This window comes from Phyllobacterium trifolii (genome assembly GCF_014192095.1).
GTDB classification, from domain to species: Bacteria; Pseudomonadota; Alphaproteobacteria; order Rhizobiales; family Rhizobiaceae; genus Phyllobacterium; species Phyllobacterium trifolii.
Genome location: NZ_JACHXN010000008.1, coordinates 112,730 through 228,072, shown reverse-complemented (window position 1 = coordinate 228,072; position 115,343 = coordinate 112,730). Strand labels below are relative to the sequence as shown.

General features: G+C 55.5%; 109 protein-coding genes, 1 pseudogene and 1 riboswitch (2 of these 111 running past the window's edge). Of the genes and pseudogenes, 61 read left to right on the top strand and 49 right to left on the bottom strand.

Annotated features, from left to right (window positions below; translation table 11 throughout):
• The 3 genes in view from thiO to FHS21_RS14550 are tightly spaced (at most 2 nt apart) and all read left to right on the top strand, a layout consistent with a single transcriptional unit that may run on beyond the window.
• On the top strand, positions 1-382 hold the final stretch of the coding sequence (thiO, locus tag FHS21_RS14560) for a glycine oxidase ThiO (protein ID WP_183662383.1). The gene continues 584 nt to the left of window position 1, outside the view; 382 of the gene's 966 nt are visible here — the last part of the coding sequence; its start codon lies beyond the left edge, outside the window; it ends in the stop codon at positions 380-382.
• Positions 379-576 carry a sulfur carrier protein ThiS gene (gene thiS / locus FHS21_RS14555; RefSeq protein WP_112528759.1) on the top strand — a complete coding sequence of 66 codons (198 nt, stop codon included), beginning with the start codon at positions 379-381 and terminating at the stop codon, positions 574-576. The genes thiO and thiS overlap by 4 nt, the downstream gene beginning before the upstream one ends.
• Before the next feature lie 2 nt (positions 577-578).
• Positions 579-1,352 carry a thiazole synthase gene (locus FHS21_RS14550; protein WP_183662381.1) on the top strand — a complete coding sequence of 258 codons (774 nt, stop codon included), beginning with the start codon at positions 579-581 and terminating at the stop codon, positions 1,350-1,352.
• Positions 1,353-1,365: 13 nt separating this feature from the next.
• Here the strand turns inward: FHS21_RS14550 and FHS21_RS14545 are convergent, their stop codons facing one another.
• Both FHS21_RS14545 and FHS21_RS14540 read right to left on the bottom strand, forming a co-directional pair.
• Positions 1,366-1,815 (bottom strand): RrF2 family transcriptional regulator, encoded by a 450-nt coding sequence (locus FHS21_RS14545; protein ID WP_183662380.1) that lies wholly within the window; start codon positions 1,813-1,815, stop codon positions 1,366-1,368.
• A gap of 295 nt (positions 1,816-2,110) precedes the next feature.
• A complete protein-coding gene (locus FHS21_RS14540; protein WP_183662379.1) occupies positions 2,111-2,296 on the bottom strand; it encodes a hypothetical protein in 186 nt (61 codons plus the stop codon).
• A 185-nt stretch (positions 2,297-2,481) separates the two neighbouring features.
• Here FHS21_RS14540 and FHS21_RS14535 point away from each other — a divergent pair, with 185 nt between their 5' ends.
• The 3 genes from FHS21_RS14535 to cysW all read left to right on the top strand — a co-directional run bounded on the left by FHS21_RS14535 (position 2,482) and on the right by cysW (position 5,274).
• Entirely contained in the window at positions 2,482-3,489 is a 1,008-nt protein-coding gene (locus FHS21_RS14535; protein ID WP_183662377.1) for a sulfate ABC transporter substrate-binding protein, read from the top strand.
• Between the two features lie 98 nt (positions 3,490-3,587).
• Complete coding sequence (gene cysT / locus FHS21_RS14530; protein WP_112528751.1) at positions 3,588-4,424, top strand: sulfate ABC transporter permease subunit CysT; 837 nt, start codon at positions 3,588-3,590, stop codon at positions 4,422-4,424.
• Complete coding sequence (cysW, locus tag FHS21_RS14525; protein ID WP_112528749.1) at positions 4,408-5,274, top strand: sulfate ABC transporter permease subunit CysW; 867 nt, start codon at positions 4,408-4,410, stop codon at positions 5,272-5,274. Before cysT ends, cysW begins: the two co-directional genes overlap by 17 nt.
• Positions 5,275-5,278: 4 nt before the next feature.
• On the opposite strand, the gene FHS21_RS14520 is transcribed toward cysW, so the two are convergent.
• The 5 genes from FHS21_RS14520 to FHS21_RS14500 form a co-directional block, all read right to left on the bottom strand.
• Positions 5,279-5,839: an RBBP9/YdeN family alpha/beta hydrolase gene (locus FHS21_RS14520; protein ID WP_183662375.1), complete on the bottom strand. Its 561-nt coding sequence runs from the start codon at positions 5,837-5,839 to the stop codon at positions 5,279-5,281.
• A gap of 157 nt (positions 5,840-5,996) precedes the next feature.
• Positions 5,997-6,947 carry a lysylphosphatidylglycerol synthase domain-containing protein gene (locus tag FHS21_RS14515; protein WP_112528745.1) on the bottom strand — a complete coding sequence of 317 codons (951 nt, stop codon included), beginning with the start codon at positions 6,945-6,947 and terminating at the stop codon, positions 5,997-5,999.
• Positions 6,948-6,974: 27 nt separating this feature from the next.
• A complete protein-coding gene (ybaL, locus tag FHS21_RS14510) occupies positions 6,975-8,744 on the bottom strand; it encodes a YbaL family putative K(+) efflux transporter (RefSeq protein WP_112528743.1) in 1,770 nt (589 codons plus the stop codon).
• A 188-nt stretch (positions 8,745-8,932) separates the two neighbouring features.
• Positions 8,933-11,467, bottom strand: coding sequence for a protein translocase subunit SecD (gene secD, locus FHS21_RS14505; protein ID WP_112528741.1), 2,535 nt, complete (start codon positions 11,465-11,467; stop codon positions 8,933-8,935).
• A gap of 108 nt (positions 11,468-11,575) precedes the next feature.
• A complete protein-coding gene (locus FHS21_RS14500) occupies positions 11,576-12,004 on the bottom strand; it encodes a hypothetical protein (RefSeq protein ID WP_112528739.1) in 429 nt (142 codons plus the stop codon).
• Positions 12,005-12,203: 199 nt separating this feature from the next.
• On the opposite strand from FHS21_RS14500, the gene FHS21_RS14495 reads away from it, so the two are divergent.
• From FHS21_RS14495 to FHS21_RS14480, 4 genes are all read left to right on the top strand, one after another.
• Positions 12,204-12,914, top strand: coding sequence for a 2OG-Fe(II) oxygenase (locus FHS21_RS14495; RefSeq protein ID WP_246411031.1), 711 nt, complete (start codon positions 12,204-12,206; stop codon positions 12,912-12,914).
• Between the two features lie 215 nt (positions 12,915-13,129).
• The gene (locus tag FHS21_RS14490) at positions 13,130-14,359 is read left to right on the top strand and encodes a urate hydroxylase PuuD (RefSeq protein ID WP_112528735.1); all 1,230 of its coding nucleotides are present in this window, start codon (positions 13,130-13,132) and stop codon (positions 14,357-14,359) included.
• Entirely contained in the window at positions 14,356-15,666 is a 1,311-nt protein-coding gene (guaD, locus tag FHS21_RS14485; protein WP_112528733.1) for a guanine deaminase, read from the top strand. Before FHS21_RS14490 ends, guaD begins: the two co-directional genes overlap by 4 nt.
• 68 nt (positions 15,667-15,734) lie before the next feature.
• Positions 15,735-16,946: an NAD(P)/FAD-dependent oxidoreductase gene (locus tag FHS21_RS14480; protein WP_112528731.1), complete on the top strand. Its 1,212-nt coding sequence runs from the start codon at positions 15,735-15,737 to the stop codon at positions 16,944-16,946.
• Position 16,947: 1 nt separating this feature from the next.
• Here FHS21_RS14480 and FHS21_RS14475 read toward each other — a convergent pair whose 3' ends face one another.
• Genes FHS21_RS14475 through FHS21_RS14465 form a run of 3 tightly spaced genes read right to left on the bottom strand, consistent with a single transcriptional unit; the run spans position 16,948 to position 20,787 of the window.
• Positions 16,948-17,535 (bottom strand): sarcosine oxidase subunit gamma family protein, encoded by a 588-nt coding sequence (locus tag FHS21_RS14475; protein ID WP_112528729.1) that lies wholly within the window; start codon positions 17,533-17,535, stop codon positions 16,948-16,950.
• Entirely contained in the window at positions 17,528-20,515 is a 2,988-nt protein-coding gene (locus tag FHS21_RS14470) for a sarcosine oxidase subunit alpha family protein (protein WP_112528727.1), read from the bottom strand. The genes FHS21_RS14475 and FHS21_RS14470 overlap by 8 nt, the downstream gene beginning before the upstream one ends.
• The gene (locus FHS21_RS14465) at positions 20,512-20,787 is read right to left on the bottom strand and encodes a sarcosine oxidase subunit delta (protein WP_112528725.1); all 276 of its coding nucleotides are present in this window, start codon (positions 20,785-20,787) and stop codon (positions 20,512-20,514) included. Before FHS21_RS14465 ends, FHS21_RS14470 begins: the two co-directional genes overlap by 4 nt.
• 436 nt (positions 20,788-21,223) lie before the next feature.
• Between FHS21_RS14465 and FHS21_RS14460 the strand changes: the two genes are divergently transcribed.
• From FHS21_RS14460 to FHS21_RS14435, 6 genes are all read left to right on the top strand, one after another.
• Entirely contained in the window at positions 21,224-21,487 is a 264-nt protein-coding gene (locus FHS21_RS14460) for a hypothetical protein (RefSeq protein ID WP_183662371.1), read from the top strand.
• 223 nt (positions 21,488-21,710) lie between these two features.
• A complete protein-coding gene (locus FHS21_RS14455) occupies positions 21,711-23,150 on the top strand; it encodes a UbiA family prenyltransferase (protein WP_183662369.1) in 1,440 nt (479 codons plus the stop codon).
• Positions 23,147-24,472 carry an FAD-binding oxidoreductase gene (locus FHS21_RS14450; protein WP_112528720.1) on the top strand — a complete coding sequence of 442 codons (1,326 nt, stop codon included), beginning with the start codon at positions 23,147-23,149 and terminating at the stop codon, positions 24,470-24,472. Before FHS21_RS14455 ends, FHS21_RS14450 begins: the two co-directional genes overlap by 4 nt.
• Positions 24,473-24,555: 83 nt before the next feature.
• Complete coding sequence (locus FHS21_RS14445) at positions 24,556-24,978, top strand: EamA family transporter (protein WP_112528718.1); 423 nt, start codon at positions 24,556-24,558, stop codon at positions 24,976-24,978.
• A gap of 13 nt (positions 24,979-24,991) precedes the next feature.
• Positions 24,992-26,002 carry an NAD-dependent epimerase/dehydratase family protein gene (locus FHS21_RS14440; protein WP_112528716.1) on the top strand — a complete coding sequence of 337 codons (1,011 nt, stop codon included), beginning with the start codon at positions 24,992-24,994 and terminating at the stop codon, positions 26,000-26,002.
• A 12-nt stretch (positions 26,003-26,014) separates the two neighbouring features.
• A complete protein-coding gene (locus tag FHS21_RS14435) occupies positions 26,015-27,454 on the top strand; it encodes an aspartate aminotransferase family protein (RefSeq protein WP_112528844.1) in 1,440 nt (479 codons plus the stop codon).
• 45 nt (positions 27,455-27,499) lie between these two features.
• Here the strand turns inward: FHS21_RS14435 and FHS21_RS14430 are convergent, their stop codons facing one another.
• On the bottom strand, positions 27,500-29,185 hold the full coding sequence (locus tag FHS21_RS14430) for a hypothetical protein (RefSeq protein ID WP_112528714.1): 1,686 nt from the start codon (positions 29,183-29,185) through the stop codon (positions 27,500-27,502).
• A gap of 287 nt (positions 29,186-29,472) precedes the next feature.
• On the opposite strand from FHS21_RS14430, the gene FHS21_RS14425 reads away from it, so the two are divergent.
• A complete protein-coding gene (locus tag FHS21_RS14425; RefSeq protein ID WP_112551511.1) occupies positions 29,473-31,989 on the top strand; it encodes a GcvT family protein in 2,517 nt (838 codons plus the stop codon).
• Positions 31,990-32,117: 128 nt separating this feature from the next.
• Positions 32,118-32,969: a DUF1194 domain-containing protein gene (locus FHS21_RS14420; RefSeq protein ID WP_112528841.1), complete on the top strand. Its 852-nt coding sequence runs from the start codon at positions 32,118-32,120 to the stop codon at positions 32,967-32,969.
• A 1-nt stretch (position 32,970) separates the two neighbouring features.
• Here FHS21_RS14420 and FHS21_RS14415 read toward each other — a convergent pair whose 3' ends face one another.
• Both FHS21_RS14415 and FHS21_RS14410 read right to left on the bottom strand, forming a co-directional pair.
• Positions 32,971-33,969: a GlxA family transcriptional regulator gene (locus FHS21_RS14415; protein ID WP_112528712.1), complete on the bottom strand. Its 999-nt coding sequence runs from the start codon at positions 33,967-33,969 to the stop codon at positions 32,971-32,973.
• A 221-nt stretch (positions 33,970-34,190) separates the two neighbouring features.
• Entirely contained in the window at positions 34,191-34,451 is a 261-nt protein-coding gene (locus FHS21_RS14410; RefSeq protein WP_183662367.1) for a hypothetical protein, read from the bottom strand.
• Positions 34,452-34,591: 140 nt separating this feature from the next.
• Between FHS21_RS14410 and FHS21_RS14405 the strand changes: the two genes are divergently transcribed.
• Positions 34,592-35,500: a LysR family transcriptional regulator gene (locus tag FHS21_RS14405; RefSeq protein WP_112528708.1), complete on the top strand. Its 909-nt coding sequence runs from the start codon at positions 34,592-34,594 to the stop codon at positions 35,498-35,500.
• Positions 35,501-35,503: 3 nt separating this feature from the next.
• On the opposite strand, the gene FHS21_RS14400 is transcribed toward FHS21_RS14405, so the two are convergent.
• The 9 genes from FHS21_RS14400 to FHS21_RS14360 all read right to left on the bottom strand — a co-directional run bounded on the left by FHS21_RS14400 (position 35,504) and on the right by FHS21_RS14360 (position 43,692).
• Complete coding sequence (locus tag FHS21_RS14400; RefSeq protein WP_112551505.1) at positions 35,504-36,229, bottom strand: copper homeostasis protein CutC; 726 nt, start codon at positions 36,227-36,229, stop codon at positions 35,504-35,506.
• Positions 36,226-37,140 carry an ROK family protein gene (locus FHS21_RS14395; protein WP_112528704.1) on the bottom strand — a complete coding sequence of 305 codons (915 nt, stop codon included), beginning with the start codon at positions 37,138-37,140 and terminating at the stop codon, positions 36,226-36,228. Before FHS21_RS14395 ends, FHS21_RS14400 begins: the two co-directional genes overlap by 4 nt.
• Positions 37,141-37,205: 65 nt before the next feature.
• Positions 37,206-39,233: an ASKHA domain-containing protein gene (locus tag FHS21_RS14390; RefSeq protein ID WP_183662404.1), complete on the bottom strand. Its 2,028-nt coding sequence runs from the start codon at positions 39,231-39,233 to the stop codon at positions 37,206-37,208.
• A 142-nt stretch (positions 39,234-39,375) separates the two neighbouring features.
• A complete protein-coding gene (locus FHS21_RS14385; RefSeq protein WP_112528700.1) occupies positions 39,376-40,338 on the bottom strand; it encodes a methyltetrahydrofolate cobalamin methyltransferase in 963 nt (320 codons plus the stop codon).
• Positions 40,339-40,348: 10 nt separating this feature from the next.
• Positions 40,349-41,254 (bottom strand): methylenetetrahydrofolate reductase, encoded by a 906-nt coding sequence (locus tag FHS21_RS14380; protein WP_376772109.1) that lies wholly within the window; start codon positions 41,252-41,254, stop codon positions 40,349-40,351.
• Positions 41,241-41,543, bottom strand: coding sequence for a virulence factor (locus tag FHS21_RS14375; protein ID WP_183662365.1), 303 nt, complete (start codon positions 41,541-41,543; stop codon positions 41,241-41,243). The genes FHS21_RS14380 and FHS21_RS14375 overlap by 14 nt, the downstream gene beginning before the upstream one ends.
• A 122-nt stretch (positions 41,544-41,665) precedes the next feature.
• Positions 41,666-42,337, bottom strand: a complete 672-nt coding sequence (locus FHS21_RS14370; protein WP_246411029.1) for an exopolysaccharide biosynthesis protein — start codon at positions 42,335-42,337, stop codon at positions 41,666-41,668.
• A 69-nt stretch (positions 42,338-42,406) separates the two neighbouring features.
• Positions 42,407-42,985, bottom strand: coding sequence for a DUF4893 domain-containing protein (locus tag FHS21_RS14365; RefSeq protein ID WP_112528696.1), 579 nt, complete (start codon positions 42,983-42,985; stop codon positions 42,407-42,409).
• A gap of 80 nt (positions 42,986-43,065) precedes the next feature.
• The gene (locus tag FHS21_RS14360) at positions 43,066-43,692 is read right to left on the bottom strand and encodes a DUF1638 domain-containing protein (protein ID WP_112528694.1); all 627 of its coding nucleotides are present in this window, start codon (positions 43,690-43,692) and stop codon (positions 43,066-43,068) included.
• Between the two features lie 70 nt (positions 43,693-43,762).
• On the opposite strand from FHS21_RS14360, the gene FHS21_RS14355 reads away from it, so the two are divergent.
• A complete protein-coding gene (locus tag FHS21_RS14355) occupies positions 43,763-43,918 on the top strand; it encodes an entericidin domain-containing protein (RefSeq protein WP_112528692.1) in 156 nt (51 codons plus the stop codon).
• Between the two features lie 89 nt (positions 43,919-44,007).
• Here the strand turns inward: FHS21_RS14355 and FHS21_RS14350 are convergent, their stop codons facing one another.
• Positions 44,008-44,706, bottom strand: coding sequence for a cobalamin B12-binding domain-containing protein (locus FHS21_RS14350; RefSeq protein WP_112528690.1), 699 nt, complete (start codon positions 44,704-44,706; stop codon positions 44,008-44,010).
• Between the two features lie 243 nt (positions 44,707-44,949).
• On the opposite strand from FHS21_RS14350, the gene FHS21_RS14345 reads away from it, so the two are divergent.
• Entirely contained in the window at positions 44,950-46,536 is a 1,587-nt protein-coding gene (locus FHS21_RS14345) for a trimethylamine methyltransferase family protein (RefSeq protein WP_112528688.1), read from the top strand.
• A gap of 496 nt (positions 46,537-47,032) precedes the next feature.
• On the opposite strand, the gene FHS21_RS14340 is transcribed toward FHS21_RS14345, so the two are convergent.
• On the bottom strand, positions 47,033-47,284 hold the full coding sequence (locus FHS21_RS14340) for a hypothetical protein (RefSeq protein ID WP_162701887.1): 252 nt from the start codon (positions 47,282-47,284) through the stop codon (positions 47,033-47,035).
• Positions 47,285-47,445: 161 nt separating this feature from the next.
• On the opposite strand from FHS21_RS14340, the gene FHS21_RS14335 reads away from it, so the two are divergent.
• Positions 47,446-48,051, top strand: coding sequence for a PadR family transcriptional regulator (locus FHS21_RS14335; protein ID WP_246411028.1), 606 nt, complete (start codon positions 47,446-47,448; stop codon positions 48,049-48,051).
• Positions 48,052-48,113: 62 nt separating this feature from the next.
• On the opposite strand, the gene bmt is transcribed toward FHS21_RS14335, so the two are convergent.
• On the bottom strand, positions 48,114-49,127 hold the full coding sequence (gene bmt / locus FHS21_RS14330; protein ID WP_112528684.1) for a betaine--homocysteine S-methyltransferase: 1,014 nt from the start codon (positions 49,125-49,127) through the stop codon (positions 48,114-48,116).
• Between the two features lie 91 nt (positions 49,128-49,218).
• Complete coding sequence (locus FHS21_RS14325) at positions 49,219-50,055, bottom strand: helix-turn-helix domain-containing protein (RefSeq protein ID WP_112528682.1); 837 nt, start codon at positions 50,053-50,055, stop codon at positions 49,219-49,221.
• Between the two features lie 205 nt (positions 50,056-50,260).
• Between FHS21_RS14325 and FHS21_RS14320 the strand changes: the two genes are divergently transcribed.
• Complete coding sequence (locus FHS21_RS14320) at positions 50,261-51,208, top strand: fatty acid desaturase (RefSeq protein WP_246411027.1); 948 nt, start codon at positions 50,261-50,263, stop codon at positions 51,206-51,208.
• A 9-nt stretch (positions 51,209-51,217) separates the two neighbouring features.
• The gene (locus FHS21_RS14315) at positions 51,218-51,985 is read left to right on the top strand and encodes a PhnD/SsuA/transferrin family substrate-binding protein (RefSeq protein ID WP_112528678.1); all 768 of its coding nucleotides are present in this window, start codon (positions 51,218-51,220) and stop codon (positions 51,983-51,985) included.
• On the opposite strand, the gene FHS21_RS14310 is transcribed toward FHS21_RS14315, so the two are convergent.
• The 5 genes from FHS21_RS14310 to FHS21_RS14290 all read right to left on the bottom strand — a co-directional run bounded on the left by FHS21_RS14310 (position 51,962) and on the right by FHS21_RS14290 (position 59,379).
• Complete coding sequence (locus FHS21_RS14310; RefSeq protein ID WP_183662361.1) at positions 51,962-54,538, bottom strand: GcvT family protein; 2,577 nt, start codon at positions 54,536-54,538, stop codon at positions 51,962-51,964. The two genes, FHS21_RS14315 and FHS21_RS14310, sit on opposite strands and share 24 nt — an antisense overlap.
• A gap of 59 nt (positions 54,539-54,597) precedes the next feature.
• On the bottom strand, positions 54,598-56,178 hold the full coding sequence (locus FHS21_RS14305) for a trimethylamine methyltransferase family protein (protein WP_112528674.1): 1,581 nt from the start codon (positions 56,176-56,178) through the stop codon (positions 54,598-54,600).
• Positions 56,179-56,295: 117 nt separating this feature from the next.
• Entirely contained in the window at positions 56,296-57,369 is a 1,074-nt protein-coding gene (locus FHS21_RS14300) for a quaternary amine ABC transporter ATP-binding protein (RefSeq protein ID WP_112528672.1), read from the bottom strand.
• On the bottom strand, positions 57,362-58,249 hold the full coding sequence (locus tag FHS21_RS14295; RefSeq protein ID WP_106710122.1) for an ABC transporter permease: 888 nt from the start codon (positions 58,247-58,249) through the stop codon (positions 57,362-57,364). Before FHS21_RS14295 ends, FHS21_RS14300 begins: the two co-directional genes overlap by 8 nt.
• A 128-nt stretch (positions 58,250-58,377) precedes the next feature.
• Complete coding sequence (locus tag FHS21_RS14290; protein WP_112528670.1) at positions 58,378-59,379, bottom strand: ABC transporter substrate-binding protein; 1,002 nt, start codon at positions 59,377-59,379, stop codon at positions 58,378-58,380.
• 398 nt (positions 59,380-59,777) lie between these two features.
• Between FHS21_RS14290 and FHS21_RS14285 the strand changes: the two genes are divergently transcribed.
• Positions 59,778-60,044: a hypothetical protein gene (locus FHS21_RS14285; RefSeq protein WP_183662360.1), complete on the top strand. Its 267-nt coding sequence runs from the start codon at positions 59,778-59,780 to the stop codon at positions 60,042-60,044.
• Positions 60,045-60,340: 296 nt separating this feature from the next.
• On the opposite strand, the pseudogene mmsB reads toward FHS21_RS14285, so the two are convergent.
• Positions 60,341-61,246 (bottom strand): annotated as a pseudogene (gene mmsB, locus FHS21_RS14280) (3-hydroxyisobutyrate dehydrogenase); the annotation flags it as partial.
• Between the two features lie 10 nt (positions 61,247-61,256).
• Positions 61,257-62,423, bottom strand: a complete 1,167-nt coding sequence (locus FHS21_RS14275) for an isobutyryl-CoA dehydrogenase (protein WP_112528666.1) — start codon at positions 62,421-62,423, stop codon at positions 61,257-61,259.
• Positions 62,424-62,530: 107 nt separating this feature from the next.
• Between FHS21_RS14275 and FHS21_RS14270 the strand changes: the two genes are divergently transcribed.
• The 10 genes from FHS21_RS14270 (at position 62,531) to cobM (ending at position 73,021) form a co-directional block, all read left to right on the top strand.
• Complete coding sequence (locus tag FHS21_RS14270) at positions 62,531-63,991, top strand: cobyric acid synthase (protein ID WP_112528664.1); 1,461 nt, start codon at positions 62,531-62,533, stop codon at positions 63,989-63,991.
• A 56-nt stretch (positions 63,992-64,047) separates the two neighbouring features.
• A riboswitch (cobalamin riboswitch) is annotated at positions 64,048-64,283 on the top strand.
• 49 nt (positions 64,284-64,332) lie between these two features.
• On the top strand, positions 64,333-64,512 hold the full coding sequence (locus tag FHS21_RS14265; RefSeq protein ID WP_112528662.1) for a CbtB domain-containing protein: 180 nt from the start codon (positions 64,333-64,335) through the stop codon (positions 64,510-64,512).
• A gap of 126 nt (positions 64,513-64,638) precedes the next feature.
• Positions 64,639-65,364 carry a CbtA family protein gene (locus tag FHS21_RS14260; protein WP_112528660.1) on the top strand — a complete coding sequence of 242 codons (726 nt, stop codon included), beginning with the start codon at positions 64,639-64,641 and terminating at the stop codon, positions 65,362-65,364.
• Positions 65,364-65,885, top strand: coding sequence for a bifunctional adenosylcobinamide kinase/adenosylcobinamide-phosphate guanylyltransferase (cobU, locus tag FHS21_RS14255; protein WP_112528658.1), 522 nt, complete (start codon positions 65,364-65,366; stop codon positions 65,883-65,885). Before FHS21_RS14260 ends, cobU begins: the two co-directional genes overlap by 1 nt.
• A gap of 4 nt (positions 65,886-65,889) precedes the next feature.
• The gene (gene cobW, locus FHS21_RS14250) at positions 65,890-66,942 is read left to right on the top strand and encodes a cobalamin biosynthesis protein CobW (protein ID WP_112528656.1); all 1,053 of its coding nucleotides are present in this window, start codon (positions 65,890-65,892) and stop codon (positions 66,940-66,942) included.
• 11 nt (positions 66,943-66,953) lie between these two features.
• Positions 66,954-70,682 carry a cobaltochelatase subunit CobN gene (gene cobN / locus FHS21_RS14245; protein ID WP_183662359.1) on the top strand — a complete coding sequence of 1,243 codons (3,729 nt, stop codon included), beginning with the start codon at positions 66,954-66,956 and terminating at the stop codon, positions 70,680-70,682.
• A 26-nt stretch (positions 70,683-70,708) separates the two neighbouring features.
• Positions 70,709-71,347: a cob(I)yrinic acid a,c-diamide adenosyltransferase gene (cobO, locus tag FHS21_RS14240; RefSeq protein ID WP_112528652.1), complete on the top strand. Its 639-nt coding sequence runs from the start codon at positions 70,709-70,711 to the stop codon at positions 71,345-71,347.
• Between the two features lie 88 nt (positions 71,348-71,435).
• On the top strand, positions 71,436-71,867 hold the full coding sequence (locus FHS21_RS14235; protein WP_112528650.1) for a tellurite resistance TerB family protein: 432 nt from the start codon (positions 71,436-71,438) through the stop codon (positions 71,865-71,867).
• Positions 71,864-72,256 (top strand): cobalamin biosynthesis protein, encoded by a 393-nt coding sequence (locus tag FHS21_RS14230; RefSeq protein WP_112528648.1) that lies wholly within the window; start codon positions 71,864-71,866, stop codon positions 72,254-72,256. The genes FHS21_RS14235 and FHS21_RS14230 overlap by 4 nt, the downstream gene beginning before the upstream one ends.
• Positions 72,257-72,259: 3 nt before the next feature.
• Positions 72,260-73,021 carry a precorrin-4 C(11)-methyltransferase gene (gene cobM, locus FHS21_RS14225; RefSeq protein ID WP_183662358.1) on the top strand — a complete coding sequence of 254 codons (762 nt, stop codon included), beginning with the start codon at positions 72,260-72,262 and terminating at the stop codon, positions 73,019-73,021.
• Here cobM and FHS21_RS14220 read toward each other — a convergent pair.
• Entirely contained in the window at positions 73,013-73,759 is a 747-nt protein-coding gene (locus tag FHS21_RS14220; RefSeq protein ID WP_112528644.1) for a cobalt-precorrin-6A reductase, read from the bottom strand. The genes cobM and FHS21_RS14220 overlap by 9 nt on opposite strands.
• Positions 73,752-74,867: a cobalt-precorrin-5B (C(1))-methyltransferase gene (locus FHS21_RS14215; RefSeq protein WP_183662402.1), complete on the bottom strand. Its 1,116-nt coding sequence runs from the start codon at positions 74,865-74,867 to the stop codon at positions 73,752-73,754. The genes FHS21_RS14220 and FHS21_RS14215 overlap by 8 nt, the downstream gene beginning before the upstream one ends.
• A 104-nt stretch (positions 74,868-74,971) precedes the next feature.
• Between FHS21_RS14215 and cobA the strand changes: the two genes are divergently transcribed.
• From cobA to cbiB, 4 genes are read left to right on the top strand one after another with little or no spacing between them, the layout of a single operon-like run.
• The gene (gene cobA, locus FHS21_RS14210) at positions 74,972-75,811 is read left to right on the top strand and encodes a uroporphyrinogen-III C-methyltransferase (RefSeq protein WP_112528642.1); all 840 of its coding nucleotides are present in this window, start codon (positions 74,972-74,974) and stop codon (positions 75,809-75,811) included.
• Positions 75,808-77,106 (top strand): cobyrinic acid a,c-diamide synthase CobB, encoded by a 1,299-nt coding sequence (locus FHS21_RS14205; protein ID WP_112528639.1) that lies wholly within the window; start codon positions 75,808-75,810, stop codon positions 77,104-77,106. The genes cobA and FHS21_RS14205 overlap by 4 nt, the downstream gene beginning before the upstream one ends.
• Positions 77,106-78,119: a threonine-phosphate decarboxylase CobD gene (gene cobD / locus FHS21_RS14200; protein WP_112528637.1), complete on the top strand. Its 1,014-nt coding sequence runs from the start codon at positions 77,106-77,108 to the stop codon at positions 78,117-78,119. Before FHS21_RS14205 ends, cobD begins: the two co-directional genes overlap by 1 nt.
• 28 nt (positions 78,120-78,147) lie before the next feature.
• Positions 78,148-79,128 (top strand): adenosylcobinamide-phosphate synthase CbiB, encoded by a 981-nt coding sequence (gene cbiB, locus FHS21_RS14195; protein ID WP_112528635.1) that lies wholly within the window; start codon positions 78,148-78,150, stop codon positions 79,126-79,128.
• A 6-nt stretch (positions 79,129-79,134) separates the two neighbouring features.
• Here cbiB and FHS21_RS14190 read toward each other — a convergent pair whose 3' ends face one another.
• From FHS21_RS14190 to FHS21_RS14175, 4 genes are read right to left on the bottom strand one after another with little or no spacing between them, the layout of a single operon-like run.
• On the bottom strand, positions 79,135-79,956 hold the full coding sequence (locus FHS21_RS14190; protein WP_112528633.1) for an ABC transporter permease: 822 nt from the start codon (positions 79,954-79,956) through the stop codon (positions 79,135-79,137).
• Positions 79,953-80,900, bottom strand: coding sequence for an ABC transporter permease (locus tag FHS21_RS14185; protein WP_112528631.1), 948 nt, complete (start codon positions 80,898-80,900; stop codon positions 79,953-79,955). Before FHS21_RS14185 ends, FHS21_RS14190 begins: the two co-directional genes overlap by 4 nt.
• Before the next feature lie 22 nt (positions 80,901-80,922).
• Entirely contained in the window at positions 80,923-82,404 is a 1,482-nt protein-coding gene (locus tag FHS21_RS14180) for an ABC transporter substrate-binding protein (protein WP_112528629.1), read from the bottom strand.
• Between the two features lie 26 nt (positions 82,405-82,430).
• Complete coding sequence (locus FHS21_RS14175) at positions 82,431-83,702, bottom strand: acetylornithine deacetylase/succinyl-diaminopimelate desuccinylase family protein (RefSeq protein WP_112528627.1); 1,272 nt, start codon at positions 83,700-83,702, stop codon at positions 82,431-82,433.
• A 765-nt stretch (positions 83,703-84,467) separates the two neighbouring features.
• On the opposite strand from FHS21_RS14175, the gene FHS21_RS14170 reads away from it, so the two are divergent.
• The 3 genes from FHS21_RS14170 to FHS21_RS14160 are packed head-to-tail and all read left to right on the top strand — an operon-like array spanning position 84,468 to position 88,996.
• Positions 84,468-87,323 (top strand): molybdopterin oxidoreductase family protein, encoded by a 2,856-nt coding sequence (locus FHS21_RS14170; protein ID WP_112528623.1) that lies wholly within the window; start codon positions 84,468-84,470, stop codon positions 87,321-87,323.
• On the top strand, positions 87,320-88,087 hold the full coding sequence (locus FHS21_RS14165; RefSeq protein WP_112528621.1) for a 4Fe-4S dicluster domain-containing protein: 768 nt from the start codon (positions 87,320-87,322) through the stop codon (positions 88,085-88,087). The genes FHS21_RS14170 and FHS21_RS14165 overlap by 4 nt, the downstream gene beginning before the upstream one ends.
• A gap of 3 nt (positions 88,088-88,090) precedes the next feature.
• The gene (locus tag FHS21_RS14160; protein WP_183662357.1) at positions 88,091-88,996 is read left to right on the top strand and encodes a dimethyl sulfoxide reductase anchor subunit family protein; all 906 of its coding nucleotides are present in this window, start codon (positions 88,091-88,093) and stop codon (positions 88,994-88,996) included.
• Here FHS21_RS14160 and FHS21_RS14155 read toward each other — a convergent pair.
• From FHS21_RS14155 to FHS21_RS14130, 6 genes are all read right to left on the bottom strand, one after another.
• Positions 88,993-89,928, bottom strand: a complete 936-nt coding sequence (locus FHS21_RS14155) for a lipid A biosynthesis lauroyl acyltransferase (protein WP_112528617.1) — start codon at positions 89,926-89,928, stop codon at positions 88,993-88,995. The two genes, FHS21_RS14160 and FHS21_RS14155, sit on opposite strands and share 4 nt — an antisense overlap.
• Positions 89,929-89,934: 6 nt before the next feature.
• Complete coding sequence (locus FHS21_RS14150; RefSeq protein ID WP_112528615.1) at positions 89,935-90,963, bottom strand: zinc-binding dehydrogenase; 1,029 nt, start codon at positions 90,961-90,963, stop codon at positions 89,935-89,937.
• A gap of 26 nt (positions 90,964-90,989) precedes the next feature.
• A complete protein-coding gene (locus FHS21_RS14145) occupies positions 90,990-92,267 on the bottom strand; it encodes a beta-ketoacyl-ACP synthase (protein WP_112528613.1) in 1,278 nt (425 codons plus the stop codon).
• 11 nt (positions 92,268-92,278) lie between these two features.
• Positions 92,279-93,463 (bottom strand): beta-ketoacyl-ACP synthase, encoded by a 1,185-nt coding sequence (locus FHS21_RS14140; protein WP_112528611.1) that lies wholly within the window; start codon positions 93,461-93,463, stop codon positions 92,279-92,281.
• 45 nt (positions 93,464-93,508) lie between these two features.
• Entirely contained in the window at positions 93,509-93,790 is a 282-nt protein-coding gene (locus FHS21_RS14135) for an acyl carrier protein (RefSeq protein ID WP_008123430.1), read from the bottom strand.
• Between the two features lie 106 nt (positions 93,791-93,896).
• Positions 93,897-94,484 carry a histidine phosphatase family protein gene (locus tag FHS21_RS14130; protein WP_158482236.1) on the bottom strand — a complete coding sequence of 196 codons (588 nt, stop codon included), beginning with the start codon at positions 94,482-94,484 and terminating at the stop codon, positions 93,897-93,899.
• A 99-nt stretch (positions 94,485-94,583) separates the two neighbouring features.
• On the opposite strand from FHS21_RS14130, the gene FHS21_RS14125 reads away from it, so the two are divergent.
• From FHS21_RS14125 to FHS21_RS14115, 3 genes are all read left to right on the top strand, one after another.
• A complete protein-coding gene (locus FHS21_RS14125; protein WP_112528607.1) occupies positions 94,584-95,540 on the top strand; it encodes an AEC family transporter in 957 nt (318 codons plus the stop codon).
• A gap of 144 nt (positions 95,541-95,684) precedes the next feature.
• Positions 95,685-97,142, top strand: coding sequence for an NAD-dependent succinate-semialdehyde dehydrogenase (locus FHS21_RS14120; RefSeq protein ID WP_112528605.1), 1,458 nt, complete (start codon positions 95,685-95,687; stop codon positions 97,140-97,142).
• 5 nt (positions 97,143-97,147) lie between these two features.
• Entirely contained in the window at positions 97,148-98,173 is a 1,026-nt protein-coding gene (locus FHS21_RS14115; protein ID WP_112528603.1) for an aldose epimerase family protein, read from the top strand.
• A 13-nt stretch (positions 98,174-98,186) separates the two neighbouring features.
• On the opposite strand, the gene FHS21_RS14110 is transcribed toward FHS21_RS14115, so the two are convergent.
• The gene (locus tag FHS21_RS14110) at positions 98,187-99,104 is read right to left on the bottom strand and encodes a sugar kinase (RefSeq protein ID WP_112528601.1); all 918 of its coding nucleotides are present in this window, start codon (positions 99,102-99,104) and stop codon (positions 98,187-98,189) included.
• A 134-nt stretch (positions 99,105-99,238) separates the two neighbouring features.
• Between FHS21_RS14110 and FHS21_RS14105 the strand changes: the two genes are divergently transcribed.
• Entirely contained in the window at positions 99,239-99,853 is a 615-nt protein-coding gene (locus tag FHS21_RS14105; RefSeq protein WP_112528599.1) for a pyridoxamine 5'-phosphate oxidase family protein, read from the top strand.
• A 1-nt stretch (position 99,854) separates the two neighbouring features.
• Here FHS21_RS14105 and phnF read toward each other — a convergent pair whose 3' ends face one another.
• On the bottom strand, positions 99,855-100,601 hold the full coding sequence (gene phnF, locus FHS21_RS14100) for a phosphonate metabolism transcriptional regulator PhnF (protein WP_112528597.1): 747 nt from the start codon (positions 100,599-100,601) through the stop codon (positions 99,855-99,857).
• 90 nt (positions 100,602-100,691) lie between these two features.
• On the opposite strand from phnF, the gene phnG reads away from it, so the two are divergent.
• The 14 genes from phnG (at position 100,692) to phnN (ending at position 112,528) form a co-directional block, all read left to right on the top strand.
• Positions 100,692-101,174: a phosphonate C-P lyase system protein PhnG gene (phnG, locus tag FHS21_RS14095; protein WP_246411026.1), complete on the top strand. Its 483-nt coding sequence runs from the start codon at positions 100,692-100,694 to the stop codon at positions 101,172-101,174.
• Entirely contained in the window at positions 101,174-101,785 is a 612-nt protein-coding gene (phnH, locus tag FHS21_RS14090) for a phosphonate C-P lyase system protein PhnH (protein ID WP_112528595.1), read from the top strand. Before phnG ends, phnH begins: the two co-directional genes overlap by 1 nt.
• Positions 101,786-101,788: 3 nt before the next feature.
• Complete coding sequence (locus FHS21_RS14085) at positions 101,789-102,895, top strand: carbon-phosphorus lyase complex subunit (RefSeq protein ID WP_112528593.1); 1,107 nt, start codon at positions 101,789-101,791, stop codon at positions 102,893-102,895.
• Entirely contained in the window at positions 102,892-103,773 is an 882-nt protein-coding gene (locus FHS21_RS14080; protein WP_112528591.1) for an alpha-D-ribose 1-methylphosphonate 5-phosphate C-P-lyase PhnJ, read from the top strand. Before FHS21_RS14085 ends, FHS21_RS14080 begins: the two co-directional genes overlap by 4 nt.
• Positions 103,770-104,546: a phosphonate C-P lyase system protein PhnK gene (phnK, locus tag FHS21_RS14075; protein ID WP_112528589.1), complete on the top strand. Its 777-nt coding sequence runs from the start codon at positions 103,770-103,772 to the stop codon at positions 104,544-104,546. The genes FHS21_RS14080 and phnK overlap by 4 nt, the downstream gene beginning before the upstream one ends.
• Positions 104,547-104,555: 9 nt before the next feature.
• A complete protein-coding gene (gene phnL, locus FHS21_RS14070) occupies positions 104,556-105,266 on the top strand; it encodes a phosphonate C-P lyase system protein PhnL (protein WP_112528587.1) in 711 nt (236 codons plus the stop codon).
• A 227-nt stretch (positions 105,267-105,493) separates the two neighbouring features.
• The gene (gene phnC / locus FHS21_RS14065; protein ID WP_112528585.1) at positions 105,494-106,327 is read left to right on the top strand and encodes a phosphonate ABC transporter ATP-binding protein; all 834 of its coding nucleotides are present in this window, start codon (positions 105,494-105,496) and stop codon (positions 106,325-106,327) included.
• 85 nt (positions 106,328-106,412) lie between these two features.
• Positions 106,413-107,324 (top strand): phosphonate ABC transporter substrate-binding protein, encoded by a 912-nt coding sequence (phnD, locus tag FHS21_RS14060; RefSeq protein ID WP_376772113.1) that lies wholly within the window; start codon positions 106,413-106,415, stop codon positions 107,322-107,324.
• A gap of 71 nt (positions 107,325-107,395) precedes the next feature.
• Positions 107,396-108,355, top strand: coding sequence for a phosphonate ABC transporter, permease protein PhnE (gene phnE, locus FHS21_RS14055; RefSeq protein WP_112528581.1), 960 nt, complete (start codon positions 107,396-107,398; stop codon positions 108,353-108,355).
• Positions 108,356-108,365: 10 nt separating this feature from the next.
• Positions 108,366-109,706 carry a phosphonate ABC transporter, permease protein PhnE gene (phnE, locus tag FHS21_RS14050; protein WP_183662349.1) on the top strand — a complete coding sequence of 447 codons (1,341 nt, stop codon included), beginning with the start codon at positions 108,366-108,368 and terminating at the stop codon, positions 109,704-109,706.
• 81 nt (positions 109,707-109,787) lie between these two features.
• Positions 109,788-110,495 (top strand): DUF1045 domain-containing protein, encoded by a 708-nt coding sequence (locus FHS21_RS14045; protein WP_112528577.1) that lies wholly within the window; start codon positions 109,788-109,790, stop codon positions 110,493-110,495.
• A 43-nt stretch (positions 110,496-110,538) separates the two neighbouring features.
• Positions 110,539-110,766: a hypothetical protein gene (locus FHS21_RS14040; RefSeq protein ID WP_112528575.1), complete on the top strand. Its 228-nt coding sequence runs from the start codon at positions 110,539-110,541 to the stop codon at positions 110,764-110,766.
• A complete protein-coding gene (locus FHS21_RS14035; RefSeq protein ID WP_112528573.1) occupies positions 110,766-111,905 on the top strand; it encodes an alpha-D-ribose 1-methylphosphonate 5-triphosphate diphosphatase in 1,140 nt (379 codons plus the stop codon). Before FHS21_RS14040 ends, FHS21_RS14035 begins: the two co-directional genes overlap by 1 nt.
• A gap of 8 nt (positions 111,906-111,913) precedes the next feature.
• A complete protein-coding gene (gene phnN, locus FHS21_RS14030) occupies positions 111,914-112,528 on the top strand; it encodes a phosphonate metabolism protein/1,5-bisphosphokinase (PRPP-forming) PhnN (protein WP_246411025.1) in 615 nt (204 codons plus the stop codon).
• Positions 112,529-112,584: 56 nt separating this feature from the next.
• Here phnN and FHS21_RS14025 read toward each other — a convergent pair whose 3' ends face one another.
• Positions 112,585-113,679: a porin gene (locus FHS21_RS14025; protein WP_183662347.1), complete on the bottom strand. Its 1,095-nt coding sequence runs from the start codon at positions 113,677-113,679 to the stop codon at positions 112,585-112,587.
• Between the two features lie 283 nt (positions 113,680-113,962).
• Between FHS21_RS14025 and dusA the strand changes: the two genes are divergently transcribed.
• Positions 113,963-114,979: a tRNA dihydrouridine(20/20a) synthase DusA gene (dusA, locus tag FHS21_RS14020; protein ID WP_312879878.1), complete on the top strand. Its 1,017-nt coding sequence runs from the start codon at positions 113,963-113,965 to the stop codon at positions 114,977-114,979.
• A gap of 4 nt (positions 114,980-114,983) precedes the next feature.
• On the opposite strand, the gene FHS21_RS14015 is transcribed toward dusA, so the two are convergent.
• Positions 114,984-115,343, bottom strand: partial view of a TIGR02281 family clan AA aspartic protease gene (locus tag FHS21_RS14015; RefSeq protein WP_112528567.1) — the 3' portion only. Its footprint extends 345 nt past the window's final position; the window shows 360 of its 705 coding nt (coding positions 346-705); its start codon lies beyond the right edge, outside the window; it ends in the stop codon at positions 114,984-114,986.

Sequence of the window (115,343 nt, the reverse complement as noted above, 5' to 3'; positions counted from 1 at the left end):
GCGCACGTCCGATATCGCCCTGTCACGTCCTGTCAGGCTCGTTCATCCGCGCTTTCCTATCTATGTCGTGCCCAGGGCGGATCACACGTTCATGGTGGGCGCTACTATGATCGAAAGCGACTCGGCCGGTCCGATCACGGTGCGCTCGATGATGGAATTGCTGAACGCGGCCTATAGTTTGCACCCCGCTTTCGGTGAGGCGGAGATTGTCGAAACAGGGGTGGGCATTCGCCCCGCCTATCCGGACAATCTGCCCCGTGTCGTCCGCGAGGGTAAAACCATCAGCATCAACGGGCTTTACAGACACGGTTTCTTGCTTGCCCCGGCGATGGCCATGCTGGTGGCGGACATGATTTTGAATGAAAGGAGAGCAACCCGATGAAACTGCTCGTCAATGGAGAGCCGCACGATGTGTCGGCGCAATCGCTCGATGCTTTGCTTGCCGAACTGGAGTTCCAAGGCGAATGGCTGGCGACGGCATTAAACGGTGAGCTCGTGCGGTCACCGGAACGTCAAGCCTGCCGTCTGAACGAGGGCGACAAGGTCGAGATCCTTACGCCGCGGCAAGGAGGATGATCATGCTGAAACTTTATAATACCGAACTTTCGTCGCGGGTTTTGCTGGGAACAGCGCAGTATCCTTCGCCCGCCATCCTTATGGATGCAATCAAGGCATCCGGCACGGAAATTGTCACCGTCTCGCTGCGGCGGGAAATGGCAGGCGGCAAATCCGGTGACAAGTTCTGGTCGCTCATCCGGTCGCTAGGAACGCATGTACTGCCGAACACGGCGGGATGTCATACGGTGAGAGAAGCTGTGCTGACGGCGCAGATGGCAAGGGATGTTTTTACGACCGACTGGATCAAGCTCGAAGTCATTGGCAATCACGATACGTTGCAGCCGGATGTCTTCGCACTGGTCGAGGCTGCCCGGATATTGTCCGATGACGGCTTCAAGGTGTTTCCCTATACGACAGATGATCTGATCGTCGCCGAGCGGCTGCTGGAAGCGGGTTGCGAGGTTTTGATGCCATGGTGCGCGCCGATCGGCTCGGCTCTCGGACCGCTCAATATGCACGCACTGCGTTCATTGCGGGGCAATTTCCCCGATGTTCCGATGATCATCGATGCGGGTCTCGGGCGACCATCCCATGCCGCGACGGTCATGGAACTCGGATTTGACGCCATCCTGCTGAACACGGCCGTGGCGAAGGCCGGCGATCCGGTGGCCATGGCAAGCGCTTTCGCCAAGGCAGTTGATGCGGGGCATGTTGCCTTTCACGCAGGTATGCTCGAGCCTCGCGACGTCGCCGTTCCGTCAACGCCGGTAATCGGTAGGGCGGTGTTCACGTGATAGACTGAAGCTCTTAGCTGTCGAGTAGTTCAGCCACTTTGGCGTTGGCGCCGTAAATGAGGCAATCGGCGATTGTCGTCTTGTCCAGGACCGCACGGGTGACATTGGCGACTTCATTGAAGACGTGGCGTATCTCGCATGTCGCTTCGTCCTGGCAATCCTCGCAGCGGCGATAGGCGATCTTGCTCAGGCAGGGCAGAGGGGCAATCGGACCATCAATGAGGCGCAGCACCTCGCCGAATGTAATTTCTTCGGCCGGCTTCAGCAGCAGATACCCGCCCATCTTGCCGCGACGGCTCATCACGATACCCTGGTGCTTCAGATCGAGCAGTATCTGTTCGAGAAACTTCTTCGGAATATTCTGTTCTTCTGCGATATCCGAGATGAAGAGAGCTTTCTCGGCGTCTGCCCTGGCCAGAACGACAAGCGCCCGTAGAGCATATTTGGCCTTTTGCGATATCATTTCTTCTTTGCCTGACTACCAGTGTGGTGCAGTCATAGTCCCTCGCACTACATTTTCTAGTGTAAAAATGTTAAAAAATGAGTTTTTTTACGGCGGCGAAATGTCTTAAAAATGGTGTGTAAGGCGCTGAAAAATAATAATTCATTAAGAATTCGCTGCAGACGGCGGTGCGGGAACGGTGAATCCAATACACGATTAAATCGGTAGAGATTGTTGACAAATGATTTCAAGGCGTCATCATTAGCTAACTCTGCAACCGGATTGTTTGATGGAGGTCGCAATGTACAGTGAAGTATCAGGCATATTTAACCGGGCAGAACGCCTGTGGCGGGACGTTTTTGTAGCTGAAACTCTCGACCGGAATGCCAGCGATCCCAAGCAGCGTGATCGCGAAGAAGCGGCGGCCAAGAAAAACCGCAACTGGACCGAGGAAGACTTCCTCTGGTGCTGGCAGCACCGTGGATTTTGGTGACAATTCCACCAGCTTGCCTTCTGGGCACGCGGCCGCAGTTAACCGGCCAGCTGCGTTCAGGTCTGTTTGGAGTATTTGATTTCAACTAGCTTGACCATATTGGAAAGTAAATTCTTCCGCATCGATGGTTTTCCGGTCACTCTCGCAAAAAAATGTCCGGTGCCTTCGTGCCGGTGAGGCTGTGGGAGAATTCGATGAAAAGATTGTTTGTATATGCTGCTCTGGCCCTCAGTATGAGTTTGACGCCGGTCAGGGCCGCAGACGAACCCACCGAAATACTTAATGTTTCCTATGATATCTCCCGCGAACTTTATGACCAGATCGACAAGGCCTTCACTGCCCAATACAAACAGCAATCTGGCAAAGATATCACGGTCAACCAATCACATGCTGGTTCTTCCAAGCAGGCTCGCTCGATCCTCGAGGGTCTTGAAGCCGATGTAGTCACTTTTAACCAGGTGACAGATGTTCAGGTTCTGCATGACAAGGGTAACTTGATTCCCGCTGACTGGCAGTCGCGTCTGCCGAACAACTCTTCGCCGTACTATTCCTTGCCGGCGTTTCTCGTGCGGGCCGGAAACCCGAAGAATATCAAGAACTGGGATGATCTGGTTCGCGATGATGTGAAGGTGGTATTTCCGAACCCCAAGACGTCGGGCAATGCGCGCTACACCTATCTGGCGGCCTATGCCTTTGCACTTGAAAAATTCAATAAGGACGACGCCAAGGCGCAAGAATTCGTGAAGAAGCTGCTGTCAAACGTGCCGGTGTTCGACACAGGTGGCCGTGGATCAACGACGACCTTTGCCGAGCGCGGTATTGGCGATGTGCTGATCACCTTCGAGGCAGAAGTTCTCGGGACGCGCAAGCAACTCGGCGAGGACAAGTACGAAGCGGTTGTCCCGCCGATGAGCTTGCTTGCCGAGTTTCCGGTCACCGTGGTCGACAAGGTCGTGGATAAACGCGGCTCGCGCGCGATCGCGGAGAATTATCTGAAATTCCTCTATTCGCCGGAGGGGCAGGATATTCTCGCGCAGAACTACAACCGTGTGAACGACGAGACGGTGAAGGCGAAATATGCATCGCAATTTCCGGAAACTCGCCTGCTGACTGTCGAAGATGTCTTTGGTGGTTGGGCAAAAGTGACCAAAGATCAATTCTCCGAGGGCGGAACGCTCGACAAGGTGTTCACCAAGCGCTGACCTTACCGGATGTTTGGCAAAGCAGTGCGGTTCAGAGCCGCACTGCTTTCTATTCAACCAACGCTTGCGTTCATCCGAACATAGGCTAGAAACTGCTCATGTTTTCAAGGTCCAGTCAGCGAGGAATATTGCCGGGTTTCGGTCTCACGCTTGGTGTGACCCTGCTTTATTTCGTCATTATCGTTGCGCTGCCGCTTTTGGCCATGTTGTATAAATCCTTCAACCTTGGCTGGGCCGATTTCTGGAGTGTCGTATCCTCGGAGCGCGCGCTTGCGACGTATCGCATTACGATCGGTGCAGCGGCGCTTGCGACAGTGCTCAACGCGATTTTCGGTGTCCTGCTGGCATGGGTTCTGGTTCGTTATGAGTTTCCGGGGCGACGCCTTCTCGATGCGGTGGTCGATCTCCCTTTCGCGTTGCCGACTGCAGTTGCCGGACTTGCGTTGGTGACGGTGTTTTCCTCGAATGGCTGGTTTGGCCAATATCTGGAGCCGTTGGGAATAAAAGTCGCGTATGCGCCGCTCGGCATTGCCCTTGCGATGATGTTTACCAGCATTCCTTTTGTTGTCCGGACGGTGCAGCCAGTGTTGGAAGACGTTGCTGCCGATGTCGAAGAGGCGGCACGATCATTGGGCGCTACCAACTGGCAAATATTTGCCAGGATCATATGGCCGGCGATTTTTCCGGCATTCATTGCAGGATGCAGCCTTTCTTTTGCACGCAGCCTTGGGGAGTTTGGCGCCATAGTCTTCATCTCCGGCAATTTGCCGTTCGAGACGGAGGTCATGTCTCTCCTCGTATTCATTCGCCTTGATGAATACGACTACCCGGCAGCCGCTGCGCTGGCGACGGTGATGCTGGTCACTGCGTTCGTCATGCTGTTCGTCACCAACTCAATTCAGGCCTGGCAGTTGCGTTATGCAGACCGCAACTAGTCTCGTTTCACCAGCGGCTATAGGACAACCGTCGCGACGGCATGGCATCAAGCCATCGCGACTGTCGCAGTGTTTGCTGATCGCGTCGGCGGTCTTCCTGTCGATCCTGTTCATCGGCGTGCCTATGGCGGTGATTTTCACCTATGCTTTCCGAGAGGGTATCGCTGTCTATTTCACCCAGATCCTGCAACCCGCGACACTGCACGCTGTCTGGTTGACGGTTCTCACGGCGATCGTCGTTGTGCCCATCAATATGATCTTCGGGATATGTGTGGCGTGGCTGGTGACGCGGTTTCGTTTTCCTGGGCGGCGGTTGCTGATTACCCTGATCGAGATACCGTTTTCGGTATCGCCGATCGTCGCCGGTGTGACCTACCTGTTTCTCTACGGGAGCCAAGGCCTTCTTGGGCCGTTGCTTGAGAGCTACGACATCAAGATCATGTTCACAGTTCCTGCGATATTTCTTGTGAGCCTGTTCGTAACGAGCCCGTTCGTGGCACGTGAGCTTATTCCGTTGATGCAGGCGCAGGGTAGCGAGGACGAAGAAGCCGCGATCACCCTTGGCGCGACTGGGCTACAGACCTTCTTCTATGTCACGTTGCCAAATGTCCGCTGGGCGCTGCTCTACGGCGCGGTGCTCTGTAATGCTCGCGTCATGGGCGAATTCGGCGCTGTTTCCGTTGTTTCAGGCGCCATTCGTGGTCAGACCAACACGTTGCCGCTGCAGATCGAACTTCTATTCAATGACTATAACGTTACAGGGGCATTTGCTGCCTCATCGACACTGGCTTTGATCGCCGTCGTGACGCTGGTCCTCAAGTATTTGCTTGAACGCAAGCAGGTGAGTTAGGGCATCAAGCAGCTTGCTGGGCGCGAAAATCCTGCCGTGGTCTGCGCATTGAATCGGCCAGAATATGGGCTTCCGGCCATGAGCCGAAGCCGCTTTCAATATTGATGTGTCCGGCATTTTTCATATCGACAAAGCCTGAACCCCACACATTGGCCAGAGCTTCTGCCTTGTTGAATGACATATAGGGATCGTTGCGGCTGGCAACGACAATTGACGGAAAGCCGAGCTTGTGGCGTGGCAGGGGTGCAAAGCTGCGAAATTTGGAATCCTGAACGGCCATACGTTCAGCGTCGGCTGGCGCAACCAGAACCGCACCCGCGATATGCGCTGCCGATGGACGGCTGGCGAGATGCGTAACGAGAACGCAGCCGAGGCTATGCGCGACCAGGACAACGCCGGGTGTTTCGGCAAGGGTTGCTTCAAGAACATGAAGCCATTGGCAAAGGACCGGATTGTCCCAATCATCCTGTTCGACAAGGCGCGCCGTTTCATCCTCCAGCAGCCATTGCTGTTGCCAGTGGCCTTTTTCGGACCCGCGATATCCCGGAATGATCAATGTCGTCATGCGCCACCACTCCTTTTGTGCCATTGTCTGGAGAAGAATTCGTAATGTGGCCTCAAAATAGGGTGGCTACGCTGATCCATGAAGGAACAGCGCACTAAACTCGGTCAGAAATGGAAAATATTCCCTGCGCGAATTGCGGTTATCGTAAAATGACCCGTCAGGTATCGCTGTCTTTCTTGTACCAGCGCAACAGCAACTGCGAGCGTTCAAAATAAAGTACGACAAGCAGCGAAAGGGCAAATGGAATCAACAGGTAGAACAAGCGGAAAATGATAAGTGCGGCCAATACGTCGGCCTGATTCATATCGGGCAAACCGGTGAGGAAGACCAGTTCCAAGACGCCGAGGCCACCGGGTGCGTGGGAGATCAGCGCCGCGGAAAATGATACGAGAAAGATCCCGAGAATAATGAGAAAGCCGGGATTGCCTGCTGTCGGAAGCGTAAAATAAATGATGGCGGCGGCACCGATGAGCTCCAATGGTCCGACGATCAGTTGCTGGGCGACCACTGGCAACCGCGGATATTCAAGCGTGAAGCGCCGGATGCGCAGCGGCCGGAAATGCAGCCAACTGCCGAACACATAGAGGATGACGATTGCCAAGGCACCGAAACCCAGCACGTAGCTCAAGGAAGGCGGCAGTTCTGCGTTGAAACGCTGAAGGAGATGCGGCTCCAAGAGCAGAACGACTGCACTCAGTGTCAATACGCCCAACATGAAAGTGAACGAACAGAAGGCGATGAGCAGCGCAATTTCAGGGCCGCTCATGCCTTGCGAGGAATAGGCGCGATAGCGAACCACGGCTCCAGAGAGGACCGAGGCGCCGATATTGTGCGAAAGTGCGTAGGTGGTGAACGAACAGAGCGCGATGAACAACCAGGAAATCCTGCGGCGCAGGTGTAGCAGCGCAATGCGATCATAGCCGGCCAAGGCGGCGTAGGCGACGAGGGATGCAAAGCCTGCCAGGATCCAGCGGTGTGCAGGAATGGCATAAAGGCTGTGGATCACGTCATCCAACGAGATGCTCCGCAGCTCCTTGTAAAGGAGCCATACGGAAATCACGACGGCGGCCAGCCCAACAACCGGCCATACGTAATCCTTCAATTTCATGCTTTTTCCCGCTTGCCCATTCTGACTCTATACCGCTTTTGTTGCTTCTATACGGTTCGATTTCTCCGGCTTAGGGTCTTCAAGATCGAGGATGTGGGCGACGATTCCGCGCGCTATTTCACGTTCACCCATGATGACCGCGTCTGCACCGAGATCCTGCAGATGCTGGACCTCCGCATCCGAGTGAGCCCGCGCCAAGATGCTGATGACCGGGTTGGCGGCTCGGGCCTTGACCACGATCTGCCCGGCTTCAAAAGCGTTCGGGATGGCGATGATCAGTTGACGGGCCTGGGCAAGATTGGCGGCGGCGAGGATATCGCCATTGGCTGCGTTGCCGACAATCGTTTCTATGTTTTCGTCATGCAGTTTCGCTACAGTTTTGTCGGCGTCCTCAATAACGAGAAATGGCTTGCCGACCTCCTTAAGCGCCTCACCGACAAGACTGCCGACACGGCCATAGCCAACGAGAACGGCATGGTCAGTAAGTGTGGTCGGGCGAACTTCCACATCGGGTGTTTCAATTGCTACCAAATCTTCGGTCGAGGGTTCTTCGGTTGGCACACGCTTTTCGAGCCTCGGCTTCAGGTATGTAACCCCTGCAAACACCAATGGGTTAACAAGTATCGACAGGATGGCGCCACCAAGGATGAGGTCGCGGCCTTCCTCGGGCAACATTCCCAACCCGACGCCAAGCTCGGCGAGAATGAAAGAGAATTCGCCGATCTGCGCCAAGCTTGCAGAAATGATCAAGGCGGTGCCTGTTGGATAACCAAAGGCGCGGACGATGAAAAATGCCGCGAGCGACTTACCAATGACGATGATTGCGAGCGTTGCGAGCAGTGGCAAGGGATCATTGACGATTGTCATCGGGTCGAACAGCATGCCGACCGAGACGAAAAACAGCACTGCAAATGCGTCGCGCAACGGTAGGGATTCTTCCGCTGCACGGTGGCTGAGCTCAGATTCGCTCATGATCATGCCGGCGAAGAACGCGCCGAGCGCCAGCGACACGCCGAATAACTTGGCCGCACCGAAGGCGACGCCCAATGCGATCGCCAGCACAGCCAGGCGGAAAAGCTCGCGCGATCCGGTATGTGCGATCGTATGCAGGGTCCAGGGGATTACCCTGCGCCCCACGATGAGCATGACTGCAACGAAAGCTACAACCTTGCCAAGTGTCAGCGCGATGACGCCGCCGATGCCAAGATCGAAATATCTGACGATTGGATCGCTCGCGGCCCGAACCATATCGCCGGTTTCGCTACCGCCGTTGATGGCGCCGGCAATAGCTGGCAGCAGGACAAGGGCAAGAACCATGGCAAGATCTTCGACAATCAACCAGCCGACCGCGATGCGCCCCCGTTCTGTCTCAATCAGTCGCCGCTCCTGCATGGCGCGCAGGAGAACCACGGTACTTGCCACCGAGAGAGCGAGGCCGAAGACAAAACCCGCCTGCATGCTCCAGCCGAGAATCCAGGCAAGGCCGGCGCCAAGCAAAGTCGCTACCAAAATCTGCACGATAGCGCCTGGAATTGCGATGGCGCGAACCGAGAGAAGATCTTTCAAGGAAAAATGCAGGCCGACGCCAAACATAAGCAGAATGACGCCGATCTCGGCGAGCTCGGAAGCCAGCTCCTGATCGGCGACAAAACCGGGAGTATGCGAGCCGGCCAAAACACCGGCTACGAGATAACCGACAAGGGGAGGAATACGCAGACGATTGGCAATCGCACCGAAAATAAAGGCCAGAACCAGACCTATGACGATTGTCGCAATCAGCGGCGTTTCATGAGGCATATGTCGGCGTCTCCCTCGTAAGATGATCAATGGTTAAAATCAATGGGTCCTGCGAACAGGTGCTGTCGCAGCAGTATTGCGTACCTCCGGTGGCTTGCAAACCGATTTCATCGGCTCTGCGGCGCAGGAAACGCGATTTTTTCCCTGCGCCGCAAATAGTTAGCGTTGAACGCTAAGTTGGCAGCCGATCAGCCCTGGATGGCCGGCTTTTCGCCCGAGCCGATGCGCGAAGCATGGTTCTTCTCCCACCAGGTTCCGAGCAGTAAGAGAATCGGCGCTGCGATGAACAGCGACGAACTCGTGGCAATGACTACGCCGAAGAGCATCGGCAGAGCAAAGTTTTCCACGGCCTTGCCGCCCCAGATCGCCATGGGAAGCATGGCAAGAAAAACGGTTAGCGAGGTGTAGATACAGCGCGCCAACGTCTGGTTGATACTCAGATCGATAATCTGACGCAGCGGCATCTTCTTATGGATGCGCAAATTCTCACGCATTCGATCGTAAACCACGACCTTGTCGTTGACCGAGTAACCGATAATGGTCAGCAGAGCGGCAATGGCCGTGAGGTTGAAATCGAGCCCCATCAGCGCAAAGAAGCCGACGGTTTTCGTGGTATCGAGGATCAGCGTGGCGATTGCACCGAGTGCAAAGTGCCATTCGAACCGCCACCAGATGTAGAGCAACATGGCAAGGCTGGCGAGGGTAACGGCAAGGACACCCGATCGTGCAAGCTCCTGACTGACCTTCGGTCCGACGACTTCGGAACTCTCGATCTTCACACCAGGATCAAGCTGCTGAACGGAAGCCCTGACCTTGGTAACGGCCGCGGTCTGCGCTTCTTCGCCGCCGTCTTGACGCTGGACGCGGATAAGCACTTTGTTGTCGCCACCGGCCTGCTGGAGGGCGACTTCACCGAGACCGAGGCCTTCCAGCGTTGAACGCATCGTGGCGAGGTCCGCAGGTTTGGACGTCGTGACTTCCACCTGGATACCGCCCTTGAAGTCGATACCGTAATTCAGACCGGGATGGATGAAGAGGATGACCGAAGCGATCGACAGGAAGATCGAAACGCCGATACCGAAGAAACGCGCGTTCATGAACGAGATGTTGGTATTTTCCGGTACAAGCTTGAAGAGGTGTTCGATGCGGATTGTCTTCATCTTCCGGCGACGCACGATCGCCGTCATCATGACACGGACAACGGTGACCGCCGTAAACATCGAAACAAGTGCGCCGATGATCATGGTGATGGCGAAGCCGCGTATCGGGCCGGTGCCGAAGAGGAACAGCAGCAGCGTCGCGATAAGGTGTGTGGCCTGCGAGTCGATAATCGTCGAATAAGCGAGCTTGAAGCCGCGATCGACCGCAGCCATCGCACCAATACCCTTGCGGGCTTCTTCACGGATACGTTCGTTGATGAGGATGTTCGCATCAACAGCAAAGCCGATGCCAAGGATGATGGCGGCGATGCCGGGGAGGGTCAGTGTCGCTCCAAGCAAGCTTAGTATGCCGAATGTAAGAATGACGTTGAGAGCGAGCGCCAGATTGGCAATCAGCCCCCAGCCGCTATAGAGGACGAATATGAAGCCCACCACGAGCGCAAAGCCGATAAGGCCAGTGAGAACGCCCATCTTGATGACGTCACCACCAAGGTCCGGACCCACGGTACGTTCTTCGATGACGGTCAGCGGCGCCGGCAAGGCGCCAGCGCGAAGCAGCGCAGCGGTGGTGACCGTATCCTGAACCGTGAAGTTACCAGTGATCTGGCCGGAACCGCCGGTGATCGGGACCTGGATGACGGGCGCTGTCAGAACCTTGCCGTCGAGCACGATGGCAAAGGGGCGACCGACATTCTGGCTGGTGATATCGGCAAACTGACGCGCACCGACATTATCGAAGCGGAATGAAATGATCGGCTGGTTGGTTTGCTGATCGAAGGCCGCGCGGGCATCTGTCAGGCGTTCGCCGCTGAGTGCCACGCGATCTTCAACCGGGTAGGTAATGGCGGGATCTTTCGCATCCGGCAAGATGGATACGCCGGGAGGCGGCGCAGCGCCGGAATTGCGATCCGCAACCATGTGGAAGGTCATCTTGGCCGTGCTGCCGAGAAGGGCACGAAGCTGGCTCGGATCCTGCAACCCGGGGAGCTGAACGACGATACGATCGGAACCGACGCGCTGGATGGAAGGTTCGGCAACGCCGACCTGATCGACGCGGCGACGGACGATTTCCAGACTTTGCGTTAGTGCATTGTCGAGCTTGTCCTTCATTCCGGCTTCAGTCAGCGTCAGACGAATCTGGTTGCCGTTTGTGGTGATATCGATGTCACTGACAGGTGCGGCAAACCCGACTTGTGCGACTTGAGTGGTCAGATCGCGTAGGGCCGCAACGGCTGCGTCGCTTTGTGTCGCATCTGCCAGCGTTACGATGACGCTGTCACCCGCGACACGGACAGATTGCGGCTGGATTTTTGCTGTGCGCAGATGACCGCGCGTATCGTCGAGAATTGAGCGAATACGGTCTTTCTTGAGTGCTGCGGCGTCCACTTCGAGCACGAGATAAGAGCCGCCGCGAAGATCGAGGCCCAAGGCGACCTGTTTTTTGGGGAACCAGCTTGGCATAGCTTCGAGCTGCGCCTTGGTGAAAGCGTTGGGAAGGGCGAGGACAATACCCACCAGGATAATAGCAATGTAGGTCCAAAGGACCCATCTCGACGTACGCATATCTTAAATTCCGTTATGGAGTGCGGGCGCGCTGCCGAGAACTGATCTACGAGTTTGCCTGGCGGCCGCCGGATTTGTTTTCGTCGTTCCCGATTGGAAACGGTGATGTCAGGCCGCGGTCAGAGGCGGAGCGCGGGCGTGGAAAACAGAATTGCGGTCTAGCGCCGGACTCGTTCCGGACGGAACCGAAATGACGCTTTTCCAGTTCGCAATAACAAACGCATGCCCTTGAGGCACCAAAGCATCCAGTGAGCGGCTATCGGACCCGAGGCCGCTTTTGATCTTCAGGTGCAAAGCTTCAAGTGCCGCGACGCGCATTGGGCTCTGAACGGGGGTGGACTGATTGTTGGCTTCGTGGGCCAAGCGCGTTTCATTGCGCGTTGGCGTACCGGCATCCTTTGCCGCAATATTGGTCTCCGCGCCGGTCACATACACTGTGCCCAGAGCGGCGCTGATCGTGGATACAAGCCAGAAAATAGAAATCAGGAGCGGAGCAGCGCTTCGCTTTCCTTTTTTGCTATTCCCGTGAACGCTCATCCTGTCATCCAATATCAATACGTCGCGGCGCAAAGCGCCTCGCTGCGACTCTCTTTATGAAGTCTAAAAGCATGAGTCACTCAAAATCGTCGCGTTTCGCTACCAATGGCTGGAAATTATGTCGTTTTGCAGGAAACGGGTGGAACGAAACGGCCAAGTTGTCCACTTTGCTGAAGATTAATTCGAAATGGAGGTCATCATGGCTGACGCAATCAGCAGCACATCGACCATTCGATGGGATACGATAGAAGCGGAACTGGACAATTACGGCTGCGCCATTTTGAAGGCCGTTTTGTCGAAGGCACAATGCGAAGGATTGGCCGGAGGTTATCCGGACGATAACCAATTTCGCAAACGCATTGTCATGGCGCGGCATGGGTTTGGCCGGGGTGAGTACAAGTATTTCGCCCATCCTTTGCCCGATGTCATCAGCAATTTGCGCCAATCCCTTTATCCTCCCTTGGCCGGCATCGCCAATCGCTGGAACGAACTGATGGGCATCGATGTCCGTTATCCGGACCAGCATCGGGCATTCATCGAGCGGTGCCACGCCGCCGGGCAGAATCGTCCGACACCCTTGCTGCTGGAATATGGCGAAGGCGACTACAATTGCCTGCACCAGGATATCTATGGCGAGCACGTGTTTCAGCTTCAGGTGGCGTTTCTGCTGTCGAAACCCGGGGAGGATTTCACCGGAGGTGAGTTCGTCCTAACGGAGCAACGGCCGCGTATGCAATCCCGGGCGGAGATCGTGCCACTACTACAAGGCGACGCGGTGATCTTTCCGGTCAGCCAGCGTCCGGTGAAGGGTACACGCGGCTACTATCGCGTGAATATGCGCCACGGCGTCAGCCGCCTGCGCAGCGGAAAACGCCATACGCTGGGCATCATCTTCCACGATTCTCAATAGTTGCAACGCGATTCGGGTCAGGACGGCCTGCAAATGGCGCTTTTCTGCGCTTCGGTGCTTACGAACCCAAAAGTTCACTGCACTCGTCGCAAAGGCGACCCCGAAAACATCATTTTCGGCTCGTCCTGATCCGAATCTTAGCGCACCTTGGTCTGCCTAGTTGCGTCGGTCTGTGAAGAACAGCATTGTAACCTCAAGTTTCAAATGGGGCCTCAATGGATTACCTGATCTTCTGGGAATGGCTGAGCTTCGCCGCGCGGTGGCTGCATGTGATCACGGCAATCGCCTGGATCGGCTCATCTTTCTATTTTATCGCTCTCGATCTTGGATTGCGGAGGCACGCGAATTTGCCACAAGGCGTGAATGGCGAGGAGTGGCAGGTTCATGGGGGTGGGTTTTACCATATCCAGAAGTACATGATCGCGCCGCCTCATATGCCGGAACACCTCATCTGGTTCAAATGGGAATCCTATTTCACCTGGTTGTCCGGATTCGTGCTGCTCTGCATCGTCTACTACGGCAGCGCCGATCTATTTCTGATTGACCGCAATGTGCTCGATGTTTCGACGCCTGTGGCTATCCTGATCTCGCTCGCGTCGATTTCAATCGGCTGGTTAATCTACGACCTCCTCTGCAAGTCTCCGCTCGAGTCCAATGATACACTGCTGATGCTCATTCTCTATGGCGTGATCGTATCCATGGCATGGGGTTATACGCATCTGTTTACTGGACGTGCCGCACTCCTGCACCTTGGCGCATTCACTGCGACAATCATGACCGGCAACGTGTTCTTGCTGATCATCCCAAACCAGAAAAAAGTCGTAGCCGATCTGATCGCGGGCAAGACACCCGATCCCAGGCTCGGCAAACAGGCCAAGCAGCGCTCTACGCACAACAACTATCTGACGCTTCCGGTCATCTTCCTGATGCTGTCGAACCATTATCCGCTTGCGACGTCCACCGAGTTCAACTGGATAATTGCCGCGCTGATATTCATCATCGGCGTGCTCATTCGGCATTATTTCAACTCGAGACATGCAGGAACAGGCAATCCGCATTGGACATGGCTTGCCAGTACCATTTTGTTTATCATTATCATCTGGTTGTCGACGGTACCTAAAGTCCTGACAGGCGATGAGAAAGTGTCCCGCGCTGCTAAACCTTTTCTCGCTGCCCAGAATTTCGAACAGGTTCGCGATACCGTAATGGGACGTTGTTCGATGTGCCATGCAGCGGAGCCATCGTGGGAGGGCATCATGCAGCCACCGAAGGGTATTCGCCTCGATACGGATGAAATGATCGCGACCCATGCAAGCCAGATCTATATTCAGGCCGGAGCGAGCCATGCCATGCCGCCTGGCAACCTCACGCATATCACCGATGACGAGCGCGCGCTGATCGTTGCTTGGTATCGCGGTGCGACGGCTGGAAAAGCGACACCATGACAGAATTATTGCTGCGTGCCCGTATTCTGACATTTCATGATGAGCCGTTGAACGGTGAGACGAGCGCCGAAACATTCACATATCTCGAGGATGGCGGGCTTCTCATTCGCGACGGCAAGATCATTGCAATGGATGAATTTGCAAAGTTGCGGGCAGGAGACGGCCGCAACGTCGAAGTCATCGACCATCACCCGCATCTGATCATGCCGGGTTTCATCGACTGTCACATCCACTATCCGCAGATGCAGGTGGTCGGTTCCTATGCTGGTGCCTTAATGGAATGGCTCGACAAATATACATTCGTTGAAGAGCAGAAATTTTCCAATCAAGGCCATCCGGAAAAGATCGGCTCTGCGTTTTTCGATGAGTTGATCCGCCACGGTACGACAACCGCAGCAGCATATTGCTCGGTGCACAAAGCCTCGGTGCATTCATTTTTTACGGAGGCGCACCGGCGCAACATGCGCATGATTGCCGGTAAGGTGATGATGGATCGCAATGCGCCGCCGGGTCTGCTCGATACGCCGCAATCCGGATATGACGATAGCAAGGCGCTGATCGCTGACTGGCATGGCAAAGGGCGACAACTCTACGCAATCACGCCGCGTTTCGCTCCAACCTCCTCACCAGAGCAGCTGGAGATGAGCGGCACACTGGTGTGCGAATTTCCGGATATGCATGTACAAACCCATCTCTGCGAGAACACTGCCGAGATTGCCTTCGTTGCCGAACTCTTCCCGTGGAGCAGGGATTACACGAATGTTTACGAGCACTACGGACTGCTGGGGCCAAAGACGCTGCTTGGCCATTGCATCCATTTGAGCGATGCCGAAGTGAGTACGATTGCCAACAGCGGATCGATTGCTGTTTTCTGCCCGACGTCAAATTTGTTCATAGGCAGCGGATTGTTTGATCTGGCGCGCATTCTGGCGTCAAACATTCGCAACGCGATCGCGACGGATATTGGCGGCGGGACATCTTATTCCATGCTGAGAACGCTGGACGAGGGCTATAAAATTCTCAATATCCAGGGCCAGCGTTACCATCCACTCCGGTCTTTTTACCAGGCAACCCTAGGCAACGCGCGGGCTCTTGCGCTGGAGGGTATTATCGGCTCGTTCGTGACAGGTGCGGAAGCTGACTGCATCGTTCTAAATGCACGCGCCACGCCTGCAATGCGCGTTCGCATGGAAACCGTCGAAACACTGGTGGAAGAACTCATGCTGATGCAGACCATGGGTGATGATCGAACAATCGCCGAGGTTTACATCGCCGGTGTCGCAGCCAAGAGCACTTTGCCGAACTGACAACGCAGGGAACCAAAGAACGCATTCGGCCGTTCGGCTCGATCAATGCCTCGTCTCCGGGATCCTTCATGACAACACAGCATCGGAATTTGCGAACCGGCCAGCCCATCTGGCTTGGCCGACGGGCTGCGGGAGTCGAGTTCAACCTGCTACTTGACGATATAACAATCGATATCGCGATTGTTGGCGCCGGCATCAGTGGTGCTCTCATGGCCGACAGCTTGAGTGAAGCCGGGTATTCGGTTGCTATTTTTGACAGACGAAAGCCCGTAACGGGTTCAACGCCCGCAAGCACCGCACTGCTGCAATTCGAGATCGACACGCCTTTGCATCACCTCGCGGAGCAAATTGGTCGCAACGATGCCGAGCGTGCTTGGCGTCGATCAAAACTTGCGGTCGATGCACTACGCGAAAGAACCCATGAGCTTGGAATAAACTGCGAAATGCAGGGCAGGGATTCGCTTTACCTTGCCGGCGATCTTCTCGATGAAAAAGGCTTGCAGCGAGAGTTGTTGGCGCGTCGCCGAGCGGGCTTTGAAACAAAACTTCTGCAGCACGACGAACTAAAGGCCAGGTTTCGTATTGATCGGCCGGCGGCATTGATGAGTTTTGCTAATATTGAAGCCAACCCCCGCAAACTGGCACTTGGTTATCTGAACGTTGCGATCTCGTGCGGCGCCAAGATCTTCGCGCCGGTCGAGATCGTGTCGGTCGAACCAAGGTCGCGCGACGTAATTGCGGCAACAAAGGAGGGGCGAAAAATACGCTGCAAATATCTGGTTACCACAACGGGTTATGAAATACCCGAGCAAGTGCCGCAGAAAGGACACCAGATCATTTCTACCTGGGCAATTGCGACACCGCCCCAGAAGCAAAAACTATGGCCCGAACAGTGCCTGATCTGGGAAGCCTCGGACCCTTATCTCTATATGCGCACGACTCAAGACGGGCGGATTATCGTCGGTGGCGAGGATGAAGAATTCGAGGATGAGGAAAAGCGCGACGCGAAATTGCCAGCGAAGACCGAGGCAATCCTCGCAAAGCTCAAGAAGCTGTTTCCACAGGTTAACGCCGAAGCAGACTACGCCTGGACTGGAAGTTTTGGCTCGAGCAAGACGGGTTTGCCCACAATTGGCGCCATCCCAAAAATGGATCGCTGCTTTGCGGTCCTCGGATATGGCGGGAATGGCATCACGTTCTCGATGGTCGCGGCGCAACTCGTTCGCGGGCTGATAACCCGGACAGGCGATCCGGACGAAGACCTGTTTGCATTCAAATAGCCTATTCCACGCGGTAGCCGACTTCCTCCGCCGCATGACCCAATGTTTGCCAAAACGAGCGGGCAAAGGTGCGGAACACGTAGATGTCGAAGGTCTCGTCATCGATCCGCTGAATGTTCGCATGAATGTCGTGATGCAACGTGGCGCGTCCGTAGGCGATGGGGAAGGCATGCTCGGAAAAGTCGATGGCGAAGAGTTTCGACAATATCCATTCCGAGCGCGGTCCGCTGATCCGAATGACGGTGCGGCCATGGGTGAGGTCAACCATCGTCCCGAGTTCTGGAGAGATGGCGGAGCGCAACCGGGATTCGAGGTCAGGTGTTGCGCTGACGACGAAATAACGACCGGGCGCAAAGCCAAAGACAGATTTTTCGCCTGCGACGCGGCCGAGACCCGGCTTATTCTGAAGAACAAGACCCGTGGCACTGCCGATTGCAGTCAGCACGGTCGGTATCGTATCTGGCCATGCAGTTACCTGAATGATCGAGAGGTTTTTACGCTCCAGCAGTGTCACACCAACACCGGCAGCGGAATTGCCGTGATCGCCTGGAATGAAGGTCCTGCCAAGTGGAGATTGAGATTCAGCCATGCATCCGGCTTCCTTCTGGATCGAACATGTGGTGACTGACGATCTCTACCGCGCCATGTTTGTCGCGGAGCAGGTCCGTTGCAAAGGCGCGATTGCCAATCATCGACGTGCCGTGTTTGACCAGTGCGAGTGCAATATATTTGCCAAGGGCCGGTGAGTAACAGGCCGCTGTGACGTGGCCAAAACTGTCAGCGGGTTCGCGCGGGTTGGGGTCGGTTACAATGTGGCTGCCACCATTGATCGATTGATTGTCGAGCGAAATCAAACCCACGAGCGACAAGCGGTTTTCATCCTTGAGCCCTTCACGATTGATCATGGCGGAGCCGATATATGGCTTCTTCTTTGACAGCATCCAGTCGAGATGCAGGTCATGCGCCGTGGTTCTGCCGTCAATTTCGGCACCGGTGACATGACCTTTTTCAATACGCAGCGTCCCGAGGGCTTCAAGTCCGTATGGGATAATGTCAAAAGATTTTCCGGCGGCAAGGAGGGCTTCCCAGACCTGCGCCCCATATCCGGCACCGCAATAAACTTCGTAGGCAAGCTCCCCCGAGAAGGACAGGCGGCAGATCATGACCGGCACATTGGCGATTTTGCCGTGAACGATACCCATGAAGGGGAGGGTGTCATTATCAACTTTTGATCCAGTCACGCAGGACTCGAGTACAGCGCGCGACTTTGGGCCAGAGATGGCCGAACCCGCCCAGACGTCGGTGACCGAAGTCAGGTGGACCCGCAACTCCGGCCAAATACAGTCGAGATAATATTCCAGATGCTGCATGACCGGACCAGCGTTGGCGGTGGTCGTCGTCATCAGAAACTGTGTTTCGCCAAGGCGCCAGGTTGTGCCGTCGTCGAAGGCTATTCCATCTTCACGCAGCATAAGACCATAACGCGCCTTGCCTACCGGCAGGGTTGAAAACATGTTGGTGTAAACTCGGTCAAGGAGTTCCGGTGCGTCGGGACCTTGTATGTCGATTTTGCCGAGAGTGGAAACATCGACGATGCCGACACTATCACGAACTGCCCGGGCCTCGCGTATATACGCCTGTTCAATTGTTTCGCCGTGGCTGGAATAAATCATTGGGCGGTGCCAGAGGCCGGCTTCATAGGTTTTCGCACCGTTTGCCAGATGCCAATCATGCATGGGCGTCAGACGATGCGGACGCAAATCTCCGTATCTTTCGCTGGCCAAAGCACCGAGAGAAACCGGGGTGAATGGCGGACGGAACCGTGTCGTACCCGCTTCGGGGATCGAGATGCCGCGGACGTCGGCCATAATGGCAAGGCCGGGAACATTGGAGGTCTTGCCCTGATCGGTCGCCATCCCCAGCGTAGTGTAACGCTTCAGATGCTCGACTGAGTGAAAACCTTCGCGGTAGGCAAGGCGAATATCGTCAGCAGTCACATCATGTTGAAAGTCGACGAAGGCTTTCTGGGATTTAACCGCGGGTTCGATTTCAAAAACAGGTGCGGGAGACGAATCCAGCATCGGCGCTTCGACCGGAGGGAGAATGAGCCTGGCCTTGGCAGAACCCTTCGTCGCCGCGTCGGACATCACGCTGATCGTATCCATGTAACCGGCTGCAGAACCAGTCATCACCCAGTTCTGGTTTGGCTCCGGCGGCAGGAAAGCCTGAAGATCCTCGTCCCATTCAGGCTTGCTGCCTGCCTGACTTGCAAGGTGGATGGCGGGCGACCAGCCACCCGAAACACCAAGACAATCGGTCTTAATTTCGCGAGGCGCGCCTGAAACGCGGCCGGTCTCCGCGTTGAAATGCTGTACCGAGATCGAACTCAGCGTCTTGCCGGCATGGGTCGCCGTAACTGCATGACCGAGAAGCAGTTCGGCGCCTGCTACGCTCGCGATATCCCTGCATGTGCCAGATACGTCAGAGCGAACATCGATTATGGCGATCACGTTGACGCCGGCAATCGAGAGCGTTCGTGCCGCATCATAAGCGCTGTCATTATTGGTAAAGAGGGTGACATTATTTCCGGCCGCAACGCTATATTCGACCGCATAGCGGCGCACGGCATCGGCGAGCATAACACCTGGACAGTCATTGCCGGGAAAAACGATCGGCCGCTCGAATGCGCCAGTCGCCAAAATCACTTTGCCGCTGCGAATTACCCAATGTCGCTGGCGTGGCATCCCCTTGGTCCGGTTCGGCTTGTAATCAGAAACATGTTCGACGGCTGTGAGAACATTGCCGTCGTAGTAGCCCCAGACGGATGTCCGGGTCAGGAACCGGACATTCGGCAGATTCGCCAAAGCATCAGCCTTTTCGCGAGCCCAAACTGCGGGGTTGCGTCCATCGATCATTTCACCGGAGCCAAGCAGCGAACCGCCGGGTAGCGGGCGTTCCTCCGCGATGATGACTCGAGCACCCGTTGCGGCGGCGGCCTCCGCAGCAATCAGGCCTGCAGGTCCACTGCCGACGACAAGGACGTCGCAAAAGGCGTTCATGCGCTCATAGCGATCTGGGTCGGGGGCCGTGCCTGCTTTGCCAAGTCCGGCTGCCCGGCGGATGAACCTCTCGCAGAACATCCAGAAACGTGTGCCTTTCAGCGGGCCGATCGCCGGTCCCATAAATGTCTTGTAATAAAATCCCGCCGAGAACAGGGGGCCGGCCAATTGGTTGACGGCCATGAAGTCATGTTCCAGCGACGGAAAGCGGTTTTGACTTTGGGTGACCAGGCCGTCAAAAATCTCAAGTTCCGTAGCCCGGACGTTCGGCTCGCGTACATCGCCAGAAAGAACCGTGACGAGAGCGTTCGGCTCATCACTACCGGCGGCGAACACACCGCGCGGGCGATGATATTTGAACGAGCGTCCGAAAAGCGTAATGCCATTGCCAAGGAGTGCGGAAGCGAGCGTGTCTCCGGGATGTCCGCTATAGGCCTTTCCGTCGAACGTGAATCGGATGGATTTGGAGCGGTCGATACGTCCACCCTTCGACAACCGTGAACTCGTCATGAACGGTCACCACCCACGGTGTCGCGCGCAAATACGACGGACGAAATCGTATGTGTTGCCATATCGCGCGTGACAAGGAGATGCTGGCGGCAACCGCCCATATGAAGCCAGAACTCTCGATGGGGACCGCTGGGGTTGGTACGATCAAAGACGTAGGAATTCCACGCGTCCTGATCGATGGATGCCAGATCTGGTCGTTTACGCGTTGCATCGCCTTGATAGGTGAACTCGATGACATCCCGAGGTCCGCAATAGGGGCATTTGATTATCATGATCTCATTTGTCTCGATGGCGAAACGAGTGACTCGCGAGTAGTTTGCTTCAAGGACCAATCAACAGAATGTGTCGCGACTGGTCAAGGTTGACGACGGGAATATAGACGTTGGGATGCACATTAAAAAAAATACTTCACGCCCCGATTATATTCTTCATTATAGTAAGACTACCGTCAAATTATCATCCGCATCGTAACCATAACGTCAAGCAATGTCGCTCCGCCGACTGGTTTGGATGGGTGAGTTGTTGCATCCAAATCGTCTGGATCATTGGGCATATCCACAATCGAAAACGGTACAACGATGGTTACGGGGTGGCCCAACTTGAAAAACCCCCGGCCGTTCAGTTGCCGTTCAACTTGATCCCGTTATAACTGTTATCAAAGAGCCCGTTGGGGTTCCGTAACAGAGGCGGTGGAAGCACCGTAGAGATATGAACAAGTTTGTTGTTGCCGTTCTTTTGTCTGCCGTTTCAGCGGGATCAGCATTTGCCGCCAGCGTTAAGAACGATGAGGCCAGCGCCCAGACTATCGTTGTTACTGAGGGCTCGAGCAAAACCGAATTGCAGGTCGGCGCCGGCGAAACTGTCGAGTTCTGCAATGGCGGTTGCTTCGTTACCTTTCCGAATGGTGACCGCGAAGCCTTGAAAGGCAGCGAGACCGTAGAAATCAAAGGCGGTAAGGTTTCGATCAAGTAAGCTCAGCGATTTGCAGCATTACACACGAAGTTTACGAACCGGCTGGAATCAATTTTCGACCGGTTTTTTAATGCTTCATTCACTGTTGATACTACTTTTCAGATTATCTTTCGCGCGGCCGAATCAACTTCACTTTTCATTTTTACTTTCCCGATAAGTCATCGACTGATAGGCAATATTCTTGCCGGCTTGAATAGGCGCATGATTTCAGGGACATGTTGTGGTGGATGCTCGTTCTGACAACAAGACTGTTGACCTCGTAGTAGATCTCGACGGCACGCTTATAGCCACTGATCTTCTATGGGAAAGTACGTTTCAACTGCTCAAACAGAACATGCTGTATCTCTTTCTTCTGCCGCTTTGGGCTTTAAAGGGAAAGGGGCATCTCAAACATCAGATATCGCTTCGTGTCGCGATTGACCCCGCAATACTCCCTTACCGGGGGGAGTTCGTCGCTTACCTGCGCGAGGAGCACCGCAAGGGTCGAAGGCTGGTGCTTGCGACTGGCGCGGCGCGCAAGTTTGCCGAGAGTATTGCCGCATATCTGGGTTTTTTCGATGCTGTCTATGCGACAGATGAAACGCGCAACCTGACGTCCATTCACAAGACCAAATTTCTGCTGGAGACTTTCGGTGACGTCAAGTTTGCCTACGCGGGGAACAGCCGAGCGGACGTTCCGGTGTTCGATGCGGCAAGCGAAGCGGTCGTTGTTGCACCCGATCGTGCCGCAGCGAAATGGCAACGTACACATTCAGCGAAATTGTTTGAAACGCCGAAGACCGATTGGAAAACCTTCGCCAGGATGTTGCGCGTGCATCAATGGATGAAGAACACGCTGATTTTTGTTCCGCCGATACTCGATCACGAGATCATGAACTGGCAGATTCTCATCAACTCGATCATTGCATTCTTTGCTTTCTCATTCGCTGCTTCGGCAATCTATATCGTCAACGACCTGTTTGATCTTCCGTTGGACCGCCAGCACGCGCGAAAGAGGAATAGAGCTTTTGCCAGCGGCTTATTCTCTATTTCCTTCGGTCTGAAAGTTGCTGTCGCGCTGCTTGTCCTTGCCGGTCTGCTTGCCACGCAATTGCCTTGGGTGTTTAGCGCCGTGTTGCTGGTCTATCTCATTTCGACGACGGCTTATTCGCTATCGCTGAAGCGTATGTTGCTGATCGATGTCTTGACGCTGGCAGGCCTCTATACGCTCCGAATTCTTGCGGGCTCAGCGGCCAGCCAGATCGAGGGTTCATTTTGGCTGCTGGCGTTTTCGTCGTTCTTCTTTCTTTCACTCGCGCTTGTCAAACGCTATGTCGAACTGCAAAACACGGCACTTGTCGAAAAGAATCGTATTGCGGGCAGGGGATACCGACAGGCAGATCGCGAAGTTGTGGCGCAATGCGGCGTCTCGTCAGCCTTTGCCGCTGCACTCGTCCTGGCTCTCTACGTAAATAGCGATGCGGTGGTTAGCCTTTACTCGTACCCATGGTTGATTTGGCCACTTTGTCCGATCGTCCTTTATCTCAACATCCGCATCTGGATTCTGGCGCATCGCGGTGAGATGCACGACGACCCTGTCGTGTTCATCATTTCTGATTGGCGCAGTCAGATCGTTATAGCCATTGGCGCGGCGTTGCTGCTCTATGGTGGCATGCGCTCATGATGGCTGGCTATGACAGTTTCGGACTTATCGACAGCCGCCCTCGTGTTGCGATCTCGCTCGATGCTGCGCGACGGATTTTCGAAAGTGGTGATCCCGGGCGGGATGGGTTTCTGCCATTTGGCAATGGCAAATCCTATGGCGACAGCTGTCACAATGATCGTGGTACGCTGGTCGATATGCGGGAGAGCGACCAGCTTATCTCATTCGACCCGCAAACGGGTCTGCTCGCCGCCGAAGCTGGCCTGATGCTGTCGGATATCATTGCGCTCGCCGCGCCGCATGGGTATTTCCTGCCGGTGACACCAGGTACGCGTTTTGTTACTTTGGGCGGCGCGATCGCGAACGATGTGCATGGTAAAAACCACCATCGCCGCGGCACGTTCGGCTGCCATGTCGAACGCTTCGACCTGTTGAAGTCCGATGGAACGGTCGTCACCTGTTCTGCATCGATGAATTCGAAATTGTTTGCCGCGACAATCGGAGGGCTTGGACTAACAGGCATTATCCTTTCTGCCAGCATCAGATTGATGAAAGTGAATTCGCTTGATGTGGCGGAGAGCGTAAAGCCGTTTGCAGGCCTTGCCGAATATTTCGAAATGGCGCCACAGGCCGACAATGACAATGAATATGCCGTTGCCTGGGTCGATCAGTTGAGTTCAGGGAGACGTGCGGGACGCGGCGTGCTTCTCACAGGAAATCATGCTGACAATGGTAGTTTTGAAGCCAGAACGGAGGAATCCAGGCTGGGCGTGCCTTTCGAGCTTCCCATATCGGCACTGAATTATCCGAGCCTCAAACTGTTCAACGCGGCCTACTTTCATTTCAAAGGCCGTAAACGAGAACCTCATCTCAGTACCTATCAGACCTTCTTCTATCCACTCGACAGTGTCTCGAACTGGAACCGGCTTTATGGAAGGACCGGGCTTTACCAACATCAAAGCGTCATTCCGGAAGATGCCGCTTCAGCAGTAGTTCCCCAGATGCTGGCCGCCACGCGTGAAGCGGGACAAAGCTCATTCTTGACAGTGCTCAAACGCTTCGGAAACGTCGCTTCGCCCGGGATCATGTCGTTTCCGCGGGCGGGCTACACATTGACGGTTGATTTTCCCAATCGCGGAGCGCGCACGCTGGCGCTGCTGGAACGCCTCGACAGTATGACGATCGACGCGGACGGGCGGGTCAATCCCTACAAGGATCAACGCATGAGCTCCGCAGTGTTCAAAGCCGGATTCCCGGGATGGCAAGAACTGGAAAAGGAGCGCGATCCCGCATTCAACTCCAATTTTTGGGCGCGAACTGCACTGGCAGGTGGAACTGCTTGATGCATCAAATTTTAACAATGTGCTTGGGGTCTTTTCAACGCAGCTTTGCTATGCACTCGACGAACTAGAGGGGCCGTTCCGTCATGACAAAATACATTCCATTTATCCTGTTCACCGTCATGACCAATGCGGCGGCGCAAGTTATGCTGAAATACGGCATGATAACGCTGGGGCCGATCAGCTTCAGCGCCGATACGATCATCCAGAGAATATTCCAGATCATTTTCAACCCTTGGGTTTTCGCCGGATTGACGATGTTTGTCATCTCCATGGCCTCACATCTTTATGTGCTTTCCAAGGTCGATCTATCCTTCGCCTACCCGTTCCTCAGCCTGGCTTATGTGGCCGTCGCCCTGTTCGCCTGGGCAGTGTTCAAGGAGGAACTCGGAACGTTCAAGATTGCGGGCATCGCCTTCATCATGATCGGAACCATTCTGATCGCCCAGAGCGGACGTCATGAAACGCCTGGCGAACAAACGCCACCAGCTTCCACAACATCCTCGTAAGTGAGTTGAAGAAATGAGACACGTTATTTTTGGTGGCGACGGTTTCGTCGGGCGGCATCTGGCACCGAAGCTGATTGCCGGGGGAGAGGAAGTCGTTGTGGCGGACATCGCCAAGAGCGATCTGTCCCACTATGGCGATGTGAACTTCGTCAAATGCGATGTGACCGAACCGAAGTCCATCGCAGCAGTGGGTATCAAGGCCGACGACATGGTCTACAACCTGTCAGCCAAGATGCTTTCGCCGTTGCAGGTGCGGGCGAAGCGGCACGATTTCTTCTTTCCGGTCAATTACTTCGGTACCGAGAGCATTATCAAGGCGATGGACAAGGCGGGTGCGAGGAAGCTCGTACACTATACGACCGACATGATCTATGGCCACACCTATGTCTGGCCCCAGACCGAAGACCACCCCGCGGCACCGCTTGGTGAGTATGGAATGTCGAAATTGAAAACCGAGGAACTGGCAGCAGAATGGCGCATGCGCGGAATGAATATCTCCCTGTTTCGCCCACGCCTGATCATTGGGCCGGGCCGACTTGGTATCCTCGAAAAGTTGTTCAAATTGGTCGATTACAACCTGCCGGTACCGATGATTGGCTCCGGCAAGAACCCTTATCAGTTCATTTCAGTGTTCGATTGTGCGGAAGCCGCACGTGCGGCATGGAAGGCTGGCGTGCCAAATGAGGCGTATAATCTCGGCTCGCTGAACCCGCCGCCTGTTCGCAAACTGCTCGGCGACCTGGTGAAATTCGCAGGATCGAAATCGATCCTGCTACCAACACCTGCCTGGGCGGTAAAACGCACACTCGACTTCTTCGACTGGATGAACAAGCCGATCATGGATCCGGAACAATATTTGATCGCGGACGAAATGTGCGTACTTGATGTGTCGAAAGCGGAGCGTCAACTGGGCTGGATACCGCAATATCGCGATGAGGATATGCTCATTGCAGCATATAAGGAGTATCGCAATATCAAAGACGGCAAAGCCGTGCAGCAACCATCGTCGATAGCGGCGGAATAACGGGGAATGGCGATGAACAAGGTTACAGCACAGCACGAGGCGGTCCAGGGACTTATAGGAAAGCCAGATCTGCTCACGGTCGAAGAGGCCAAGGCCATGACGCTGCCGCGCATGACCGAGCTTTTCACCAGGCATCTCAATCCCGGTCAGCTGCATTTCATGAAGCTTCTCGGTTTTCACAAGGTGAAAATCGACCGTGCGGAAGGCATGTATTATTATGATCAAAACGGCCGCGCCATTCTCGATTTCTTTGGCGGCTTCGGCTCTCTTGCTTTCGGCCATAATCACCCGCGGATTGTCGGGGCGCGCAAGAAATTCCAGGATGAACAGCGTCAGGAAATAGCCATTGCTTTCATGTCGCAATATGCGACCGCCTTGGCGCACAACCTTGCCGCTTGCTCACCCGGTGATCTTGACATGGTATTCCTCGGATCGTCGGGATCGGAGGCAATGGAGGCGGCGATAAAGGTTGCCGAGCGCGCCGCAGGTCCCAAGAAGCCGAAGATCGTATATGCCGAGAATTCATTTCACGGCAAAACCAAGGGCGTTCTCTCGATTACCGACGGAGGGCTTTATCGCGGTGAGTTCAAGCTGGTGGAGAATACGGTTCGTGTTCCATTTGGCGATATCGATGCCGTCGAGAATGCTTTCCGCTCCGATCCTGAAATCGGTGTCATTGTACTGGAAACCATTCAGGGCGGTGGTGGTATCATTCAGGCGCCGAAGGAGTACTGGCAAAAACTGCGCTCGCTATGCGATCAGTATGGCGTGCTTTGGGTTGCCGATGAGGTCCAGTGTGGCTTTGGTCGCTCCGGCCGGTTTTATGCTTTCGAACATGCGGGCGTTGTGCCCGATGTAACCGCCTTGGCCAAATCCTTGGGTGGAGGCAAGGCGGCTGTCGGCGCGATGATCGCCCGGCGCGAGGTCTATATGAAAGCCTATGGCACGCCCAAGACAGCAATGATCCATGCCATGGCCACATTTGGCGGGATTGGCGAAGCCTGTGTCACTTCAATCGAAGCGATGAATATTCTCTACGACGAACATCTGATCGATAACGCCGCAGCAACTGGCGACTATCTATTGCAAAAGCTGGAAGAGCTGAAAGTCAAATATCCGACGATGATCAAGGACGTACGTGGCAAGGGCCTGATGGTCGGTCTCGAATTCCACGATTTCTCCAAGACGGTGCCAATAGTGTTGCGCCCCGTTCTTGCCGTACTGGATGACAAGTTGAAGGGTTCGCTTCCGGGGTTTATCGGCAGCCACCTCCTGCGCGATCATGGTGTGCTGGTCGCATTCACTGAGTACAATCGAAATGTTATCCGCCTGGAGCCGCCACTGATTTGCGGACGGGAACATGTCGACACATTCATCAAAGCGCTCGACGAAGTGCTGTCACGCGGTATCGTACGGATCGTAAAAGACTTCGTCAAAGCGCAGGTAAAATAACACCGGAATTCCAGAAGAGCCGGGCTTTGGTCCGGCTTTCTGCTGTCAGGATTGGCCGGAAAGTTTGATACCCGGCCTCAGCAACAGGTCCCAACAATCGTCAAGCTTTACGACGATCCGGTCCGCCAAGGCTTTTTCATAGATACGCTGCAGAGAAAGCCGCGCGCTGGTCGTCGGGCAGGACGGGCGTAAAATGCCATCTGTCTGGCGCAGAGAGGTTTCTTCTGCTTCTGTCAGATCACCGACAGTGCGGAATGGGTCGGCACCAATCTGAACATTTCGGGTTGCGTCGCGATCGAGTATCCACGGAAACGGATTGACGAAATCCAGCGTCATCAAACTGTTCAAATGGACACTATTCGTGCTCTCGAACTGCTTGAGCGCATTGAGAGCGCGATCGGCGGAGACCACCCAGAACATCTGGTAGTCAAGTTCAGAATAGAGCTGCCAGCTCGGCAGTTGTCCCGCCTCCGCCAGTTGGCGGTAGGCCCCGGCATTAGAGGCATAGTGGGATTCCAGCAGGTTCACCCGTTCCATGATATCCTTGCGGGTAGAAACGAGGCCCATCGTTTTTACATCAGTGACCGGCGCTTCCACATATGTCGGCGCCACAGCGACAAAGCGTAGAGTGCCTTGCATAACCTTGGTGATCGTCGGGATCGCGGTAAACGCAACTAGACAATAGACAATCAGCCGGCGTCTTTCGGACAATTTCGGTGTTTTGCGCAGCACCGCGAGAAGAACTGGCCAGAGAAAGATGAATTCCTGGCTGCCGGTATTCTGTGTCTCAAGGAAAATGCCAGCGACCAGCGTGACGCCGATCCACAGCCAATCGCGATCCAGTAGCGCAGCGATATTTGCTGTTGTCGGTTTTTTGCGAAGATTGTGCCAATGGTCCGTAAGGGGGCTCCAGTCCAGCCGGAACAGGAAAAGTATCAGACCTGCCGCCGCGAGGATGACGTCGAGCTTGATTGAAAAAACAGTCAGAAAGCGAGGCAGAAGCAGGCCCTCGTTCATCCTGACCAGAGCTAAGATGCTCTCTACATAGGCAGACACCATTCCATGATTGAACTCGAGTACCAGAAGCGCCACGGCAAAGATGCATAACGCCAGCAATACATAGCGCCACAGGAGACGGCCTGAGAGGATCGCATAGAAACCGATCAGTCCGCCTGCCAAAAACCCCGTTATCTTGGTAAAGAACAGCGCAAGCATCGTCAGCGCGGCGATGAGGGCGAGCTTTCGGCCATTCGGCAAGAAAACCAGTGCGCTGACGAGAACATAGAGCAGCAGGGAGGTGTGGCGATTGTAAATGCCGAAACCGTTGACGCCGGGATAGGAATGAAAGCTCTGTGTGTTGGTCGGGCACAGCGCAAAAACAAGAAATGGAACAAGGATCGCAAAGGCGATCTTTCGGCTCTTCTTGTCGATTTCAGCAAGAATGATTGCCATCAAAGGTGCGGCAGAAATTAGCACGGACCATTGTGCAATCAACGTAGGTTGCCCGCCGGGGAAAAGTTTCTGAAGCCAGTAGAATTGATAGTATTCAAGGCCGCCGACGGGTGCGAGAAAATCCACAGCCGGCACTTGGCCAAGTTTTATGCGTTGGGCTGCATCGAGATAGATGTAGGTATCCCAATACATCGGGCCGATTGGGATGACCAAGGGGAGCGACAAAAGAACAACAAGGAACACCAGAACAAGCGCGAGCAACACCAATGGTGAGAACATTTGTGCTGAAGTTCTGGTGGAGCTTCTGGAAATATCCGGCATTCGACTTCGACTCAGGTTCCGCGGCGCGTGACCACTATCCTTAGAGCTTTAATCCTCCACATTGCGTTAAACGCCTCCCGAAATTTGTCGAATGCTCCTATAAAATACGGCCTGTCTACCAGGCGTCGCGGCGTGTTTTCGCCATGTCGCAAACAGGCCTTAGCGATGGACATACGAAACGCCATAGTGCAAAAAAATTGTTGGAGCCGTTCCGGCCATCGATCGATACCAAAGGACAAAGTGAAATGAAGACTGAGGCGCGTGTTGTCGTTATCGGCGGTGGGGTAGTAGGTGTGTCAACACTCTATCATCTGGCCAAGAAGGGCTGGAGTGATGTTGTCCTGATTGAGCGCAAGGAACTGACATCCGGTTCGACCTGGCACGCTGCTGGTCTGCTGCCCTTGTTCAATATGAGCTATTCGGTTGGCCAGATTCATAAATATTCGGTCAAATTCTATCAAGAGCTGCAAGAGGAGACCGGCATGAATGTCGGCTTCACCAATTGCAGCAATATTCGCCTTGCTCGCACGCAGGATCGCTGGGACGAATACATGTATTATGCGGGTGTGGCCGAAACGATCGGCGTTCCGGTGAAGCTCCTGACACCCGAGCAGGTCAAGGAGATCTGGCCGCTTGCCGAGATGGACGGCATTATTGGCGCAATCCAGCATCCGGAAGACGGTTATATCCAGCCGGCGGATCTGACGCAGGCGCTTGCCAAGGGTGCGCGCGATCGTGGTGCAACAATCTACCGCTATACGACCGTGCTTGGCATCGAACAATTGCCGTCTGGCCAATGGCTGGTAAAGACCGATAAGGGTGACATCACCGCGGAACATGTGGTGTCCGCAACCGGCAACTTTGCCCGCAAGACCGGCAAAATGGTCGGCCTCGATGTGCCGGTTATTCCCGTCGAACATCAGTATATCGTGACCGAGCCACACCCGGCAATTCTTGAGCGGAAGGCAAAAGGCTTGCCCGAAATGGGTGTTTTACGCGAAAGCGACAGTTCCTGGTATATGCGCGAGGAAAATGGCGGCTTGCTGCTTGGGCCATACGAGCGGGGTGCCCCCGTCTGTTACGTCGATGGCCCTTCGGATGCCAGCGAATATGAATTGTTCCAGGAAGACCTCGACCGCCTCGAACCGCATATCGAAACCGCGATCGCGCGTGTCCCGGCATTTGGTGAAGTCGGTATCAAGAAGGTTTATAATGGCGCCATCGCCTATACCCCCGATGGCTCACCCATCATTGGACCTGCGCCACGTCTCAAAAACTTCTGGTTGAATGAGGGACACTCCTTTGGTGTCACCGCCGCCGGCGGTGCCGGTTGGCAGCTGGCCGAATGGATCGTCGAAGGAGAACCGTCTATCGATATGATGGGTGTCGATCCACGCCGTTTCGGTCCTTACGCGACCGAAGGATACCTTAAAGAAAAGAATGAAGAGGCCTATGCCGAGGTCTTCTCGGTCCATTACCCAGACGAGGAGCGAGGTGCTGCCCGGCCGTTAAAGCGTTCGCCTTCCTATGATCGCCAGAAGCAACTCGGTGCCGTGTTCGGAACTGTTTATGGCTGGGAGCGCGCCAATTGGTTCGCACCGCAAGGATACGGGCTCGACGTTGCCAAACTCGACAAGCCAGATGTTCTGATGAACCACAATCATCCGAAGCCTGATGCTGACGGCAAGATCAAGGAGCTCTGGTCGTTCCGGCGTTCCAACTATTTCGAACATGTCGGTCATGAGATCAAAAATGTGACGAACAATGTCGGTCTTCTAGACATGTCGGCTTTCGCCAAGATGGAAGTGTCCGGACCAGGTGCCCGGGCTTGGCTCGACTCGATACTGGCTAATCGCATTCCGAAAAAGCAGGGCCGTATCGCGCTTTGCCATCTCCTGACGCCGCTTGGCGGGGTTCGTTCGGAATTCACAGTCTATGAGTGGTCCCCAGGGAAATTCTATCTTGTCTCGGCGGGGGCTTACGAAAATCATGACCACGATTATTTGCACAAGCTGCTGCCGGACGATGGCTCTGTCACCTTGCGTCCTATTACGCAGATGTATGGTGTTCTCGTTCTGGCGGGACCCAAGAGCCGCCAGGTTCTGAAGAAACTAACGCGTGCCGATCTGTCCAACGAGGCGTTTCCGTGGCTTTCCGGCAAAGAGATCAGCGTTGGTACTGCAACGGCGCATGCATTGCGCGTCAATTTCGTTGGCGAGCTTGGCTGGGAACTACACCATCCAATTGAACAGCAGAACACTATCTATGATCTGTTGCTCGAAGCCGGCGCTGAATTCGGTATCAAGCCTTTCGGTATCCGTGCAATGACAGCGATGGCGATAGAAAAGTCATATCGCTTGATCCCGCGCGAATTGTCTATCGAATACAATGCGTTTGAAAGCGGTCTTGACCGCTTCGTTCATCCCAACAAGGGAGAGTTCATCGGACGTGACGCTGTGGTCAAGGCGCGGGAAAATGGTCTGAAATGGAACTTCGTGACCCTGGAAGTGCTCGTTCCGGGTGTATCGGATGTCGATGCTCGCGGCAGTGAACCGATATATGTGAAAGGTGAACTTGTTGGCCGTGCCACTCATGGTGGCTATGGCTGGCGCCTCGGCAAAAGCATAGCGCTTGCGATGGTGAAGCCTGAATACTCTGCTCTCGGCACTCAGGTCGAGATCAAGATATTGGGAAAGACACACAAAGCGATCGTGATTCAGGAATCGCCGTTCGATACCGAAAATGAGCGCTTGAAGGCTTAAACCTGTCGAAAACCGATCTTGAGAATGGCGCCGACGGGCGCCATTTTTGATTTAGTGCCTTTGTTCAACAGAATGTGATCGCGCTGGAAGTCGCTTTGCGTTCCGGCGATTTGAGTTACACTTCATGCATGTCATCGCGTATGAAGACTCTTTGTAGTTTTCTGTCACTGGCAGCTTTGTTAGCCAGTTTTTCGACGCGCGCGCAAGCAGCGGATACTGAGGTCGATGTGGAGTTGGTCTTGGCCGTCGACGCATCCCGATCCATGGAAACTTTCGAGCAGAAGATTCAACGCGATGGCTATGTCGCGGCGCTTCGGCGCAAGGAAGTCGTCGATGCCATTCGCGACGGTATTCACGGTCGTGTAGCCGTTACTTATGTTGAATGGGCCGGATCGAACGTACAACGAATTATCGTTCCTTGGACGTTGGTCGATGGCGCGGACTCTGCGGAAAAACTTGCGGATGCGCTCGATCAGCCAATCCCTGCAACACAAAGTCGGACATCGATCTCCGGGGCTATCGATTTTTCCAGTACCCTCTTCGACAACAATGGCTTCAAGGCCTCGCGACGAGTTATCGATATTTCAGGCGACGGCGCGAACAACAATGGTCGCCCAGTGGCTGACGCTCGCGATCAAGCGATTGCCAAGGGCATTACGATCAACGGATTGCCGTTGATGACGCGTGGGGATTTTTACTCCGACTGGGCCGTGAAGGACCTTGATCTCTATTACAGCAGCTGCGTCATTGGCGGACCGGGTGCTTTCATGGTCCCGGTTAATTCCTGGGACCAGTTTCCGGAGGCTGTGCGCCGGAAACTGGTGCTGGAGTTGGCGGGCGATACTCCTACCACGCAGAAAGCAGATTGGCTGCCGTCACAGACGTTGCCGCTGATCCTGGCCCAGGACAAGCCGCAAATCGACTGCCTTTCAGGCGAGCGAATATGGCAGAGGCGGATGCAGGATTGGGAATCGAGATGAGTTACGCTGCAATCAACTGCTTGCGATCAGCGCGTTCCTGCTGCGGCGAACGGCCGTAGAGTTCACGGTAGCATTTGGAAAAATGCGATGCCGAGACAAATCCACATGCGACAGCCACCTCAACGATCGGCATGGATGATTGAATCAACAGATGCCGGGCACGGTCCAAACGGATCTCCAGATAGTAGCGGGCTGGCGAGCGCCCCATTTCCTGGCGGAACAGGCGCTCGATCTGGCGGCGCGACAGTCCAACGTGATCAGCGATTTCGATCAATGATAGTGGTTCGGACAGACGCGCTTCCATCAATTCGATTATTGTCAGAACCTTGGAGTTTTGCACACCGAGACGCGCGCGCAACGGCAGTCGCTGACGGTCGTGTGGGCTGCGTACGCGGTCAGTCAGAGCCTGTTCACAGACACGATTGACGATATTGTCGCCGAAATCATCGCCGATGAGCTTGAGCATCATGTCCAGCGCGGCGGTCCCGCCGGCGCAGGTGTAGATATTGCCGTCAACCTCGAACAGGTCGGCGTATACATCGGCCTTTGGAAAGGCCTCAGCAAAACCTGGAAGATTCTCCCAATGGATCGCGCACCGCTTGCCAGAAAGCAGACCAGCCGCTGCGAGAATATGCGCCCCGGTGCAGAGTCCGCCAACAGCGACGCCGCGGTTGAATTCTTCGCGAAGCCAGGCAAAGACTGATTTGTTGTGGAATTTCTCGACGTGGATACCGGCGCACACAAAGACCATGGATGGCCTTTCTTCGCCGGTCAGGTACCGCCTCTCGTCTTCCAATGATGTGTTCGCGGCGCATTCCACACCGTTCGAGGCCGTGACAGGCTTCGCATCCACGGAGGCAAGACGCCAGCGATAGGCTTCATACCCAAGCATGCGATTTGCGATGCGCAGTGGTTCGATGGCTGTCGCAAACGCGATCATCGAAAAATTCGGCACGAGAAAGAAAACGAATGAGCGCTTGTTGAGACCAATGTGATCCATGGTAATTCCAGGTTCCCGTATCTGGCTTTAAGGCCATGTCGCAACTGAAGTAACAACTTCAACTTACGGGCGTGGTCTCTAGAGCTTTTTTTCAGATAGAACCATAGAATTATTCTAAATGGAAGGGCGGAAACCTGTGTCGCAAAAGCGCAGGTATCACATATGATAAAAGGGAGCAGATAGACCGTTATCTGTTCCCTTGAGTTGATTGCTTCATGATTTTACAACCGCGCGTTCTTTAGCTGATTGCATTCGCTGACTTGGCGCTCATAAAGATCTGGCCAGCCGATGTCGCAACGCATGTTTTCCGGTAATCCGTCAAGCGCCATTTCCGTAGCGCGTAAGCGGCGTTCCCGGACAAAAACATCGCGGGCGGTTCTGATTCGTGCGGCCAGGTGATTCGCATGATCCGCGAAATAGCTCCCAAGCCGTTCGGCGAAACTTCTCATGTCGCTCTGATACAGGTTATCGCAAGTGCTCATTTTCCTTCTCCTTGTTTCAGCAAGAGCATCATTTTGCGTGATGTCCTTTGATGAACTTGACTATCGCGCCAAGTTGATGTTCAATCAAACGAAATTACGAAACACTATGCTTCAGAAAAATTGATGGAGGAGAATGCGCCATGTCAGCCCCGATGCATCATCCCATTCCGATCCTGGACCTGGATGTGTTGCGTACCTTTGCAATGATTGCCGAAACAGGCAGTTTTTCGAGCGCTGCAAATGCTGTGTTTCGTACCCCGTCGGCTGTTTCCATGCAGATCAAAAAACTGGAGGAGACCCTGGGCCACGTGCTGCTCGAACGGGATGCGCGCTCGGTTAAACTGACGCCGAGCGGCGAGGTTCTCCTTGGTTACGCAAGGCGCATGCTGGCTCTCAATCGCGAGACAGTGGCGAAATTTATAGCGCCGACGGTTTCCGGTGTCGTGCGGCTCGGTGCGCCGGACGATGTCGGCGAGCGGGTGCTTCCGTTTGTCTTGAAGCGCTTTGCGGAATCTCACCCGGATGTAACCGTCGATGTGGTCATTGATCAAAGCAATAGTCTGCGCAAACGCCTTGATGAGCAGCGTCTTGATGTTACCTTGGTCAATGTCAACGAGACACTGGCCAAGATGGATGACATAGAAGTCCTCATGACTGAGGAGATTATCTGGGCCGGCGCCAAATGTGGGACTGCCCATGAGCGCAACCCACTGCCGCTTTCAATGTGGGAAGAGGGGTGCATCTGGCGCGCCAACGCGATCAGTGCGCTGGAAAGTGCGGGCCGTGAATATCGCGTTGCCTATATGAGTGCCCATACGATGGGCCAGCGTGCAGCAATCGTTGCGGATCTTGCCGTTGCACCTTTTTCGAAATTCCTTTTGGAAGACAACATGGTACAGCTCGGCGCTGAGCACGGTCTGCCCCCACTCGGCGAATCCAGGCTCGGCATGCTTGTTGCGAAGAATGCGGGTGCGCATGTCAAAGCTGTCGCACAGCATCTGCGGGTTTATTTTGAGGGATATGAGCGGACGGGCAAGCTTAGCTGCTAGGTATCAACTGACCCGAAGACAATAATCCTTCAACGCTCTGACGAGTTCAACGCTCGTTTGCCTCTGTGATGCGGTTTCGAAGCCGAGCCGCCTTGCTGCTTCGCTGAGCACGGGCGCGGCCGATGCGCAAGATGAGTGGATTTCTTCAAGCGGAATGCGATCCCGCAGCACACCGATATTGCCAATGTTAATGCCGGAACCGGGCATGATCTTGATCCTGCCCGCGGTAAGTTCGAATGTCGCTTCCAGGTCATCGATCCCGTCAAGCGCGGTCAGTGACCGTCCCGAAGTCAAGATTCTTTCAAATCCGAGCTCGATCGCCATATTGATGGCCTCGGCAAGATCGGGGACGAGGTCGAATGCGCGGTGCAGTGTAACACCAAGACCGCCGCATTGCCTGACGAGGCGTTCGAGCGTCGTATGGTCCAGTTGGCCATTGGTGAGGTTGGCGCCGAAAACCACACCAGCGAGCCCAGCGGTGCGCATCACATCGATCTCGCGCAGCATTGCGTCGATATCGGCTTCACCAAAAACGAAATTGCCGGGACGCGGACGGATCATGGCGTATATGGGAATGGGGGAGACAGCAGCCTGTCCGATCAGTCCCGGTGTCGGCGTCAGACCGCCCAGCTCCAGCGCTGAACAGAGTTCGATGCGGTCGGCTCCTCCCGTGATAGCCGCTGCCAGACCGCCGGGGCTGTCCACGCAGATTTCCAACAGGATGCTCATTTTGAGATTTCCATCAACCCAAGAACGCCCGCACCGATGAGACCGGGTTCAATCTTCAATTCTGCAGGAATAACTAGTGGTTTATCTGTTTTCCGCAGGATACGTGCTCGAACTGTCTCATCCAGGCGCTTGATCAGCTCTACAGAATTGGCAAGCCCCCCGCCAACGGGCGCGATAGACGCGCCGACGATGTTGATCGTCATCGCGAGCGGGCCGCTTACGATATCGATATAAACTTCAATAGTACGTTCTGCCGCCGCGTCACCGGCATTCCACGCCGCTATAATCGCGGTACTTGGCAGATCAACACCATGCAAGTAAGCATGCAGTCTTTCCATGCCGCGCGCCGCGCCCACCGCATCAACGCATCCTACCTGGCCGCAGCCACAGGCATAGCGCGGAATGGCGACGGGCGGATTGCCTGCAAGCGTGGCGGATACCGGGCCGTGGCCCCATTCGCCAGCAAAGCCGCCAGCCCCCTCATGAATCTTGCCATCGATAATGATGCCACCACCGACACCGGTGCCGAGGATGACACCGAATACAATGCGGTGACCGCGTCCGGCGCCAACAACGGCTTCGGATAACGCAAAGCAATCGGCATCATTGGCCACGAGCACTGGCCTTTGTAGTTTCTCGCTTAGATCGGCAACCAATGTACGGCCATGAATGCATGGAATATTGGCGCAAGTGATCTTGCCCGTATCGGAATCAACCACCCCCGCGATGGAAATCGATATCAAGCTTTTGGGGGCAGCGCCGCCGTCTGCTGCGATCTTTTCGATAGCTGACGCGAAGGTATCAAAATCGTTCAACGGCGTCGGTATTTTCGGTTGCGGCCTTATATCTTCGGGCGAGTAGGCGATTGCGCCCTTGATGGCAGAACCGCCAATGTCAAAGCAGGCTATCATGGCATGTTATTTCCGGAATCGATCATCGTAGCTGTGTGATAGCGGAAATATACCAGCCAACAAAGTTATTCGCGCGAACGCCTTGCAGCCCGATCCTCGCGCGACCGTCGGCGTGGTGTAGCATCACCTGCAACACCATCCTCGCTGACATTCTTGCGCGGTGGCAAGGCGACGGCCTGTGACAGCTTCGGGAACGGGTCGATCTTGTTCGGCATCGCCATGGCATAGACGAAGTGTTCCTGGAATTTGGGCTCCAGCGCCGTCTCGATCTTCTCTATGCGTGTGACGGTGTCCTCGATCTCGCGGCGATAGTTGCGATTGAGCAAAGCCATGCGGGCACCGGTGCCAGCAGCATTGCCTACGGCCTGGACTTTATCCAGATCGCAATCGGGGATAAGGCCAAGAACCATCGCATATTTCGGATCGATGAAAGAACCAAAAGCGCCGGCAAAACGGATTTGATCGACATGATCGATTCCGAGCTTGTCCATCAGGAGCTTTACACCAGCATAAAGCGCCGCCTTGGCAAGCTGAATCGCGCGCACATCGTTTTGGGTGATGGTTATGGTCGGGGAGCCTTCATGCAAAAGATAGGAAAAGGTACGTCCATTTGCTTTAACGCGAGGGGATCTGGCGGCAAGGCTTCCGTCGACGACGCCATCCTCCGAAATGATTCCGGAAAGATACATCTCGGCAATGACCTCGATAATTGCTGAGCCGCATATTCCTGTGATACCACTGGCTTGCACTGTTTCGTTAAAGCCGGGTTCATCGGACCACTGCTCGGTGCCGATCACCCGGAATTTTGGCTCCAACGTAACAGGATCGATGCGGACGCGCTCTATGGCGCCCGGCGCAGCGCGCTGGCCGCCAGAAATTTCGGCGCCTTCGAATGCGGGGCCTGTAGGAGAGGATGCTGCGACTGTTCGTTGCCTGTTGCCAAGAACGATCTCGGCATTGGTACCCACATCAACCAGAAGCATCATTTCGTCTTGCCGGTGCGGACCTTCGGCCAAGGTGGCTGCGGCAGCATCGGCACCAACATGTCCGGCTATGCAAGGCAGCATGTAAACGCGCGTGCCGGGGTTCATTGGCAGACCGATTTCGGAAGACCTGATATGCACTGCGCCGGAAACGGCAAGTGCAAACGGCGCGCCACCAAGTTCCGTTGGGTCGATACCAAGGAAGAGGTGGTGCATGATCGGATTGCCGACGAAGACGGCATCCAGAATATCTTCACGGGCAACGCCGCCCTCGGCGCAAACCTTGTCTATAAGGCCATTGATGGCTTCGCGCACTGCCATCGTCATGCCTTCCCGGCCTTCCGGGTTCATCATGACGTACGAAACGCGGCTCATCAGATCCTCACCGAAGCGGATCTGCGGATTGGATGTACCCGCCGAAGCGATGGTCCGAACCGAAAGCAGCGACGACAAATGCATGGCGATTGTTGTCGAGCCGATATCGCAGGCGATGCCGTAAGCTTCATTCTTGAGGCCAGGCCACAGTCCGATCATAGCGGGACGTGAGGTTTCCTCGTCATGATAAATGGCTGCAGTGACGCCCCATTCGCCCTTGCGCAGGATTTTCTGCACATTGGGCAGGATGTGGGCGTCGACCTCCAGATTCCGTACACCCCACTCCTTTTCGAGAGCAGCCTTCAGCCGGTCGAGATCCCCAAGCGGCTTGTGCATGTCGGGCTCTTCCACCTCGACATAGCACATGTGGATCGCCGGGTTGCGCTCGATGATGCGGGTGTCGGCGGCTTTGCGCACCACTTGGGCATTGACCTGGACGTCTTGTGGAACGTCGACCACGAGATCCCCAAGGATCGTCGCCGAACATGACAGGCGTCTGCCTTCCTTCAGGTCGCGCTTTTCAGCGTAACGCTGTTCCTTGGCGCCGAATGCCGAAATGTGGTCGAGTGAAGAGACGATCTTGTGCTTGGCAAAACTGCCTTCCTGCACTTCCACCTGGCAGCGTCCACAGGTGGCGCGGCCGCCGCAGACGCTCTCAACGTATACGCCAAGGCTGCGTGCAGCTTCCAGAATGGGCGTACCAACGGCGAAACGTCCGCGTTTACCCGATGGCATGAAGAGAACGAGCGCTTCCTTTGCCGACGCCTCTGGTGCTTTGACGGGTGCGTTCACGATCGATACTCCAAAACTTTCAGGCGAGGGGCAGTTTAGTTGCCTCCCGCCTTTCTATGCTGGTCAGTTTGCGTAACGCAAACCGTCAGCCTGCGGCGCCGCGCCGCGCCTCGCGTCCGCCACGTCGACGCCCGCCGCCGGCCGAATCGGCAGGGACGGATACCGATGCAGCTGCGCCAGGGGCAGCCGGCTGGTGATCGCGATATTTCTTGATCCAGTAGGTGCAATTGGCATCCGTACCGTTGAGAACATTCGCGGCATGGACGGCTTCCATTTCTTGCGGACGGCAAGGATTCATGATTGCCGAGGTCATGCCCGCACCAATCACCATAGGAATGAACCCGGCATTGATGCCGTGACGATGGGGGAGGCCGAAGGAAATGTTCGACAGGCCGCAGGTGGTGTTGACTTTCAATTCTTCACGCAGGCGGCGCAGCAGTGCGAAAACCTGACGACCGGCATCGCCAAGCGCGCCGATCGGCATGACCAGCGGATCGACCACGATGTCATGGGCCGGAATGCCGAAATCGGCGGCGCGCTGTACGATCTTCTTGGCAACAGCGAAACGAACGTCAGGATCCATGGAAATGCCGGTCTCGTCGTTGGAAATGGCAACGACTGGAACATTGTACTTCTTGATGAGCGGGAGAATGGCTTCGAGCTTCTCCTCTTCACCCGTCACGGAATTGACCAGTGGACGGCCCTTGGCGACTTTCAATGCCGCCTCGATGGCAGCGCTTACCGAACTGTCGATCGACAAGGGGACATCCACCAGATTCTGAACAATTTCAAGCGTCTGAACAAGAAGGCCCGGCTCCGTCGCGTTGGGATCCACCGCAGTGACACCCGCGTTGACGTCCAGCATGGTTGCGCCCGCGGCGACCTGCTCCAAAGCATCCCTGATGACTGTATCGAAATTGCCCGTGATCATTTCGGCGGCCAGTTTCTTGCGACCGGTCGGATTGATCCGCTCGCCGATGACGCAGAAAGGCTGATCAAATCCGATGATGATTTCTCTGGTCGCCGAGGCAACGATCGTACGGGTCATGCAAATTACCTCAGTTGGTCGCTGCGTTTGCGTATTGCGTGTCCACATTCCACGAGCCGCGATCGACAAGCCATTCAGACGACTTCTTCAATCCACCGAACGGGAAGATATGAATCTGCTTGATGGCAGATGTCGGGTTAACCAAAACGTGTTGCTCGATGGGGCCGACAACACCTTCCGGCGAGTGACTTGTGGCGAGCGCTGTCAGCGACAGGGCATTCTTCTTTAGGAAGCTGATCGAATTGCCGACGCCGCACATGGCTGCATATTTGATCAGTGTCGTAATCTTGGCCGGGCCAGCAACGCCGAGATGCACGGGAAGGTCGACGCCATGCTGGCGCAGCGATTCCGAATAGCGGATAAAGCGATCAGCATCGAAACCGAACTGGGTGACAACACGCAGCTTTGCACCAGTACGTTCGCCGAAGTCTTTCTTCAAACGCAGAGCTTCAATCGCAACGGCCTCGGAAAACTCCGGGCTGCCTTCGGGATGGCCGGCAACGCCCATTTCGGTGATGCCGTATTTGTCGAAGAAACCAGTCTCCAACACTTCCATCGTCGAGGAGAACTCACCTGCCTGACGCTCGAGGCCGCCACCAATGACGAGAACGTCGGTCACGCCAGCTTCTTGCGCGGCTCGGCGGATGCGGGTTTCGAGGGCCGCCTTTGTTGACAGACGGCGTGAAGCGAAATGCGGGACCGGCTTATAGCCAAGCTCATGAATGCGCTTTGCAGCCGCCGTCAGCGTATCGACGCTGTCCGTACCCATATCGGTGATGTAGACCCGGGTGCCTGTGGGGAACAGCCCCGGCAAATCCTGGGATTCGATAGCCTGACGAGCCGCGACTTCAATGGATGCTGCGATCTTGGTCATTTGATCCTGCTGCGACTTCGCTTTGAATTCATGAATGCTCATGTCCACCTGCCTTTACGAGCGCCACAAGGCGTTCCCGATCATATTCATTGTCAATACGGGCGAGGGCGCTATCCGCCTCGGTCTCCAGATCATCACTCACAGGCACCGGAGTGCCGCGGCGCCATTCCGCCAGATAGGCATCGGAGTCTTTCGCACCAATGCGCATCGCACACATGTCGATGGCCTCGGTGAAACGAATCGGAAGCTCGCGCTTGGCTGCCTGGCGTCCCTTTTTGACGGTCACTTGAGCGGGAATATCCCGCCAATAAACGACAATGAGATCAGCCATGCAATTCATCCTCCGATGGGGACCCTTTTGCCGGAAAATCAGGGGCTAAGCTTGCTACCTCACGACGCGTGCTCACTCAAATGCGACGTGCGGCATTGGTGTTTTTGCGACAAGGATTTGGTTCAGAAAGGCCAGAAGGTTGCGGCATAGGCAAGCACATTCGCGGCAACGAAGGCAAAGCCCGTGACAATGCCGATCGAGACGACACCGAGTATCAGTCCGCCCAACATCAATCTGCCGTCACGCTCGCAAAGTGCGATGCCGATAATCGCGGTTGCGAAAGCGGGCAGCCAGTTGGATAGCGGCATTGGCAGAACCACTGACAGACCAAGAATGGTGGTAAAAGCACCAAGCCAGCGATCACCCTGCTTGCGGCCAAACGGCCAATTGCGCGGCCGGATAAACTTTTCCAGCCATTCCAGCCAAGGAACGACTTTGGCCGATATCAAGCGGAACCGGTCAGGGGAAATGGTTTTCGTTCGCATGAAACTTGGAAGCCAAACAGATTCGCGCCCCATCACCATTTGTACCGAAACGAGCACAAGTGGAATTCCGGTGATGACCCCGGTACCTGGCGGTAGCGGGATAAGATTCAAAATGGCAAAAAATGTGAGGAGCGCGGCAAAACTGCGATCTGTAAAGGCGTCTTCGAGTTCGTCAAAAGATACCGGGGCTGTTGCAGCAAGCGACAAATCCCTGAAGACCTGCGAGAGCGGGCGCGGGTCATTGTCTGGCGTCAAACGTACAGGGACACGGTTTGGCTTGTTCTTTTCTTCTGCGTCGACTGCGGCCATCTTCTCGTCTTTGTTCACATTTTGACGCATATGGCGCGAGGTTGGTGACATTGCAATGACGAATATACCTCAACGTTTGAGTTCGAGGATATCCATGACAGATTCGCGAGCCGGAGCTGGAAACTGGATTCGAAACTCATTTTTTGCTGTGCGGTATGCGTATCCTACCTGATCAACGTCGGGACCGGCGCCATAGTTCCTGGGCTTTTCGCCGGCGACATAACCTGCACCAAGATAGGTGAGACGCTTGTCGCTGTCAGTATAGAAACGCCCCTTAGTGCGCTGCGAGCCGTTTGTCTTTTCTAGCATCCACCCCGATCCATCATCGGTAACCCGACATTTGAACCAGCTATAGATCACCAGCGCCGGTTCGTTGCCAAGCTTTGCCGTTCGGCATTTCCATTCGCCAGTCATATCGAAATCTTCACCAAAGGGCAGGTGGGGCTTGGCCAGGATTTCCTCCAGCCATTTTACGTCGGTTGGAGTGCCGCCTTTTTTTGCTTCTTCGACAGCCGTGCCCATCGTCTCTTCATACTTGTCGAGCTTCGCTTGATCAGGCTTTGTGATAATCCGCGTTGTCGCACCATCTGCTTGGGCGACAGTTGTGCAAGCAATAAGGATAATCGTGGCGAATCCAGCGCGAAGCATAATGAATTGATACCTGTTTCGATTTGGTATTCAGGCATACAGACGAAGAAGTCGTTCATCCGATGGCGATCAGGAAGAATCTAATCGGGAGCCGCAGCCGAGGTCAAGGCGGGAACGAGATCACCATAACCCGTCAGGCGCCGTTCGTAGGCGAGGCCAAGAAATGCTGCCGCTCTCTCTGCCTTTGCGCTCAACTTGGGGTCATCGGTCTGCGCCATGTAGATCATCTTGGTGTAGTTGCCAAAATACATGTCACGCAGTTCCGGGTGCCGATCCAGTCCCAGCGGTTTGACCATGAACGCTTCGAAATGGCGGGCGAGGAAATCCGTCATGAAAAACGACGTCATGTCGTCGTCCCACTGTGAGGAGAAGGCTTCGTTGCCGGCATAGAATGAAAAGCAATGCGGGCCGGCGATACGTTCGACGCCATGTTTCTCACAGACGCGGTCAAGCATGCCACCCGTACCGCAGTCTGCATAGCCGACAAATATGCGTGTTATGCCTTCTGCTTTGGCTTTGAAGATTGCGCGATCTACCGATGGCGCAATCTTATCCGGATAGTGATGATAAATCGCGGGGAGGCACTTGAGATCAATATGCTCGAGGCCAAATTGTTCGCGTATCGCGAGGATTTCGCGCGCAATCATCCCGCAAGCAATGACCCGCACGATCTCTGGTGACTTCGTCGACTTTCGGCTTGCATTCATGGAACTGATCTTGCTCTATCGCGTTGTTCCAGCGTTGGATTTAATTTTAGCAGAACGGGAGATACCGTCCATGAAACTATCACATATCGCTCCGATTGCCGCTGTACTTGCAGTCGTCGCACTTGCCGGCTGTGCCAATACGATTCGCGGCATGGGTCAAGATACGGCCAATACGGTCAATGCGACCCAGAGCGCTGGTCATCGCGTGGCAAAGTCAGCCAATTAATTAACGCTTAGGGCCGTCTGGGCCTCAGCCGTTTATTGATTTCTTGCTAACAAAACGGTCGCATGCTCATGCGGCCGTTTTGCACGCCATCAAGCTCCCGAAAGCTGATTGTGTTTGCGTTTCATGTAGGCTTTGGCGGTCTCAACAGCAACCGCCGCATCGCGGCAATAGGCGTCCGCGCCGACGGCCTTGCCGAACTCTTCGTTGAGAGGTGCACCACCCACGAGCACGATATAGTCGTCGCGGATGCCCTTTTCCTTCATCGTGTCGATGACGACTTTCATGTAGGGCATGGTGGTCGTGAGTAGTGCCGACATGCCAAGAATGTCGGGTTGATGTTCTTCGATCGCCGCCAGATACTTTTCGACCGGATTGTTGATACCAAGGTCAATGACATCGAAGCCGGCACCTTCCATCATCATGCCGACCAGATTTTTTCCGATGTCATGAATGTCACCTTTGACGGTCCCGATGACGAGCTTGCCCTGCTTCGGTGCCCCGGTTGCAGCAAGGAGAGGGCGCAGGATAAACATGCCGGCCTTCATCGCGTTGGCTGAGAGCAGTACTTCAGGTACGAAGAGAATGCCGTCCCGGAAGTCTTCGCCAACGATGCGCATGCCCTCGACCAAGGCTTCGGTCAGAACCTTGTAAGGCACCCAACCGCGCTCAAGCAGAATGTTGGTGCCTTCCTCGATTTCTTCCTTCAGGCCGTCATAGAGATCGTCATGCATCTGCTCGACGAGTTCATCGTCAGAAAGCTCCGAAAGAATGATTTCATCATCGGCCATTTTTATGCTTCCTCTCAAGCGTTATGCAATGTCACTAACATAACTGGTGTTTCTTTAACATATCGGGCAAGTTGCTGAAAACGCATCGCTTAAATGCGACCTAGTAAATGACGAAAACGACCGGCAGTTTGTCTCCGATGCGCCACCCGGTGCCGCACACGGAAACGCTCTCGCTGGTGCCACGTTTAGATTTGACCTGCTTAAGAAGAAGTCTGCGCTTGTGAAGCGCTGAGGAGACAGAAAATGGTTGAGGAAACGTCAGTCGATGCACCTGCAGAAGCAGAGACAAGCAGTGGACGTCGCGGCCGCGGCGCTGGCGCGGGTGCAGCTGCACGTCGTGCCGCGCGTTCGGGTGGCGGTCCTGGTAAGTCGCTAACTTATATTACGCGCAAGATACGAACGTTCGAAGTGTTGGACGAAGAAGGTTTGTCGATAATTGAGGCGAACGCCGATACGGTGCTTGAAGAGATTGGTATCGAGTTTCGCGATGACGCGGAAGCACTGGCGCTATGGAAAGAAGCGGGTGCCGACGTCAAGGGCGAGCGGGTACATTTCCCCAAGGGTCTGCCGCGTTCTCTGCTGAAGACTGCTCCGCCGATCTACACGCAGCATGCGCGAAATCCGGAACGCTCCGTCCAGATTGGCGGCGATGCTACCGTTTTTGCACCGGTCTATGGGCCGCCTTTCGTTCGTGATCTCGAGGGCGTTCGCCGCTACGCGACGATCGAAGATTTCAATAATTTCGTCAAGCTGGCTTATATGGCGCCGTCTATTCATCATTCCGGCGGTACGGTATGTGAACCGGTCGATGTGCCCGTCAACAAACGCCATCTTGATATGGTGTATGCGCATATCAAATATTCCGACAAGCCTTTCATGGGATCTGTCACCGCACCTGAACGTGCAGAAGATACGATCTCCATGTGCAAGCTGGTCTTTGGCGAGGACTACCTCGATCAAAACACTGTTTTGACCAGCCTGATCAATGCGAATTCTCCCATGGTGTTCGACGAAACCATGTTGGGTGCATTGAAGGTCTATGCGCGTAACAACCAGGCTTGCATAGTCACGCCGTTCATTCTTGCCGGCGCCATGAGCCCGGTAACAGTGGCAGGTACGCTCACGCAGGTCCTGGCAGAGGTTCTTGCGGGAGCGTCTTTCACCCAGCTGATCCGGCCCGGCGCCCCTGTGATTTTCGGCACATTCGCGTCGTCGATCTCCATGCAATCAGGTGCGCCGACCTTTGGTACGCCCGAACCCTCGTTGGTTTCCTACGGTGCCGCGCAGCTGGCACGCCGCTGCGGATTGCCTTTCCGCACCGGTGGTTCGCTCTGTGCTTCCAAGGTTTCCGATGCTCAGGCAGCTTATGAGAGCGCGAATACATTGAATTCGACGCTTCTTGCGGGCACGAATTTCGTGCTGCATGGGGCGGGCTGGCTCGAAGGCGGTCTGGTATCTTCCTATGAAAAATTCATGATGGATATCGATCAGCTCGGCATGGCCCAGAAGATCGCCCAAGGCGTCGACCTCTCCGAGAACGGTCAGGCGATGGATGCTATCCGGCAAGTTGGTCCTGGTAGCCACTATCTTGGTTGCGACCACACGCAGGCGAACTTCCAAACGGCATTCTATCGGTCGAATATTGCAGATAACAATTCGTACGAGCAATGGCTGGCGGAAGGCGAAAAGCGGGCGGATCAGCGCGCTAATGAACTTGCTCGCCGTTGGCTGGAAACATACGAGGCGCCTTATCTCGACCCGGCCATCGACGATTCTCTTAAGGAGTTCATCGCCAAGAAAAAGGCGTCCATGCCCGACGCTTTCACGTGAAAGAAGCCCGAAGACGGCCGGGCTAAAGTGGCCGATCTGATCCACCAGGAAGTCTGGGCCTCTGCTGTAAAGGGTTCAGATGCAGGATAATCGTGAAAACCTGATCCCCAATCAAATCGCCGCCGCGCTGGAGCCATATGGTTTGGTCCCGCGCGGCGGTTTCGTTTTCGACGAAGAGAACGCTCCTTCGCCCTTGATTCAAGGGGGGCATTTTCGAAGTGTTGTCTTGTTTGGCCACTTCGGGTCGGCCATTTGGCCGCATTTCACGCGGTGGTGGCAAGATCACGCGGATTCCCAGGATCCGCTCGATCAATGGTCCAAGGATGTTCTGAGTGCCGTTGCAATGAAATTCGGTGCAATAGCCGTGTTTCCCTCCGATCGGCCCTATCTGCCGTTTCAACAATGGGCGATGCGCGCCGAGGGACTGCGCCCTTCTCCACTCGGAATACTGATCCATCCACAATACGGGCTTTGGCAGGCCTTTCGCGGGGCGCTGCTATTCGATCGCGCGCTCGATTTTGCTAGCAGTGGTCCGCAACATCACCCCTGCGACGATTGCCAGGACAAGCCATGCCTTTCGGCCTGTCCAGTGAATGCCTTTTCCGATGGTGGATATGATGTTGTCCGTTGTCGTTCCCATCTGGCTTCCGGAGAGGGGAATGAGTGCCTGAGCAGCGGTTGTTTGGCGCGCCGCGCCTGTCCTGTGGGACACGAGTCTGCGTACAACGCGCCGCAGATGCGTTTTCATATGAACGCCTTTGCGAAGGGCTGACGTGCTTTCCGTAAAAAATACGGAAGCTAATTCAAACTCTTAGGCGGGAATCTCGTTAAAAGATATATCTTTGACTTGCTTAAAGATATATCTTTGTGTAGATATAGCGCATGAAAGATATAACTAGGAGAAATTCCATGTACGGTCATTGCAGAAATCACCACGGTCTCGGCGGCGATCACTGGTCGCGCGTTGAGGCAATGTCAGGTTCGCAGGAGGGAGGCGGTCGCTTTGGCGGCCGCGGACGCGGCAGTCCGTTCGGGCGGCATCGAGGCGGTCCTTTTGGAGGGCGCGGTCCGCGTATGTTTGATCCGGGCGCATTGCGTCTTGTCGTCCTCGGCTTGATCGCGGAAGAACCGCGTCACGGTTACGATGTCATCAAGGCGCTGGAGGCGAGATTCCAGGGGGCCTATACCCCGAGTGCCGGTGCGATCTACCCGATGTTGCAGATGATGGAAGAGACCGATCTTGTCACTTCCACCACAACGGGCAACAAGCGGCTCTATACGATTACGGATCAGGGGCTTGCCTATCTCGACGAGAACCGGGCGGAGTTGGACAAGATAAACGGCCAACTCGACAGCGCCTCAGGCGAGATACACGGTGCTGCTCTGGGTGAAGAGATGCATGCATTGAGTTTCGCGCTTCGCTCGAAGCTTCGTAGTGGATCGCTGACAACAGAAAAAGCCGAGCAGTTGCGCGAAATCCTGAAGAGGGTCCGCCGCGAGATCGAGGATCTCTGAGGTCTAAAAAGACTGACGCAAAAACCGGCGGGTAAAACCGCCGGTTTTTGCGTCAAGTTAGTCTATCCCCGCCGTCCGCGGCGTTCCCGCTTCGGCATGTCATCAGCGTGAGCTGCAAGCTTGTTGCGCATTGGTCCGATGGTCTCGACGATTGTCTCGACAGAAGGGCGTGCGCCATGCGTGTGACTGTCGAGCGCTTTGCGCATTGCCGCCAGATGCTCGAATGATGTGCCGCAGCAGCCACCGATGATCTTTGCGCCGCCATTGATTGCGAGATGGGCGTAGTCGGCCATCAGTTCCGGAGTGCCAGAATAGAAGATTTCCGCGCCGCGAAATTCCGGTATGCCGCAGTTGCCTTTGATAACGATCGTTGCGGAAGGGTCGGCTTCGCTCATGTCGAGGAGAGACGCCAAAATATCCGAGGCACCGACGCCACAATTTGCGCCAACGGCAACCGGACGTTGCGCAAGCCCATCGACTACACCATGGATGTCCTTCGGCGGTAGGCCCATCATGGTCTTGCCGGCGGTATCGAATGATCCGGTATAAACATAAGGAAGGCCCACTTTGACAGCTGCCTCTGCGGCTGCGCGGATTTCGCCCGGAGCTGACATTGTTTCGATCCACGCCACGTCCACGCCGCCAGCCTTCAGGCCTTCCAGCTGTTCCGTAAATGCCGCGACCGCATCTTCTTCGGTCAAGGCACCGAGCGGCACTAGTAATTCGCCTGTCGGGCCGACGGAACCTGCAACAATAATCTTGCGGTCAGCCTTGTCAGCGACGCTGCGCGCAAGTTTGGCGGCTTTCTTGTTGAGTTCGAATACACGATCCTGTGCATGATGCAGTTTCAGACGATGACGTGTGCCACCGAAGGAATTGGTCAGGATGATGTCGGCCCCGGCATCGACAAACCCTTGGTGTAGAGCAACGATTTTCTCGGGTTGCGCTTCATTCCAGAGTTCCGGAGCTTCGCCTGCTTCAAGCCCGGTTGCAAAAAGATTTGTGCCTGTTGCACCATCGGCCAGCAAAACGCCCTTCTCAGCGATGAGATCAGCAAGTGGGTTTGCAATAGTCATGGCGCACGTTCCCTTTGGATAAGCTAAATAACGATATAAGGAAGTCTTTATATGTGGTCAACAATCATTTGCGACAAGGCCTGCCGCATGGTCAACTGACCTTCAGCGATGAAACGTAGCCAGCCACTTCGTGGGCATTGACTTTGGCAACCCGGATCAATCCGTCAAAATGCCGTTGCATGGTCAGGACCGCGTCTGTTGTGTACAGGACCAGATACATTTCCCCGACAAATATAGCGGCGCGGTAAGGGCCAAAAACGGTATAGGGAACAGAGAAACGCTCGCGTCCGTCAAAGAGATAAAGCCGAAATGACGGATAGAGCTCATCAATCAATTCGGCCATGTGGTTGAGCTGTTCGAGACGGACCTTGCGCGAAAGATCGCTCCAGATGCTGCAACCGGCGGCGAAGTCGCTTAGCGTCTGAAACGGCATACAGACTTCCATGTCGGTGCCCGGTTGTCGATTATAATCAAGCCGGAATGCGGTCTCGCTCAACTGGGTTGCCGGGTCGCGGTGGACCATTGATGTTTCGTACGCAACCACGGCCTGTGTCCGCAACAGGTCCGGGATGCGCGCGGGAACGTACCGGATTTTGCTGCCTGTGGCTTCCGCGTGCCATTTGACGAGAAGAGTGCGTTCGAAATTGTCCGAGCCTTCTTCGATTTCCAGGCTTGGGCGAAGTTCGCCGGTAATACCCTCATCCTGACTCAGTCCCAGAAGCCAATCGAGCGACACGGCGTGGCGCTCGGCAATGTTGAGCAAAGTCTCGACGCGCGGCAGCCTGGTAGATTGACCGGAAAGCAATTGTGACAGGGCTGAACGGTCAATACCAACTGATGCAGCAAAGGCTGACTGGTTTTCACCACTCCGGACAAGGAGACTTTTGATGCGCTCCTGGAACAGGCGGGAAAGATCTCGTTTATCCATATTCGCACCGCATTGTTTATAATACACAACAATTGCGCCATTTGGTGCGCAAAATCAACACTTACTCACAAAAATCGCATTGCTGACAGCTCCTGACAATGAGACCATGAAAAACATGGAATCAGAACGACATAACAAAATACCCTCTTCACAATCCCAGCATTCGCGTAAGCGCACCGGCATTGAATGGCCAACCATTGGCTTGATGACAGCCTGCTACGGGCTTTGGTTTTTCTCCGGTTTTTACGTCTACGACACCATGCCATTGGTTGCTTTGGCAGCGATGGCCATTTCTGTCGCGTTGCATTCGTCCCTACAGCATGAAGTTCTGCACGGCCACCCAACGCGCAGTGGTCTTGTCAACGAAATCCTGATTTCGTTGCCCATTGGACTCGTTTTCCCTTACCGGCGGTACAAGCATCTTCACCTCAAGCACCATGCGGATGAGCGGCTGACAGACCCCTATGACGATCCTGAGAGTTATTTCCGCGCCATGGGCGACTGGGAGAAACTGCCTGCATTTATCAAATCGCTCCTCAACTGGAACAACACGCTGAGTGGCCGGATTATTATTGGCCCGATTCTGATGGCCATTGGCTTTGTCATCGCTGAGGTGAAATTGGTTGCTGGAGGCGACAGGAAGACGCGCACCGCCTGGCTTTTGCATGGCGCCGGACTTGTTCCAATGCTCGGCCTGGTACGGCTGGTCTTCGGCATTCCGCTTTGGATTTACGCGCTGACAGCTGTTTATTGGGGTCTGTCAATCATCTCGATCCGCAGTTATTGCGAACACCAATGGTCGGAGCGCCCGGATGGGCGGACGATTATCGTGGAGAAATCGCCTCTCGCTCTCATATTCCTCAATAACAATCTGCATTTTGTGCACCATAAGCGGCCAACCGCGCCTTGGTATGATCTGCCGGAGCTCTATCGCGAACAGCGCGAGGAATGGCAGCGCATGAATGGTGGTTATGTCTTCCGCAACTATTTTGAGATTTTGCGTGCATATGCATTCCGCAAAAAACAGGAAGTCGTTCACCCCGTTCTTCGTCGTGAGCCGGCTCCAGGGCGGGCCTTCCGGCCCCGCCGCCATGGCATCAGTCTGCAGGGCGGTTCCACAATGCCTATTCCCGCCGAGCCGCCGAAAGAGTAAACAAGCTACATGACTCTTGTGGCGGCTTTACCGATGTATGACTGGCCGGAACGGCGCGCTGAAGTTGATGCGCAGTGGGCTGCGTTGCGTGATACCTTGCGGTCAAATGGATTTGATGCGCCCGAATTTCTGGCGCGCCGCAATGCTGATCTGCCGGCGGTTCCTGGCGGCATCAAGGATAGGGCTGGCAATGTCATCGCGCCGGATCCAGCCCTACTTTCACCTGACGAGTTAGACCGGCAGACGCTGTGGTGTCATCCTGGTTTGCTCTTTGCCCAAGCTTGCTGGGGCCCGCTGGAATTGGGTCTTCAAGCCTATGTCCATGTTGTCGGGCAGGATGACTACTCTGGTGTCGATGGTGGAAGTGGCGAACTTTACTCAAGCGCACTGGTTATGCGGCGAGGCGAGGGGACGCCTGTCAAGGCGCCAGTCGGCGGAGAGGCCAGCCTGCCTGTGGAAGTAATGCGGCGGAAACGGCTCGCGTTCAATAGTCATGACTCCATGTCTGGGTATCTCGCTCTTCAGCGGGACCTTGAAGCCCAGGGAGAGACGCTGGATCTGTTTATCAGCCATACAGAGACCGGCGGGCATCGCAATTCCGTTGACGCTGTAGGGTCTGGTCGAGCAGATATCGCTGCTATCGATTGCAAATCTTGGGAACTGGCGCAGCGCTATGATGAAGCGGCCAGCGCCTTGGTCGTCGTCGGCTGGACGGGCAAGCGCAAAGGCCTGCCCTATATTTCAGCCTTTGAACTACCCGCGCATCTTTTCGCCTGACGGATCGAACGGCGGCTCCAGATTGATCCGGGCGGCCCGGCGAACGCCGAGGATTTCCACCTCAAACAAGCCTTGCTCTACACTTTTGGCGAGTTCTGCCGGCACGTAGCCTTGAGCCATCGATTGGCCGACATAGTGAGCGTAACCGCCGGATGTGACCCAGCCCACGACGCGCCATTCGCCTTGTACAGCTCCCTTGTCGCCCTCATGGGAAACGACCACCCCTGTTGCGTCAAAGCGCGGAGCACCGACGCCATGACCAGCCTGCACTGTGCCGTAGTCTTTCGAGGTCTTCGCCCAGACCGGCTCATCGCCCATGACGTCGGCAGCGCCTTCGCCATGTGGCACGTCGATCAGGAAAGAGACGCGGCGCAGCTTCGCGCTGGTTCCGGCATCATACTCGGCCTTTTCCCTGGCGGCCATTTCGCGGCCGATGAAATCGCTCTTGGAGAGCTTGATGAAGCGATCCATCGAACCTTCATACGGACCGTAGATTGGACGCAATTCGCGGAACCATGTGGGGAAATTTTTCTCTAGCCGCATGGCGAGCAATGCGCGCATGCCAAAATCCACGATGTTGTATTCGGCGCCCGCCTCCTTGATCGCCTTGTACACAAGGCGCTGGTAAGCGGGCTCCATCCAGATCTCATAGCCGAGGTCGCCAGTGTAGGAGATGCGATTGACCTTGCACAGTGCTCCGCCGACAGCCATCTCACGGAAATCCATGAAGCGGAAAGCCGCGTTTGAAACGTCCTCGTCGACGAGTTTTGCAAGGAGATCGCGTGCTCTGGGACCGGCAATCGCCAGACCCACCAGCGTCTGATCGAAACGATGGATTCGAACCGAACCGTCCCCCGGCTGCTGCTTCTGGAACCAGCGCATGTGATAGCGCTGCGCGGCGGACGATCCCCAAATCAGGAACCGGTCATCCGCGGCCTTGGCGATCGTGAAGTCGCCGATGAGTTTGCCTTCTTCGTTCAGCATGGGAGTGAGGACCAGACGTCCAGTCTTCGGCATGGTGTTGGTCATCAGATGCGACAGAAAAGCCTCGGCACCTGCGCCCGTCACTTCATACTTGGCGAAATTGGCGATCTCGGTGACGCCGACATTTGTCCGTGTTGCCCGCACTTCGTTGCCGACATGCTCGAAGTCGTTCGAGCGATGATAGGAGACGATATCGCGGGCTTCCGTGCCTTTGGGCGCGAACCAGAGCGGAGTTTCGAGACCCCAGGAATCGCCCATGACTGCATTCTGTGCGACCATTGTGTCGTATAGCGGCGTCGTCTGCTGAGGACGCGCAGCGGGCAGCTCCTCGTTGGGGAAGCGGATGGAAAAGCGGCGCGAATAGTTTTCGCGCACCTTGGCATTGGTGTAGCGCAGGGTCGCCCATTCGCCGAAGCGGGCGACGTCCATGCCCCAGACGTCGAAGCCAGGCTCGCCATGCACCATCCAGTTGGAAAGGGCGAGGCCAACGCCCCCGCCTTGGCTGAAACCAGCCATGACGGCACAGGCCGTCCAGTAATTGGTGAGACCAGGAACCGGTCCGACAAGCGGGTTGCCGTCCGGCGCAAACGTAAAGGGGCCATTGATGATCTGCTTGATGCCGGCCTTTTCGATACCCGGAAAATGCTTGAAACCCACTTCGAGGGAAGGGGCGATGCGGTCAATGTCCGGTGCCAGCAGCTCGTGGCCGAAGTCCCATGGCGTGTTCACGGGCGACCATGGCTTTGCCGCCTTTTCATAGGTGCCGAGCAGAATGCCGTTACGTTCTTGGCGGGTGTAGATCTCGCCCTTGAAATCCATAACCCCGATGAGTTCGCGTCCAGTGGATTTGTTGAACTCCATGACTTCGGGAACGTCTTCGGTGAGGAGATACATGTGCTCCATGGCCAGAACCGGCAATTCAAGGCCGACCATGCGTCCGACTTCGCGCGCCCACAGGCCACCGCAATTGACCACATGCTCGGCTTTCACAGTGCCCTGCTCGGTGATGACGTTCCAGGTCCCGTCCGTTTCCTGTGTCAGTTCAACGACGCGGTTACGCAAGCTTATTTCCGCGCCAAGCTTGCGCGCTGCCTTGGCATAGGCGTGGGTCGTACCGGATGGGTCGAGGTGACCTTCGACCGGGTCCCACATGGCGCCGACGAAGTTGGTCTCGTCCATCAGCGGGAACATCGCCTTGGCTTCCGATGGCGTGATCAATTCCGTATCCATGCCAAGGTAACGGCCGCGCGCGTGAGCGAGGCGCAAAAAATCCATACGCTCCGGCGAGTCGGCCATCATGACGCCGCCGGTCAGATGCAGGCCGCATGACTGTTCCGAAAGTTCCTCGATCTCTTTGTAAAGGCTGACCGTATAGGCCTGCAGTTTGGCCACGTTCGGATCGCCGTTGAGGGTATGAAAGCCGCCGGCAGCATGCCAGGATGAACCGGATGTCAGTTCAGAGCGCTCTATCAGCAGGACGTCGGTCCATCCAGCACGCGCAAGGTGATAGAGGACAGAGCATCCAACAACACCGCCTCCTATGACAACTGCTTTAACGTGCGATTTCATATTCTTATGCCTCGTAATTGGAAATTTGATTCAATGTGTTGAGAGTCTGATTCAACGGATCAGAAATCAGTGGGCGCGCCGCCTTCGGCCTTGCGCCTTGCAACGAAGGCATTGATTTCCTCTTCGATTGCTGGGTCGATCGCTGGTCTCACGTAAGTTGCCAGTCGTTCTTTCCAGACTCGGTTGGCCCGCTCGATCGCCGTTGGTGAACCGGCTTCTTGCCAGCTCTCGTAGTTGCGCCAGTCTGAAATAATCGGTGCATAAAAAGCGGTCTTGTAGCGAGATTGGGTGTGGGCAGTGCCAAAGAAATGGCCGCCCGGACCGACATCGCGCATAGCATCGAGACCCAACGCATCCTCCGACAGATCCAGCGGTGTCAGGAATTCCGCGACCATCTGCAGGAGATCGAAATCGAGGATCATCTTTTCATAGGAACAGCAAAGCCCACCTTCCAGCCAGCCCGCGGAATGCAGCATGAAATTGCCGCCGCCCTGGATCGCGCCCCAAAGCGAGAACACCGATTCATAGGCAGCCTGGGCATCCACCGTGTTAGCTGCACACACATTGGATGTGCGGTAGGGGATGCCATAACGGCGAGCCAACTGACCGCCAACCATCTGGGCTTTCATGTATTCGGGAGTGCCAAAGGCGGGAGCACCCGATTTCATGTCGACATTGGAGGTGAATCCGCCATAACCGACGGGCGCGCCCTTCTTGACCATCTGCGTGAAGGAGATACCGGCCAGCGCCTCGGCATTCTGCTGGACCAACGCTCCTGCAATCGTCACCGGGGCCATGGCGCCCGCGAGGGTGAAGGGCGTGACAATGACGATTTGGCCATTGCCCGACATCTGGATGATGCCCTCCATCATCGGGATATCGAGCTTCAGCGGCGAATTGGTGTTGATGATCGTATAGCAGGATGCTTCGCTCTGCAGCCGTTCGTGGCTGATGCCACGGGCGAGACGCGCAATTTCTATTCCATCCTGGTTTCGCTCCTTGCCGAGCGAATAGATGTGAAATGGCTTGTCGGTGAGCGTCGCCAGATCCCGTATGCACTCGAGGTGACGCACCGAAGGATGGATATCGATGGGTTCTACAGGATATCCCCCTGTCGCATTGATGATATTGTGCATCTGAGCCAGTTTCAGGAAATTGCGGAAATCGGCCTGATTACCCGAGCGCCGGCCATTGTCGGTGTCGGAGCAGTTCGGCGCAGATCCCATTTGGGCAAAGATCAGATTATTGCCGCCAAAACGCACATTATGTGCGGGGTTGCGAGCATGCAGCGTGAACTCGGATGGCGCGTGGCTGACATACTCAAGGATCATTTCTTTGTCGAAATGAACGCGCATTGTGCCAGGAGCAACGTCGGCGCCGGCCTCTTTCATGATTTCGCGTGCACCGTCGTGCAGCACGTCCACCCCGATCTCCTGCAGCACTTTAAGCGATGCATCGTGGATCGATTCAAGTTCATCGTCGGAAACGATCTTTGTCGGTGTAAATGGGATTTTGAGCTGCCGAAACGGTGGCTGATCGAAAGCACCGCTTTCAACGCTGCGTGGCCGCGCACGCCCGCCACGTCTGCCATGGTCCCGGGCTGATGCGTTTGCGTCGGTCTCAACTGCAGGTTCACTCATTGGTCATGCCCTCATTCGCTCCTGTCGCAGGCGATGGTGCACTATCGCCAGAGCAGGGCGCAGGGTGCGCGGCGTGAGCGACGCCGAGCGCAAGGGAAGCGACACCTAGTGCGTTGGTTATTCCGCCGCAGCTTTCGATGTCAGATGGCTAATCGGCGTGACCATCGCTTGAATCAAATTGTTCATGCTGATGACGCCAGTGGGTTTCCCGTTATCATCAACAACCGTTGCGTATTGCTGGTTGGCGTCGGTCATTGTCTTGGCAGCTTCTTCAAGAATCGTGCCGGTTTTGACTATTACACCGCCCGTTGCAGATGGCGCACCAGATTGAGTGGCAATCGTGTCGACCATGATGACGCGACCGCGGTTAACCTCTTTCACGAAGCTCGAAATATATTCGTCCGCAGGCTGCAAAACGATGTCCTGGCCGGTTCCCTGTTGAACGACTTCGCCGTCACGAAGGATCGCGATGCGATCGCCGAGCCGCAAAGCCTCATCGAGATCGTGGGTGATGAAGACGACCGTTTTCTTGATTTCCTTCTGCAGATCGAGAAGAACCGATTGCATGTCCATGCGAATGAGCGGATCGAGGGCCGAAAACGCTTCATCCATAAGCAGGATCGGCGCGTCGTTTGTCAGGGCGCGAGCTAGACCGACACGCTGCTGCATGCCACCTGATAGCTGGTTGGGATAATGATCCTCAAACCCTTTGAGTCCCACCCGGCCGATCCAGCGCCTGGCCTGTTCCTCCTGCTTTTCCCGCGACAGGCCCTGTATCTCAAGGCCATAGACGGTGTTATCCAGCACTGTGCGATGGGGCAGCAAGGCAAACTTCTGGAAAACCATCGCCGTTTTGTGGCGCCGGAACTGACGCAGATCGTTCTGATTCATCTTGCAGACATCGGCGCCATCGATGATGACTTCACCGGCCGTTGGATCGATCAGACGATTGATGTGGCGGATCAATGTGGACTTGCCTGAACCGGAAAGCCCCATGACAACTTGGATGCAACCGGCCGGCATATCGATGTTGATGTCCCGCAAGCCAAGAACATGTCCATGGTCTTCATTGAGTTCGGTCTTTGACATGCCTTTCTTCACCGCCTCGACATAGGCCTGCGGTCTCTGGCCGAAAATCTTGTAGAGATTCTTGATCTTGATGCCTGCTCCCTGAACCGAACGATCAGCCATGGACAACCTCCTGGTGCTTCTGAAGACGCTTGCCATAGGCCTGACTAACGCGGTCAAAAATGATGGCTATGCCAACGATGGCAAGGCCGTTGAAAAGTCCAAGCGAGAAGAACTGGCCGTTCACCGAACGCAGCACGGGCTGTCCAAGACCCTGGACACCGATCATCGACGCGATAACCACCATGGCTAGCGCCATCATGATTGTCTGGTTGATACCAGCCATGATTGTCGGAAGAGCAAGGGGGATCTGGACGTTTCTCAATCGCTGCCAACTCGACGAACCGAATGCGTCAGCTGCCTCCAGGACGTCCTTGTCAACGAGCCTGATCCCAAGATTGGTCAGGCGAATCATCGGCGGAATAGCGTAGATCACAACGGCGATAAGGCCTGGGACCTTGCCGATGCCAAGCAACATTACGACTGGAATCAAATAGACGAAGCTCGGCATTGTCTGCATTACGTCAAGAATGGGATTGACCATTCGCTGGAAACCATCAGAACGCGCCATCACAATGCCAATCGGGATACCGACGACGATCGAAACGACCGTGCCGACGAAGATCATGGCGATGGTCTTCATCGCGTCACTCCACATATCGAAATAGCCGATCAGGAGAAGGGTCAGGATGGTGCCGCCTACGATCTTCCAGTTGCGGCTGGCAATCCAGGCAATGCCGCCAATGAGAACGATCATGACTGGCCACGGCGTCGTCGTCATAAAGCGTTCTGCCTGAATAAGGAAGTACTGCAGGGGTTGAAAAAACGACTCGATGACATCGCCGTACTGACGGGTGAAAGCCTTGAAACCCTCGTCCATCGCCTTTTTCAGGTTGCGCAGCGTGTCGTCATTCATATTGGGAAATGAGTAAAACCAATCCATTTGTCGGTGCCCCTTCCATAGCCACTCCAAGCGCTACGCTTTCAGAATGGCTGAAGCGGTTGAACGTGGTTGCGTTCAACCTATCAAGAGTGGAATACGGCGAAGCCTTGCTTCGCCGTATCTGACAATTACTGTATGGCTGCCTTGATTTTCTCGGCGGCTTCCGGGGAGACCCATTTTGTCCAAACCGCCTCATTGTTCTTGAGGTAATATTTGGCGCCATCTTCACCCGTAGCCTGGTTGTCGACCATCCAGGCTAGCAGCTTGTTGAACTCTTCAGTCGAAAGCTGCCGCTTTTTCAGATAGTCGAAGGCGGGGCCAGCAGCGTCGGAAAATTTCTTCGTGACAACCGTATAGATATCTGACTTCGCCCATCCATTCGGCTTTGGATCGGGGCAATCGGCAACGACAGTGCAGCGTTTCCATTCGGCTTCATCAAATGGTACGCCATTGTCGAGCTTGACCATGGGATACTTACCAAGGATTGCGGTAGGGCCCCAATAATATCCGAGCCAAGGCTCCTTGCGCTCATAGGCCTTGGCGATGGAGCCATCGAGACCTGCTGCCGAACCTGTATCAACAAGCGTGAAGCCATTTTTGTCGCCACCATAGGCCTTGTAGAAGTTGGTGGTCGTGATCTGGCAAGCCCAACCCGACGGGCAATTATAAACCGCGCCCTTCTTTGGATCTTCCGGAGCGGGGAACAATTCCGGATGCTTCATCGCGTCCGCAATCGTCTTGATATCCGGGTGCGCATCGGCAAAATATTTAGGGATCCACCAGCTTTCAGTGCCGCCTTCAGTAATGGCAGGCGCTGCCAGGACCAGTCGGTCTTCCTTGACGGCCTTCTCAAGGAGGTCACGGACAGTGTTGAGCCAGCCCTCGGGCGCGATGTCCGGCTGACCCTTTTCCAACATCGACGTGAAAGTTGGAACCGTGTCGCCAGCGACCAGTTCGGCGTCGCAGCCATAACCTTCTGTTAGTATAATCTTGTCCAGATTGGCCAAAGCTTCGGCCGATGGCCAGTTCATATTGGCGATTGTTACAGAGCCGCATTCTGCAGCCGATGCCGATCCAGCGTAGCCGAAAAGACCAGCGGCGAGTATAGTTGAAGCGAGTAGCTTCTTCATGTGTTTTATCTCCCACTCTTTGACAGTTCACCCGAATACGAATTCTAACTTGGTACTGTCCTACCCAGTTGTTCGCTTATGTGCCATTTGGCATCCTTATCCCGGCAGAATGCAATGCTTTCTTTGAATAAATGCGGTGCATCGCGACAAGGCCTATCGATATAACGACGCCGGGACAATGAATGAGAACCAATGCACAATGTTCATCCGCGTATCGTAACAAACCAATAGATGAAAGATCAACGCCTTAGACAGTTTCCTTTATCAATTCATTTGGAAGGTCCATGCCTCGCAGGGTTGTGATATGTCCCGCGACTTATGGTGACGCTCTTCTGTTCGCGTCACGCTATCGTTTGGTCGCAAACTGCACAATCCTAGGCTAGGCAGGCGATTTTGGCATGGCTGCCATGCAAATTTACCCGACCGACTGCAGAAAATGCGACACGCCATGGCGAATTTCCCTGATCAAATTTCAGGCAAGTAGCGCATTTGAATGGCAACAACAGTTTTCTCTTCGAGGTGCAGGAATGCTCTATATTTTTAACCGCAATAACCGTGTTCACATTTCGTGGAATGCCACTGAAAAGCGCAACGCGCCTTCGAACAACGCAAAGAGCGGCATAGCGTCGGCTGTTTCGTTCATATGGACGCGTTCGGCGGGCTGATTTACAAGCTGATCTATGCAGAGCCGCTGCCTCTTCAGGCGGCGGTTTTTCTTTGCGTTTCGGAACCGGAGCATTTGAAAAAAACCGCCCTGTCCGGGTGGAGCAGTGCGGTCTTTTTATACTGGATATAGTCCGAAGAAGCAGCCACTCCGGTACGCAGTACCTGATCCGGAGCAGGTAAGCAGGGTCTTGGTCTGCTTACCTGTAAAGTTTTAACCGGACATCGTTACCGCGAGGTTAGCGAGTGCTTAAGCAAATCTAAATTTGGAGGTTTTCTGAGTGCTTGCTCTGTGTTTTTAGTTATCGCGGTTGGATTCGCGCAAGAAATTTACAATTCCTGAAAAATCAGAACCCTCATTGCCAGCTGAATTGAACGCCGCATAGAGCTCTTCGGCATGGGCGCCAAGCGGTGTCGCTGCGCCTACGCTCGCGGCGGCTTCCTGCGACAGCTTCAAGTCCTTCAACATTAGTGCTGCAGCAAACCCCGGCTTATAGCCATTATTGGCTGGAGAAGTCGCAACCGGGCCAGGCACCGGACAGTATGTGGTCAGCGACCAACATTGCCCGGACGAAGTCGAGGCTACATCAAATAGTGCTTGATGCGAGAGGCCAAGTTTTTCCGCCAGTGTGAAAGCCTCGCTGACGCCGATCATCGAGATACCGAGGATCATGTTGTTGCAGATCTTTGCGGCTTGTCCGTTGCCGGCTTCGCCGCAATGCACTATGCGGCCCGCCATGGGTTTAAGAATGGGTTCAGCTTTCGCAAACGCTTCAGCGCTGCCACCAACCATGAACGTCAGCGTACCCGCTGCCGCGCCGCCAATACCGCCAGAAACAGGTGCATCGACCGAAAGCAGCCCATTCGCTTGAGCAATCTCGTGAGCATTTCGCGCCGAGTGGACGTCTATTGTGGACGAATCTATGAAAAGCGCGCCTTTTCGCGCTTTTTTTGCAACAGCTTCATAAACCGTCAATACGTGTTTGCCTGCAGGAAGCATCGTGATGACGACATCGGCTTCAGCGACCGCTGTTTCGGCGCTGTCTGTAACATCCACGCCGTTACCTCGGGCTGTTTCAAGGTTTTCCGGCAGTAGATCGAAGCCCAGCACCTTTTGTCCCGCTTTGACAAGATTGGCCGCCATAGGATTGCCCATGTGCCCGAGACCAATAAAAGCGACAGTCGCCATTGCAATTTTCTCCTGATGAAATTGTTTAGTGACTGGTCATATGCCGTGCGATGATGACGCGCATGATTTCATTCGTTCCTTCGAGTATCTGGTGAACGCGCAGATCACGAACGATCTTCTCGATGCCATAATCGTGCAGATAACCGTAACCACCATGGATCTGCAGCGCGTCGTTGGCGACATCGAATCCAACATCTGTAACGAAGCGCTTGGCCATGGCTGACCACTTCGAGGCGTCGTGGGCCTTCCGGTCGAGCTTCGATGCAGCCGTGTAGAGCAGCATTCGCGCCGCCGAAAGATCGGTCTCCATGTCGGCAAGCTTGAACTGTAACGCCTGGAACTGGTTGATCGCCTTGCCAAAGGCCTTACGCTCGGAGGCATAGGCTACGGCTTTGTCCAGCGCCGACTGCGCACCGCCGAGAGAGCAGGCCGCAATATTGAGACGTCCGCCATCAAGGCCACCCATGGCGATTTTGAAGCCGTCGCCTTCCTCGCCAAGCCGGTTTGCCACCGGAACCCGGCAATTATCGAAAATGACCTGTCTCGTGGATTGAGCATTCCACCCCATCTTGAACTCATTTGCACCAAACGAAAGGCCGGGGGCGTCCTTCGGGATTGCAACCGCTGAGATGCCCTTCGGTCCGTCCTCGCCGGTCCGTACCATTGTCACGTAAACGTCGGAGTCGCCGGCACCTGAGATAAACTGCTTGGCGCCGTTGAGCACATATTCATCGCCGTCGCGCACCGCGCGCGTCTTCAGTGCTGCAGCATCGGAACCGGAATTGGGTTCGGTCAGGCAATAGCTGGCTAACCACTCCATGGACGTCAATTTCGGTACAAATCGCAGACGCTGTTCCTCGTTGCCAAAGAGATCAATCATCCATGTCCCCATATTGTGGATGGATATGAACGCCGAGAATGCAGGGCAAGCCGCCGACAGGGCTTCGAAAATCAGAACGGCATCAAGCCGCTTCAGCCCTGAACCGCCCACATCCTCGCGCACATAGATGCCACCCATCCCAAGCGGACCGGTTTCACGAATCACATCTGCGGGAAAATGCTTTTCGCGATCCCAGGCGAGCGCATTGGGCGCCACACGATCAGCGGCAAACGCACGGGCCATGTCCTGGATTGCCAGTTGGTCCTCGTTCAGCTCGAACTGACCGGTAGCCGAATCGACCAGCGTGTCCATTGTAACCTCCCTGTATTCTTGTTCCGTCCACTCTATCCCAAGCACCAAGTGGCGCAACGTCTTCGGTGGGGCTAGGAAGAGAAAGACATATCCGCTACTCAAAGCCCATGACGCACGCAATCATGTTGCAGGGAACTGGCTCGGATGTTGGGAAATCGGTCCTCGTGGCCGGACTTTGCCGGCTAGCGCGCAATCGCGGCTTGAAGGTGCGCCCCTTCAAGCCGCAGAACATGTCCAACAATGCCGCCGTAAGCGACGATGGCGGCGAGATCGGCCGGGCGCAATGGCTGCAGGCACTGGCTTGCGGCGTGCCTTCATCAGTGCACATGAACCCAGTGCTGCTGAAGCCACAATCGGAAACCGGCAGTCAGATCATCGTGCAAGGCAAGGTCTGGGGGCAGGCCAAGGGCCGCGACTATCAGAAATTCAAGTCACAGCTGCTCGATGCGGTCATGGCGTCGTGGGATGTCGTGCGGGACGGTGCGGATCTGGTTATGGTCGAGGGGGCGGGATCGCCTGCGGAAATCAATCTGCGCGCTGGCGATATCGCCAATATGGGTTTTGCCACCCGCGCCAACGTTCCGGTTGTGCTGGTGGGCGATATCGATCGTGGCGGGGTGATTGCATCGATCGTCGGCACGCACGCGATTCTTCAACCAGAGGATCGTGACATGATCGTTGGCTACATCATCAACAAGTTTCGCGGCGATATTTCGCTGTTCGATGATGGACTCAAATCCATAACGCAATTTACTGGCTGGCCGTCATTCGGCGTTGTGCCATGGTTGAAGGATGCTTCGCGGTTACCCGCTGAGGATTCAGTCGTGCTGGAACGCCTGGTTAAAGGCGAGGGGCGTGCACTCAAAGTTGTCGTCCCTATCCTCGACCGGATTGCTAACTTTGATGATCTCGATCCGCTGATGGCAGAGCCGCTGGTGGACGTGGTCATGGTAAGAAGTGGCGAACGGCTGCCTGCGGATGCCGGACTTGTGATCATTCCCGGTTCCAAATCCACGATTGGCGATCTCTTGGGCTTCAAGGAAAATGGCTGGGACCGGGATCTCGATATGCACAGGCGGCGCGGCGGTCATATAATTGGCATCTGCGGCGGATATCAAATGCTCGGCCGCACTGTCCGCGATCCCGATGGAATTGAAGGAAATGTCACGGAAGTAGAAGGTCTCGGTCATCTCGATATCGATACGGTCATGGAACCGGAAAAGACGGTGCGCAATGTGGATGCTCATTCGCTACAGTTCGATTTGCCATTGAAGGGCTACGAGATTCACCTTGGTAGAACAACGGGACCGGACTGCGAGCGGCCAACAGTGCGTGTCAATGGCACAGCTGACGGTGCTGCCTCCAGGGACGGCAAAGTTTTTGGCAGCTATTTGCACGGGTTGTTCGTGGACGATGGCTTCCGGGCGGCATTTTTACAATCCATGGGAATTGCTGCGGACGCGCTCGATTATCGTGCCGGGGTAGACCAGGCTCTCGATTCCATAGCCGGCCAACTGTCTGACGTGCTCGATATCGACCGGCTGCTCGCGCTCAAATCACAGCGATGACGCGGCAGCCGCGGTTGACGTCGCAGTTTCGTTTGACATTCGTGGCGCTTGGTGAATAACGTCACGGCATGATTGGTTCCCGATATCGGCCAAAGGCCAAGGGATCAAAAGGGAATGCGACGGCCGTACCCATCAGGGCGACCTATCCGCAGCCGACCCCGCGACTGTAGAGCGGCGAGGGTCAATGTCATCGCCAGAAGCGAAAGCTGATGGCAGCCACTGGGAAACCGGGAAGGCGGCATTGATCTTACGACCCGCGAGCCAGGAGACCTGCCAGTCATAGGGCAATAGTGCCCAAAACCGAAGGGGATTGTCCCTTCTGGCCCTGCACGGAGGTTGTTATGGCTGCTACTCGTACTTCGACTACGATTTCTCTCCCGCTCGCATCGCGTCTGACCACGGCGGTGTTTTCGCTTATGCTCGGCGTGTTCATCATATACGGTGTCGGTCTTTCGCATTCCGAAACGCTGCATGATACCGCGCACGACACCCGCCATTCATATGGATTTCCCTGCCATTGAGCTTTTCACTAGCTGAATAGACGATTCAGCTATCTGCTCTTACGCATTGAAAAATTACAATTTGTTTGGACCGGGGCCTTTTTCAGGTACCCGGCGTCTCGCTTTAGGGATCGGGGAGTGAATTCCATGTTGGTTAAATATCTTCTGGCTACCATCGTTGCCGGTCTGTTTGCCGGTATTCTTTTGACACCGGCGATGTATGTGCGGAATGTTCCGCTTATTCTGCATGCCGAGGAATATGAAAACGCCGGCGGTCATGAACATAGCCATGACGCTGCAGCGGCGGCGACTGAGGCTGCACCCGCTGCCGTAGCCCCGCACGAACATGAAGAAGAGGCAAGTCCTGCGCTTCCATTCGGCCGCTTTGGCAATACGCTGCTGATCAATCTCGTTGCCGGTGCTGGCTTTGCCCTCATCACAGGAGCTGCCGCACTTTTTCTGGGTCGCAGGATCACGCTGCAAAATGGTATTTATTGGGGTCTTGCGGGCTTCTTTATTTTCAATCTTGCGCCTGCATTCAGCCTCGCTCCCGAATTGCCGGCGATGCCGGCAGCCGACCTTGCCACGAGGCAGGCATGGTGGCTGATTACAGTTCTGCTGACGGCAGGCGGCGTTTATCTCATCGTGCTTCGCGACGAGATCTGGGCAAAGGTGCTGGGCATTGCGCTGATCGTGGCTCCACACGTTTATGGTGCGCCTGAAGCCGATGATCTGACCTCAAGCGTACCGCCGACATTGGCTTCCGAATTTGCCGTGTCGACACTAGCAACCAACCTGTTCTTCTGGGTGGTGCTTGGAACCGCGCTTGGCTGGGCCATTCAACACTACGCGCAATCGGAGCTGGATGCCTGATGCAACTGGAACGCAGAGCAACCTTTGTTTTGGGCGGCGCGCGTTCCGGTAAATCCTCTTTTGCCGAGGGGTTGATCGAAGCGTCTGGTTTGGATGCGGTCTATCTTGCTACTGGCAGAGCATGGGACAATGAAATGTCAAAGAGAATAGCGCAGCACAAGCAACGGCGCGGCGGCTCCTGGACAACCATTGAAGAACCACTTGATCTGGTCGGTGTGCTGCAAAGAGAGTGCACCGGCAACCGTGCCGTTCTTGTCGATTGTCTGACTTTGTGGCTCACCAACCTGATGATGTCTGAGAAAGATATCGAAACCGAGACAGCGCGGCTTGTTGCGGTGCTGCCCACATTCAAAGGTGCCGTGGTGCTCGTCTCCAATGAGGTAGGCCTCGGCATCGTGCCGGAAAACCGCATGGCGCGCGACTTTCGCGACCATGCAGGCCGGCTCCATCAAGCCGTGGCTGCTGCTGCGGCTCAGGTCTATTTCGTGGCGGCAGGCCTGCCGCTCAAAATGAAGGGATAACACCATGCAGGGTCAAAAGATTCCGGCAACGGTCATCACCGGCTTTCTCGGTTCGGGCAAGACGACGATGATCCGCAATCTCCTGGAAAATGCCAACGGCAAGCGCATCGCGCTCATCATCAATGAGTTCGGCGATCTTGGCGTTGACGGCAACTTGCTTAAAGGGTGCGGTATCGAAGCGTGCCGCGACGAGGATATGATTGAACTGAACAATGGCTGCATCTGCTGCACCGTTGCCGATGATTTCATTCCGACCATGACCAAACTCTTGGATCGCCCGGATCGCTTCGATCACATCGTCATCGAGACCTCGGGGTTGGCCCTGCCGCAGCCACTGGTTGCCGCGTTCAACTGGCCGGAGATCAAGACACAAGTCACCGTCGACGGTGTGGTGACCGTCATTGACGCAGCCGCGGTTTCGGAGGGACGTTTTGCCGACGATCATGACAAGGTCGACGCGCAACGCGAACGGGATGAATCGCTTGATCATGACAGTCCACTGGAAGAGCTGTTCGAAGACCAGATCCGTGCTGCCGATCTAATCATCCTCAACAAGTCCGATCTTATCAGCGATGCCGAGCTGACGAGTGTTCGCAGTGACGTGCAGAGCCGATCCACGCGCTCGCTGAATATGGTTTCGGCAAGCTTCGGCAAGCTCAGCAATGAATTGTTGCTTGGGCTGGGCGTCGGCACCGAGGAAGACATCGCCAACCGCCAGTCGCATCATGAGATGGAGCATGCGGCGGGCGAAGCGCACGATCATGATGAATTCGAGAGCTTCGTTGTTGGTCTCGGCCCTGTCGCCGAGCCCAAATCATTCGTCGAAAAGCTCAAAGCAGTGATTGCCGATCATGACGTCTTGCGGCTCAAGGGCTTCGTCGATGTTCCCGGCAAGCCGATGCGTCTAGTAATTCAGGCCGTCGGTTCACGTATCGAACATTATTTCGATCGCAGTTGGAACCCCGGCGAAGAGCGTCAGACGCGGCTCGTCGTGATTGGTTTGCACGATATCGATACGGCGGCCATCTCAACGGCAATGAACGCTGCCGCGGCCTGATAGGAAACTGAATGCATCTCCTGCTTGCCCAGAAAGGCACGATCGCTGAAGGCGCCGAGGCCATAGACCTTGGCCAGACGCCGGGAGATGTGTTGTTTCTTTCCGCTGCCGATACGGAACTGGCAAGCCTTAGCTCTGCCCGGCGACAAAACGACGTCGTATCGTTACGTCTTGCCAATATGATGGCTCTGGCACATCCCATGTCGGTCGATGCCTATGTTGAGCGTACGGCGCGCCATGCAAAGCTTATTGTTGTGCGGATTATCGGCGGCGAAAGCTATTGGCCTTATGGGCTGGAGGCGTTGCATGCGTGCGCCGTTAATCACAAGGTACAGCTTGCGGTGCTGCCAGGTGACGATAAGCCGGACCCCGGGCTGGACCGGTTTTCCACGATTTCACGACAGGATCGCGATGCGCTCTGGCACTATCTGCTGGAGGGCGGCGTGCAGAACGCCCTACGTTTCCTCGATTATTGTGGATCACTGATCGACGGCAAGGACAAGCCGCAGGAAGCAGCGCCGCTTTTGAAAGCCGGGTTGTGGAGGCCGGGCAGCGCCGCGCCATCGCTGGAAGAATTGCGTGGACAATGGCAGGATAATGCATCGGTCGTTGCGATCTGTTTTTACCGCGCACTGGTGCAGAGCGGGCAGACGCAGCCGGTCGAAGCTTTGATCGATGCGCTGAAAGCCAAGGGGCTCAACCCTTTACCGGTGTTCGTTTCCAGCCTGAAAGATCCGGTATCTGTGGCGACGCTAGAGAGCATTTTCGGCGAAGCGCCGCCTGCGGTCGTGCTCAACGCTACAGGGTTTGCCGTTTCCGCGCCGGGCAGCGCACGCAAAGCTACCGTGCTCGAACACCACGGCGCCGTGGTGCTACAGGTTATCTTTTCCGGATCAAGCATCGAACAATGGCGCGGCTCCGATCAGGGATTGTCAGCCCGCGACCTGGCAATGAATGTGGCACTACCGGAGGTCGACGGACGTGTTCTTTCGCGCGCGGTGTCATTCAAATCCGCACGGCATTATGACGAGGGGACGCAAGCCAATATCGTCACGCATGAACCGATGGCCGACCGCGTGGAGTTTGTTGCTGCGCTGGCCGCGAACTGGGCGCGGCTTCGTGCTGCGAAGCCTGCTTCGCGCCGCGTCGCTCTCATTATGGCCAATTATCCCAATCGCGACGGCCGGCTTGGCAATGGTGTGGGTTTGGATACGCCTGCGGGTACCTGGCATATCCTGCATGCGATGCGCGAGCAGGGCTATCCGGTTGCCAGCGTACCAATCGACGGCGACGCGCTGATCAATCATATGATGGCGGGTCCGACCAACGCAGCCCGCGATGGTCGGGAAATCCGCGAAACCATTTCCTTGAATCAATATAGAAGCTTCTTCGAACAGCTTCCGCAAACGATTCAAGCCGCTGTCACCTCGCGCTGGGGGCAGCCTGACGCCGATCCATACTTCATTCAGCAGGCTGAGATATTCGCGTTGCCGCTGGCGCGTTTTGGTGAAACGCTGGTCGGCATCCAGCCAGCACGCGGTTACAATATTGATCCAAAAGAAACCTACCATTCACCAGACCTTGTGCCGCCACACGGTTATCTGGCTTTTTACGCCTATCTTCGCGAAGTTTACGGCGCGCATGCCATTGTGCATGTCGGCAAGCACGGCAATCTCGAATGGCTGCCGGGCAAATCTCTAGCGCTGTCGGAAAACTGCTATCCAGAAGCAGTGCTTGGACCGGTGCCGCATATCTACCCGTTTATCGTCAATGATCCGGGCGAGGGAACCCAGGCCAAGCGCCGCTCATCCGCCGTCATCATCGATCATCTGACGCCGCCGCTCACCCGCGCCGAGAGCTATGGTCCACTCAAAGACCTCGAAGCGCTGGTAGATGAATATTACGAGGCGTCCGGCGTCGATCCGCGCCGTCTTGTGCGTCTTAAGGCGCAAATTCTCGATCTGGTGCGCGATATCGGGCTCGACAGCGATGCCGGCATTCACGATCATGACCCGGACGATCTCGCTCTGCAGAAACTCGATGCGTATCTTTGCGATTTGAAGGAAATGCAAATCCGCGATGGCCTGCATGTTTTTGGACGATCGCCGGAAGGGCGTCTGCTGACCGATCTCGTGGTTGCGCTGGCGCGGGTGCCACGCGGAGCTGGCCATGGCGCCGATCAGAGCCTGCAGCGGGCGATTGCGCTCGATCTTGGGCTGGAGGGCTTCGACCCGCTGGATTGTGAGATGGCCAAGTCATGGGACGGGCCTCGCCCCGATATCTTGCAAGCTATTTCGGATGAGCCTTGGCGCATCACCGGCGACACCGTCGAACGTGTCGAGCTGCTGGCCGCCAAATTGGTGGCCGGAGAGGTGGATTGCACTCAGGATTGTGCCGCGACAATTGCCGTACTTGACGGCATCCGCACCAACTTGCGTTCTGCTGTTACCGCTTGCGGCGATGCCGAGATGAATGCGTTGCTGGCGGCACTGAACGGACGTTTCGTTGCGCCGGGGCCGTCGGGGGCACCAACTCGCGGGCGCCCGGATGTCTTGCCGACAGGGCGAAACTTCTTTTCTGTCGATACCCGCGCCGTACCAACGCCTGCCGCATGGGAACTCGGACAAAAATCCGCCGAGCTTCTGATCCGACGCTACACGCAGGATCATGGCGAATGGCCGACCTCATTCGGCCTTACGGCCTGGGGCACGTCGAATATGCGCACCGGCGGCGACGATATTGCGCAAGCGCTGGCACTGATCGGTGCCAAGCCGGTGTGGGATATGGCCTCGCGCCGGGTTACCGGTTACGAGATCATCCCGACGGCCATGCTTGGTCGTCCACGCGTCGATGTAACCTTGAGAATTTCGGGGTTCTTCCGTGATGCATTTCCAGACCAGATAGCGCTGTTCGACACGGCAGTGCGGGCTGTGGGCGCTTTGGATGAAGATGCCGAGGATAATCCTATCGCCGCGCGTATGCGCAGCGAGCAAGCGCGGCTCATTGGAGAAGGCACAGAAGAAAAGCTGGCCAGACAACGCGCCGGTTTTCGCGTATTCGGCTCCAAGCCTGGTGCCTATGGTGCTGGTCTGCAAGCACTCATGGACGAAAACGACTGGACAAAGCGCGACGATCTGGCCGAAGCCTGGCTCGTCTGGGGCGGCTATGCCTATGGCGCGGGCATCGAGGGCAATGCTGAGCGGGGCTTGCTCGAAGAACGGCTGCGGGACGTCAACGCCGTCGTGCAAAATCAGGACAACCGCGAGCACGATCTGCTCGATTCCGACGATTACTACCAGTTCGAAGGCGGTATGTCGGCGGCGGTGGAACTTGTCTCGGGCGAGCGCCCTGCCATCTACCACAATGACCATTCACGTCCGGAAAAACCCGTTATCCGCACGCTTGAAGAAGAAATCGCCCGTACGGTTCGTGGCCGCGTGACCAACCCGAAATGGATTACTGGCGTGATGCGCCATGGCTATAAGGGCGCATTCGAGATGGCGGCGACCGTGGACTATCTTTTTGCCTTCGCCGCTACCACTGGCGCTGTCGGCAACCACCATTTCGAAGCCGTCTATCAGGCATTTCTGGTAGACGAAGACGTGCGGAATTTTCTGGCCGAGAAGAACCCGCATGCCTTGCGTGATATTGCGGAAAAGTTGGAACAGGCGGTTACGCGCGACTTCTGGAGGCCGCGGTCCAACTCGGCGCGCTACGATTTAAGCAAACTTGCCGCTTGATAATTTGATTCGGAAGGGGAAGCCAAATGGCTGAAAAGTCACAAAAATTGCAGAATCTGACCGAAGCGGAAATCAATGAGCGGCACGCCGACAAGATGCGCAAGAAGAAAGCCGTGCGTGACAAAATTCTGGCAACAAAGACCGACGAAAAAGGTCTGGTGATCGTCAATACCGGTAAAGGAAAAGGCAAATCCACGGCCGGCTTCGGCGTTGTGTTCCGGGCGCTCGGCCATGGCATGAAGATCGGCGTCGTCCAGTTCGTCAAGGGATCATGGGATACGGGCGAGCGTTGGGTCCTGGAGAAATTCCCCGAGCAGGTAACGATTTCCGCCATGGGCGAGGGATTTACGTGGGAAACGCAGGATCGTGCCCGCGATATCGCCATGGCGCGCGATGCGTGGGAACAGGCCAAGATGATGATCCTCGACGACGAAACCGAGTTGGTGCTCTGCGACGAACTGAACATTGCCCTGCGTTATGACTATCTGCCGGTCGATGAAATCATCGAAGTTCTGAAGCAGAAGCCGCATATGAAACATGTGATCATCACTGGCCGTAACGCCAAGGATAAGCTCATCGAGTTTGCGGATCTTGTCACCGAGATGGAAATGATCAAGCATCCTTTCCGATCGGGCATCAAGGCTCAAAAGGGCATCGAATTTTAATTTTGTAGATGCTGGCCTGAGGCGTTTTCGCTACTTGAATTCGGCTGTCTGTACTGCAATCAATCAGTAGAGACAATTTGGGGGTAAAATGAGCGAAAGCATTTTTGATCGGATTGCGACATTTCTGGGTACGAAAAGTGCGGTGCAGAAGGTTGCCGATGACCCAGTGTTGACAGCAGAACTTTTGCTGCTGCTGCACATAGCACTGGCGGATGGAAAGACTGATAAAGCCGAATACGGCGCGATTCTGCGTGTCGCTTCGAATGATTTCGGAATTTCGCCCGAGGAGTTCGGAGAAGTCGCTGAATACCTCAAGGACTTCGGTTACGAGACCACAAGTACCCAAGCCGCGCTGGCCTTTGCGGACGTGTCGTTTGAACGTAAGGTTCAGTTGCTGCGTCATCTTTTGGCGATTGCGAATGCCGACGATGAATTGGATGCCAAGGAAGCCAATCTGATCCGCAAGACGGCCGATCTTTTGGGCGTGACACCGGAAGAATTGCACAAGAAGCACGTATGATTTCGTCAATCTATGCGCTGGGAGTGGGGTGCGAACGGGGATGTGCGCCCGACGAGCTCTTCGACCTCGTCAACAAGGTCTTGCAAAACGCGGCCATTGAGCCATCGAATATAAGTGGCATACATTCGATAGACTTGCGACGTGGCGAGCCAGCCATTGTAGATGTGGCGCGGAAATTCAACCGCCCTGTTTGCTACTTCAGTGCTTCCATTCTGGAAGAACAGACACCGAGTTTGCTGAACCCGTCCGATCGCGTTTTTGCGCTGATGGGATGTCACGGCGTGGCTGAAGCCGCCGCGCTTGCAGGTGTTGGACCGACAGGCGTATTGGTCGTTGGAAAAACAAAATCGGCTCATGCCACAGCAGCATTGGCTGTAACAAAGAGATAAAAAATGACGGTCCATTTTATTGGAGCAGGCCCAGGCGCCCCCGACCTTATTACTGTGCGCGGATTAAAACTGATTCAATCCTGTCCGGTCTGTTTGTATGCAGGATCATTGGTTCCAGCGGAGATGGTCGCGGAAGTACCCGAAAACGCACGCGTGGTCGATACATCGTCGCTCACGCTTGATGAGATCATTGCAGAGTTCGAGACGGCTCACGCGGAAGGTAAGGATGTGGCGCGCGTTCATTCCGGGGATCCGTCGATATACGGCGCGGTGGCAGAGCAGATGCGGCGTCTTGATGCATTGGGCATCCACTATGATGTGACGCCCGGCGTTCCGGCATTTGCGGCCGCCGCTGCCGCCTTGAAAAAAGAACTGACGGTTCCGGAAGTATGCCAGACCATCATCCTGACGCGCACTTCCGTCAAATCGTCCTCTATGCCGGAAGGCGAGGATCTGGCAACTCTTGGGAAATCGGGTGCGACGTTGGTTATTCACCTTTCGATCCGCAATCTGGCACGTATCGAGACCGAACTTACCCCGCTCTACGGCGCTGATTGTCCTGTCATTGTTGCCTATCGCGTGGGCTGGCCAGACGAACAGTTTATTCACGGAACGCTCGCCGATATTATCGGCAAGGTAAAAATGTCGGGCTTGAATCGTTCAGCGATGATTTTTGTTGGGCGCGGTCTAGCGGCAGATACTTTCCGGGATTCGGCTTTATATCACAAAGGTCACACGCACTCGCTGCGCAAGCGTTCAAACTGAGCCAAAAAGTTTATCAACGAACAGGATAACGCTTTCGATATCGGCCACACTATGGGTGCTGGGGCGATGGGGACGATCAATCATGATCACAGGAATACCGAGATCGCGCGCCGCCTTGATCTTGGTGTAGGACGCGGTCCCGCCGGAATTGCGGCAAACGATATGCGTGAGGCGTTTCGTCGTCAGGAAAGCAGTCTCGTCATCAACTTTGCCAGGCTTCGACAATTCAAGTTCGAAATCCACGAGATCAAGCGGCGCTTCAGGTGGATCTATCATTCGCACGACAAAATGCACGTCGCCGCGACGGGAAAATGGTGCGATGTGTTGTCGTCCAAGCGCGAGCAGCACACGTGCCTTTGCGGGGATGAGAGAAACCGCGTCTTCAAGTGACGCCACAATCGACCAGCTATCGCCAGGTTTGGTGTGCCAAGCGGGGCGCTCCAGCCGAACGAAAGGCGTTTTCGTTGAAGCTGCTGCAAGGATGGCATTGTCGGAGATCTGCGTTGCGAAAGGGTGTGTTGCGTCGATGAGCAGAGATATTTCCTGTTTCACGATGTATGCAATGAGGCCTCTCGCGCCGCCAAAACCGCCGATGCGAACTTCGCCCTTGAGTGTTGCCGGATTAAGCGTACGTCCCGCCAAAGATGAAATCACGCGGTGACCCTGCGCGGCGAGACGAGACGCGAGTTTTGACGCCTCGGCGGTGCCACCCAGAATGAGAATTGGACCATTAGACACGGGAAAGAACTGTACCCTTGCGATCGGTAACGATCACCTCTACTTCGACCGGGGCGCCCTTGAGTGTGGCAAGAGCCGTTTGCCTGGCCCGTGTGGCAATGAGACTGGCGAGATCAATTCCCATAGATTGTGTCAATTCAAGCACTTCCTGCGCAGTGTTGGCATTCAGAATCCGCTCCCTCACACTCGGATCGAGGCCTAGTTTTTCAGCTTCATCAGCAAGAAAAGTCATGCTGACCTGGCTGCGGCCAGAATGAAGATCGAGCGCGCCCTGTGCCAGTTTTGTCAGCTTGGCAAAGCCGCCGGCAATTGTCAGCCGATCGATTGGATGAACGCGCAGGTATTTCAGCAAACCGCCGGCGAAATCGCCCATGTCGAGAAGCGCAATCTCCGGCAAATGATAAATGGCTTGCGCCGCATCCTCGGAGGTGGATCCGGTTGCGGCGAGAACATGCTTAAGGCCTGCTGCACGTGATACGTCAATGCCGCGGTGGATAGAGTGTATCCAAGCCGCGCAAGAGAAGGGGTGAACGATGCCAGTGGTTCCTAGTATCGAAATGCCGCCGACTATCCCAAGACGCGGGTTCCAGGTTTTCTTTGCCAGCTCTTCGCCTTCAGGCACAGAGATTGTGATGACGAGATCCGCCGGTAGATCATATTGTGCGCAGATTTCCTCACAAATCCGGCTCATCATTTCGCGAGGAACCGGATTGATTGCCGCTTCTCCGGGAGGGATCGGCAACCCCGGCAGGGTGACCGTGCCAACGCCTTCGCCTGCGACAAACTGTATGCCGCTTCCGGGCGGGGCGGGAAACACCGTCGAGATTATCGTGGCACCATGCGTGACGTCGGGATCATCGCCGGCATCTTTGACGATGCCTGCCATTGCATAACCATCGCCGATCGATTCGATCGCCAGCTGGAAGTGTGGAACTTCGCCCTTTGGCAGAATGATCGCTACGGGATCGGGAAATTCGCCTGTGATCAACGCGATCAATGCCGCCTTGGTCGCAGCGGTTGCACAAGCACCCGTAGTCCAGCCGCGGCGCAAGGGCCGTTCGCTCGTCTCGTCGGGTTTCCGCTGTCCTGCATCGGGTTCGTCGCTCATGCGGGTCTTATAGACCAGCTTCTGCACTCGTTGCATGATTTTTCCGATAAGTTCATGCTTACGGCCAGAAAAATTGTGCTATGCGCAAAAGATCGGAACGAGCGATGAGCGCAATGAATTCGAAGCTGCCAGTTTTTGAAACCGGACACGTATGGCTGGTAGGAGCAGGGCCAGGTGATCCTGGCCTGTTGACTCTACACGCTGTCAACGGGCTCGAACAAGCCGACGTCATCGTCTACGACGCTTTGGTCAATGAAGATTGCCTGTCTTACGCTGGTCCCGAAGCAGCGTTGGAGTATGCCGGCAAACGGGGCGGGAAACCATCTCCGCAACAACGCGATATATCACTTCGACTTGTCGAACTCGCAAAGTCCGGCAAGCGAGTGCTGCGCTTGAAAGGCGGTGACCCTTTCGTTTTCGGACGAGGCGGTGAGGAAGCGTTGACCTTGGTTGAACATCAAGTGCCATTCCGGATTATCCCCGGCATTACGGCCGGGATAGGTGGTCTTGCCTACGCGGGTATCCCCGTCACTCACCGCGAAACCAACCAAAGTGTTACCTTCCTGACCGGACATGATGCTACAGGCCTCGTTCCCGATTCGATGGACTGGAATAGTATCGCCAAGGGTTCTTCGGTCATCGTCATGTATATGGCAATGAAACATATCGGACTGATTGCTTCGCGCCTGATTGCTGCTGGTCGCTCCAGGGACGAACCAATCGCTTTCGTCTGTAATGCCACCACGGGCCATCAGAAAGTGCTTGAGACAACGCTCGAGAGGGCCGAGACTGACGTTCAGCAGTCGGGCCTCCGCCCTCCCTCCATCGTGGTGGTGGGACAGGTTGTCCGCTTGCGTGCGGCACTCGACTGGCTCGGCGCGGCAGAAGGTCGTGTGCTTAAGCAGGATCCGCTTGGAACCCGCCGGGAAAAGGATGCGGGATGAAAGGCATGATTGTTGCCGCTCCGTCGTCTGGCAGCGGCAAGACGACCGTCACGCTTGGACTGTTGCGCGCTCTTCGAAATCTCGGTGTGGAGGTTGCGCCGGCAAAAGCCGGACCCGATTACATCGACCCGGCTTATCACGCGGTGGCGAGCGGTAGTCCTTGCGTCAATCTCGATCCTTGGGCGATGCGGCCGGATTTGATCAGTGCATTGGCTGCGCGTCATACCGAAGGCAACAAGACGCTCGTGGTCGAAGGTATGATGGGCCTTTTCGATGGTGCCAGCGATGGGCGGGGGTCTGCCGCCGATCTTGCAACACATCTGTCGCTTCCAGTTATTTTTGTTGTCGACTGCGCGCGGCAATCGCATTCGATTGCCGCACTCGTTAGTGGTTTTCGAGATTTTCGCCGTGACGTGATGATAGCGGGCCTAATCCTTAACAGGGTCGGCAGTGTCCGCCATGAGACGATGCTCCGTTCCGCACTGGAACACGTCGGCATACCAGTTCTTGGTTGCTTGCCGCGTGACGAGGAATTGCAATTGCCGGAACGGCATCTCGGGCTCGTACAGGCGGGTGAACATCTCGAACTTGAGGCTTTCATCACGAACGCAGGTAATATCATTGGCCACAGGATCGATCTCGAACAGATCCAGCAAATGGCCAATCGCTATGGTCCCACAGGATCGATGGCAAATGTATCCCGCATTCCGCCTCTCGGACAAAGGATAGCCGTTGCGCGTGACAACGCATTCGCATTTTCCTACTGGCATCTGCTGGACGGCTGGAGGCGGCGCGGCGCCGAGATAAGCTATTTTTCACCGCTTGCGGATGAAGCGCCGGCCGGAGACAGCGATGCAATCTATTTGCCCGGAGGTTATCCAGAACTTCACGCCGGGCGCCTTGCCCAGTCAGAAAACTTTGCCTCGGGTATGAAATCGGCTGCTGCCGACAAAATTGCGATATACGGCGAGTGTGGAGGATACATGGTGCTGGGCGAGAGCATCGAGGATGCTGCGGGCAAAGTGCATCCGATGCTCGGACTCCTGCCTGTCGAAACAAGTTTTGCAAACCGGAAGATGCATCTTGGTTATCGTCGCCTCAAACCACTTGTGGCGGCTCCGTTTCAGACAGAGCTTACGGGACACGAATTTCACTATGCCAGTATTGTCCGCGAGGGCGTCGCCGAACGGCTCTTCCGGGTTCGGGACGCACTGGGTGAAGATTTGGGCGAAGCCGGGCTGCGCGCCGGATCGGTGAGCGGCTCATACATGCACATAATTGATTTGGCGGAATAATGCAGATTGAACATGGAGGCGCGCTCGATCGCGCTGTGGAACGTTTCGGTGGCGCGCCATCCGACTGGATTGATCTTTCAACCGGTATCAATCCGGAAGTATTACCGCTGCCGCCGATTGGTCTTGAAATCTGGAACCGCTTGCCGGACGAAAAACTGCTCACGTCAACCCTTAACGCCGCCCGAAAATATTATGGCGCGGGGGCTGAGGCGGGAATCGTTGCAGCGCCAGGCACACAATCGCTTATTCAAATGCTGCCTGATGTTGTGGCTGCCAAAGGCGAAGTCGCGATCGTCGGTCCGACCTATCAGGAACACGGTGCATCATTCCTCAATGCAGGCTGGCGGATTTCGAGTTGCGTGAGCATCGACGAGATTTTGCCAACTTCGAAGGTTGCGGTTGTGGTCAATCCGAACAATCCGGATGGACGAATTGTCTTAAGGGCATCTTTGCTTGAACTTGCTGGGCGAATGGAGAGCAGAGGTGGCGTCCTGATTGTCGATGAAGCTTTTGCCGATGCCCATCCAGAAGCAAGCATCGCAGACCACACAGGAATAAGTGGGCTGATTATCCTGAAATCTTTTGGCAAATTCTTCGGCTTGGGAGGACTGCGATTGGGTTTTGCGTTGACGACGCACGATATTGCGCAGGCCCTCAAGCTTCGGCTGGGTCCGTGGGCGGTATCGGGTCCCGCCCTAACCATCGCATCCCATGCGTTTGCCGATGAAATCCTCCTTGCAGGTTTTGCGAAGCGGTTGAGGGCCCGTCGCGAGCTGCTTGGACGCGTCCTAGCAGAAGCGGGTCTTTTCCAAATTGGTGGCACAATGCTGTTTTCGCTGGTGGAGTTTAAGCAGGCTCAGCAGCTTCATGAAGCTTTATGCGAGCAACACGTGCTGACGAGAAAATTTGACTACGCGCCACAATGGTTGCGTTTTGGTCTGCCATTGAATGAGAATGAGGCTGAACGATTGCAGCAACGTCTTCGTATTGCGCTAAGTGCAATACCCAGCTGATTTTTGATTCAACAGGATCGAATTATTCATGGAAATCAATCTATTGATTCTGTTTCTTGCCTTGCTTGCCGATCGAACTTTCGGTGATCCTGATGGGTTGTGGCGGAAAATCCCCCATCCTGTCGTTCTATTTGGCAAAGCGATCGAACTGGCCGACAAACAGCTCAACAAGGCTAGCGATTCGGACGATGAAAGACGGCGTGATGGTTTCCTCGCGATGCTGGGTTTGTTGGTGCTGGCAGCGTTCATTGGTTTTCTCGTGCATCTCGCGCTGCAGACGATTCAGCCCTTTGGCGGTTTGATCGAAGCGCTGATTGTTGCGGTATTTCTGGCACAGAAGAGCCTCGGCGAACATGTCGAGCGTGTCGCGATCGCCCTGCGCGAGGAAGGTATCGTCGGTGCTCGCCGCGCCGTCTCGATGATTGTCGGACGTGACCCCGAAGTACTCGATGATGCTGCGGTAAGCCGCGCCGCCATCGAAAGTCTTGCGGAAAATACTTCCGATGGCATCATCGCGCCGGCATTTTGGTATGCCCTGCTGGGGCTTCCCGGACTTTTTGCCTACAAAATGTTAAATACGGCGGATTCGATGATCGGGCATTTGAATGATCGTTACCGTGATTTCGGGCGATTCGCGGCCAAATTCGATGATGTTGCCAATTGGATACCCGCAAGATTGACCGGCCTTCTAATCTCGGCGGCAGCCTGGGTCGTGCATGGCCATGATGCAGCGCTTCGCTCGTTCAATGTGATGATGCGCGATGCGCGGCTACACCGCTCGCCCAACGCGGGGTGGCCCGAGGCGGCGATGGCGGGGGCGATCGAAGTGGCACTTGCAGGCCCCCGCGTCTATGGCGGCGTGATAGCGAACGAACCGATGCTGAACGGTGCAGGGCGCCGCGATGCCGGAGCCGAGAACATCGAGGACGCGCTTAACATTTTCAGCGTGACGACCGGAATTTTTACAGCCGCAATCCTGGCTCTGTTTTTACTAGGACTGTTTTTGTAGTGGCAATCACTGAAATTTTGGGTCAAGCACATCGCGCAAACCATCGCCGAGCAAGTTAAACCCGAGAACCGTGATGACAATCGCGAGACCGGGAAACAGCGCTATGTGCGGTGCCAAGCCAATCATTGTCTGGGCTTCGAACAGCATTCTACCCCAGCTCGGCATCGGAGGTTGTGAACCCAGTCCAACATAAGAAAGACCTGCTTCTGCGAGAATGCCGAGCGAAAACTGGATGGTCGCTTGCACGATTAAAAGCGACGCGAGATTCGGCAAAATGTGATCACGCGTAATGCGCGCCGGGCTTTTACCAATAGCGCCCGCCGCTATCACAAACTCACGCGACCACAGGGAGAGGGCAGCGGCGCGGGCGACGCGCGCAAAAACCGGGACATTGAAAATGCCTATGGCGATAATTGCGTTGATCGCGCCTGGGCCGAAAACCGCGGTAATCATCACCGCGGAGAGTAACGCGGGAAAGGCGAAGACAAGATCGTTGAGGCGCATCAGAACCTCGTCGACAAAACCGCCGGTTGCAGCACCCCACAGGCCAAGGGGCACGCCAATGCCAGCGCCAATTGCTACTGAAACTGATGCTACAGCGATGGAATTACGGCTCCCGACCATGATCATCGACAGAATGTCACGACCAAAATGATCTGTGCCGAGCCAATGCGCTGCGGATGGCGGCTTTAGCTTGCCTGCGATATCGAGGGCGCCCACCGGATAAGGCGTCCAGACGAATGACACCAATGCCACAAGCGCGATCAGACTCGTGACGATAAGGCCGACGCAAAAGGATCTGTTCGCCAGTGCATTGCCGATACTCATGAGCGGCCCCGCAATCGGGGATCTACTATGGCGTAGGAAAGATCGACCAGCAGATTGACAAGGATCAGAGTAGCAATGAGCAGCATGACGACGCCCTCGACCACAATAAGATCCCGCTGGGTGATTGCCTGGAACACCAAACGACCGAGGCCCGGCAGATAGAACACGTTCTCGATGATGATCGTGCCAGCAAGCAGGAATGCGAATTGCAAGCCAAGAATAGTTAGAACGGGGATAAGAGCATTGCGCAGCGCGTGGCGGTATAAAACCTGCCGCCTGCTCAAACCCTTGGCGCGAGCCGTGCGGATATAGTCCTCCCCGAGTACTTCCAGCAGAGCGGAGCGCGTAACGCGGGCAAGGATCGCGGCTTGGGGGAGGGCAAGTGCAATAGACGGCAGAATCAGCGATTTGAGGCTCACACCGAAGCCTGCGCCCCACCCCGGGAAGCCGCCGGCCGGAACAAGCCTCAACGTCACTGCGAATAGATAGACCAGGAGGAGGGCGAACCAAAAATTTGGTATCGCTACACCCACCTGCGCAACTCCCATGGCTAGCGTACCGGAGAACTTGCCGCGTTTTGACGCGGCAAAAATGCCGACAGGAAGTGCGATCAACGTGGATAATGCCAACGAGATCACAGCGAGCGGCAATGAAACAGCAACCCGCTCCTTGATGAGGTCAAACACGGGAACCGAATACGTATAGGATTTGCCAAGGTCTCCGGTCAGCAGCCCGCCGAGCCAGCTGAAATATCGTATAGCGAGCGGTTGATTGAGACCCATCTGCTCTTGCAGATTGTGGACGGCATCCTCGGTGGCATTCATCCCCAGCATCAGTCGAGCGGGGTCACCCGGTACGATTTCAAGCATCGCAAAAACAACAAGCGACGCGGCGAGAAGCGTGAGGATGGCGATCAACGCTCGCTTCGTTGCATAAGTCAACATCGAATGGGCGCACCAGACCGCATCAGTCCAGCCACTTCACAGAGGTTAAATCATTGGCCTGAATCGGTCCATTTTCCCAAAGTCCCTCAATCTTCGCGTCCCAGACGCCAGTTTTTGGAAGCTGAAACAGGAACGCCGCAGGTACGTCTTTTGCGAGCAATTTTTGCGCCTGCTGGTAAAGTTCGGTGCGTTCGGCGCCATCGGAAGTGACGTCTATCTGTTTGATCAGTTCCTTGAAGGCCGTGCTGTCATAATTGAAATAGTAGTCGTCGCGGGAAAAAATGTTCAGGTCGTTCGGCTCGGTATGAGAGACGATCGTCATGGCATAATCTTTGTTCTTAAAGACCTGATCCAGCCATTGCGCCCATTCCACCGGGATAATTTCCGCGTCGATGCCGATTTCACGCAGTTCGGCTGCGATAATTTCACCGCCGCGCCGGGCGTAGGTGGGTGGCGGAAGTTTCAGCGTTGTCTTGAAGCCGTCAGGATGACCGGCCTCCGCCATTAGCTTCTTCGCAAGTTCCGGATCGTAAGCAGTTTCCGCTGTCAGATCGACATAGGCGGGGTGATGCGGCGGAAAGAATGATCCGATGGGCGTCCCAAATCCGAACATTGCACCATCGATCAACGACTTCCGATCAATGGCGTGGGTGATGGCCTGACGGACCTTTGGATTGTCAAAGGGCGGCTTCTTGTTATTCATGCCGAGAACCGTCTCTCCTTCGGTCGTGCCGATGACAACTTTGAAACGCGGATCAACCTGGAACTGCGGGATGGTTTCATAACTCGGAAAAACCGGAAAAGCCTGGACGTCACCTGCCAAGAGCGCCGCCGTTGCAGCAGCCGGATCTGGGATGACCCGGAATGTGGCTTTGTCGAGCAATGCTGGTTTTCCCCAATAATCGGCATTTTTCGCAATGACAATCTGCGAGCCCTTCGCCCAGCTATCGAATTTGAATGGACCAGTTCCGACAGGTTTGTCCTTGTTCGTCCCGGCGCTTTCAGGCGCGACGATGACCGCATCGCCCCAGCCCATATTGTAGAGGAAATCACCGCTCGGCTGTTTCAGAGCCACCTTGACCGTTAGTGGATCAACAACGTTGACAGTATCGATGGCTGAAAACAGACCCTTTTGGGCGTTGGTGGATTTGTCGCCACGAGCACGATCGAGCGAAAATTTGACATCATCGGCGTCGAACGCTGTGCCATCGTGAAATTTGACGTCCTTGTGCAACTTGAACGTATAGACCTTGCCGTCGTCCGATTGTGTCCAGCTTTCGGCGAGGGCGGGGAGGACGTTCCCCTTTGGACCAATGCGTGTCAGCCCCTCAAAGATATTCGCATAGACGATCTCGTCGATGGCTGCCGCGGCGCCCGCGGTCGGATCGAGGTGCGGTGGTTCCAAAACGATGCCGAGAACAAGGTTGGTCTTCGCGGCAAAGGATGCTGAGGACATCACCAAGCTTATTGCCACACCGGCGATGGCTAACTTCCATGATTTCATCCAGTAACTCTCCAGCTTTTTGGCAATCAGGCCGATCGCGACAGTAGCACCTTTAAACCGAGCGCCATGACGTTGGCGGATTCGATCATGTCTTCGATGCCGACATATTCATCCGGCCGATGCGCGAGGTCCAGTATGCCCGGCCCGTAGGCTATGCAGTCGTGTAGTAGCCCGATGCGTGCAATATGTTTTTGATCGTAAGTACCGGGTGAGATCACGTACTGCGGTTCCCGGCCGAAAACTGACCGGATTCCCTCGGCAACTGCGGTGACGACCGGCGCATCGCGCTCGGTCATCAATGGTTGCACTTCCATGATGTCGCGAATGCTGTAGTGAAATTTCGGTCGCTCCCACTGCAGCCTGTCAAGGATCGAAACGACCTCGCGTTTAACCTCAGTGATGTCTTCCTCGAGCAGGAAACGGCGATCGATGGTCAGGCGGCAGCTATCGGACACGTTGGGCGAGGGCAATCCAGAATAATCGTCAGTCTGTCCGCCATGGATGGAGTTGATATTCATGGTGGATCGCCGCGCACCATCGGGAACCACCGGCATCGAGGTTTGCTTTTTGTCCAGGGCGGGGAAAAGTTCCTTTTCGAACGCTTCAAGGACCGCTCCCATATGGCGAATGGCGCAATCACCCAAAAACGGCATCGACCCGTGGGCAATTTCGCCCTTGGTTTCGATTTCTGCCCACCAGACTCCGCGATGACCGAGACAGATGCGGTCCTTGTTGAGTGGTTCCGGAATGATGACGTGATCGACGCGGGGCTTCGAGAAGAAGCCTTTGCTGGCGAGATAGGCAACACCGCCGAAGCCACCGGATTCCTCATCTACCGTGCCGGATATTTCTATGGCGCCAGCGAAGTCCGGATAAACCTCGATAAATGCTTCCGCTGCAATGATTGAGGCGGCGAGTCCACCCTTCATGTCGCAGGCGCCGCGGCCATAAATCTTGCCGTCCTTGACCACACCTTCGAACGGATCAACGGTCCAGCCTTCACCCGTTTCCACGACGTCGATATGGGAATTGAAGTGCACGGTCTGGCCATGGGTGCGACCATCAAAGCGGGCGACGACATTTGTGCGCGGGTAGCGGTCCGTGTCGCCAGGCGTCCCTTCGCCGCGGATCAACTGGGTCTCAAAGCCGATCAGCTGCAACCGCTTCGCGAGAAATTCTGCGCAGGGCGTATAGGCCTCGCCGGGCGGGTTGATAGTGGGGAAACGGATGAGATCGCGCGTCAGCGCTATCAGGTCGTCACGCCGTTTCTCAATGGCACGGGAGAGTTTGTCATCCATGCCTTATCAAATCAGCACCACTCCCGATTTGGCAAGTAGCAACTTGTTGTCTGACGACAGTAGAACGCTCCAACCTTTGAGAAACTTGTCCATGGGCAAATTTTGGGCTCTGGTTGTAACTTTATAAATGAAACACTGGCGACGACACGAGCGCAACTATAGCGCTAAAAGCGCCGGGTTGTTTGAAAGTAAATTGCGCCCTTATGCAGGTTTGTCGCACCTGCTTGAACTGCATTTTGGTGAGGGCCATCTTTTAATCGCCGCAATATAGCGGTTCCATTCATCGACAGGACTACGAAATGCTCCGCGAAAAAAGAGTAGCAGAGGAAGAATTTATATCCATTCACCAGGATAATGCTGGACTCTCCGCCAAGCGGAGCGGGACATGCATTCCGGGTGTCCTCTGCGTGATTGGCCTCATCCTGGCAATCGCACTGCTCACGCCAGAGCGGGCTACGGAACATTCGCAACAGCCCGCATTGGAGCAGATACAATAGTGCGGGCAGCGGCCTCTGGGATCGGCACAGCCGTTCACTAGCTCTAGCCCAGCGATCAGTCCACTGGTTTTACCAGTCCGACCGAGACCGGTGCCGTTTTCCTGACAACGCAATCCTGTAGACTCGCTAAGATGTTAGTGAGTCGAACGCGCATGCTCTTTGCAAAACACACAGATTTCTTGCAAGACTGCCGCTAAAAGATCGAGACGGATGGGTCTGAAGCAATTCGCGCTCCGTTTTGTCTTGGTGAACAAGGGGCGCATCGGGTATGAGTTCAGAACCAGTCCTTGCTTTATCAGAGCCGGTTGGTGATGAGATTCGGAAAACCACCTGCTATATGTGCGCCTGCCGTTGCGGCATCGATGTCCATCTGAAAGACGGCAAAATCCGCTACATCGAGGGCAACCGCGACCACCCGATCAACAAGGGGGTCTTGTGTGCCAAAGGATCAGCGGGAATTATGCAGCACTATTCGCCGGCGCGATTGCGAGCGCCGCTGTTACGAACAGGACCACGCGGTTCAGGCGAATTCAAAGAAATCAGCTGGGAAGAAGCGTTGGCGTTGGCTGTCGATTGGCTGCAGCCGCTGCGGGAAACCGCGCCGCAGAAGCTCGCTTTCTTTACGGGCCGCGATCAAAGCCAGGCTTTGACCAGCTTTTGGGCGCAAAATTTCGGCACACCGAACTACGCTGCACATGGCGGGTTTTGTTCGGTCAACATGGCAGCCGCAGGGATTTATACGATCGGTGGTGCGTTCTGGGAATTTGGCGCGCCCGATTGGGACAAAACCAAGCTGTTTGTTTTGTTCGGTGTGGCGGAGGATCATGATTCCAACCCGATCAAGATCGGTATTTCCAAACTCAAGAAGCGTGGGGCGCGTTTTGTTTCGGTCAATCCGGTGCGCACGGGCTATTCCGCTATCGCTGATAACTGGATCGGCATCCGTCCTGGTACCGATGGACTGCTCATTCTTGCCGTCATCCATGAGCTTTTTCGCACTGGCAAGATAGACCTCGACTATCTCCAGCGCTACACCAATGCACCATGGCTGGTGATTGATGATGAGGGTAGGGAAGACCACGGACTTTTCCTGCGCGACGATCTCGGCAAGGCGCTGGTGCGTGATCGCAGGTCGGGTGCGCTTGTGCGATTTGACGAACCGGGTCATGTCGCTGATCTCAATGCTGAATTCGTCACAGAAGATAGTCGGAAGGTGCGCAGCGTCCTGCGGCTAATGGCAGAGAAATATCTCGATCCGAAATATGCACCCGATGCAGTCGCGGCAGAGACTGGGGTTGCGGCGAGTACGATCCGTGGGCTGGCTTCGGAAATCGCCCGCGTGGCCTTTGAGGAAGAGATTATCCTCCAGCAACCGTGGACAGACATGAAAGGCGAGCAGCACGATGTCATGATTGGACGGCCGGTGAGCTTCCATGCCATGCGCGGCATCTCCGCTCATTCGAATGGATTTCAGTCGGCGCGTGCATTGCATGTTTTACAGACGATCATTGGCTCCATCGACTGCCCGGGCGGCCATCGGTATAAGCCGCCTTATCCCAAACCGGTGACGGCCCACCCAAGACCGCATGGCAGAGCGGAACATGTAAAGCCTGGTCAACCGCTTGCGGGGCCACATCTTGGATACCCACTTGGACCTGAAGACCTGCTCGTGGATAGTGAAGGCAAGCCGCAGCGGATCGACAAAGCTTTTTCTTGGGAAGCGCCGCTTTCGGCTCACGGCATGATGCACATGGTTATCGCCAATGCGTGCGCTGGCGATCCCTATCCTGTCGACGTACTGTTCCTGTATATGGCCAACATGGCGTGGAACTCGTCGATGAATACGCGCGGCACGATCAAGATGCTGGAGGAGCGCGACGAGACAACCGGCGAATATAAAATACCAAAGATCATCTATTCGGATGCCTATTCATCGGAAATGGTTGCCTATGCCGATCTTGTCTTGCCAGATACGACCTATCTGGAGCGTCACGACTGTATTTCACTGCTCGACCGGCCAATTTCCGAACCCGACGCCGCCTGCGACGCGATTCGCTGGCCGGTGTTGGAGCCGGACAGGGATGTGCGCGGGTTTCAGTCCGTGCTGATCGATCTCGGAGCCCGCTTGAAACTGCCGGGTTTCGTCGATGATAGAGGCGCGGCGCTGTACAAAGACTATGCCGACTATATCGTCAATCATCAGCGCAAGCCCGGTATCGGCCCGCTTTCGGGTTGGCGGGGTGCGGACGCCATGGATCAGGGCAGGGGATCGCCCAATAAAGATCAGCTGAAAGACTACATTGATCACGGTGCGTTCTGGATGAAGCACATTCCCGATGAGGCACTCTATTTCAAACACCACAATGCCGCTTATCAACAGTTCGCCATCGACATGGGTTTCTTCGATGCGCCGCAGCCCGTCACCCTTCAGCTCTATGTCGAGACGCTGCAGAAGTTCCGGCTGTCGGCGATGGGCGTTCGGCAACCGTTCGCGCCCGAACAATACCGCGAACGCCTGCTCGATTGTTTCGATCCGCTACCGGACTGGTACCGGCCCTTCGAGGAACAGGGCGTCGATGCCACAGAATTTCCCTATCATGCGATCACTCAGCGGCCGATGGCGATGTATCATTCCTGGGGCTCGCAGAATGCATGGCTGCGACAGATACACACGAAAAATCCATTGTATGTCCCCGGTGCGATTTGCGACGAGCTGGGGTTAAAGGATGGCGACTGGGCCTGGGTCATTTCGCATCACGGCCGGATCAAATGCGAAATTGCGCGAACGGATGCGGTGAATGGCAAAACCATGTGGACATGGAATGCGATCGGCAAGCGTAAGGGCGCTTGGGCGCTTGATCCGCACGCGCCCGAAGCAACCAAGGGATTCCTCCTCAACCACCTCATTCACGAACTTTTGCCGCCAAAAGCCGATGGGATGCGCTGGTCGAACTCCGATCCTATTACCGGGCAGGCCGCCTGGTATGACTTGCGCGTGCGCATTGAAAAGGCCGAGGCTGGGGTGGAGATCAGCGAACCGTATTTCGCTGCAATCAAACCTCCTGGCAGCCAATCGCAGCCAGTCGATGAACTGCGTTACGGGCAGGAATGGTCGCCAAAATGACCAGCCTTCCCCAAAATCGTACCGCGAAAAAACTCGGGCTGGTGATCGACCTTGATGTGTGTGTCGGCTGTCATGCCTGTGTAATCAGTTGCAAGGAATGGAACACTGGCGGCTACGGCAGTGCGCTGTCGGACCAGCATCCCTATGGCGAGGATGTTTCGGGTACGTTTCTCAACCGCATCCACAGTTTTGAAGTCACGCCAGAAGGCGGACAAATTATCGGTGAAGCTGGCGACGCCCGCGTTGTGCACTTTCCAAAGTCCTGTTTGCATTGCGAAGACGCGCCGTGTGTCACGGTCTGCCCGACTGGAGCGTCTTACAAGCGTGCCGAGGACGGCATCGTGCTGGTGGATGAGGACAAGTGCATCGGATGCGGACTTTGCGCCTGGGCCTGTGCCTACGGGGCTCGGGAGATGGATCTTGCTGCCGGCGTGATGAAGAAGTGCACACTGTGCGTCGACCGCGTCTACAATGAGACACTGAAGCACGAAGACCGCGTGCCGTCCTGTGTCAGGACTTGTCCGGTCAATGCCCGGCATTTTGGCGACCTTGGCGATCCGAATTCCGATGTGGCCATCATGGTGGTCGAACGCGGTGGTTTCGATCTTATGCCGGAACAGGGGACGCGTCCCACCAACAAATATCTCCCGCCGCGCCCTCGCACGTCCCTAAGCGATAGCGCGCCAATTATTCCGCTCGCCGAGAATACCGAAGGCGCACGCGGATTTTTCGCTTGGCTCGACAAGACGCTGGACCGGATCTAAACGATGCATCCAGCGTATTCGATTATTGTTTTCACGACGCTGTCAGGTCTGGGCTACGGACTTGCGGTCGTGCTTGGGCTCGGTTTTCTGGATCCGTCGCTGCTAATGACCAAGCTTGCCTATTTGACTTCGCTGGCACTGATCAGCATTGGACTGGCAGCTTCGCTCTTGCATCTCGGCAACCCGCAACGTGCATGGCGGGCCTTGAGCCAATGGCGCTCCAGCTGGTTGTCGCGCGAGGGTGTGATGGCAATTGCAACGGTTGTCCCCCTGACGCTGAGTGCTGCGTTGGCTATCTTTGGCGACAGACATGATGCGATTTTGGGATTTATCACTGTGCTTGGTGCGTTGGTGACAGTCTATTGCACGTCGATGATCTACGCGTCGCTCAAGACAGTGGACTCGTGGCATACGAAACTGACGCCCCTGTGTTTCCTGTTGTTTTCGCTAGCCGGTGGGTTTTTGTTCGCAAGCGCCTTCGTGGGTGGAAATGGGTTGGTCGAGGAGTTGCTGGCGCTTCTGTTCGTCCTCCTGGCGTTGGTCGCCAAGATGGTTTGGCGCAATCGGGCCACGACGCTCTTACCCATTTCGACGCCGGAAACGGCAACGGGTCTTGGCTTCATCGGCAAGGTTGGACTGTTTGAGCGTCCGCATGCGCTCGACAACTATCTGACGCGAGAAATGGGCTTTCGTGTTGCCCGTAAACACGCCGCAAAGCTGTGGGTGATCGCTTTCGTTTTCTGTGTGGTCCTGCCGATCCTGGCGCTTTTGCTGGCTCTGGCGATTGCCGGTGGGCTCACCGCGCAGATTGCGCTCGTTCTCGGTGTCGTCGCATATGTGCTGGGGGTTTTTGTCGAGCGCTGGCTGTTCTTCGCCGAAGCCAAACATGCGGTGATGAACTACTACTAATTGCTGTTCCAGCGCTTGTGGAACCACATCCACTGGCCGGGGTATTCGCGCACCCAAGACTCGACCTTGTCGTTCAGAGCTTGGACAGTTGCGGCGAGGTCCACGGCTCCTTTGTCATCGCGCGGTATCTCCATCTTCTCTTCAAGCTCCAGCCGAAACCGGCCACCGGGCAGACGGACACAGCGCGCCGGATATACATCGCACTCATATTGACGCACGAGTTTCGCGAGAAGTGGATTGGTTTTGCATGGGCGGTTGAAAAAAGTAGAAGGGATGCCGCGTTTGAATTTTTGATCGACCAGCATGCCGACGTTGCCATTGTTGTTGAGGACGGTGGCGAGCGACCAAGCTGCACCGGCCTTCGACGGAACGAGATGCCCCATGTTGGTGCGGCGTGCCCCGAGGATTTTCTTGGCAACAAAGGGGTTGTTCGGTGGGCGAAACAGCGCGGTTACATTCAGATCGAATGTCGCCGCGCAGATCGGCAGCAGCTCGAAATTCCCCGTATGACCTGTGAAGAATATATGCGGGCGGTCCTTCTCGTCCCGTATGCGTTCGAAGATCTCGCGGCCCTGGACCTCGACTAGTCCGGGCGTGTCGCTGTGCGGATCGAAATCGAAGATCGCATCCAGAAACACATATTCGGCCGTCAGGCGCGCCATGTTTCCCCACATGTCGCGCGCAATCTTCTGCAGCTCCTCTTCGGGTTTCTCCGGATAGGCTTTACGCAGGTTGGTCATCGCAATGCGATGGCGGCCCATCAATGGGCCAATTTTACGCGCTGCGGCATCGGTGAAATCCATAGCCGCCTTCGCGGGCAGCATACGGAGCAATTTGAGGACACCGAAAATGACAAATGCCGACAGCCAGTAGTTGAATTTCTTCAACCGTTGGCTCCAACGGAATAGCGCTAACTTTGTATTGAGCTTCATTCTGGATCAGTTTACGCGCAGGATGATCTTGCCGAAGACGTCCCGGCCTTCCATCCGCTTCAATGCCGTATCGATATCATCGAAGCCGACTTCGGTGTCGATGACTGGATGGACAAGGCCACGCGCCATCTTCTGCATGGCATCAGCCATGTTTTCCATGCGGCACCCGAACGAGCCGAGAAGTTTTAACTGCTGCTGGAACAGCATCATAAGGTTCATGCTGGTTGAAACACCCGACGTCGAGCCGCAGGTGACCAGCCGCCCGCCGCGGCGCAGCGACAACATGGACCCCGCCCATGTATCGGCGCCGACATGTTCGAAGACAACATCAACGCCCTTCTTCTTTGTCAGCTTGCGCACGACGCCTTCAAAACGGTCCTCGCGATAATTGATGATGTGATCTGCCCCCAGAGCCTTGGCCTTCTCGATCTTGTTATCCGAGCCGACGGTCGTGATAACCGTACAGCCCATCTTTTTGGCGAGTTGGATTGCCGCCGAGCCAATACCAGAACCACCTGCGTGAACGAGGATAGTTTCGCCCGGTTCAAGTTTCGCATTATCAAACAGCATGTGCTCGACCGTCCCAAAGGTGACGGGTGCGACAGCAGCACCGATTTCGTCGACGCCAGGAGGAGCTGGGACAAGCAAACGAGCTTTGAGGTTGACTTTTTCCTGGGCGAAGCCATCGAGATGGAAGCCGTGCACACCTGAAACATGCTCGCAAAGATTGTCGCGACCTTCACGGCAGGGACGGCACAGTCCGCAGGTCTGTGCACCATAGATCGAGACGAGCTGGCCTGGCAGTAGATTGCTGACGCCCGCGCCGATCGCATCGACAACGCCCGAAGCTTCCGCGCCGATCGTCAATGGCATCTTGCGCTTGGCAAAGGCCATGCCCCGCCAGCCCCAGACATCAATGTGATTGAGCGCAACAGCTTTGATGTTGACGGTGACCTCACCTGGACCGGGCGCAGGCGGGGGCGCAACATCGACGATCTCGAGCTTGCGGTCTTCAATCAATTGTAGTGCACGCATATCCGTTTCCTTATTCAGGCCACGGATTAGTTCGGTTCTGCCGTCATGACAAGACACGTATTTTGTCCGCCGAAGCCGAATGAACTGGAAAGCACCGACGATACACTTGCTTCGCGCTTAACGTTGGGGACGACATCCATGACAATTGCCGGATCAGGATTGTCATAGTTGATCGTCGGCGGGATCGTACCGGTCTGAATGGTCAGTACAGAGAATACGGCTTCGATTGCGCCCGCAGCGGTCAGCGTATGGCCGATCATCGACTTGTTTGACGACACAGGCAGTGATGAAATGCGATCGCCAAAGACGGTCGACAACGCCAGATATTCCATCTTGTCGTTTTCTGGCGTCGACGTTCCGTGGGCATTGATATAGTCGATTGCGTCTTCCTCAATCCCCGCATCTTCAAGGGACGCGCGAACCGCACCAATGGCCGGCGAACCGTCCGGCTTCGAACGGGTACGATGGAAGTCATCGGCCTTTTCGCCGCAACCACGCATGATGCCAAGAATATTTGCACCTCGTGCGACGGCCGATTCGAGCGATTCCATCACCATAGCGCCAGAGCCTTCTGCCATGACAAACCCATCTCGATCTTTCGAGAAGGGCTTTGCCGCCTTGTGGGCCGGCTCGTTATGTGTGGATAGCGCAGAGAGCAGCGAGAACCTGATCAGCGCTTCGGCGGAAACCGAACCATCTGTGCCGATCGACAGGACCCTGTCGCTTTCGCCGCGACGGATGGCTTCCACGCCCAGCTGAATGGCAGTCGCGCCAGAGGCACAGGCTGTAGACAAAGTGATCGGTAGACCGCGCGTGCCGAATTTATCGGCCAGAACCTCAGCGATATAGCCAAATTCCGCCGTGTTGAACATGTCGACCTGCGGGCCTCGACGGCATGCGGCGAGCAGCAGGTCGTATCCGGGCTCGCCTTCAGACTTGACCAATGCGTCCAAGGCAAAACGATTGCGCCATTCGAGTTCGACCGGTGGAGCAGCCAGGAAAAGCGGGCCGCCGAAGTCATCGACTGGAAAACCGGCCTGCGCTACAGCTTCCTCCGCTGCAAGCGACGCCAGCTTTTGCGACAGTGTCGAAGCGCCTTTGGTGCTTTCTTCAAGAAAATCGACAGTCCCGGCGATCTGCGTTCGCAGATTGTCCAGGGCGAACCGTGTAATCGTGTGGATGCCGGATGTGCCGGAAGTCAGCGCAGCCCAGTTCTCTTCCTTGCCCTGTCCGAGGGATGAGACAACCCCGAGACCGGTTATGGCGACGAGGGGCCGACCAAAATGATCAGTATATTTGGACATGAAGATATCCCTTAAACTTTGACCAGGCGGGCAACGCCTTCGCCGCGAGTCCCGCCAATGGACGTTGCGAGTGCGGTATCGACGCTGGACGGTCCGGCCTTCTCGTTTTTCGCGTCGACAGGCGGGAAGGCAGATCCATTAAAAACGCTCAGCGCAGCAAGAGCAACGACCAGCGGGAATTGTGCTTCGCGCAGATGGCCGAGTTTGCCCGCGACGCCGCGCACCATCGAACTCGAGAATGTATCGAGCGCCGCTTTTTCTGCCGCAGTTACGTGTTTAGCCCCACTGGCGCCTGAAATGATCAGATCTGCTGCTTTGTCTGCACTGGCCGCACCGATCAGCTTGGCTACGGTTTGGGTTAAATCATCGCGGCTGCGCCGAATTTGCGCGCTGTAGATTCCATCGATAGCAGCATACACGCGTGCGCCGCGTTTTTGTGCGTGCTCCGCACTTTCCAGAACCAGAAATGCACCGCCAGATCCGGTAACGATGCCGCCCCCGGCACTGTCTTCTCTTTGCCAAAGCGGCGCCCAACCGTCACGCTTGAGCATCCCATTCAATTCGTAGCCCAACAACATGTCTGGATGCTGGGAATTGTACGAACCACCAACAAGGGCATGTGTACTCTGTCCGGAGCGAATGCGAGCTACAGCTGTATCGATCGCCGAGATACCCGAGCCTTCCTCACCCATGAATGTACGTGAAGAACCGGTGACTTTGTGGACGATGGAGATATTTCCAGCAAGCAGGTTCGAAAGCTGTGCCAGAAACAAGGTTGGGCGCAGCTCGGTCGTGAGCTTCTCGTTTAGCATCGTTCCGATATCATTGCGCACACGCGCTTCGGCAAGGATTTGCGTGTCTACCGAGACGTCGCGTTCCCCACCGCCTGCCGCCACTACCATATCCATGCTGGCGCAGAGCGATTCGTCGTCTTTTATGCCTGCATCCTGCAGCGCGAGGCCAGCTGTGTAGGTCCCTATACGCTGCCACGTCTCCATCTGCCGCTGGTCACCGCGCTTCGGTATCTGGTTGTTCCAGTCGACTTCGACGAGCGGATGAACGGTATAAGGCTTGAACGTTTCGCTATCGATGCGGGGTTCGAGCCCGTCATTGAACGCCTTCCAATGGGCATCGACGCCTTCGCCAAGTGATGAAATCAGTCCGATACCAGTAATGACGACGGTGTTGTTCTGCATTGTCTCGCAACACCGTTTGTACGGTGTACCCGGTTAGCTGGGAAATCAGGCCTTCTTGGCAGCGACGAGTTCGTCGATCTTGGCACACAGGTTTTTCAACACGAAGTATTCTTCGGTCGGAACCTTGCCGTCATTGACTTCCTGCGTCCACTGTTCAAGCGGGATCTTGATACCAAAGGCCTTATCGATCGCAAAAACGATGTCCAGGAAATCAAGGCTATCGATCCCCAGATCGTCAATTGTGTGACTCTCCGGCGTAATGGAGTCGCGATCGATCTCGCTGGTTTCGGCAATGATGTCGGCGACCTTGTCGAATGTATCGGACAATTGATTTTCCTTTGCTTACCGTGCCTCAGGCAAGGGCACTGATGTAGAATGAAGCCGGTATCTAGCGTTTTTCATGCTTCAGGGAAAGACTAAAGCTGCGCTGTGATTAGTCGAATATGATTCTTCCTGCGATATGGATGGTTTCACCTTCCTCGGCTTTGGAAACAACGACGGCCTCTGTCGGACGTGGCGTAACGCCGGTCAGAGCGATGATATTGGCGCGATCAGTCATCATTACCAGGTTGCCAAGGCCCTTGAATGCAAAGATCGCCACCCGAATTTGGTCGATCTGGATTTGTTTGGCAGCTTCGTCCGCAGTCAGTGGATCGAGCGGCTTAAAGATTTCTGCGGACATTGAGTCGAATGACAACCGTGCGGTTTCCCGTGCATTGCAGGTAGAACTTGTAAGAACTTTGTCGATTCGCACCCCGCGTGCGGCAAAACGGGCTCCAAGTTTTTGCGCCAGCTGGCGCCCGCGGTCGGAAAGCGTTTGCGTGACCGAACAATCGGCCGAGCTGTCGACGGTTGGGCTCAAGGTTCCGGAAGCATCGGCGCCTTGAATGAGAATTGTGTATCCGCCGCGCTGTACTCTCGCCCACGCAGCATCTGTCGCATATGCGTGCGATACGACAAAAACCAGGCCGAACAGCGCATACATAGAAATTGCCCAAGGGCGGAATTGCTTCAACATCATTCTCCTTAGCAGTCGAGATGGGGATTTGTTGAAGAAAAATAAAGCCATGCAACCAGAACGTCTTGCACCGCCGTATTGGCTGGCCTATTGCGGAACGCGATGGGTCTCATTCAAACAATCATCGTCGTTTTTGGTGTGATTGCCATCGCCTATGCAGCAGCGCATTTCAAGTTGCTGGATGAGCGAGTGGGTGACGGTCTATCCGATTTTGTCTTCGTGATCGCCGCGCCTTTGCTGCTGTTCAGGACAATGGTGACTGCTGATTTCCATGGCACAGCTCCCTGGTCGTTATGGACCACCTATTTTATTGGTGTGATCGTTGCGTGGGCGGCATCGGATCTGGCGATCAAGCTGTTCTTTCGACGAGACAACCGTGCTGGCGTTGTGGCCGGCGTCTCTGGGGCGTTTTCCAATCTCGTTTTTCTTGGCATGCCGCTCATGCTCGGGGTCTTCGGCCAGAATGGCTTTGCGATCCTGTCTTTGATCGTCGCCGTCCATATGCCTGTCATGATGGCCGCCTCGATTACGCTGCACGAATTAGCCATGAGGAGGGACGGCGTGTTCAAGGGCGAGAGTCATTGGATCGCAGTGATTGGATCGTTCTTCAACAGCTTGCTGCGCAATCCGTTTGTGCTGGGCATCCTCGCCGGCTGGATATGGCGTCTGCTGGGTTTGCGAATGCCGGACGCAGCCGACGCGTTGATCGAGACCTTGAGTGGAGTGGCAGGGCCCGTCGCGCTATTCGCCATGGGCATGGGTCTGAAGAAGTTCGGCATTTCTGGAAATATGGCAGCAGCGGTAGTCATGTCTGCTATCAAACTTGTCCTCATGCCTGCGGTGGTGCTTGGCGCCGCGTGGTTGATTGGTTTGCCACCATTCACCGCGAAAATCGCGGTGGTTGCCGCGGCGCTTCCGGCTGGCGTCAATTCTTACTTGATCGCCACACGCTTTGGCACGGGCCAGGCTCTCGCCTCCAATTCCATGGTCATGGCGACCGCTTTTTCGGCGCTGACACTGACGTTCTGGGTTTCTGTCGCTACGCGGATATTTGGTTGACGGAACCCCGTTGCAGCTTTTGGCAAAAAGGAGCAGGGTAGTTGGACGCCTTGACCGAGGCACACATTGCCATGCGCAGTGCAGGGTTTATTTTTCACGGAACTCACGAACAACAATAACCCTTCGAACACAGGGAGAAACATGATGTTGCAGAAATCCAGCCAGTTCATGAAGCAGGCAAACCTCATCGACGGTGAGTGGGTGGCGGCAGATTCGGGCAAGACAATCGACGTCATCAACCCTGCTACCGGCCTGAAGATCGGTACCGTCCCAAATTCGGGCAAAGCCGAGACACAACGTGCCATCAACGCCGCAGCAAAGGCCTTCAAGACATGGCGCAAGACATCCGTTCTCGAACGCTCGAAACTGATGCGCAAGCTGCACGATGCCATTTTGGATAATCAAGATGCGCTCGCTGAGTTGCTGACACTGGAACAGGGTAAATCCCTTGCGGAATCCAAAGGTGAGATCGGCATGTCCGCCGCCTATATTCTCTGGTATGCAGAGGAAGCTCGCCGCACCTATGGCGATGTTGTCCCTTCCCCTTGGGCCGATCGCAGAATTCTGGTCACGAAAGAGCCTGTGGGGGTCATTGCTGCAATAACGCCCTGGAATTTCCCTTCCTCCATGCTCGCGCGCAAGATCGGCCCGGCGCTGGCGTCCGGTTGCACGGCGGTGGTGAAACCTGCGACGCAGACGCCCTATTCAGGGTTGGTCTGGGGCTCTCTTTGCGAAGAGGTTGGCATTCCGAAGGGTGTCGTCAACATTTTGACGGGGTCGGCGACGGAAATTGGCGGAGAAATTACGAGCAATGAGCTTGTTCGCAAGATCACCTTCACCGGATCGACGGAAATCGGCAAGATACTGATCAAACAAGCTGCGGACACGGTCAAGAAAGTCTCCATGGAGCTTGGCGGCAACGCGCCGTTCATCGTTTTCGATGATGCTGATGTCGATCGGGCGGTGGACGGAGCGATCATCGCGAAGTTCCGCAATTCGGGTCAGACTTGCGTCTGCACCAACCGTTTTTTGGTACAGGCCGGCATCTATGACACATTCGTCGAGAAGTTTGCCGCCGCTACCCAGAAGCTCAAAATCGGAAATGGTCTGGAAGAAGGGACGCAGCAGGGGCCATTGATCGATGACAAGGCCGTCGCCAAGGTCGAGGAATTTATAGCAGATGCCACGCAGAAGGGCGGCAAGATCATCACAGGCGGAAAACGTCATGCGCTTGGTGGCAGTTTCTTCGAGCCCACTGTGATCGCGGACGCTACGCCGGAAATGCTCTTCACCAAGGAGGAAATCTTTGGGCCGGTGGCGCCGATCTACAAGTTTCAAAGTGAGCAGGAAGCAGTTGACCTTGCCAACGATACGCAATTCGGTCTCGCCAGTTACTTCTACACACAGGATCTTGGGCGGGTGTTCCGCGTCTCGGAAGGGCTGAAATACGGTCTGATTGGCGTCAATGAGGGCATGATTACCACGGTGGAAGCCCCATTCGGCGGCTTGAAGGAATCCGGCCTCGGCAAGGAAGGCGGACACCAGGGTATCGAAGATTATCTCGACACGAAATATGTCTGCGTTGGCGGCTTGGGGTTATAGAATAAATGAATACGGAAGTTTTCGGCCACACGCCGGACGGCGAGGCAGTTCACCGCATTACAATTTCGGGTGGTGGATTAACCGCCGACGTACTGACGTGGGGCGCAGTTATCCAAGACTTGCGCCTCAAGGGGCATGAGCATCCGCTTGTCCTTGGGTATCGCGACTTTGCCGATTATCCCGCATACTCTCCCTACCTCGGTGCAACGATTGGCCGTTGTATCAACCGTATTCGTGACGGTGAGCTTGTCATCGACGGGAAGACTTACGAGCTCGAAAAAAACTTTCATGGCAGGCATAATATCCATGGCGGGAGCCGCGGTGCTGGCAAACGCATCTGGGATGTTGTCGCTATTGGTCCGGATTACGTCACATTGACGGTCCAGCTTGGTGACGGCGAGATGGGTTTTCCTGGAAATCTGACAATCACGTGTACTTATATGCTGGAGCCCAAGGGAACTCTTGTGATCCGCATGGATGCAGTCACGGACAAGCCGACGATCTGCAATCTTGCGCATCATAGCTATTTCAATCTCGATGACGGAGGCGCAACCGAGGCGCTCGATCATCAGGTCAGAATCGATGCGCAAGCCTTTCTTCCTGTGGATGGTGATCTTCTTCCCGATGGCCGTGTTATGCCGGTGGCCGGGACAGCACATGATTTCCGCGAGTATCGAGCTGTCCGGCGCGAAGTGGACGGCAAGCAGGTCATCTATGACAATAATTTCTGTCTTGCCAGCCAGCGCCGCCCATTGTGCCTTGTCGCTTCGGTAAAAGGTGCCGATTCCGGCGTCGAGATGAACGTTTCCACAACCGAGCCTGGCGTGCAATTCTACGCGGCAAACACACTAGGCGGGAAACCACCCATCGGGCTGACCGGCAAGACCTACGATAACTATGCAGGCCTTTGTTTCGAGGCGCAGACCTGGCCCGACTCCACTCACTTTCCATATTTTCCACAGGCGATATTGCGTCCTGACGAAGTCTACAGCCAGATGACCAAATACAGCTTCAAGAAAACGAAATCCTAGAGCAAAATTTGCTCTAGGCGTTGAATGCCTTCTTCGCTTCATCCATGGGGGCGAGCGCGCCATGGAATTCGACCACGCGGGCAGCCACCTTGTGTGCGTTGATCGCGGCAACAAGTGGATCGAGACCCGCGAGGCGCGAAGCAATGTATCCGCCGTTGAAGCTGTCGCCAGCGCCCGTCGTGTCGACAGCGTTGGCGCGAACAGTAGGCACTTCAGTAGTTGTTCCGCCGGCAATGACCAACGCCGGCTCCGTGCCATCTTTGACGACGATCTCGCGCACACCATAACCAGCGATGCGTGTAGCGGTATCGGCAGGCGTTGCGTCACCGAATAGGGCATTCTCATCCGGAAACGTTGGTAGCGCTATATCGGTGACGTGAAATGCATTGCTCAAGACCTGCCGCGCAGTATCGGCATTTTCCCACAGGCGAGGGCGGTAATTGGCATCGAAGACGACGAGCGAACCTTGACGGCGGGCATTACTAACGGCGTTGAGGACATTCTGGCGACTTTTGGGGCTCAAAATACCCATCGTGATACCGGAAAAGTAGATGACTTGCCGACCATCCAGGCTTTTCGCCAACGCGTCAGGATCATCGGCCAGATGGCGCGCTGCGGCATCATTGCGCCAATAGGTAAAGGAGCGCTCGCTACCGGTTAGCGTGATGGCATAGATTCCGGGGCGAGCGCCAACGATGGTCGGGCTATGGGCGGTATTGATAGCATTATCGCGAAGGAATCTGCGCTGTTTCACCGAGAAAGGATCGTCGCCGAAGGCGGTGACATAATCGACAGCAAAATCTGTATCGGTGAGGGCTCGAACATACCAGGTAGTGTTGAGGGTGTCTCCCGCAAAACCCATGCGCCACTGATCGCCATTGGCGCCGGACAATTCGATCATGCACTCGCCAATGGCTGCAAATCCGCTCATAAAATCCTCCGCTGCTCCGGTCGCAGCGACTGATATACAAGTGCATTGCCGTTGTCATTTCATAAAAACGCGAACTGTCATAATCAGTTCGTCATGCCGTGTTAGTCGGCGAACACGTCTTGAAGGAGAATTCAATGTCGCGGATCACGACGATCGAACAGCTCGAAGCCATCTACGGCGGCGGCATAACTGAAGCATCCACAGCCAAAGTTGCCGCTCGGATTACGCCGGAATACCGCAAGTTGATCGAGGGTTCACCCTTTGTGGCGCTCGCAACAAGTGGTCCTGAAGGTCTTGATTGTTCACCACGCGGTGATCTCGCGGGTTTTGTAAGGATTCACGACGAATCGACCTTGATGATGCCAGATCGCCGCGGCAACAACCGCGTTGACTCGCTCCGCAATATAGTTCGAGACCCGCGCGTGGCTCTGCTCTTCCTCATTCCCGGACTGACGACAACGTTTCGCGTCAACGGGCGTGCGTTTGTCGAAACGGATCAGGCACTGCTTGACAGCTTTGTTGTCGATGGAAAGGCGCCGCGTTCCGTCACTGTCGTCGAAGTGGAGGAAGCCTATTTTCAGTGCGCTCGTGCACTAATTCGCTCCGAATTGTGGAATCCGGCAAGGCACCGCTCGGCAAAAGATTTCCCCACTCCCGGACAGATACTGGCGGCGCTGAGCGAAGATCGGGTAGGGGGAGAAACCTATGATCGCGAATGGCCGGAGCGCGCCGCAAAAACGATGTGGTAGGTCATCCGGCGCTGTCGTTATCGATCGCGATTTCCAAGCGGTCCGCGGCAAAGCGGGTTTTCGAATATTGAATTGGATGGCCTTCGGTATCGACGTTGATGGCCGTTGCAACGAGAACAATAGCTCCGGGGGAGAGTTTCAGATGGCGCAACTCCTCCGCTTCGGCATGGCGCGCCGCGATGAGTGTCGATTTGCGCAGATAGTCGTCTATTCCCGCCGCTTTAAGAGCAAATGTTATTGAACCGGATGAGCGATAGTCTTCTGCCACATTGGGTACACGCGCTGCGTCGAACCAGGCCGTGGCACAGGAAACCGGATTGCCGTCTGCGGTGTGCATCGTGTCGATCCTGATGACTTCCCCTGATAGCATATTTAGCGCCTCGGCAACATCGACGGGTGCCTCTTCACGGCGGTGGGCAAGCAGTATGCCCCTGGTTTCGCGTACCTGTGTGGAAAGGATCTGCGAAAAGCGCGTGCGCTGGCCAATGCGGTAAGTGAGCTTCTTGCTGTTGGCGACAAAAGTACCGCGTCCTTGTTCGGCTCGCAGGACGCCCTCCTTGGTAAGCGCGGCTATGGCACTGCGGATCGTATGGCGATTGACCGCAAAACGCGTCGCCATTTCGATCTCAGGCGGCATGCGCGTGCCATTTGCCAGTTTTCCCGCCGAGATATCACCCCTGATCTGATCCGCGATCTGACGCCAGATTGCGACGCCACTGTTGCGTGTGATGAATCGTGCCGATGTCACGTTCTGTCATGCTCCTGTCATTGACCTGATCTATAAACATAGATATTGTCTAGTTGTATAGATGACTAGACAAATTTTAGTGAGGTGTCAATGGGCAACGAAAATTCAAGCGCCACTCCGACTTCTGGCGAAGCTGATTTCGGGCGCAAGGCTGCCATGGCCTTGCTGGCGCAGGCAACTGTGCAGGAGATGAAGGATTTCTGGGCGCATTGGGCGAACAAGCCGCAGGTCGAGACCTTGCGTGGGCCGGAAACCGGCCTTGTCATGATGCGGGGACGCATCGGTGGTGGCGGTGCTCCCTTTAATCTGGGCGAAGCAACAGTCATGCGTGCAACAGTGCGGCTCGGCGATGGTGCTGTTGGTCACGCTTACGCCCTTGGACGATCGAGCGAGAAGGTCCGACTCGCCGCGATCTTCGATGCGCTGTGGCAGGAACCGGCCTATCGCCAGACGGTTGAGGAAACGGTCCTCGCCCCAATTGCGCAACGTCTCAACGACAATCTCGAAGACAGACGTGCCGAAACGGCTGCGACCAAGGTCGACTTCTTCACAATGGTGCGAGGTGATAATTGATGCGCGCAGTTACACAGGTTTACGAGGGCGGTTTCAGCGATGCTGTTTTCAATTCTCAAGAGGTCTTTCGGGCACTGATGGAAGCTATGGCCAGCCCTGGACGGGTAGTTGAGATCGGCAAGCTAGCGGCTGCTCCGTCGCCGATTTCCTCGGTAGCAGCGTCAGTTGCGGCTACTTTGTTTGATCATGACGCGACGGTCTGGTGCGACAAGTCGATTGCCGGCTCGGTGGCCGCAATTGGCTGGCTGAAGTTTCATACCGGACTTGAACTGACGTCAAATCCATCGGACGCACAATTTGCGTTGATCGGCGACCTTGAGACGATGCCATCATTAGAATCCTTTGCCAAAGGCACCTCGGAGTATCCCGATCGCTCGACAACAATTATTCTCCAGATCGATGGTTTTAATGGGCCGGAAGAACTGACGCTGAGCGGCCCAGGCATCAAGGATACGCAAGGTTTTGCGCCAAGCCAGTTGCCAAAAATGTTCGTAGATCAATGGGCCGCCAATCGCGGCGCCTTTCCACGCGGTATCGACCTTATCTTCGTCGGCAAAGGCGCACTCGCTGCGTTGCCGCGCACGACGCGCATTTCAAAAAAGGAGGCGTGAGCCATGTATGTTGCTGTCAAAGGCGGTGAAGCCGCCATTCGCAATGCGCATAAACTGCTTGGCGACCGCCGCCGAGGCGATCGTTCGCTGCCGGCGATCGGCCTTGACCAGATCGTTGAACAGCTTGCATTGGCAGTCGACCGCGTCATGGCCGAAGGGTCGCTCTACGACACCGAACTCGCGGCGCTGGCAGTAAAGCAGGCGCGGGGCGATATGATCGAAGCGATCTTTCTGGTTCGCGCTTATCGCACCACATTGCCGCGCTTTGGCTATACCAGGCCGGTGGAGACTTCGCAGATGGCGATCGAACGACGCATATCTGCAACTTTCAAGGATTTGCCAGGCGGACAGTTACTCGGTCCGACATTCGACTATACGCATCGTCTGCTCGATCCCGAACTCGCCGAAGATGGGATCGTCGAAACGCCCGAACGTCGTGTTGAAGTGCGCGAGCATACGCCACGCGTCACCGATATTCTTGGCCATGACGGTATGATTGAAGCCGATGGCGATATGCCCGAGGGCGTCGAGACAGGAGATCTCACACGAGAGCCGTTATCGTTTCCGCTGGAGCGCGATTTACGGCTGCAAGCGTTAGCTCGGGGTGACGAGGGGTTCCTTCTCGGTCTCGCCTATTCGACGCAGCGCGGTTACGGGCGCAGCCATCCTTTTGCTGGCGAGATCCGTATCGGCGAGGTCGAAATCGAACTGGAAGTCGCCGAACTTGATTTTCCTCTGACGCTGGGCCGCATTCGCGTCACCGAGTGCCAGATGATAAATCAATTCAAGGGATCATCCAAACAGCCCCCGCAATTTACCCGGGGTTATGGCCTCGTATTCGGCCAAAGTGAACGCAAATCCATGTCGATGGCGCTGTGTGACCGCGCGTTGCGGGCGAGGGAACTCGGCGAGGACATCACGGCTGCAGCGCAGGACGAGGAATTCGTCATTTCCCACAGCGACAATGTGCAGTCCACCGGCTTCGTTGAGCATCTGAAACTACCGCACTATGTCGACTTCCAGGCAGAGCTTGACCTCGTACGCCGCATGCGCGGCGAGCATGAGCGGCGCGAGAGCGAAAACAGCGAAACCAAAGAGGCCGCAGAATGACCGAGCTTGCGACATATAATTTCGCCTATCTCGACGAACAGACGAAACGGATGATTCGCCGCGCCATCCTCAAGGCAATTGCTATTCCCGGTTATCAGGTGCCGTTCGCGTCGCGCGAAATGCCGATGCCCTATGGTTGGGGCACGGGCGGCGTTCAGGTGACAGCTGCGGTGATTGGCCCGAATGACACGTTGAAAGTGATCGACCAAGGCGCCGACGATACGACCAATGCCGTGTCGATCCGCGCCTTCTTCCAAAAGGTTTCCAATGTTCGGGTGACTACAAAAACGACGGAGGCGACGATCATCCAGACGCGCCACCGCATTCCCGAAACTGCGCTGCAAGCTGGGCAAACGCTCGTTTATCAGGTGCCGATCCCGGAACCGCTGCGTTTTCTTGAGCCGCGCGAGACCGAGACACGAAAGATGCATGCGCTTGAGGAATATGGACTGATGCATGTGAAACTCTACGAGGACATCGCGCGTCACGGCCGCATTGCCACGACCTATGCCTATCCGGTGAAGGTCGAAGGTCGTTATGTGATGGACCCATCGCCCACACCAAAATTCGACAACCCAAAGATGCATCAATCTCCAGCATTGCAACTATTTGGCGCAGGGCGTGAAAAGCGTATCTATGCCATCCCGCCCTATACGGAAGTTGTCAGTCTCGATTTTGAGGATCATCCATTCGAGATTCAGACATTCTCGGAGCCCTGCGCCCTATGCGGAGCCAAAGGCAGTTATCTCGACGAAGTCATTCTTGATGACAAAGGCGGCAGCATGTTTGTTTGCTCGGATACCGATTTTTGTGAGGATCGGCAGGCGGAGGGCCATCGCGGCCATCTCTCGGCTAATCCTGCGGAGGCAGCAGAATGAGCGATATACCACTCCTGAAAGTCAGCGCGCTTTCGAAATTCTACGGAAGCCGGATCGGCTGTCAAAACGTGTCCTTCGAGTTGTGGCCAGGCGAAGTTCTGGCGGTCGTTGGCGAATCCGGTTCAGGCAAGACGACGCTGCTGGACTGTCTGGCAACGCGTCTTGCACCTTCCACGGGTTCGGTCGAATACCGGATGCGCGATGGCCAGTTCCGTGATCTCTACCGCATGAGCGAGGCAGAGCGGCGCTTCCTGATGCGAACGGACTGGGGCTTCGTCCATCAAAATCCCGCCGATGGTTTGCGCATGACAGTATCCGCCGGCGCCAATGTCGGCGAACGGCTGATGGCTGTTGGCGACCGGCACTATGGCAAGATCCGTGCGACCGCTACCGATTGGCTCGGCCGTGTCGAGATTGCCGCCGACCGTATTGATGATCAGCCGCGCGCTTTTTCCGGGGGTATGCGCCAGCGCCTTCAGATCGCACGAAATCTCGTCACCAATCCTCGGCTGGTCTTCATGGATGAGCCGACAGGTGGTCTCGACGTGTCGGTCCAGGCAAGGCTTCTCGATCTGCTTCGAGGTCTTGTCAGCGATCTCGGTCTGGCAGCCATTGTCGTGACGCATGATCTTGCGGTGGCGCGTTTGCTCTCGCACCGGATGATGGTGATGAAGGATGGTCACATTGTCGAGACCGGTCTCACGGATCGTGTTCTTGATGATCCTCAGGCGGCTTACACCCAGCTCCTCGTTTCCTCCATCCTGCAGGTCTAGGAGACAATCATGCCAACACCTCTCGTTGTTTCCGATGTCGCCAAGAGCTTCACCATGCATTTGCGCGATGGTATTCGTCTTCCCGTCGTGGCGAACGTCTCCTTCTCCATCAAGGCGGGTGAGTGCGCCGTTCTCGGAGGTCCCTCAGGGGCGGGCAAGAGCTCGATCCTGAAAATGGTCTATGGCAATTATGCCGTTGATCGCGGCCAGATCATCGTGCCTTATCGCGACCGGCTCATTGACGTTGCCGCCGCCGATCCGCGCACAATGCTCGGCATCAGGCGCGACATGATCGGCTATGTCAGCCAGTTTCTGCGTACGGTACCGCGCGTTTCGGCGTTGGACGTCGTTGCTGAACCGCTGATTGCACGCGGTGTTGATCGTACAGACGCCCGCGACAAGGCTGAATCATTGCTTGCCGGGCTCAATTTGCCTGAACGGCTGTGGTCACTACCACCCGCAACATTTTCGGGTGGCGAGCAGCAGCGCGTCAATATTGCTCGCGGCTTCATTACGGATCATCCGATCCTGCTTCTCGACGAACCAACGGCGTCGCTTGACGCCAAGAACCGCGATGTGGTGGTCTCGATGATCCAGCAGAAGAAGGACACGGGTGTGGCGATGCTTGGCATCTTCCACGACCAGGATGTGCGGGAAGCGGTAGCCGACAGGATCATCGATGTCACGGCATTTTCTGTACCGAATGGCGTAGCGGCATAAGTCCGCCTTTGGGCTTTATTCGATTCTAAATCATCGGTTTTTCGGGAGCGGATCACGCAAATTTGTGTGCCGCTCCCGTTCTCGTTTGCACCGTCCACGTGGGTTTTCCGTGGATAACACACGGCTTGAGAAAGCAATCCGAAGTTGTCACGCAACTGAAATGAAACTGCCATCGCAGGTTCACACAATCCCTCTAGGACGGAGCAGCGGCCAAAAGGGATTGACGAATGCTGAAGATTGAAAACGTGACGCGGCGCTTTGGCAGCAACATCGCCATCGACAACGTCAATGTTGAAATTCCGCAAGGCCAGATGGTCGGCATTATTGGCCGGTCGGGTGCAGGTAAGTCGACGTTGCTGCGTATGATCAATCGGCTTATCGATCCTTCCGAAGGCTCGATCCTGTTCGAGGGCACCGATGTCGCCAAGCTGCGCGGTTCGCACCTGCGCAATTGGCAGCGTGATTGCGCGATGATCTTCCAGCAGTTCAACCTTGTGCCGCGTCTCGATGTTCTTACCAATGTGCTTCTTGGCCGTCTAAACCATCGTTCGACGATCAAAAGTCTTCTCGGCATCTTCTCCAACGATGAGCGTGCCATGGCTGTCGCTGCTCTCGATCGGCTCGATATCGCCAAGACGGCTCTGCAACGCGCAGGCACACTCTCCGGTGGGCAGCAGCAGCGTGTCGCTATAGCTCGCGCGTTAATGCAGAATCCGAAAGTCATTCTTGCTGATGAGCCTATCGCTTCGCTCGACCCGCGCAATGCGCAGGTCGTTATGGAGTCGTTGCGCGATATCAATGAGAAGGAAGGCCTGACCGTTATCACCAATCTGCACACACTTGATACCGCCCGGCATTTTTGCAGCCGGATCATAGGCATGCAGGGCGGCAAGATCGTTTTCGATGGCGGTCCGGATGATCTGACTGAACTGGCCGCCCGCCGCATTTACGGTGCGGATGGCCTCAAGGATGCGTTTTCAGAAGCAATTACATCGACGAGTATCGTACGCGGTTCACAGAAGCCAATCCCGGAGTTGGAGGCCATTCTGGCCGCGCGTTGAGCGTAAAAAGATCGTCTTGCCCACGTTACGGGCCCATACGAACCCGATCACAAACTCATTGGACGTTTGACAGGAGAGAACCATGTTGTTCAAAAAAGCCCTTCTAGGCGCTATCGCGCTCAGCGCGATGCTTACCGGCACAATGGCCCGCGCTGAAGACCTCAAGGAATTCCGCATCGGCATCCTCGGCGGCGAGAATGAAACCGACCGTTTGCGGAACTTCGGTTGCCTTGCCGACCACCTCAAAGAGACTTTTGGCTTTGAAAAGGTTTCGCTGTTTCCCGCTGCTGACTACGACGGCGTGATCCAGGGTCTGCTCGGCGGCACACTTGATTTCGCCGAACTTGGCGCTTCCGGCTATGCCGCAGTCTACATCAAGGATCCCAAGGCAGTTACGCCGATCCTCACTACGCAGCAGACAGACGGTTCGACCGGGTACTATTCCATCGGTCTCGCCCGTAAGGATTCTGGCATCAAGACGATTGCCGATGCCAAGGGCAAGACCCTCGGCTACGCCGATCCCGATTCAACTTCCGGCTATCTCGTTCCGTTGACCCAGATCCCCAAGACCACTGGCATGCCGAACGACAAGTTCTTTGCAAAGACCCAGTTCAATGGCGGTCACGAGAACAATCTTCTTGCTGCTTATGACGGCAAGGTCGACGTTGCGGTAGACGATTCTTCCGGCCTCGGCGATTTCAAGGATGGCTACACTTCCGGCACGTTCCGCAAGGAAGTCGACAAGGGCGCCGTTGATCCTAGCCTGCTGGTCGAAGTATGGCGTTCGCCTCTTATCCCGAACGGCCCGCTGGTCGTTCGCAATGGTATTGGTGACGAATGGCACGCCAAGCTTGCCGATTTCTTCATGAAATTGCCAACAACCGACAAGAAGTGCTTCGAAGCTGTAGAAGGCGGTGATTTCAAGGGCTACCAGCCGGTGAAGCCCGAATTCTACAACGCGGTCATCGACATCCGTAAAAACGCGATCGGCGGCTAACGCTTGCGATCAATCACGGGGTGGCTGGTAACGGCCACCCTTTTTCTTGTGCGCTCCATGCGGATCAACTCATGACGTTTGCCGACTCTCAACCGCAACTGCAAAGTTCGCACGATATAGCCGAGTCATGGCGCAAGGTCGTCGCACGTCGCCGGATGTATACGGGCCTCGGCCTGCTCGTGCTGTTCATCGGGTTCGTAGGCTCCGTTCGTTTTGCTGACGAAAGCAATGCCGGCCATTTTTTCGATCGTCTCCCCCACCTCTTTGATTTTCTCAGCTGGCTCGTGCCCAAGGACTGGAGCGATGTATGGCGGGCACTGTTCGATATCGCAAGCCCTAACGACAAGGGTGGCCAGGAGTTTAATTTTGATCGAGGCCGGGTCTATATCTGGGGCGATTTCTATATTCCCGAATACTTCGAGTTGATGATTATCACCTTCAATGTGGCGTTGGTATCGACCATTATCGGGTTTATTTTTGCAGTCCCACTCAGCTTCATGGCTGCGCGCAATCTTACTCCGTCCAATCCACTGCGCATTGCGGTCAAACGATTCATGGAATTTCTTCGAGCTTTTCCGGAAATTGTCATCGCAGGGCTGTTTTCGGCTATTCTTTCAATCGGACCGATCGCGGCGATAATCGCGATTAGCCTGCATTGCATCGGTGCGCTTGGAAAGCTTTTCTATGAGGTTATCGAGAACGTCGATATGCGCTCAGATGAGGGCATGCGATCTGTAGGCGCCAGCTGGTTGGAACGGGTCCGGTTTGCTGCCTTGCCGCAAGTACTACCAAACTTCATGTCCTATGCACTGCTGCGGCTCGAAATCAATGTTCGCGCCTCGACCATCATTGGCGCCGTCGGCGGAGGCGGCATAGGTGAAGAATTGAAGCTTTCAATCTCACGCGGCTTCGGTGCCAAAACTTTGGCGCTGGTGTTGCTGCTGTTCGTCACCATCTTTGCCGTCGATCAATTTTCCGCCTGGCTGCGACGCCGGCTGGTTGGCGAAAACGCCTTCCTTCTGAAGCATTGAGGATGCTGCCATGACCTTTATCGATGCAAGCCAGGCAGAATCAATCCAGGAGCGCTATCCTGAGGTCTTTCAGCGCTCCTTTTTCAAGCGCTTCGCGCCTTTGCTGATGGTTATCAGCCTATTCCTCTACGGTATCTACGCAGTCTGGTTCTTCGAGATTCCCAAGGCCATATCGGAAGGCCATTGGGAGCGCGTCGGGATTTATCTGAGCCAATGGGTCAGCTACGACGTACAGGCTGAATTTCGGCTCGAAGGCGACACGATCACCCCGAAATATCCGCGATTTTCACCATTGGGGAATGACCCAAATCCTGATTGGGTCAAGCAAAACAGCGATCGAACCATGACCGTTGAAATTCGTGGGCCGAGCCGGGCAGTCACCTTTAGTGACACCGAAGCAACGCTGACGGCACATGGCGAAACCGTGCGAGTGGAACTATCGGGCGGAAAGCCTACCGTCTCAGGAAATATACCATCCTGGGTCAGCGTCTATGATGAAGATGTCGTCGCGGATATGGGCTTTGCCGGAGAAGTCCGTGTCGAGGCTGACCGCGTCAAGATCCGCAAACGTTTCCTTGGCTGGGCCAATTTCATCTTCGATCCGCAATCACCCTTTTTTGGAAAATCAATGGGTGAGGTGATAAGCCTCGTCACGACCGGCCCCCAGATCGAGCCTGGAAGATCAAACCTGGCGCTGGCCGGCGATAATTTTCTCAACAATGGCGAATGGCAGCACGGGGACGTCTGGGTCAAACTCCTGCAGACCATCATCATGGCGTTCCTTGGAACAATTTTGGGTGCAGTTGTCAGCTTTCCCTTGGCATTTCTTGCTGCCCGCAACATCACATCAAGCCGCTTCGTCAATCAATCGTTCAAGCGTTTCTTCGATTTTCTGCGCTCGGTCGACATGCTGATCTGGGCCTTGTTCTTTACCCGTGCGTTTGGACCGGGTCCGCTTGCGGGTAGTGCTGCGATCTTCCTGACCGAGACCGGGACACTCGGCAAGATATACTCTGAGGGACTTGAAAACATTGATGACAAGCCGCGCGAAGGTGTGCAATCGACCGGTGCAAACCATGTCCTGGTCCAGCGCTACGGCGTGATGCCGCAGGTGGTGCCGGTCATGATCAGCCAAACGCTTTATCAATGGGAATCAAATATTCGTGGCGCGACTATCATCGGTGCGGTCGGGGCTGGCGGTATCGGTCTCAAGCTCTGGGAAGCGATGCGCACCAACAAGAATTGGGAAAATGTTGCTTATATGGTCCTCTTGATCCTGTTGGTTGTGTTTATCTTTGACAGCATATCGAATGCGCTGCGTTCGCGGCTGATCGGCAAGCCACAGCATTAGAGGCAGGGACTATTAATATGACAGCATTCAAAGGCTTGTCATAATCGGAGCGTAACGCGAGAGTGTTCCGGAGGAATCAATATGCGCTATGCGATCTATTTCACGCCGCCATCAAGTGACCCGCTTCTGAAAGTCGCGGCGAACTGGCTTGGCCGAAATGCCTTTACCGGTCAACCGGTGAGGCCGCCGCAGATCCGCGACCTGGCGCACGAGGATTTCACGCTCTTGACGGCATCGGCACGTCGATATGGCTTCCATGGTACTTTAAAAGCTCCGTTCCATCTTGCCGAGGGCTTTGAGGAAAAAGAGCTTTTGTCGGCTCTCATGCATTTTTCTTCATCCATGGATCCAGTAGAGATTCCGAAACTACAGATCGCCAACCTTGACGGATTTTTTGCACTGGTTCCGGAAGAGCCTGTGGCGCGTCTCAACCAACTGGCGAACGACGTCGTTGTCGCGCTCGACCGCTTCCGTGCTCCTCCAACTGACGAGGAAATCAAACGGCGCAATCCAGAAAGAATGACAGTGTCGCAGCGGCGAAATCTCGAACAATGGGGTTATCCCTATGTTTTTGAAAATTTTCGCTTCCACATGACGCTTACCGATATAGTGCCGGAGCGCGACCGCCCCAAAATCGAACGGATTTTGAGCGAATTCCTCGAACCTGTTCTGGAAGAGCCTGTTGAGATCAACAATCTGGCGCTTTTTACCGAAGCCGAACCCGGTTTCCCCTTTGAAATACACTCGCTGCATCCGCTTGCAGGAACCAACAGAAGAAAGACCGCCTAGAGCTCTTTCTGACCATATTGACCTATTCTGACGGAGGCCTGTTGTGACAAGATCAAGCAAAGACACGAAGACCCGCACTCTGGGTGCGGGCGAGGGGCTTGGCGTAGATATTGGCGCGACAGGCCCCGTCCCTTCGGGTTTCCGACTGACGGACACCCGCTTTGCCAGGCGGCTTCGTCCGATGTCCCCCATCGGCCTCGCCACCTTCCTCGCGGATCGTCTCGTCAGTCGAGAAACAGAATACGGCCAATATGGCCAGAAAGAGCTCTAATGTCTGCCGAATTGATCTTGAACAATGCGAAAATCGTCCTTGAACATGACGTCATCTCCGGGACGGTTGTGATCAGAGACGGCAAGATCGCCGACATCTTGGAAGGCTCGGTTTCTGGCGGCGAGGATTTTGGAGGTGATTACCTTATTCCCGGACTGATCGAACTGCACACGGATCACCTCGAGGGGCACTACATGCCGCGCCCGCGGGTGCGCTGGAATCCGATCGCGGCAGTGCTCGCGCATGATGCGCAAATCGCTGCATCGGGTATCACTACGGTTCTCGATGCCCTGCGGGTCGGACTCGATGAAGATGCGGACATGTCCGCGGATGAAAGCCGCAAGCTTGCCGATGCGATTGAAGATAGTGTGGAGCAGGGCCGGTTGCGAGCCGATCACTATATCCACTTGCGCTGTGAAGTATCGGCATCTGATTGCCTTGAAGGCTTTGCCCACTTCGACAATGACAGCCGTGTCCGGCTGGCCTCTTTGATGGATCATGCACCAGGACAGCGGCAGTTCGTTAGTCTGGAAACCTATGCCTATTACTACCAACGTAAGCTGAAGCTTTCGGACAAGGAATTCAACGCGTTCTGCGAGAAACGAATGGCGGAATCAGCGAAGAATTCCGGACCGCAGCGCAAGGCCATCGCCGATCTTTGCCGTGAGCGTGGAATTGTCCTTGCCAGCCATGATGATGCGACCCGCGCTCATGTGGACGAGGCGGTGGAGCAGGGTATTCATGTGGCGGAGTTTCCAACGACGCTCGAAGCTGCCGCTGCATCAAAGCAGGCTGGACTTTCAGTGCTGATGGGGGCGCCGAATGTGGTGCGCGGCGGTTCGCACTCAGGAAATGTATCGGCACGCGAACTGGTCGAACACGGTCACCTTGATATTCTATCGTCCGACTACATTCCGTTCAGTTTGATCCAATCGACCTTTTTTCTTGGGGAAACTGTCGACGGAATCACGCTGCCGGACGCGGTGCGTCTCGTGACAAAGAACCCGGCAGAGGCAGTCGGATTTGAGGATCGCGGTGTGATCCAAATTGGCAGGCGCGCCGATCTCGTGCGGGTGCGTGTCGACGAACACATCCCAGTAGTGCGTACGGTCTGGCGGGAAGGTCGCCGGGTCGTATGATGGCGGGAATGATCGAGCGCGCGCTCAATCCCGCATCTGCACCGCTGCGCAATGGTGTCTTCGTTGCCGTTGTCGGGCCGAGCGGGGCAGGGAAAGACACGATCATTGATTTCGCTCGCGCTGAGCTTAACGAACAGCCGGGCTACCATTTCGTTCGCCGTGTCGTGACCCGTCCGTCGTCGATAGATGCGGAAGATCATGAAACTCTGAGCGAAGAGCAGTTCCTGGTGGCAAAGCGGGCAGGAGAATTTTCACATTTCTGGGAGGCCCACGGCCTGCATTACGGATTGCCGAAATCTGTTGACGACGAGATCGAGCGCGGGGCAGTAGCGATCGCCAATGTCTCGCGCGGCGTGTTGCCGGCACTTCGTACAGCCTACGCCAATTTCATCGTGGTGCACATCACCGCGTCGCATGAGGTTCTGGCAAAGAGGTTAGCTTCACGCGGACGCGAAGACGCGGCCGAAATCCAGCGTCGTCTGACGCGGGCTGCTCCCAATCCATGCGATCCCGCGGATGCAATTATGATCGATAACTCCGGAGCGGTTTCAGACGCTGGCAACGAGTTCGTTGCAGTCCTGAAGAAGTCTGCAGCGTTTGCTGCTATTTCGGAACAGATTTAACCCAATTTTGGGACAAATCCGGAGGCACCCCCTCCGGATTTCAAGCTATTCAACTTTTAGAAATTGCGCTGGAAGCGGATGATACCGCCGAACGCGTCATCGCTGCCGCCTTCAAGAAGGGCTTCATCCTTACGGGCACCGTCAAATTTTGTATAGTTGATTTCAGGTGTGATCGTGAAGCCAGGAACAAGTTCGTAAGCCACGTTGAGAGCGAGAGCGTAGGTGCCTTCGGATTCATAAGCCGCCTGACCGTTGATCGTCGCCTTGTCAGAAACCTGGGCGGCGAACCCGCCCCAAGCTGCCCAGTCGCCTTCCCACAGGCCGTACCAGTTCTTGTTGGTATTGGTCACGAATGAATCCGGGTCATAATCGGATTGATAAGCGCCCATTACCCAGGCTGAGATCGTATCCGTGAATTTCACATCCAAACGCGCCTTGACGCCAATGGCCTCTTGCACCGAGTCGTAGCCAATAATACCGGAGATCGTTCCCCAGCCCTGTTCGAATTTCGCGCCTGCAAGAACGTGGGGCATGTAGTCGTCGATAGTGTAATCGTAGTCCCCTTCTACCGAGCCCTGTTCAGCGGCAATGATAGCTGAGAAACCGTTGCCAGCCTTGTAGGTGTAGCTGATCTCGTTGCTGGAGAAACTATCGCTGCCATACTGAATCACGTCATCATTGACGATATCACCAGCGTAGCCGACCCATGAACCGAAGATAGCGTCATTGACACCGATCTGGAAGCCGCCGAGCTCAATGTAGGCCTGATGAAGAGTAGCACCATCGTCCTCGCCATCGGTATATTGGAAGCGGCCGTCAATGTAGGAGCGCAATGTGCCGAGTTCGGTTTCGGAGCGCGCGTCAAATCGAAGCTCAGCACGAGTGCTCTTGCTCCAGGTGTCGTTCTCGCCGCCTACATGACCACCGGTATAGACATCGTCACCAGCGGCTGCGTCGTAACGCAAATAACCGCCGATCTTCAGGCAGGTTTCAGTTCCTGGGATGTAGAAGAAGCCAGCGCCATAGGCGTCACATACCCTCACGTATTCGACAGGCTCTGGTTCTGCCACGACCACCGCATCTGCAGCGCGGGCGCTCGATGCCGCCATGAGGGCAGCAGTCGAGCCGAGGAGGAAGCTTTTGATGTTCATTTCCGATCTCCGGTAAAAAAGATAAGTCACAAGCTCATGTCCCCAACCGATGCATATTCCCGTTCGCTGACACGCGCAAAATCTAACCACTATCGAACTGCGGGTTCTGAAATCGTTGTTGCGAATTTACAAGGAGATCCGAAAACAGTGTGGTCTCACCGAAGGTTCAAGGTAGCTGGCAGATTGGACAATCGCCGCTTTGCGTTTTATGAGGACGATCAGGTGTTGGTGAGCGGTGGCTGGCACACTATATGCGCCAAACAGACGAGCGGACGTTTCCATAGTGGTTAACCGAGTCGATACAAGCGAAAACTACAAGCGTAATCGTTTTGCGGTAGCGCCGATGATCGATTGGACGGACCGGCATTGCCGGACCTTCCACCGACAATTCACGCGCCATGCCTTGCTGTATACGGAGATGGTCGTTGCCGATGCTGCGATCCATGGCAATCGCGAGCGCATTCTTGGGTTTGCCGAAGCGGAACATCCCGTTGCACTGCAACTCGGTGGGTCCGATCCTATCAAGCTGGCTGAAGCAGCACGTATCGGCGAAGCCATGGGCTATCAGGAAATCAATCTCAATGTCGGCTGCCCATCTGACCGCGTTCAATCCGGCACATTCGGCGCTTGTTTGATGAAAACACCGTACATCGTTGCGTCAAGCGTCGAGGCGATGAAGCAGGCGGTCGCAATTCCCGTGACGGTCAAGTGCCGCATCGGTGTCGACGATCAGGATACGGAAACGGCCCTTGATGAACTCGCGAGCGGTGTTTTCCATGCTGGTGCCGATGCGTTGTGGGTACATGCCCGCAAGGCGTGGCTGCAGGGGCTTTCACCTAAGGAAAACCGCGATATTCCACCGCTGGATTATGATCGCGTCTATCGTCTGAAACAGCAAAATCCGAGTCAATTCATAGGGATCAATGGCGGCATTCAGACGCTCGATGAAGCGCTTGACCATTTGAATCATGTTGACGGTGTCATGCTTGGCCGCGCGATTTACAACAACCCGATGTTGTTGTTCGATGTCGATAAAAGTATATACGGCAGCGAAAGGGCGGCGCCTTCAATCGACGCGATCATAGATCACATGTGCGATTATGCGGATGCCCATATCGCGCGCGGTGGTCGATTGTCGCACATTACACGGCACCTGGTAGGTCTGTTCCATGGCGCGGCCGGAGCACGGCGCTGGCGCCAAATATTGTCGACCGAAGCTAATCAAACAGGTGCAACCAGTGCTGTGATCCGCCTGGCATATGCGGCGATCGAGACGGCGTCGACTGAGGAAGCAGCTTGAATTCCTAGTTCGAGAGGACAAGCCGGTCGCCGCGTACGGAAAAGCCGCTGAGTGTATTGAGGAAATTCATGCCGAGCAGGCTGCCTGCCATTTGCCCATCTGCAGTCACCATCGCACGAATGTTACGCCGTTCGATGGCACCTATCCTGATACTGTCCAATGTGACGCTGGCTGCAGTCGCCATGCCATTGGCGGTCATGATCGGCGTTTTGTAAGAGAGCTTATCCGGATTGAGTCCAGCGCGGCGAGCATCTTCAGCCGAGAGCACGATCGATGAGGCGCCGGTATCGATGATGAATGGTACCGTCGCACCATTTACGTCGCCGCGAACCTCGAAATGACCAGTATCTGCTTTGGCGAGCGT

Bases quoted from the DNA above. Each gene is read 5' to 3' on its own strand.
- FHS21_RS14470 (WP_112528727.1), bottom strand. From the start codon at position 20,515: ATGACGAGTTCACGGTTGTCGAAGGGTGGACGTATCGACCGCTCCAAA.
- FHS21_RS14415 (WP_112528712.1), bottom strand. From the start codon at position 33,969: ATGGATCACATTGGTCTCAACAAGCGCTCATTCGTTTTCTTTCTCGTG.
- FHS21_RS14430 (WP_112528714.1), bottom strand. From the start codon at position 29,185: ATGTTCTCACCATTGGTGTTGCTCGCGCTTGTTCTGGTGTTCCTTGTT.
- FHS21_RS14130 (WP_158482236.1), bottom strand. From the start codon at position 94,484: ATGATGTTGAAGCAATTCCGCCCTTGGGCAATTTCTATGTATGCGCTG.
- FHS21_RS14535 (WP_183662377.1), top strand. From the start codon at position 2,482: ATGAAAAGATTGTTTGTATATGCTGCTCTGGCCCTCAGTATGAGTTTG.
- FHS21_RS14035 (WP_112528573.1), top strand. From the start codon at position 110,766: ATGTCTGCCGAATTGATCTTGAACAATGCGAAAATCGTCCTTGAACAT.
- ybaL (WP_112528743.1), bottom strand. From the start codon at position 8,744: ATGCCTCATGAAACGCCGCTGATTGCGACAATCGTCATAGGTCTGGTT.
- FHS21_RS14445 (WP_112528718.1), top strand. From the start codon at position 24,556: ATGACAAAATACATTCCATTTATCCTGTTCACCGTCATGACCAATGCG.
- cobU (WP_112528658.1), top strand. From the start codon at position 65,364: ATGCAACTGGAACGCAGAGCAACCTTTGTTTTGGGCGGCGCGCGTTCC.
- phnK (WP_112528589.1), top strand. From the start codon at position 103,770: ATGAGCGATATACCACTCCTGAAAGTCAGCGCGCTTTCGAAATTCTAC.
- FHS21_RS14275 (WP_112528666.1), bottom strand. From the start codon at position 62,423: ATGGACACGCTGGTCGATTCGGCTACCGGTCAGTTCGAGCTGAACGAG.
- phnG (WP_246411026.1), top strand. From the start codon at position 100,692: ATGGGCAACGAAAATTCAAGCGCCACTCCGACTTCTGGCGAAGCTGAT.
- FHS21_RS14125 (WP_112528607.1), top strand. From the start codon at position 94,584: ATGGGTCTCATTCAAACAATCATCGTCGTTTTTGGTGTGATTGCCATC.
- FHS21_RS14140 (WP_112528611.1), bottom strand. From the start codon at position 93,463: ATGCAGAACAACACCGTCGTCATTACTGGTATCGGACTGATTTCATCA.
- FHS21_RS14295 (WP_106710122.1), bottom strand. From the start codon at position 58,249: ATGGATTGGTTTTACTCATTTCCCAATATGAATGACGACACGCTGCGC.
- secD (WP_112528741.1), bottom strand. From the start codon at position 11,467: ATGCGTACGTCGAGATGGGTCCTTTGGACCTACATTGCTATTATCCTG.
- cbiB (WP_112528635.1), top strand. From the start codon at position 78,148: ATGGAAATCAATCTATTGATTCTGTTTCTTGCCTTGCTTGCCGATCGA.
- FHS21_RS14265 (WP_112528662.1), top strand. From the start codon at position 64,333: ATGGCTGCTACTCGTACTTCGACTACGATTTCTCTCCCGCTCGCATCG.
- FHS21_RS14170 (WP_112528623.1), top strand. From the start codon at position 84,468: ATGAGTTCAGAACCAGTCCTTGCTTTATCAGAGCCGGTTGGTGATGAG.
- phnL (WP_112528587.1), top strand. From the start codon at position 104,556: ATGCCAACACCTCTCGTTGTTTCCGATGTCGCCAAGAGCTTCACCATG.
- FHS21_RS14045 (WP_112528577.1), top strand. From the start codon at position 109,788: ATGCGCTATGCGATCTATTTCACGCCGCCATCAAGTGACCCGCTTCTG.
- FHS21_RS14290 (WP_112528670.1), bottom strand. From the start codon at position 59,379: ATGAAGAAGCTACTCGCTTCAACTATACTCGCCGCTGGTCTTTTCGGC.
- phnN (WP_246411025.1), top strand. From the start codon at position 111,914: ATGATCGAGCGCGCGCTCAATCCCGCATCTGCACCGCTGCGCAATGGT.
- FHS21_RS14085 (WP_112528593.1), top strand. From the start codon at position 101,789: ATGTATGTTGCTGTCAAAGGCGGTGAAGCCGCCATTCGCAATGCGCAT.
- FHS21_RS14155 (WP_112528617.1), bottom strand. From the start codon at position 89,928: ATGAAGCTCAATACAAAGTTAGCGCTATTCCGTTGGAGCCAACGGTTG.
- FHS21_RS14345 (WP_112528688.1), top strand. From the start codon at position 44,950: ATGGTTGAGGAAACGTCAGTCGATGCACCTGCAGAAGCAGAGACAAGC.
- FHS21_RS14110 (WP_112528601.1), bottom strand. From the start codon at position 99,104: ATGAGCGGATTTGCAGCCATTGGCGAGTGCATGATCGAATTGTCCGGC.
- FHS21_RS14315 (WP_112528678.1), top strand. From the start codon at position 51,218: ATGACTCTTGTGGCGGCTTTACCGATGTATGACTGGCCGGAACGGCGC.
- FHS21_RS14390 (WP_183662404.1), bottom strand. From the start codon at position 39,233: ATGCCATCGGGTAAACGCGGACGTTTCGCCGTTGGTACGCCCATTCTG.
- FHS21_RS14025 (WP_183662347.1), bottom strand. From the start codon at position 113,679: ATGAACATCAAAAGCTTCCTCCTCGGCTCGACTGCTGCCCTCATGGCG.
- FHS21_RS14520 (WP_183662375.1), bottom strand. From the start codon at position 5,839: ATGACGACATTGATCATTCCGGGATATCGCGGGTCCGAAAAAGGCCAC.
- FHS21_RS14355 (WP_112528692.1), top strand. From the start codon at position 43,763: ATGAAACTATCACATATCGCTCCGATTGCCGCTGTACTTGCAGTCGTC.
- FHS21_RS14285 (WP_183662360.1), top strand. From the start codon at position 59,778: ATGGCTGCCATGCAAATTTACCCGACCGACTGCAGAAAATGCGACACG.
- FHS21_RS14120 (WP_112528605.1), top strand. From the start codon at position 95,685: ATGTTGCAGAAATCCAGCCAGTTCATGAAGCAGGCAAACCTCATCGAC.
- FHS21_RS14435 (WP_112528844.1), top strand. From the start codon at position 26,015: ATGAACAAGGTTACAGCACAGCACGAGGCGGTCCAGGGACTTATAGGA.
- cobO (WP_112528652.1), top strand. From the start codon at position 70,709: ATGGCTGAAAAGTCACAAAAATTGCAGAATCTGACCGAAGCGGAAATC.
- phnC (WP_112528585.1), top strand. From the start codon at position 105,494: ATGCTGAAGATTGAAAACGTGACGCGGCGCTTTGGCAGCAACATCGCC.
- FHS21_RS14350 (WP_112528690.1), bottom strand. From the start codon at position 44,706: ATGGCCGATGATGAAATCATTCTTTCGGAGCTTTCTGACGATGAACTC.
- FHS21_RS14310 (WP_183662361.1), bottom strand. From the start codon at position 54,538: ATGAAATCGCACGTTAAAGCAGTTGTCATAGGAGGCGGTGTTGTTGGA.
- FHS21_RS14500 (WP_112528739.1), bottom strand. From the start codon at position 12,004: ATGAGCGTTCACGGGAATAGCAAAAAAGGAAAGCGAAGCGCTGCTCCG.
- FHS21_RS14550 (WP_183662381.1), top strand. From the start codon at position 579: ATGCTGAAACTTTATAATACCGAACTTTCGTCGCGGGTTTTGCTGGGA.
- FHS21_RS14150 (WP_112528615.1), bottom strand. From the start codon at position 90,963: ATGCGTGCACTACAATTGATTGAAGACCGCAAGCTCGAGATCGTCGAT.
- FHS21_RS14480 (WP_112528731.1), top strand. From the start codon at position 15,735: ATGACAACACAGCATCGGAATTTGCGAACCGGCCAGCCCATCTGGCTT.
- FHS21_RS14360 (WP_112528694.1), bottom strand. From the start codon at position 43,692: ATGAATGCAAGCCGAAAGTCGACGAAGTCACCAGAGATCGTGCGGGTC.
- FHS21_RS14165 (WP_112528621.1), top strand. From the start codon at position 87,320: ATGACCAGCCTTCCCCAAAATCGTACCGCGAAAAAACTCGGGCTGGTG.
- FHS21_RS14460 (WP_183662371.1), top strand. From the start codon at position 21,224: ATGAACAAGTTTGTTGTTGCCGTTCTTTTGTCTGCCGTTTCAGCGGGA.
- cobN (WP_183662359.1), top strand. From the start codon at position 66,954: ATGCATCTCCTGCTTGCCCAGAAAGGCACGATCGCTGAAGGCGCCGAG.
- FHS21_RS14335 (WP_246411028.1), top strand. From the start codon at position 47,446: ATGTACGGTCATTGCAGAAATCACCACGGTCTCGGCGGCGATCACTGG.
- FHS21_RS14340 (WP_162701887.1), bottom strand. From the start codon at position 47,284: ATGAAAACGCATCTGCGGCGCGTTGTACGCAGACTCGTGTCCCACAGG.
- FHS21_RS14325 (WP_112528682.1), bottom strand. From the start codon at position 50,055: ATGGATAAACGAGATCTTTCCCGCCTGTTCCAGGAGCGCATCAAAAGT.
- FHS21_RS14425 (WP_112551511.1), top strand. From the start codon at position 29,473: ATGAAGACTGAGGCGCGTGTTGTCGTTATCGGCGGTGGGGTAGTAGGT.
- FHS21_RS14215 (WP_183662402.1), bottom strand. From the start codon at position 74,867: ATGAGCGACGAACCCGATGCAGGACAGCGGAAACCCGACGAGACGAGC.
- FHS21_RS14465 (WP_112528725.1), bottom strand. From the start codon at position 20,787: ATGATAATCAAATGCCCCTATTGCGGACCTCGGGATGTCATCGAGTTC.
- cobW (WP_112528656.1), top strand. From the start codon at position 65,890: ATGCAGGGTCAAAAGATTCCGGCAACGGTCATCACCGGCTTTCTCGGT.
- cobA (WP_112528642.1), top strand. From the start codon at position 74,972: ATGAGCGCAATGAATTCGAAGCTGCCAGTTTTTGAAACCGGACACGTA.
- FHS21_RS14495 (WP_246411031.1), top strand. From the start codon at position 12,204: ATGGCTGACGCAATCAGCAGCACATCGACCATTCGATGGGATACGATA.
- FHS21_RS14180 (WP_112528629.1), bottom strand. From the start codon at position 82,404: ATGAAATCATGGAAGTTAGCCATCGCCGGTGTGGCAATAAGCTTGGTG.
- FHS21_RS14475 (WP_112528729.1), bottom strand. From the start codon at position 17,535: ATGGCTGAATCTCAATCTCCACTTGGCAGGACCTTCATTCCAGGCGAT.
- cobM (WP_183662358.1), top strand. From the start codon at position 72,260: ATGACGGTCCATTTTATTGGAGCAGGCCCAGGCGCCCCCGACCTTATT.
- phnE (WP_112528581.1), top strand. From the start codon at position 107,396: ATGACGTTTGCCGACTCTCAACCGCAACTGCAAAGTTCGCACGATATA.
- FHS21_RS14490 (WP_112528735.1), top strand. From the start codon at position 13,130: ATGGATTACCTGATCTTCTGGGAATGGCTGAGCTTCGCCGCGCGGTGG.
- cysT (WP_112528751.1), top strand. From the start codon at position 3,588: ATGTTTTCAAGGTCCAGTCAGCGAGGAATATTGCCGGGTTTCGGTCTC.
- FHS21_RS14300 (WP_112528672.1), bottom strand. From the start codon at position 57,369: ATGGCTGATCGTTCGGTTCAGGGAGCAGGCATCAAGATCAAGAATCTC.
- FHS21_RS14395 (WP_112528704.1), bottom strand. From the start codon at position 37,140: ATGATAGCCTGCTTTGACATTGGCGGTTCTGCCATCAAGGGCGCAATC.
- phnE (WP_183662349.1), top strand. From the start codon at position 108,366: ATGACCTTTATCGATGCAAGCCAGGCAGAATCAATCCAGGAGCGCTAT.
- FHS21_RS14115 (WP_112528603.1), top strand. From the start codon at position 97,148: ATGAATACGGAAGTTTTCGGCCACACGCCGGACGGCGAGGCAGTTCAC.
- phnH (WP_112528595.1), top strand. From the start codon at position 101,174: ATGCGCGCAGTTACACAGGTTTACGAGGGCGGTTTCAGCGATGCTGTT.
- cobD (WP_112528637.1), top strand. From the start codon at position 77,106: ATGCAGATTGAACATGGAGGCGCGCTCGATCGCGCTGTGGAACGTTTC.
- FHS21_RS14375 (WP_183662365.1), bottom strand. From the start codon at position 41,543: ATGGCTGATCTCATTGTCGTTTATTGGCGGGATATTCCCGCTCAAGTG.
- bmt (WP_112528684.1), bottom strand. From the start codon at position 49,127: ATGACTATTGCAAACCCACTTGCTGATCTCATCGCTGAGAAGGGCGTT.
- thiS (WP_112528759.1), top strand. From the start codon at position 379: ATGAAACTGCTCGTCAATGGAGAGCCGCACGATGTGTCGGCGCAATCG.
- FHS21_RS14545 (WP_183662380.1), bottom strand. From the start codon at position 1,815: ATGATATCGCAAAAGGCCAAATATGCTCTACGGGCGCTTGTCGTTCTG.
- FHS21_RS14205 (WP_112528639.1), top strand. From the start codon at position 75,808: ATGAAAGGCATGATTGTTGCCGCTCCGTCGTCTGGCAGCGGCAAGACG.
- FHS21_RS14190 (WP_112528633.1), bottom strand. From the start codon at position 79,956: ATGAGTATCGGCAATGCACTGGCGAACAGATCCTTTTGCGTCGGCCTT.
- FHS21_RS14080 (WP_112528591.1), top strand. From the start codon at position 102,892: ATGACCGAGCTTGCGACATATAATTTCGCCTATCTCGACGAACAGACG.
- FHS21_RS14175 (WP_112528627.1), bottom strand. From the start codon at position 83,702: ATGGATGACAAACTCTCCCGTGCCATTGAGAAACGGCGTGACGACCTG.
- FHS21_RS14420 (WP_112528841.1), top strand. From the start codon at position 32,118: ATGTCATCGCGTATGAAGACTCTTTGTAGTTTTCTGTCACTGGCAGCT.
- FHS21_RS14385 (WP_112528700.1), bottom strand. From the start codon at position 40,338: ATGACCCGTACGATCGTTGCCTCGGCGACCAGAGAAATCATCATCGGA.
- FHS21_RS14515 (WP_112528745.1), bottom strand. From the start codon at position 6,947: ATGAAATTGAAGGATTACGTATGGCCGGTTGTTGGGCTGGCCGCCGTC.
- FHS21_RS14320 (WP_246411027.1), top strand. From the start codon at position 50,261: ATGACAGCCTGCTACGGGCTTTGGTTTTTCTCCGGTTTTTACGTCTAC.
- FHS21_RS14400 (WP_112551505.1), bottom strand. From the start codon at position 36,229: ATGAGCATCCTGTTGGAAATCTGCGTGGACAGCCCCGGCGGTCTGGCA.
- FHS21_RS14230 (WP_112528648.1), top strand. From the start codon at position 71,864: ATGATTTCGTCAATCTATGCGCTGGGAGTGGGGTGCGAACGGGGATGT.
- guaD (WP_112528733.1), top strand. From the start codon at position 14,356: ATGACAGAATTATTGCTGCGTGCCCGTATTCTGACATTTCATGATGAG.
- FHS21_RS14405 (WP_112528708.1), top strand. From the start codon at position 34,592: ATGTCAGCCCCGATGCATCATCCCATTCCGATCCTGGACCTGGATGTG.
- FHS21_RS14440 (WP_112528716.1), top strand. From the start codon at position 24,992: ATGAGACACGTTATTTTTGGTGGCGACGGTTTCGTCGGGCGGCATCTG.
- cysW (WP_112528749.1), top strand. From the start codon at position 4,408: ATGCAGACCGCAACTAGTCTCGTTTCACCAGCGGCTATAGGACAACCG.
- FHS21_RS14370 (WP_246411029.1), bottom strand. From the start codon at position 42,337: ATGGCCGCAGTCGACGCAGAAGAAAAGAACAAGCCAAACCGTGTCCCT.
- FHS21_RS14270 (WP_112528664.1), top strand. From the start codon at position 62,531: ATGACGCACGCAATCATGTTGCAGGGAACTGGCTCGGATGTTGGGAAA.
- FHS21_RS14160 (WP_183662357.1), top strand. From the start codon at position 88,091: ATGCATCCAGCGTATTCGATTATTGTTTTCACGACGCTGTCAGGTCTG.
- FHS21_RS14450 (WP_112528720.1), top strand. From the start codon at position 23,147: ATGATGGCTGGCTATGACAGTTTCGGACTTATCGACAGCCGCCCTCGT.
- FHS21_RS14235 (WP_112528650.1), top strand. From the start codon at position 71,436: ATGAGCGAAAGCATTTTTGATCGGATTGCGACATTTCTGGGTACGAAA.
- FHS21_RS14365 (WP_112528696.1), bottom strand. From the start codon at position 42,985: ATGCTTCGCGCTGGATTCGCCACGATTATCCTTATTGCTTGCACAACT.
- FHS21_RS14105 (WP_112528599.1), top strand. From the start codon at position 99,239: ATGTCGCGGATCACGACGATCGAACAGCTCGAAGCCATCTACGGCGGC.
- FHS21_RS14185 (WP_112528631.1), bottom strand. From the start codon at position 80,900: ATGTTGACTTATGCAACGAAGCGAGCGTTGATCGCCATCCTCACGCTT.
- FHS21_RS14380 (WP_376772109.1), bottom strand. From the start codon at position 41,254: ATGAGCATTCATGAATTCAAAGCGAAGTCGCAGCAGGATCAAATGACC.
- FHS21_RS14305 (WP_112528674.1), bottom strand. From the start codon at position 56,178: ATGAGTGAACCTGCAGTTGAGACCGACGCAAACGCATCAGCCCGGGAC.
- FHS21_RS14410 (WP_183662367.1), bottom strand. From the start codon at position 34,451: ATGAGCACTTGCGATAACCTGTATCAGAGCGACATGAGAAGTTTCGCC.
- FHS21_RS14145 (WP_112528613.1), bottom strand. From the start codon at position 92,267: ATGTCCAAATATACTGATCATTTTGGTCGGCCCCTCGTCGCCATAACC.
- FHS21_RS14260 (WP_112528660.1), top strand. From the start codon at position 64,639: ATGTTGGTTAAATATCTTCTGGCTACCATCGTTGCCGGTCTGTTTGCC.